At 69.5% G+C, this 109,820-nt stretch carries 109 protein-coding genes, 1 tRNA gene and 8 pseudogenes (1 of these 118 running past the window's edge); 71 read left to right on the top strand and 47 right to left on the bottom strand.

The genetic code is table 11. The annotated features are described in order from the left end of the window. From rutR to ABIC66_RS22960, 4 genes are all read left to right on the top strand, one after another. Positions 1-515 carry the 3' portion of an HTH-type transcriptional regulator RutR gene (gene rutR / locus ABIC66_RS22975; protein WP_354073481.1) on the top strand. The gene continues 238 nt to the left of window position 1, outside the view, so only the last 515 of its 753 coding nucleotides appear in the window; the start codon falls outside the window, past its left edge; its stop codon occupies positions 513-515. 229 nt (positions 516-744) lie between these two features. After that, positions 745-2,373, top strand: coding sequence for an ATP-binding protein (locus ABIC66_RS22970; protein WP_354073479.1), 1,629 nt, complete (start codon positions 745-747; stop codon positions 2,371-2,373). 522 nt (positions 2,374-2,895) lie between these two features. Further along, positions 2,896-4,491, top strand: a complete 1,596-nt coding sequence (locus tag ABIC66_RS22965) for an NAD(P)/FAD-dependent oxidoreductase (protein ID WP_354073477.1) — start codon at positions 2,896-2,898, stop codon at positions 4,489-4,491. 2 nt (positions 4,492-4,493) lie between these two features. Continuing rightward, positions 4,494-4,925, top strand: a complete 432-nt coding sequence (locus ABIC66_RS22960) for a c-type cytochrome (RefSeq protein WP_354073475.1) — start codon at positions 4,494-4,496, stop codon at positions 4,923-4,925. Between the two features lie 137 nt (positions 4,926-5,062). Here ABIC66_RS22960 and ABIC66_RS22955 read toward each other — a convergent pair whose 3' ends face one another. The 3 genes from ABIC66_RS22955 to ABIC66_RS22945 form a co-directional block, all read right to left on the bottom strand. Beyond that, the gene (locus tag ABIC66_RS22955; protein WP_354073473.1) at positions 5,063-5,536 is read right to left on the bottom strand and encodes an SRPBCC family protein; all 474 of its coding nucleotides are present in this window, start codon (positions 5,534-5,536) and stop codon (positions 5,063-5,065) included. Next, positions 5,533-5,871, bottom strand: coding sequence for an ArsR/SmtB family transcription factor (locus tag ABIC66_RS22950; protein ID WP_354073471.1), 339 nt, complete (start codon positions 5,869-5,871; stop codon positions 5,533-5,535). Before ABIC66_RS22950 ends, ABIC66_RS22955 begins: the two co-directional genes overlap by 4 nt. 195 nt (positions 5,872-6,066) lie before the next feature. Then, positions 6,067-7,650, bottom strand: coding sequence for an aldehyde dehydrogenase (NADP(+)) (locus ABIC66_RS22945; RefSeq protein WP_354073469.1), 1,584 nt, complete (start codon positions 7,648-7,650; stop codon positions 6,067-6,069). 119 nt (positions 7,651-7,769) lie between these two features. Between ABIC66_RS22945 and ABIC66_RS22940 the strand changes: the two genes are divergently transcribed. Next, entirely contained in the window at positions 7,770-8,669 is a 900-nt protein-coding gene (locus ABIC66_RS22940; RefSeq protein WP_354073467.1) for an oxygenase MpaB family protein, read from the top strand. A gap of 103 nt (positions 8,670-8,772) precedes the next feature. Here the strand turns inward: ABIC66_RS22940 and ABIC66_RS22935 are convergent, their stop codons facing one another. Further along, positions 8,773-9,531, bottom strand: a complete 759-nt coding sequence (locus tag ABIC66_RS22935) for an SDR family NAD(P)-dependent oxidoreductase (RefSeq protein WP_354073465.1) — start codon at positions 9,529-9,531, stop codon at positions 8,773-8,775. 438 nt (positions 9,532-9,969) lie between these two features. On the opposite strand from ABIC66_RS22935, the gene ABIC66_RS22930 reads away from it, so the two are divergent. Continuing rightward, entirely contained in the window at positions 9,970-11,310 is a 1,341-nt protein-coding gene (locus ABIC66_RS22930) for a DNA-packaging protein (protein WP_502910401.1), read from the top strand. Here the strand turns inward: ABIC66_RS22930 and ABIC66_RS22925 are convergent. Then, positions 11,307-11,723 carry an endonuclease domain-containing protein gene (locus ABIC66_RS22925; protein ID WP_354073463.1) on the bottom strand — a complete coding sequence of 139 codons (417 nt, stop codon included), beginning with the start codon at positions 11,721-11,723 and terminating at the stop codon, positions 11,307-11,309. The two genes, ABIC66_RS22930 and ABIC66_RS22925, sit on opposite strands and share 4 nt — an antisense overlap. Here ABIC66_RS22925 and ABIC66_RS22920 point away from each other — a divergent pair. The 10 genes and pseudogenes from ABIC66_RS22920 (at position 11,695) to ABIC66_RS22875 (ending at position 17,391) form a co-directional block, all read left to right on the top strand. Further along, a pseudogene (locus tag ABIC66_RS22920) lies at positions 11,695-12,980 on the top strand (phage portal protein). The gene ABIC66_RS22925 and the pseudogene ABIC66_RS22920 overlap by 29 nt on opposite strands. Continuing rightward, entirely contained in the window at positions 12,977-13,237 is a 261-nt protein-coding gene (locus tag ABIC66_RS22915; protein ID WP_354073461.1) for a hypothetical protein, read from the top strand. Before ABIC66_RS22920 ends, ABIC66_RS22915 begins: the two are co-directional and overlap by 4 nt. Further along, positions 13,234-13,638, top strand: a complete 405-nt coding sequence (locus ABIC66_RS22910) for an HK97 family phage prohead protease (RefSeq protein WP_354073459.1) — start codon at positions 13,234-13,236, stop codon at positions 13,636-13,638. Before ABIC66_RS22915 ends, ABIC66_RS22910 begins: the two co-directional genes overlap by 4 nt. Before the next feature lie 180 nt (positions 13,639-13,818). Next, the gene (locus ABIC66_RS22905) at positions 13,819-15,045 is read left to right on the top strand and encodes a phage major capsid protein (RefSeq protein WP_354073457.1); all 1,227 of its coding nucleotides are present in this window, start codon (positions 13,819-13,821) and stop codon (positions 15,043-15,045) included. 164 nt (positions 15,046-15,209) lie between these two features. Beyond that, positions 15,210-15,479 carry a head-tail connector protein gene (locus ABIC66_RS22900; RefSeq protein WP_354073455.1) on the top strand — a complete coding sequence of 90 codons (270 nt, stop codon included), beginning with the start codon at positions 15,210-15,212 and terminating at the stop codon, positions 15,477-15,479. Then, a complete protein-coding gene (locus tag ABIC66_RS22895) occupies positions 15,476-15,874 on the top strand; it encodes a DUF3168 domain-containing protein (RefSeq protein ID WP_354073453.1) in 399 nt (132 codons plus the stop codon). The genes ABIC66_RS22900 and ABIC66_RS22895 overlap by 4 nt, the downstream gene beginning before the upstream one ends. Before the next feature lie 13 nt (positions 15,875-15,887). Next, entirely contained in the window at positions 15,888-16,298 is a 411-nt protein-coding gene (locus tag ABIC66_RS22890) for a phage major tail protein, TP901-1 family (RefSeq protein WP_354073451.1), read from the top strand. Positions 16,299-16,434: 136 nt separating this feature from the next. Further along, positions 16,435-16,719, top strand: coding sequence for a GTA-gp10 family protein (locus tag ABIC66_RS22885; RefSeq protein ID WP_354073449.1), 285 nt, complete (start codon positions 16,435-16,437; stop codon positions 16,717-16,719). Beyond that, the gene (locus tag ABIC66_RS22880) at positions 16,716-16,898 is read left to right on the top strand and encodes a phage tail assembly chaperone (RefSeq protein ID WP_354073447.1); all 183 of its coding nucleotides are present in this window, start codon (positions 16,716-16,718) and stop codon (positions 16,896-16,898) included. The genes ABIC66_RS22885 and ABIC66_RS22880 overlap by 4 nt, the downstream gene beginning before the upstream one ends. Further along, positions 16,888-17,391 (top strand): phage tail tape measure protein, encoded by a 504-nt coding sequence (locus tag ABIC66_RS22875; RefSeq protein WP_354073445.1) that lies wholly within the window; start codon positions 16,888-16,890, stop codon positions 17,389-17,391. The genes ABIC66_RS22880 and ABIC66_RS22875 overlap by 11 nt, the downstream gene beginning before the upstream one ends. 150 nt (positions 17,392-17,541) lie before the next feature. On the opposite strand, the gene ABIC66_RS22870 is transcribed toward ABIC66_RS22875, so the two are convergent. Next, positions 17,542-18,006, bottom strand: coding sequence for a DUF805 domain-containing protein (locus ABIC66_RS22870; RefSeq protein WP_354073443.1), 465 nt, complete (start codon positions 18,004-18,006; stop codon positions 17,542-17,544). Between the two features lie 160 nt (positions 18,007-18,166). On the opposite strand from ABIC66_RS22870, the gene ABIC66_RS22865 reads away from it, so the two are divergent. Both ABIC66_RS22865 and ABIC66_RS22860 read left to right on the top strand, forming a co-directional pair. Beyond that, positions 18,167-18,799, top strand: coding sequence for a phage distal tail protein, Rcc01695 family (locus ABIC66_RS22865; protein WP_354073441.1), 633 nt, complete (start codon positions 18,167-18,169; stop codon positions 18,797-18,799). Beyond that, positions 18,799-19,425: a phage/gene transfer agent baseplate hub protein gene (locus ABIC66_RS22860; RefSeq protein WP_354073439.1), complete on the top strand. Its 627-nt coding sequence runs from the start codon at positions 18,799-18,801 to the stop codon at positions 19,423-19,425. The genes ABIC66_RS22865 and ABIC66_RS22860 overlap by 1 nt, the downstream gene beginning before the upstream one ends. Positions 19,426-19,490: 65 nt before the next feature. Here the strand turns inward: ABIC66_RS22860 and ABIC66_RS24295 are convergent. Then, positions 19,491-19,559: pseudogene (locus ABIC66_RS24295) on the bottom strand (hypothetical protein); the annotation flags it as partial. Here ABIC66_RS24295 and ABIC66_RS22855 point away from each other — a divergent pair. From ABIC66_RS22855 to uczS, 17 genes and pseudogenes are all read left to right on the top strand, one after another. Then, a pseudogene (locus tag ABIC66_RS22855) lies at positions 19,554-19,964 on the top strand (NlpC/P60 family protein); the annotation flags it as partial. The pseudogenes ABIC66_RS24295 and ABIC66_RS22855 sit on opposite strands and share 6 nt — an antisense overlap. A 146-nt stretch (positions 19,965-20,110) precedes the next feature. Further along, positions 20,111-23,821, top strand: coding sequence for a baseplate multidomain protein megatron (locus tag ABIC66_RS22850; protein ID WP_354073437.1), 3,711 nt, complete (start codon positions 20,111-20,113; stop codon positions 23,819-23,821). Positions 23,822-23,911: 90 nt separating this feature from the next. Beyond that, positions 23,912-24,841, top strand: coding sequence for a DnaJ C-terminal domain-containing protein (locus ABIC66_RS22845; protein ID WP_354073435.1), 930 nt, complete (start codon positions 23,912-23,914; stop codon positions 24,839-24,841). A 198-nt stretch (positions 24,842-25,039) separates the two neighbouring features. Beyond that, positions 25,040-27,634 (top strand): TonB-dependent receptor, encoded by a 2,595-nt coding sequence (locus tag ABIC66_RS22840; RefSeq protein ID WP_354073433.1) that lies wholly within the window; start codon positions 25,040-25,042, stop codon positions 27,632-27,634. 481 nt (positions 27,635-28,115) lie between these two features. Continuing rightward, positions 28,116-28,436, top strand: a complete 321-nt coding sequence (locus ABIC66_RS22835; RefSeq protein ID WP_354073431.1) for a PepSY domain-containing protein — start codon at positions 28,116-28,118, stop codon at positions 28,434-28,436. 19 nt (positions 28,437-28,455) lie between these two features. Further along, entirely contained in the window at positions 28,456-29,133 is a 678-nt protein-coding gene (locus ABIC66_RS22830) for a response regulator transcription factor (protein WP_354073429.1), read from the top strand. A 4-nt stretch (positions 29,134-29,137) separates the two neighbouring features. Then, positions 29,138-30,517: a sensor histidine kinase gene (locus ABIC66_RS22825; protein WP_354073427.1), complete on the top strand. Its 1,380-nt coding sequence runs from the start codon at positions 29,138-29,140 to the stop codon at positions 30,515-30,517. A gap of 200 nt (positions 30,518-30,717) precedes the next feature. Continuing rightward, the gene (locus tag ABIC66_RS22820) at positions 30,718-32,049 is read left to right on the top strand and encodes a hypothetical protein (RefSeq protein ID WP_354073425.1); all 1,332 of its coding nucleotides are present in this window, start codon (positions 30,718-30,720) and stop codon (positions 32,047-32,049) included. 152 nt (positions 32,050-32,201) lie between these two features. Beyond that, complete coding sequence (gene ccmI, locus ABIC66_RS22815) at positions 32,202-33,308, top strand: c-type cytochrome biogenesis protein CcmI (RefSeq protein ID WP_354073423.1); 1,107 nt, start codon at positions 32,202-32,204, stop codon at positions 33,306-33,308. Continuing rightward, positions 33,305-33,823 (top strand): cytochrome c maturation protein CcmE, encoded by a 519-nt coding sequence (gene ccmE, locus ABIC66_RS22810; RefSeq protein WP_354073421.1) that lies wholly within the window; start codon positions 33,305-33,307, stop codon positions 33,821-33,823. The genes ccmI and ccmE overlap by 4 nt, the downstream gene beginning before the upstream one ends. Beyond that, entirely contained in the window at positions 33,820-35,802 is a 1,983-nt protein-coding gene (locus tag ABIC66_RS22805) for a heme lyase CcmF/NrfE family subunit (protein ID WP_354073419.1), read from the top strand. Before ccmE ends, ABIC66_RS22805 begins: the two co-directional genes overlap by 4 nt. Next, positions 35,799-36,251 (top strand): cytochrome c-type biogenesis protein, encoded by a 453-nt coding sequence (locus ABIC66_RS22800; RefSeq protein ID WP_354073417.1) that lies wholly within the window; start codon positions 35,799-35,801, stop codon positions 36,249-36,251. Before ABIC66_RS22805 ends, ABIC66_RS22800 begins: the two co-directional genes overlap by 4 nt. A 174-nt stretch (positions 36,252-36,425) precedes the next feature. Beyond that, complete coding sequence (locus tag ABIC66_RS22795; protein WP_354073415.1) at positions 36,426-38,012, top strand: Do family serine endopeptidase; 1,587 nt, start codon at positions 36,426-36,428, stop codon at positions 38,010-38,012. A 191-nt stretch (positions 38,013-38,203) separates the two neighbouring features. Beyond that, entirely contained in the window at positions 38,204-38,875 is a 672-nt protein-coding gene (gene uczR, locus ABIC66_RS22790; protein WP_354073413.1) for a two-component system response regulator UczR, read from the top strand. A 33-nt stretch (positions 38,876-38,908) separates the two neighbouring features. Continuing rightward, positions 38,909-39,130 (top strand): hypothetical protein, encoded by a 222-nt coding sequence (locus tag ABIC66_RS22785; RefSeq protein WP_354073411.1) that lies wholly within the window; start codon positions 38,909-38,911, stop codon positions 39,128-39,130. Next, positions 39,131-39,445 carry a type II toxin-antitoxin system RelE/ParE family toxin gene (locus ABIC66_RS22780; protein ID WP_354073409.1) on the top strand — a complete coding sequence of 105 codons (315 nt, stop codon included), beginning with the start codon at positions 39,131-39,133 and terminating at the stop codon, positions 39,443-39,445. It abuts the gene before it with no gap. Positions 39,446-39,449: 4 nt separating this feature from the next. After that, positions 39,450-40,856, top strand: coding sequence for a two-component system sensor histidine kinase UczS (gene uczS, locus ABIC66_RS22775; RefSeq protein ID WP_354073407.1), 1,407 nt, complete (start codon positions 39,450-39,452; stop codon positions 40,854-40,856). A gap of 135 nt (positions 40,857-40,991) precedes the next feature. Here the strand turns inward: uczS and ABIC66_RS22770 are convergent, their stop codons facing one another. Continuing rightward, positions 40,992-41,882: a M56 family metallopeptidase gene (locus ABIC66_RS22770; RefSeq protein WP_354073405.1), complete on the bottom strand. Its 891-nt coding sequence runs from the start codon at positions 41,880-41,882 to the stop codon at positions 40,992-40,994. Between the two features lie 117 nt (positions 41,883-41,999). Between ABIC66_RS22770 and ABIC66_RS22765 the strand changes: the two genes are divergently transcribed. The 7 genes from ABIC66_RS22765 (at position 42,000) to msrQ (ending at position 48,995) form a co-directional block, all read left to right on the top strand. Further along, the gene (locus ABIC66_RS22765; protein ID WP_354073403.1) at positions 42,000-44,882 is read left to right on the top strand and encodes a bifunctional [glutamine synthetase] adenylyltransferase/[glutamine synthetase]-adenylyl-L-tyrosine phosphorylase; all 2,883 of its coding nucleotides are present in this window, start codon (positions 42,000-42,002) and stop codon (positions 44,880-44,882) included. 231 nt (positions 44,883-45,113) lie between these two features. Further along, on the top strand, positions 45,114-45,542 hold the full coding sequence (locus tag ABIC66_RS22760; protein WP_354073401.1) for an EF-hand domain-containing protein: 429 nt from the start codon (positions 45,114-45,116) through the stop codon (positions 45,540-45,542). Between the two features lie 26 nt (positions 45,543-45,568). Further along, positions 45,569-46,126, top strand: a complete 558-nt coding sequence (locus ABIC66_RS22755) for an RNA polymerase sigma factor (RefSeq protein WP_354073399.1) — start codon at positions 45,569-45,571, stop codon at positions 46,124-46,126. Positions 46,127-46,142: 16 nt separating this feature from the next. Continuing rightward, positions 46,143-46,577: a hypothetical protein gene (locus ABIC66_RS22750; RefSeq protein WP_354073397.1), complete on the top strand. Its 435-nt coding sequence runs from the start codon at positions 46,143-46,145 to the stop codon at positions 46,575-46,577. Beyond that, the gene (locus ABIC66_RS22745) at positions 46,574-47,257 is read left to right on the top strand and encodes a periplasmic heavy metal sensor (RefSeq protein WP_354073395.1); all 684 of its coding nucleotides are present in this window, start codon (positions 46,574-46,576) and stop codon (positions 47,255-47,257) included. Before ABIC66_RS22750 ends, ABIC66_RS22745 begins: the two co-directional genes overlap by 4 nt. A gap of 84 nt (positions 47,258-47,341) precedes the next feature. Beyond that, positions 47,342-48,262, top strand: coding sequence for a protein-methionine-sulfoxide reductase catalytic subunit MsrP (gene msrP, locus ABIC66_RS22740; protein WP_354073393.1), 921 nt, complete (start codon positions 47,342-47,344; stop codon positions 48,260-48,262). Between the two features lie 112 nt (positions 48,263-48,374). Further along, positions 48,375-48,995, top strand: a complete 621-nt coding sequence (msrQ, locus tag ABIC66_RS22735; protein WP_354073391.1) for a protein-methionine-sulfoxide reductase heme-binding subunit MsrQ — start codon at positions 48,375-48,377, stop codon at positions 48,993-48,995. A gap of 7 nt (positions 48,996-49,002) precedes the next feature. Here msrQ and ABIC66_RS22730 read toward each other — a convergent pair whose 3' ends face one another. The 5 genes from ABIC66_RS22730 to sfsA all read right to left on the bottom strand — a co-directional run bounded on the left by ABIC66_RS22730 (position 49,003) and on the right by sfsA (position 53,397). Beyond that, positions 49,003-50,250, bottom strand: coding sequence for a dipeptidase (locus ABIC66_RS22730; protein ID WP_354073389.1), 1,248 nt, complete (start codon positions 50,248-50,250; stop codon positions 49,003-49,005). 194 nt (positions 50,251-50,444) lie between these two features. Further along, positions 50,445-51,194: a RadC family protein gene (gene radC, locus ABIC66_RS22725; protein WP_354073387.1), complete on the bottom strand. Its 750-nt coding sequence runs from the start codon at positions 51,192-51,194 to the stop codon at positions 50,445-50,447. A 99-nt stretch (positions 51,195-51,293) separates the two neighbouring features. Next, entirely contained in the window at positions 51,294-52,121 is an 828-nt protein-coding gene (gene map / locus ABIC66_RS22720) for a type I methionyl aminopeptidase (RefSeq protein WP_354073385.1), read from the bottom strand. A gap of 106 nt (positions 52,122-52,227) precedes the next feature. Then, the gene (locus ABIC66_RS22715; RefSeq protein ID WP_354073383.1) at positions 52,228-52,620 is read right to left on the bottom strand and encodes a hypothetical protein; all 393 of its coding nucleotides are present in this window, start codon (positions 52,618-52,620) and stop codon (positions 52,228-52,230) included. A gap of 57 nt (positions 52,621-52,677) precedes the next feature. Continuing rightward, the gene (gene sfsA / locus ABIC66_RS22710) at positions 52,678-53,397 is read right to left on the bottom strand and encodes a DNA/RNA nuclease SfsA (RefSeq protein ID WP_354073381.1); all 720 of its coding nucleotides are present in this window, start codon (positions 53,395-53,397) and stop codon (positions 52,678-52,680) included. A gap of 51 nt (positions 53,398-53,448) precedes the next feature. Here sfsA and ABIC66_RS22705 point away from each other — a divergent pair, with 51 nt between their 5' ends. Beyond that, positions 53,449-54,228: a competence/damage-inducible protein A gene (locus ABIC66_RS22705; RefSeq protein ID WP_354073379.1), complete on the top strand. Its 780-nt coding sequence runs from the start codon at positions 53,449-53,451 to the stop codon at positions 54,226-54,228. Positions 54,229-54,317: 89 nt separating this feature from the next. On the opposite strand, the gene ABIC66_RS22700 is transcribed toward ABIC66_RS22705, so the two are convergent. The 7 genes and pseudogenes from ABIC66_RS22700 to ABIC66_RS22670 all read right to left on the bottom strand — a co-directional run bounded on the left by ABIC66_RS22700 (position 54,318) and on the right by ABIC66_RS22670 (position 57,218). Beyond that, positions 54,318-54,716, bottom strand: a complete 399-nt coding sequence (locus ABIC66_RS22700; protein ID WP_354073377.1) for a helix-turn-helix domain-containing protein — start codon at positions 54,714-54,716, stop codon at positions 54,318-54,320. 38 nt (positions 54,717-54,754) lie between these two features. Beyond that, positions 54,755-55,174 (bottom strand): hypothetical protein, encoded by a 420-nt coding sequence (locus ABIC66_RS22695; protein ID WP_354073375.1) that lies wholly within the window; start codon positions 55,172-55,174, stop codon positions 54,755-54,757. Positions 55,175-55,254: 80 nt separating this feature from the next. After that, the gene (locus ABIC66_RS22690) at positions 55,255-55,590 is read right to left on the bottom strand and encodes a hypothetical protein (RefSeq protein ID WP_354073373.1); all 336 of its coding nucleotides are present in this window, start codon (positions 55,588-55,590) and stop codon (positions 55,255-55,257) included. A gap of 205 nt (positions 55,591-55,795) precedes the next feature. After that, a complete protein-coding gene (locus tag ABIC66_RS22685) occupies positions 55,796-56,143 on the bottom strand; it encodes a hypothetical protein (protein WP_354073887.1) in 348 nt (115 codons plus the stop codon). Positions 56,144-56,279: 136 nt separating this feature from the next. Next, positions 56,280-56,471, bottom strand: a pseudogene (locus tag ABIC66_RS22680) (helix-turn-helix domain-containing protein); the annotation flags it as partial. 75 nt (positions 56,472-56,546) lie between these two features. Next, positions 56,547-56,631, bottom strand: a tRNA-Leu gene (locus ABIC66_RS22675). Positions 56,632-56,705: 74 nt separating this feature from the next. Next, positions 56,706-57,218, bottom strand: a complete 513-nt coding sequence (locus ABIC66_RS22670) for a hypothetical protein (RefSeq protein WP_354073371.1) — start codon at positions 57,216-57,218, stop codon at positions 56,706-56,708. A gap of 285 nt (positions 57,219-57,503) precedes the next feature. On the opposite strand from ABIC66_RS22670, the gene ABIC66_RS22665 reads away from it, so the two are divergent. From ABIC66_RS22665 to ABIC66_RS22640, 6 genes are all read left to right on the top strand, one after another. After that, positions 57,504-57,794 (top strand): hypothetical protein, encoded by a 291-nt coding sequence (locus tag ABIC66_RS22665; protein WP_354073369.1) that lies wholly within the window; start codon positions 57,504-57,506, stop codon positions 57,792-57,794. A gap of 64 nt (positions 57,795-57,858) precedes the next feature. After that, positions 57,859-59,136 carry a Xaa-Pro dipeptidase gene (locus tag ABIC66_RS22660; RefSeq protein ID WP_354073367.1) on the top strand — a complete coding sequence of 426 codons (1,278 nt, stop codon included), beginning with the start codon at positions 57,859-57,861 and terminating at the stop codon, positions 59,134-59,136. Between the two features lie 73 nt (positions 59,137-59,209). Continuing rightward, a complete protein-coding gene (locus ABIC66_RS22655) occupies positions 59,210-60,208 on the top strand; it encodes a methionine ABC transporter ATP-binding protein (RefSeq protein WP_354073365.1) in 999 nt (332 codons plus the stop codon). After that, positions 60,205-60,864, top strand: a complete 660-nt coding sequence (locus ABIC66_RS22650; protein WP_354073363.1) for a methionine ABC transporter permease — start codon at positions 60,205-60,207, stop codon at positions 60,862-60,864. Before ABIC66_RS22655 ends, ABIC66_RS22650 begins: the two co-directional genes overlap by 4 nt. Positions 60,865-60,979: 115 nt before the next feature. Next, a complete protein-coding gene (locus ABIC66_RS22645; RefSeq protein ID WP_354073361.1) occupies positions 60,980-61,327 on the top strand; it encodes a hypothetical protein in 348 nt (115 codons plus the stop codon). Between the two features lies 1 nt (position 61,328). Next, positions 61,329-61,682, top strand: a complete 354-nt coding sequence (locus tag ABIC66_RS22640; protein ID WP_354073359.1) for a hypothetical protein — start codon at positions 61,329-61,331, stop codon at positions 61,680-61,682. Here ABIC66_RS22640 and ABIC66_RS22635 read toward each other — a convergent pair. Beyond that, positions 61,679-61,927, bottom strand: a complete 249-nt coding sequence (locus ABIC66_RS22635; protein WP_354073357.1) for a hypothetical protein — start codon at positions 61,925-61,927, stop codon at positions 61,679-61,681. The genes ABIC66_RS22640 and ABIC66_RS22635 overlap by 4 nt on opposite strands. A 117-nt stretch (positions 61,928-62,044) precedes the next feature. On the opposite strand from ABIC66_RS22635, the gene ABIC66_RS22630 reads away from it, so the two are divergent. The 4 genes from ABIC66_RS22630 (at position 62,045) to ABIC66_RS22615 (ending at position 67,663) form a co-directional block, all read left to right on the top strand. Next, positions 62,045-62,863 (top strand): MetQ/NlpA family ABC transporter substrate-binding protein, encoded by an 819-nt coding sequence (locus tag ABIC66_RS22630; protein ID WP_354073355.1) that lies wholly within the window; start codon positions 62,045-62,047, stop codon positions 62,861-62,863. 61 nt (positions 62,864-62,924) lie between these two features. Next, positions 62,925-63,650 carry a GntR family transcriptional regulator gene (locus ABIC66_RS22625; RefSeq protein WP_354073353.1) on the top strand — a complete coding sequence of 242 codons (726 nt, stop codon included), beginning with the start codon at positions 62,925-62,927 and terminating at the stop codon, positions 63,648-63,650. A 149-nt stretch (positions 63,651-63,799) separates the two neighbouring features. Beyond that, positions 63,800-66,214: a TonB-dependent siderophore receptor gene (locus tag ABIC66_RS22620; protein WP_354073351.1), complete on the top strand. Its 2,415-nt coding sequence runs from the start codon at positions 63,800-63,802 to the stop codon at positions 66,212-66,214. A 171-nt stretch (positions 66,215-66,385) separates the two neighbouring features. Then, positions 66,386-67,663, top strand: a complete 1,278-nt coding sequence (locus tag ABIC66_RS22615; RefSeq protein WP_354073349.1) for an MFS transporter — start codon at positions 66,386-66,388, stop codon at positions 67,661-67,663. Positions 67,664-67,769: 106 nt separating this feature from the next. Here ABIC66_RS22615 and ABIC66_RS22610 read toward each other — a convergent pair whose 3' ends face one another. Further along, positions 67,770-68,462: a TorF family putative porin gene (locus ABIC66_RS22610; protein ID WP_354073347.1), complete on the bottom strand. Its 693-nt coding sequence runs from the start codon at positions 68,460-68,462 to the stop codon at positions 67,770-67,772. Between the two features lie 244 nt (positions 68,463-68,706). Then, positions 68,707-69,527 (bottom strand): annotated as a pseudogene (locus ABIC66_RS22605) (SDR family NAD(P)-dependent oxidoreductase). Between the two features lie 68 nt (positions 69,528-69,595). Between ABIC66_RS22605 and queF the strand changes: the two are divergent. The 3 genes from queF (at position 69,596) to ABIC66_RS22590 (ending at position 72,041) form a co-directional block, all read left to right on the top strand. Then, positions 69,596-70,051, top strand: coding sequence for a preQ(1) synthase (queF, locus tag ABIC66_RS22600; RefSeq protein ID WP_354073345.1), 456 nt, complete (start codon positions 69,596-69,598; stop codon positions 70,049-70,051). Positions 70,052-70,143: 92 nt separating this feature from the next. Then, a complete protein-coding gene (locus ABIC66_RS22595; RefSeq protein ID WP_354073343.1) occupies positions 70,144-71,286 on the top strand; it encodes a sensor histidine kinase in 1,143 nt (380 codons plus the stop codon). Then, on the top strand, positions 71,286-72,041 hold the full coding sequence (locus tag ABIC66_RS22590; RefSeq protein WP_354073341.1) for a LytR/AlgR family response regulator transcription factor: 756 nt from the start codon (positions 71,286-71,288) through the stop codon (positions 72,039-72,041). The genes ABIC66_RS22595 and ABIC66_RS22590 overlap by 1 nt, the downstream gene beginning before the upstream one ends. 13 nt (positions 72,042-72,054) lie before the next feature. Here the strand turns inward: ABIC66_RS22590 and ABIC66_RS22585 are convergent. The 3 genes and pseudogenes from ABIC66_RS22585 to ABIC66_RS22575 form a co-directional block, all read right to left on the bottom strand. Beyond that, positions 72,055-72,175: pseudogene (locus ABIC66_RS22585) on the bottom strand (hypothetical protein); the annotation flags it as partial. Positions 72,176-72,194: 19 nt separating this feature from the next. Further along, positions 72,195-72,485, bottom strand: coding sequence for a hypothetical protein (locus ABIC66_RS22580; RefSeq protein WP_354073339.1), 291 nt, complete (start codon positions 72,483-72,485; stop codon positions 72,195-72,197). Between the two features lie 41 nt (positions 72,486-72,526). Beyond that, the gene (locus ABIC66_RS22575) at positions 72,527-73,144 is read right to left on the bottom strand and encodes a nitroreductase family protein (RefSeq protein WP_354073338.1); all 618 of its coding nucleotides are present in this window, start codon (positions 73,142-73,144) and stop codon (positions 72,527-72,529) included. A 4-nt stretch (positions 73,145-73,148) separates the two neighbouring features. Between ABIC66_RS22575 and ABIC66_RS22570 the strand changes: the two are divergent. From ABIC66_RS22570 to ABIC66_RS22560, 3 genes and pseudogenes are all read left to right on the top strand, one after another. Beyond that, positions 73,149-73,822, top strand: a pseudogene (locus ABIC66_RS22570) (NUDIX domain-containing protein). An 81-nt stretch (positions 73,823-73,903) separates the two neighbouring features. After that, on the top strand, positions 73,904-74,734 hold the full coding sequence (gene cysE / locus ABIC66_RS22565) for a serine O-acetyltransferase (protein WP_354073334.1): 831 nt from the start codon (positions 73,904-73,906) through the stop codon (positions 74,732-74,734). Between the two features lie 15 nt (positions 74,735-74,749). After that, on the top strand, positions 74,750-75,532 hold the full coding sequence (locus ABIC66_RS22560) for a glutaminyl-peptide cyclotransferase (protein WP_354073332.1): 783 nt from the start codon (positions 74,750-74,752) through the stop codon (positions 75,530-75,532). A 299-nt stretch (positions 75,533-75,831) separates the two neighbouring features. Here ABIC66_RS22560 and ABIC66_RS22555 read toward each other — a convergent pair whose 3' ends face one another. Then, on the bottom strand, positions 75,832-76,002 hold the full coding sequence (locus ABIC66_RS22555) for a hypothetical protein (RefSeq protein ID WP_354073331.1): 171 nt from the start codon (positions 76,000-76,002) through the stop codon (positions 75,832-75,834). 72 nt (positions 76,003-76,074) lie between these two features. On the opposite strand from ABIC66_RS22555, the gene ABIC66_RS22550 reads away from it, so the two are divergent. Beyond that, on the top strand, positions 76,075-77,043 hold the full coding sequence (locus tag ABIC66_RS22550; RefSeq protein ID WP_354073329.1) for a LysR substrate-binding domain-containing protein: 969 nt from the start codon (positions 76,075-76,077) through the stop codon (positions 77,041-77,043). Between the two features lie 16 nt (positions 77,044-77,059). Continuing rightward, positions 77,060-77,266, top strand: coding sequence for a DUF3126 family protein (locus ABIC66_RS22545; RefSeq protein WP_223391281.1), 207 nt, complete (start codon positions 77,060-77,062; stop codon positions 77,264-77,266). Positions 77,267-77,287: 21 nt separating this feature from the next. Here the strand turns inward: ABIC66_RS22545 and ABIC66_RS22540 are convergent, their stop codons facing one another. Next, positions 77,288-78,574 carry an MFS transporter gene (locus ABIC66_RS22540; RefSeq protein ID WP_354073327.1) on the bottom strand — a complete coding sequence of 429 codons (1,287 nt, stop codon included), beginning with the start codon at positions 78,572-78,574 and terminating at the stop codon, positions 77,288-77,290. Positions 78,575-78,669: 95 nt separating this feature from the next. On the opposite strand from ABIC66_RS22540, the gene ABIC66_RS22535 reads away from it, so the two are divergent. Beyond that, complete coding sequence (locus ABIC66_RS22535; protein WP_354073325.1) at positions 78,670-79,284, top strand: TetR/AcrR family transcriptional regulator; 615 nt, start codon at positions 78,670-78,672, stop codon at positions 79,282-79,284. A gap of 8 nt (positions 79,285-79,292) precedes the next feature. Then, on the top strand, positions 79,293-79,979 hold the full coding sequence (locus ABIC66_RS22530) for a GNAT family N-acetyltransferase (protein ID WP_354073323.1): 687 nt from the start codon (positions 79,293-79,295) through the stop codon (positions 79,977-79,979). Positions 79,980-80,040: 61 nt separating this feature from the next. Here the strand turns inward: ABIC66_RS22530 and ABIC66_RS22525 are convergent, their stop codons facing one another. The 3 genes from ABIC66_RS22525 to ABIC66_RS22515 form a co-directional block, all read right to left on the bottom strand. Continuing rightward, on the bottom strand, positions 80,041-82,026 hold the full coding sequence (locus ABIC66_RS22525) for an OPT family oligopeptide transporter (RefSeq protein ID WP_354073321.1): 1,986 nt from the start codon (positions 82,024-82,026) through the stop codon (positions 80,041-80,043). Between the two features lie 91 nt (positions 82,027-82,117). After that, complete coding sequence (locus ABIC66_RS22520) at positions 82,118-82,501, bottom strand: hypothetical protein (protein WP_354073319.1); 384 nt, start codon at positions 82,499-82,501, stop codon at positions 82,118-82,120. Positions 82,502-82,597: 96 nt separating this feature from the next. After that, a complete protein-coding gene (locus ABIC66_RS22515) occupies positions 82,598-83,392 on the bottom strand; it encodes a PhoH family protein (RefSeq protein WP_354073317.1) in 795 nt (264 codons plus the stop codon). Positions 83,393-83,720: 328 nt separating this feature from the next. Here ABIC66_RS22515 and ABIC66_RS22510 point away from each other — a divergent pair, with 328 nt between their 5' ends. Beyond that, positions 83,721-84,254 carry a gamma carbonic anhydrase family protein gene (locus ABIC66_RS22510; protein WP_354073315.1) on the top strand — a complete coding sequence of 178 codons (534 nt, stop codon included), beginning with the start codon at positions 83,721-83,723 and terminating at the stop codon, positions 84,252-84,254. A gap of 233 nt (positions 84,255-84,487) precedes the next feature. On the opposite strand, the gene ABIC66_RS22505 is transcribed toward ABIC66_RS22510, so the two are convergent. Continuing rightward, entirely contained in the window at positions 84,488-85,378 is an 891-nt protein-coding gene (locus tag ABIC66_RS22505; protein ID WP_354073314.1) for a LysR substrate-binding domain-containing protein, read from the bottom strand. Between the two features lie 122 nt (positions 85,379-85,500). Here ABIC66_RS22505 and ABIC66_RS22500 point away from each other — a divergent pair, with 122 nt between their 5' ends. Continuing rightward, a complete protein-coding gene (locus tag ABIC66_RS22500) occupies positions 85,501-86,376 on the top strand; it encodes a PhzF family phenazine biosynthesis protein (protein WP_354073312.1) in 876 nt (291 codons plus the stop codon). A gap of 9 nt (positions 86,377-86,385) precedes the next feature. On the opposite strand, the gene ABIC66_RS22495 is transcribed toward ABIC66_RS22500, so the two are convergent. Next, positions 86,386-86,574 carry a hypothetical protein gene (locus tag ABIC66_RS22495; RefSeq protein WP_354073311.1) on the bottom strand — a complete coding sequence of 63 codons (189 nt, stop codon included), beginning with the start codon at positions 86,572-86,574 and terminating at the stop codon, positions 86,386-86,388. 182 nt (positions 86,575-86,756) lie between these two features. On the opposite strand from ABIC66_RS22495, the gene ABIC66_RS22490 reads away from it, so the two are divergent. Further along, complete coding sequence (locus tag ABIC66_RS22490; RefSeq protein WP_354073309.1) at positions 86,757-88,421, top strand: choline dehydrogenase; 1,665 nt, start codon at positions 86,757-86,759, stop codon at positions 88,419-88,421. Between the two features lie 117 nt (positions 88,422-88,538). Here ABIC66_RS22490 and ABIC66_RS22485 read toward each other — a convergent pair whose 3' ends face one another. Continuing rightward, positions 88,539-89,084 (bottom strand): PAS domain-containing protein, encoded by a 546-nt coding sequence (locus ABIC66_RS22485; protein ID WP_354073307.1) that lies wholly within the window; start codon positions 89,082-89,084, stop codon positions 88,539-88,541. Positions 89,085-89,256: 172 nt separating this feature from the next. Here ABIC66_RS22485 and ABIC66_RS22480 point away from each other — a divergent pair, with 172 nt between their 5' ends. Together ABIC66_RS22480 and ABIC66_RS22475 are read left to right on the top strand one after the other, a co-directional pair. Beyond that, on the top strand, positions 89,257-90,210 hold the full coding sequence (locus ABIC66_RS22480) for a hypothetical protein (RefSeq protein WP_354073306.1): 954 nt from the start codon (positions 89,257-89,259) through the stop codon (positions 90,208-90,210). Between the two features lie 7 nt (positions 90,211-90,217). Beyond that, positions 90,218-90,331, top strand: coding sequence for a hypothetical protein (locus tag ABIC66_RS22475; RefSeq protein WP_354073875.1), 114 nt, complete (start codon positions 90,218-90,220; stop codon positions 90,329-90,331). Positions 90,332-90,389: 58 nt separating this feature from the next. Here ABIC66_RS22475 and ABIC66_RS22470 read toward each other — a convergent pair whose 3' ends face one another. The 8 genes from ABIC66_RS22470 to ABIC66_RS22435 all read right to left on the bottom strand — a co-directional run bounded on the left by ABIC66_RS22470 (position 90,390) and on the right by ABIC66_RS22435 (position 102,412). Next, the gene (locus tag ABIC66_RS22470) at positions 90,390-93,308 is read right to left on the bottom strand and encodes a M16 family metallopeptidase (RefSeq protein WP_354073304.1); all 2,919 of its coding nucleotides are present in this window, start codon (positions 93,306-93,308) and stop codon (positions 90,390-90,392) included. Between the two features lie 270 nt (positions 93,309-93,578). Next, entirely contained in the window at positions 93,579-94,667 is a 1,089-nt protein-coding gene (locus tag ABIC66_RS22465; protein WP_354073303.1) for a DUF2336 domain-containing protein, read from the bottom strand. After that, positions 94,668-95,330 (bottom strand): hypothetical protein, encoded by a 663-nt coding sequence (locus tag ABIC66_RS22460; RefSeq protein WP_354073301.1) that lies wholly within the window; start codon positions 95,328-95,330, stop codon positions 94,668-94,670. It abuts the gene before it with no gap. 59 nt (positions 95,331-95,389) lie between these two features. After that, entirely contained in the window at positions 95,390-96,148 is a 759-nt protein-coding gene (locus tag ABIC66_RS22455) for an ABC transporter permease (protein WP_354073300.1), read from the bottom strand. Beyond that, positions 96,145-96,900: an ABC transporter ATP-binding protein gene (locus ABIC66_RS22450; RefSeq protein ID WP_354073874.1), complete on the bottom strand. Its 756-nt coding sequence runs from the start codon at positions 96,898-96,900 to the stop codon at positions 96,145-96,147. Before ABIC66_RS22450 ends, ABIC66_RS22455 begins: the two co-directional genes overlap by 4 nt. 5 nt (positions 96,901-96,905) lie before the next feature. Further along, the gene (locus ABIC66_RS22445; RefSeq protein ID WP_354073298.1) at positions 96,906-97,895 is read right to left on the bottom strand and encodes an ABC transporter substrate-binding protein; all 990 of its coding nucleotides are present in this window, start codon (positions 97,893-97,895) and stop codon (positions 96,906-96,908) included. A gap of 219 nt (positions 97,896-98,114) precedes the next feature. Next, on the bottom strand, positions 98,115-100,202 hold the full coding sequence (locus ABIC66_RS22440; protein ID WP_354073297.1) for an MASE1 domain-containing protein: 2,088 nt from the start codon (positions 100,200-100,202) through the stop codon (positions 98,115-98,117). A gap of 350 nt (positions 100,203-100,552) precedes the next feature. After that, the gene (locus tag ABIC66_RS22435) at positions 100,553-102,412 is read right to left on the bottom strand and encodes an ABC-F family ATP-binding cassette domain-containing protein (protein ID WP_354073296.1); all 1,860 of its coding nucleotides are present in this window, start codon (positions 102,410-102,412) and stop codon (positions 100,553-100,555) included. A gap of 209 nt (positions 102,413-102,621) precedes the next feature. Here ABIC66_RS22435 and ABIC66_RS22430 point away from each other — a divergent pair, with 209 nt between their 5' ends. Continuing rightward, entirely contained in the window at positions 102,622-104,544 is a 1,923-nt protein-coding gene (locus ABIC66_RS22430; protein ID WP_354073294.1) for a hybrid sensor histidine kinase/response regulator, read from the top strand. Positions 104,545-104,586: 42 nt separating this feature from the next. Here the strand turns inward: ABIC66_RS22430 and hfaD are convergent, their stop codons facing one another. From hfaD to hfaA, 3 genes are read right to left on the bottom strand one after another with little or no spacing between them, the layout of a single operon-like run. Then, on the bottom strand, positions 104,587-105,834 hold the full coding sequence (gene hfaD, locus ABIC66_RS22425; RefSeq protein WP_354073292.1) for a holdfast anchor protein HfaD: 1,248 nt from the start codon (positions 105,832-105,834) through the stop codon (positions 104,587-104,589). After that, positions 105,752-106,783 carry a holdfast anchoring protein HfaB gene (gene hfaB / locus ABIC66_RS22420; protein ID WP_354073291.1) on the bottom strand — a complete coding sequence of 344 codons (1,032 nt, stop codon included), beginning with the start codon at positions 106,781-106,783 and terminating at the stop codon, positions 105,752-105,754. Before hfaB ends, hfaD begins: the two co-directional genes overlap by 83 nt. Continuing rightward, positions 106,780-107,235, bottom strand: coding sequence for a holdfast anchoring protein HfaA (hfaA, locus tag ABIC66_RS22415; RefSeq protein ID WP_354073290.1), 456 nt, complete (start codon positions 107,233-107,235; stop codon positions 106,780-106,782). Before hfaA ends, hfaB begins: the two co-directional genes overlap by 4 nt. 151 nt (positions 107,236-107,386) lie before the next feature. Here hfaA and ABIC66_RS22410 point away from each other — a divergent pair, with 151 nt between their 5' ends. Together ABIC66_RS22410 and ABIC66_RS22405 are read left to right on the top strand one after the other, a co-directional pair. Then, entirely contained in the window at positions 107,387-108,040 is a 654-nt protein-coding gene (locus ABIC66_RS22410; RefSeq protein ID WP_354073288.1) for a rhomboid family intramembrane serine protease, read from the top strand. Between the two features lie 66 nt (positions 108,041-108,106). Beyond that, positions 108,107-108,538 (top strand): CBS domain-containing protein, encoded by a 432-nt coding sequence (locus ABIC66_RS22405; RefSeq protein WP_354073286.1) that lies wholly within the window; start codon positions 108,107-108,109, stop codon positions 108,536-108,538. A 63-nt stretch (positions 108,539-108,601) separates the two neighbouring features. On the opposite strand, the gene ABIC66_RS22400 is transcribed toward ABIC66_RS22405, so the two are convergent. Beyond that, complete coding sequence (locus tag ABIC66_RS22400) at positions 108,602-109,051, bottom strand: RrF2 family transcriptional regulator (protein ID WP_354073284.1); 450 nt, start codon at positions 109,049-109,051, stop codon at positions 108,602-108,604. 404 nt (positions 109,052-109,455) lie between these two features. Continuing rightward, a pseudogene (locus ABIC66_RS22395) lies at positions 109,456-109,820 on the bottom strand (hypothetical protein); the annotation flags it as partial.

The raw sequence follows: 109,820 nt of genomic DNA, 5'->3' as shown, positions 1-109,820 counted from the left end.
AGGCCATCGCCCAGGCGGCGGGGATCTCCAAGGCCAACCTGCTCTACTACCACCCGTCCAAGGACGCGCTTTACCTGGCGGTGCTGGAGCAGGGCCTGGCTCTGTGGCTGGCGCCGCTGAGCCGCTTCACCGAGGCCGACGATCCGGCCGAGGCCATCGCCGCCCTGATCGGCGCCAAGCTCGTCCTGAGCCGCGACCATCCCGAGGTCTCGCGGCTGTTCGCCCTGGAGATGCTGCGCGGCGCGCCGCTGCTGAAACCGGTGCTGGCCGGACCGCTGAAGGCGGTGTTCGACGCCAAGGTCGCGGTGATCCAGGCGTGGGTCGCGGCGGGCAAGCTGTCCCGAGTCGATCCGCCGCACCTGATCTTCGCGATCTGGGCCCTGACCCAGCACTATGCCGACTTCGCCGTCCAGGTGCGGGCGCTGAGTGGTAAGACCTTGTCCGACAAGGCGTTCATGGACGAAACCCAGGCCGCGATCACGGCCCTGGTGCTGGACGGGGCGAGAAGGCGGTAGGGGCCAAAAGGCTGTCATCCCGGACAAGCGCGTAGCGCGCCGATCCGGGACCACCGGAAGCTCCGAGCTTGTCGCGGTCCCGGCTCTCCGCTCCGCTTCGGCCGGGATGACAGGGAGATTTGACGCCCTGCGTCTAAGGGCCGCGTTTCACAGTTCGCCGTCCGAGCCGAAAATGCGGTCAGACATGACCCGCCCAGACGCGACATCTCAGACTTCAGAGACGCGGCCCATGCGACTGATCCACGGGATCGTCGGCGCGGCCGCGGTGCTGGTGGCCGTCTCGATCCTGGGGGCGCTGGCCCTGATGCTGCTGGCCGCGCGGTCAGTGGACCGCACCGAGGCCGAGGACGAGATCTCGCTGGTTCGCCGGACGGTGTCGCGCACCCTGGACCGCATGGAGCGCGAGCTGACCTCGGCCACGGTCTGGGACGCGGCCTACAAGGCCATGGGCTGGAAGATCGACGCCGCCTGGGCCGACACCGATTTCGCCACCTACTACCACGACCAGTTCGGCCACGACCTGACCTTCGTGATGCGGTCCGGCCAGGTGGTCTACGCCTCCAAAGGGGGGATGCGAACCGAGGCCCGGGCGCTAGGCGCATTCCCCGCCGAGGCGGAGCGCATCGTCGCCGACGTCGCGACCGACGCCCGCGCCGCCCGCCGCGTGGGCCGCCTCAGTTCGGCCGCCGAGGTCACGCGCACCGGGCTGATGCGCGTCGACGGCGTGACCTACCTCACCGCCTTCGCCGCCGTTACGCCGGAGAGCCGCGCCGTCGCGAACGGCTACGACGGCCCCGTCGCGGTGGTGGTCACAGCCCGTCGGGTCGACGCGCCCTTCGTGAAGCGTTTCGCCGCGGACCTGGGCCTGAAGGGCCTGGCCTTCCTGGATCAGCCGCGCGACGAGGCTCCCCGCGTGATGCTGGACGACATCAACGGCCGTCCGGTCGGGGCCCTGGCCTGGGCGGCCGAGAACCCTGGCGTGACGCTGATGAAGAGCGTCGCGCCCTGGATCGTCGTCGGCTTTCTGATCCTGGTCGCGGCCGGGGCGGTGCTGATGCAGCGCGTAGCCGAGGCGCTGCGCAAGCTGGAGACCAGCCGCCTGGCCCTGATCGCCGCCAAGGAAGAGGCCGAGGCCGCCAACGCCGCCAAGACCCGCTTCCTGGCCAATATGAGCCACGAGGTCCGCACCCCGCTGAACGGCGTGCTGGGCATGGCCCAGGTGATGGCCGCCGACACCCTGTCCGAGCCCCAGACCCGGCGCCTGCGCATCCTGGAGGAGTCCGGCCAGGCCCTGCTGGCCCTGCTGAACGACATCCTCGACATCGCGCGGCTGGAGACCCGGGCCGTGCGGCTGCGGACCGAGACCTTCGACCTGGCCGCCATGGTCGAGGCCAGCTGCGCCGCCTTCTCCGGCGCGGCGGCGGCCAAGGATCTGACCCTCGCCGTCGACATCGCGCCCGAGCTGCGCGGTCGCTGGACCGGCGATCCGATGCGCCTGCGCCAGGTGCTGGGCAATCTGGTCGCCAACGCCGTCAAGTTCACCGACGACGGCGGCGTCACCGTCCGCGTCCGTCCGGCGACCAAGGGCGGCCTGCGGTTCGAGGTCGAGGACACCGGCATGGGCATCGCCGATCAGCACGTGCCCGACCTGTTCAAGACCTTCTCCCAGGTCGACGCCTCCCTGACCCGCGCCCACGACGGGGCGGGCCTGGGCCTGTCGATCTGCCGCGAGCTGGTCGAGCTGATGGGCGGGACCATCGGCGTCGACAGCTCGCCGGGCCTGGGCTCCAGCTTCCGCTTCACCGTGCCCCTGACCCAGGCGATGAGCGAACGCCCGGCGCTGCGGGTGGTGCGGTAGGGGGAGAAAATCCTTCTCTCCATGAGAGAGGGAGGGGCCCACGCCGCAGGCGTGGGAGGGTGAGAGGTTACACCGCCGGTCGGGAAATCTCGTTCCTTGAACCGCCTCCATTCCGCTCTCCCCGGCGAAAGCCGGGGCCCAGATTCATCCTGAGCGACTGGAGTGGTCGCGCCTACGCCGTCATCAAATTCTCAAACGCTCCTGGGTTCGATCTGGACCCCGGCTTTCGCCGGGGAGAGCGGGAAAAGAGCCCTGATTTGAGAGGGCGAAACCTCTCACCCTCCCACCGCTTCGCGGCGGGCCCCTCCCTCTCTCTATGAGAGAGGGATTTTCGTCGCCGCTCCCCCGCCTGCACACTTCGCGCGCACCCTGACCCTCCTTGTGCCGATAATTCGGAGCGTTGCGGATGACCTGCCTCCCGCGCGCCGTGAAGCCTCGCCGCCGCCCACTCACCCGTGGACCTTATCGCCACACCGTCGGACTCGCGCGCGAGCCGGGACGGTTCGGTAGGGGATAGGGCTTATGCAATCCGGAGTAACGACGCCAACCCGGCGCCAGCTGCTGTCCGCCATCGCCAAGGTCGGCGGGACGGCGGCGCTGTATCAGGCGATGACCACGCTGGGCCATGCGGCCGAGACCCAGTTCCACGGGCCGCCGAACCTTTCGGGCGCGCGCCCGGGCGCCAAGGTCATCGTGCTGGGCGCGGGCCTGGCGGGCATGTTGGCGGCGTTCGAGCTGCGCAAGGCCGGCTACCAGGTCCAGATCCTGGAGTTCCAGAACCGGGCCGGCGGCCGCAACTGGTCGCTGCGGGGCGGCGATACCTATACCGAGCTGGGCGGCGCGACCCAGAAGGTCGGCTTCTCCCCCGGCAACTACCTGAACCCCGGCCCTTGGCGGATCCCGCACCACCACCGCACCCTGCTGCACTACTGCAAGCAGTTCGGCGTGGCTCTGGAGCCGTTCATCCAGTTCAACCACTCGGGCTGGGTCCACTCGTCCCAGGCCTTCGGCGGCAAGCCGGTGCGCTTCAACACCGCCGCCGCCGACTTCGAGGGCAATATCGCCGAGCTGCTGGCCAAGTCGGTCAACGCCAAGGCGTTGGACGACGCGGTCACGCAGGAAGACCGCGACCGGCTGCTGGAGGCCCTGAAGGGCTGGGGTATGCTGGACAACGACTACAAATATTCGGCCAGCCTGCGCGCCGCCTCGCACCGCGGCTACGAACGGCCAGGCGGCGGCGGGGTGAACGGCGCGCCGATCCCGTCCAAGGACCTCTACAGCCTGCACGACGTGCTGGACCCGCAGGTCTGGACCTCGATGGCCTTCTTCATGGGCCACGAGATGCAGACCACCATGTTCCAGCCGGTGGGCGGCATGGACATGATCGGCAAGGCCTTCGCCAAGCAGGTCGAGGGCCTGGTGACCTACAACGCCAAGGTTTCGAAGATCGCCCAGGACGACAAGGGCGTGGTGGTCAGCTGGACCGACACCGTCACCGGCAAGGCCGCCGACGCCAAGGCCGACTGGTGCGTCTGCACGATCCCGCTGGGCATCCTGGGCCAGCTCGACCTGCAGGTGACCGACGAGATGATGGCCGCCATCAAGGCGGTCCCGTATTCCGGCCAGGTCAAGATCGGCCTCGAGATGAAGCGCCGCTTCTGGGAGGAGGACGACTTCATCTACGGCGGCCACAGCTTCACCGACCAGGAGATCGCCCTGATCTCCTATCCGAACAACAACATGTTCAAGGACGGGCCGGCGGTGCTGCTGGGGGCCTTCGCCCGCGACATGGGGGCCTATCGGCTGGCCGGCATGACGCCCGAGCAGCGGATCGAGGCGGCCCTGGCGCAGGGGTCGGTGATCCATCCGACCAGCTACCGCAAGGAGTTCGCCAGCGGGGCTTCGGTGGCCTGGAGCCGGGTGCCCTGGACCCTGGGCTGCTGCGCCCGCTGGAGCGAGGACGCCCGCAAGGAGCACTACCAGACCCTGGTCGGCATGGACCGCCGCATCGTCCTGGCCGGCGAGCACGCCAGCTATATCGGCTGCTGGATGGAAGGCGCGCTGCTGTCGTCCATCGACGCCATCACCCGTCTGCACAAGCGCGCGCTGGAGGCCTGAGGATGAGGATGATCGTTGGACTGACGGCGGCCTTGATCGCCTTTCCGGCCATGGCCCAGACTCCGACCCAAAATCCTTCAGGGGGCGGCGACACGGGCGGCGGCATCGTCCGGGTTCCCAAGCCGGTGACCGGCGAGCAGGTCTATGGCGCGGTCTGTCAGGCCTGCCACATGGCCGACGCCAAGGGCGCCAGCGGGGCGGGGACCATTCCGGCCCTGGCCGCCAATCCGAAACTGGCCGGAGCGGCCTATCCGATCATGGTGGTGACCGGCGGCAAGGGCGCCATGCCGGGCTTCGTCGGGACCCTGAGCAACGCCCAGATGGCCGAGGCGATCACCTATGTCCGCACCCACTTCGGCAACACCTATCCCAAGCCGGTGACGGAAGCGGACGTGGCGAAACTGGCCAAGCCGCCGAGCGTCGGAGGGCATTGAGGGGGACGCCTTCTTCCCCCTCCGGGGGAGGAGCGCCAAAGGCGCGGAGGGGGCAAGTATCGAGATCGCTGATCTCACTTGCCCCCTCCTGACCGCTACGCGGTCGTCCGCCCCCGGAGGGGGCGGAAGGTGACACGCTACCCCTCCACCAGCGGCGCGATCTTCTCCAGCAGCCACTGCGTGCCTTCCTCGCGGCCCTCGGCCGAGTAGTAGCCGTCCACGAACACCCCGACCTCGGTCATCACCACGCGGGTCTTGGCGCCTTCGGGCCGGAACTCGATGGTCGCGATCGAGGCCGAGGCCAGCGGTTCGCCGTGGTGCATCCAGTAGGCGTAGACGATCCGCTCGTTCGGGATGATCTGCAGATAGCGGTTGTAGAACCGGTGCGGCGGCTCGCCGGGCGGGCCCCCGATGCTGTGCTCCTCGCCGCCGACCCGGAAGTCGTACTTCTGGTCGGCCGGACCCCATTCGTCGGGACCCTTGAACCACTGCTTCTTCTTCTCCGGGTCGGCGAAGGCGGAAAACACCCGGGCGGGGGAGGCGGCGTAGACGCGTTCGACGCAGAAGGTGGCGTGGATGGCGTTTCTTTCCGCGATGGTGTGGGCGGTCATTTGTCTTCCTCGTCTTCGGCCGCCAGAAAGTCTCCCAGGCGGTCGAGGCGTCGCTCCCACTGGGTGCGCCTCTGGTTGATCCATTGCTCGGCGAGACTGAGGACGTCGGGATTGATCCGGCAGGTGCGCACCCGGCCGATCTTCTCCGACGCCACGATCCCGCCCGCCTCCAGCATGGCCAGGTGCTGCATGACCGCCGGCAGCGACATGTCCAGCGGCCTGGCCAGTTCGCTCACCGAGGCGGGACCCCGGCTGAGCCGCTCGACCATGCTCCGCCGCGCGGGGTCCGCGAGGGCCTGGAACATCAGGTCGAGCGAGGGCTGTTGGTTAGGCATGGGGTTAAGTATCGCGGGGTGGGACGATAGTCAAGTGATTGCTTAAGTGTTTGGTCGCGCGCGCCGTCTTCCCCCTCCGGGGGAGGAGCGCCGCAGGCGCGGAGGGGGCAAGCGCTGAGAGTCTTACCTCACTTGCCCCCACCTGACCGCGCGATGCGCGGTCGTCCGCCCCCGGAGGGGGCGGAAGGATGGTCATCAGCCCAGCTTCACCTTCCCGTCGACCCGCCGTGCGATGCCCAGCGGGTTGTCCGTCCGCAGCTCGGCCGGCAGCAGCGCTTCGGGCAGGTTCTGGTACGACACCGGACGCAGGAAGCGGGCGATGGCCAGGGTGCCGACCGAGGTCGCCTTGGCGTCCGAGGTGGCCGGGAACGGGCCGCCGTGGACCATGGCGTGGGCCACCTCGACGCCGGTGCCGAAGCCGTTGACCAGGATGCGGCCCGCCTTCAGCTCCAGGGCCGGCAGCAGGGCGCCGGCGATGGCGTGGTCGGCCTCTTCCAGGTGCAAGGCGATGGTCAGCTGGCCTTCCAGGGCGTCGATGACCTTAGCCAGCTCGCCCTGGTCGGCGCAGCGCACCACCACCGAGGCGGCCCCGAAGACCTCCTCGTGCAGGTGCGGATTGGCCAGGAAGTCGGCGGCCTTGACGCTGAACAGGGCCGCGCGGCCGGTGTGGCTGCCGTCCGGGCCCGGGACGCCGCGCGCCACGGTGGTAACGGCCTTGTCTTCGGAGAGGGCCGCGACGCCGTGGGCGAAGGCCTTGCAGATGCCCGGCGTCAGCATGACCGCGGCCGGGGCGGCCTCGACCGCCTGGCCGGCGGCCGCGACGAAGGCGTCCAGCTCGGGGCCGTCGATGGCCAGGATCAGGCCGGGATTGGTGCAGAACTGGCCCGCGCCCAGGGTCAGGGCGGCCACGAAGTCCGGGGCGATCTTCTCGGCCCGGGCCCGCAGGGCGGCCGGCAGCAGGATGACCGGGTTGATGCTGCTCATCTCGGCGTAGAACGGGATCGGCTCGGGCCGGCCCTGGGCGATGGCGGCCAGGGCCAGGCCCCCGCGGCGCGAGCCGGTGAAGCCGGCGGCCTTGACGCGCGGATCGGCGACCAGGGCCTGGCTGACCTCGTAGCCGCTGTCGTGGATCATCGAGAACACGCCCGGGTGCAGGCCGACCGAGGCCACGGCGGCCTGGATGGCGCGGCCGACCAGCTCCGAGGTCCCGGGGTGCGCGGGATGGGCCTTGACGATGACCGGGCAGCCGGCCGCCAGGGCCGAGGCGGTGTCGCCGCCGGCGACCGAGAAGGCCAGCGGGAAGTTGCTGGCCCCGAACACGGCCACTGGGCCCAGCGGCACGTTGCGCAGGCGCAGGTCCGGACGCGGCAGCGGCTTGCGGTCGGGCAGGGCCGGATCGATGCGGGCCTCCAGGAAGCCGCCGTCGCGCAGCACGCTGGCGAACAGGCGCAGCTGGCCGGTGGTGCGGGCGCGCTCGCCCTCCAGGCGCGGGCGCGGGAGGCCGGTCTCGGCCATGACCCGGACGATCAGGTCATCGCCGATCGCCTCGATGTGCTCGGCGATGGCCTCCAGGAAGGTGGCGCGGGTCTCGTAGGGCAGGGCGCGATAGGGCCCGAACGCCTCGGCCGCCAGGGCGGCGGCCTGGTCGACATCGGCCTTGGTCGCGCCGCCGAATGCCGGCTCCAGGGTCTCGCCGGTCGCGGGATTGATCCCCTTGATCTCGCCGTTGGTTCCCTTGCGGCCTTGGCCGCCGATCAGAAGCTCGCCCGTCAGATGCACGTTGGTCGTCCTGCAAGATGTGTTGTGGCCGCATAAATGGGAGCGCTAACATGACAAGTCCATGCGCGCGGCCCGGCGCGGAGCGTTTAAGGTGGGAGACCCCTTCGCCGGAGGCGCCCTTGAAAGCCCGTTTCGCCGACGCCGCCAAGGCCTTGTTCGAGATTCCGGGCGGTCCGCGCGTCGATTTCGCCCACCCGCCCGGCGAGCCGGCGCTGGCCGCCCCGGATTCGGTGTCGTGGCGGATCTTCAAGAACCCGGTGTCGCTGTTCGTCGGCGGCGTGACGGCGGTGATCCTGGAGCTGGCCGAGCCCCGGGTGCGGACCGGGGTTTGGGAGCACTCGTCGTTCCGGATCGATCCCCTGACCCGGCTGAAGCGCACCGGCCTGGCGGCCATGGTCACGGTCTATGGCGCGCGCTCGACGGCCGAGGCGATGATCGCCGGGGTCGGCCGCCAGCATGCCCGGGTCGGCGGCGTCACGCCGGACGGGACCGCCTATCAGGCCGATGACGTCGAGCTGCTGGACTGGGTGCAGGCCACGGCCAGTTTCGGGTTCCTGACCGCCTATCACGCCCTGGTCCAGCCGCTGTCGCAAGAGGACCGCGACCGTCTCTACGCCGAGGCCGTTCCGGCCGCGCGGCTCTACGGCGCCGTGGGCGCGCCGACCTCCGAGGCGGCCTGGGAGGCCCAGCTGGCGGCCGTGCTGCCCGGGCTCGAGCGCTCGGAGATCGTGCTGGAGTTCCTGGCGCTGATGCGCGCCGTGCGGATCGCCGGCCCGCTGAGCCGCATCCAGCACCCGCTGATCCGGGCGGCGGTGGGGCTGGTTCCGGAGCAGGTGCGGGACGTGCTGGGCCTGGGGCGCGAATGGCTGCCCCGGCCGCTGGAGCTGCCGGTGATCCGCGCGGCGGCCCGGCTCGCCGACCGCACGCCGATCCCGGGCGCGCCGCCGTACGAGGCGTCGGTGCGAATGGGTCTGCCGGGGGAGTGGCTGTATCGGCGAGCACCGCTGGCCCCCACCTGACCTGCTGCGCAGGTCGTCCGCCCCCGGAGGGGGCGGAAGGCGCGCGATCCCTCTTCCCCCTCCGGGGGAGGAGCGCCGCAGGCGCGGAGGGGGCAACCAATCCCTACAGCGACTGCCCGTCGTCCACCGTGAACACGCTGCCGGTCACCGCCCGCGCCGCGTCGGAGCACAGGTAGAGCGCCGTCGCGGTGAGGTCGTCCTCGTCCATCAGCCGCCGCCTCGGGAAGCCCGCCACCAGCCTGGCCCCGCCCTCGCTGTCGAACCAGTCGCTGTTCAGCTCGGTCTTGATGTAGCCGGGACAGAGGACGTTGACGTTGATCCCCTTGCGGATCCACTCGCGGGCCAGGCTCTTGCCCAGCATGGCGGCGGCGGCCTTGGACGTGCAGTAGGCCGTCAGGCCCGGCAGCACCTTGTGCGCCCCGATCGAGGCGACCAGCACGATCCGGCCGCGCTGGCTGGCCTCCGACCCGGCCCGGATCATCCGCCGCGCGCCCTCGCGGGCGGTCAGGAAGACGCCCCGGGTGTTGACGCCCATCACCTTGTCGAAGTCCTCGACGGCGAGGTCCAGCGCCATGCCCTGGATGCTGATGCCGGCGTTGGCGATCACCGCGTCCGGCACGCCCAGCCTGGTCTCGATCGCGTCATAGGCGGCGATGACCGAAGCCTCGTCCTCGACGTCCATGGCGAAGGCCGCCGCGTTCGGGCCGAGTTCCGCGACCAGGGCCTCCAGCCGGTCGGCGCGGCGGGCGGCCACCGCGACCCGCGCCCCGGCGGCGGCGGCCCGGCGGGCCAGGTGCGCCCCGATGCCGGACGAGGCCCCGGTGATCAGTACGGTCCGGTCGTTCAGGATCTGGTCGGTCATGGTCGCTCCCTTTTTTCGCGACCGTGGCCGGGGAGGGCGGGCCTGTCGAGCCGCCTCCGGCCGAAAGTACGGGGATTGAGACCGCTCAATCCCCGGCGTTCACGAAATGGAGTCGGCCAAAATCAATCACTTGTCACTTTTACGCGGGTCTGAATGATCCGCGCCCGCTGGCGCCGTATCTTTGTGTCATGGCCGGAAGAAGCGACGAGCCGAGGGACTGGAGCGCGAGGCTGCAGACCAAGCTCATGGGGCGGATGGACGCCCTACACACCCGGCTCGAAAAGACCAAGGACCCCGCCGAAATCGCCCAGATCGAGAAGGAGGCCCGCACCTGTGGGGTCTTCGCCCGCTCGGTCAAGGCGGTGGCGACCATGGTTTCCGAGCTGAAAACCAAACCCGCCGCCGACGAGGCGGACGACGAAGACGAGGCCTCCATGCATGCCGACATCCCGGACGACCCCGAAGAGCTTCAAGCCGCTCTTGTCGCCCGCTTCGCTCGCGTCGCTGATCTCGTCGAGAAAAAGCGCCGAGCTGATCAGGCTGATGGCGGAGGCGACGGCGGGGCTGGAGCCGATGGACCAGCAGCGCCTGCTCAGCGCGATCCTGGCTGAGCCGCTGGAGCACCAGCAGTCACCGGAGCACAAGCCCTGGGCCACCTGGCTGATGCTGGGCGGGCGCGGCGCGGGCAAGACCTTCGCCGGCGCGCGCTGGATCACCTGGAACGCCCTGGCCTATCCGAACCTCGCCCTGGTCGGACCCACGCTGCACGACGTGCGCGAGGTGATGATCGAGGGACCGTCGGGCCTGAAGTCCATGGGCGGGCCCATGTTCCGCCCCCGCTGGGAGGCCTCTCGCCGGCGCCTGGTCTGGCCCAATGGCGCCACCGCCTACGCCTTCTCGGCCGAGGACCCGGATAGCCTGCGCGGGCCCCAGTTCCACGCCGCCTGGGCCGACGAGTTCTGCGCCTGGCCCAAGCCGTCAGAGACCCTGGCCATGCTGCGCTTCGGCCTGCGGCTGGGCGAGGCCCCGCGCCTGGCGATCACCTCGACGCCGCGCCCGATCCGCGCCCTCAAGGCCCTGATCGCCGAGCCCGGCGTGGAGGTGACCCGGGCCGGCACCGTCGCCAATGCCGGCAACCTGGCGCCCGCCTTCCTGCGGACGCTGGAGAGTCTCTATGGCGGCACGCGCCTGGCCGCCCAGGAGCTGGACGGCGTCATCGTCGAGACCGACGGCGGCCTGTTCCGCGCCGAGGACCTGGCGCGGTGCCGGGCCGCGCGGCCGGCGCGGTTCGACCGGGTGGCCGTGGCGGTGGATCCGCCGGCCACCGCGACCGGCGACGCCTGCGGGATCGTGGTCGTGGGCCGCCGCGACGACCGGGCCTTCGTGCTGGCCGACGAGACCGCGCGGGGCCTGTCGCCCGCCGGCTGGGCGGCGCGGGCCGTGGCCGCCGCCCGAGCCTGGACCGCCGACGCCCTGGTGGCCGAGGCCAACCAGGGCGGCGACATGGTCCGCTCAGTGCTCGCGCAGGCCGATCCGCCGTGCCGGGTGAAGCTAGTTCGCGCGAGCATCGGCAAGCGCGCCCGCGCCGAACCCGTGGCGGCTTTGTACGAACAAGGCCGCGTCCTCCACTGCGGCGCCTTCGTCGCGCTGGAGGAGGAACTGATGGCGCTGGGCTCCGGCGACCTCGAACACAGCCCCGACCGGGCCGACGCGCTGGTCTGGGCGGTGAGTGAATTGATGCTGGGCGGGCGGAGTGCGCCGAGGCTGCGAAGTCTCTAGGCGGTCGATGTCCGACCCTCTTCCCCCTCCGGGGGAGGAGGATGCGCAGCATCCGGAGGGGGCAAGTGAGCGATGTGTTCCCGGATCGCCGAGAGCACGCTGTCCACCGACGTCATGACGTATTGCGCGGGAATTCTCAGCGTCCGGACACCTCGATCCAACAACCACTGATCGCGTCGTTGATCGCGCCGAGGTCGTGACCCAATGCAGTGGTCATAGCCGTCCAGCTCGACGGCCAGGCACAACGACGCGCAATAGAAGTCGAGCACATACGGCCCGATCGGGTGCTGGCGGCGGAACTTCAAGCCATCGAGACCGCCGCGTCTCAGGGCGCGCCAGAGGTTCATCTCCGGCTTGGACATTTCCTTCCTGAGGCGTCGTGCATTGGCGACGGTCGTCTTCGGCGCTGGCATCGCGACTTCCCTGACTTGCCCCCTCCGGGCCTGCGGCCCTCCTCCCCCGGAGGGGGAAGAGGGTGGGTTTCGCCACCCTAGCTTGTTCCCTATTCGTTCTCAACCTCGGGAGCCCCCATGGCCCTGTTCAAACCCCGTCCGCCGGAGCGCAAGGACTCCCGCGCGGCGCGCCTGATCGCCTTGACCACCGGAGGGCGGCCGCAGTGGACGCCGCGGGACTACGCGGCGCTCGCGGCGGAGGGCTTCGCCAAGAATCCCGTCGCCTATCGCTGCGTGCGGATGATCGCCGAGGCCGCCGCGTCGGCGCCGCTGGCGGTGTTCGTCGACGGGCGCCGGGCGGACGACCATCCGCTGAAGCGCCTGCTGGACCGGCCCAATCCGGAGCAGGGCGGGCCCGATCTGATGGAGGCGTTCTTCGGCGGCCTGCAGGTGGCCGGCAACGCCTATCTGGAAGCCGCCGGCGAGGGGGCGCCGACCGAACTCTACGCCCTGCGCCCCGACCGGATGACCGTGGTCCCTGGACCGCGCGGCTGGCCGCTGGCCTACGACTACCAGGCCGCCGGCCGCACGGTGCGCCTCGCCCGCGACGCCGACGGCTGGCTGCCGGTGCTGCACCTGAAGCTGTTCAACCCGACGAACGACCACTACGGCTTCTCGCCGCTGGAAGCGGCGGCGTTCGCGATCGACGTGCACAACGCCTCCAGCGCCTGGAACAAGGCGCTGCTGGACAATTCGGCGCGGCCGTCCGGGGCCCTGGTCTATTCCAGCAAGGACGCCGGCGACCGCTTGTCCGACGAGCAGTTCGACCGCCTGAAGACCGAGCTGGCGACCGTCCATTCTGGGACCGCCAACGCCGGGCGGCCGCTGCTGCTGGAGGGTGGGTTGGACTGGCGGGCCATGTCGCTGACCCCGGCCGAGATGGACTTCACCGACGGCAAGCACGCCGCCGCCCGCGAGATCGCCCTGGCGTTCGGCGTCCCGCCGCAGCTCCTTGGTATTCCCGGCGACAATACCTACGCCAACTATCGCGAGGCCAACGCCGCCTTCTGGCGCGGCACGGTGATCCCGCTGGCCGAACGGGCGGCGCGGGCGCTGACCGGCTGGCTGGCCGCCAAGATCCCCGGCACGCGGATCGCCCCCGACCTCGACGCCGTCCCGGCCCTATCGGCCGAGCGCGACGCCCTATGGGGCCGGCTGCAGGCGGCCAGCTTCCTGACCGACGCCGAGCGCCGGCGGCTGGCGGGGCTGGAGCATTGAGCGCGCCCGAAGAAAATCCCATTGGGCGCTGGCGCCTGGACCGCCAGGTCTCGGCCGCCGTCCTGGTCGCCCTGTTCGTGCAGGCCGCCGCCGCCCTGCTGTGGGCCGGCAAGGCCTCGGCGCGAATCGACGACATGCAGCGCCGCCTTGAGGCCCAGGCCCCGGTGGCCGAACGCCTAGCCCGGCTGGAAGAGCAGGCGACCGCCACGCGGCAGTCGCTGGACCGCATCGAAGCCAAGCTGGAGCGGAGCCGATGAGCGATGACCTGAGGATCGAAGGCTACGCCTCCCTGTTCTGGACCCGCGACCTCAACGACGACGTCACCGCCGCCGGCGCCTTCGCCGACAGCCTGGCCGCCGGCGCGCCGGTGAAGATGCTGCACCAGCATGACGAGGCCGAGCCGGTCGGGATCTGGGATGACGTCGCCGAGGACGCCAAGGGACTGTTCGTGCGCGGGCGAATCTTGCGCGCGACTCCCAGAGGAAGACTGGTCGCGGCGCTGGTCGAGGCCGGCGCCCTGGACGGCCTGTCGATCGGCTTCCGCCAGGTGAAGGCCCGCACCCAGGACCGCTTACGCGTACTGAGCCGCGTGGACCTCTGGGAGGTGTCGATCGTTACTTTTCCGATGCTGCCGGCCGCGCGGCTGCGGATCGGCTGACACGGAACTCCCTTCCCCTCGATGGGGGAAGGGCGGGGATGGGGGTGACGCGGCGGTTCGGGAAAGTCCCCCCGCCCGGCGCCGCGACCTCCATCCGCAACTCGGGGCGCGGCCACCGCCGCATCACCCCCACCCCAACCCCTCCCCCATCGAGGGGGAGGGGCTTTTCCGGAGATCCCCATGAAGGAAACCAAACACGCGGCCTCGCCCGAGGCCCGCGCGGCGCTGGCGGACGTCTTGACGGCGTTCGAGAGCTTCAAGGCCGCCAACGACCAGCGGCTGGCCGCCATCGAGACCAAGCGGGCCGATGTCCTGCTGGAAGAGAAGGTCGGCCGCATCGACGACGCCGTCGCCCAGGCCCAGACGCGCCTCGACCGGTTGATGGCCGACCTGCGCAGGCCTTCGCTTTCGGCCGATGCGCCGCTGGCGCACGTGGTCGACGAGCGCAAGGCCGCCTTCGACCGCTATGTGAAGACCGGTGAAACGCCCGCCGCGCTGCTCGAGGCCAAGGGCCTGTCGGAGGGTACGTCCACCGCCGGCGGCTATGTCGCCCCGCCGGAGCTGGAGCGGCTGATCCTGCGTCGCCTGGCCGCCACCAGCCCGATGCGCGAGATCTGCCAGGTCCGCACGATCGGCGCCGGGACCTTCCGCAAGCCGGTGTCGCCGACGGGCCTGGCCGCAGCCTGGGTGGCCGAGACCGCCGCCCGGCCGGAGACGACCGCTCCGACCCTGGACGTGATCGACTTCCCGGCCGGTGAGCTGTACGCCAGCCCTGCCGCCACCCAGGCCCTGCTGGACGACGCCTATGTCAGCATCGACGAGTGGCTGGCCGAGGAGGTGCAGGACGCCTTCGCCGCCCAGGAAACCTCGGCCTTCGTGACCGGCGACGGGGTCAACAAGCCCAAGGGCCTGCTGAGCTACACCGCCGCGCCGGACGCGTCGTACGCGTGGGGCCAGGTCGGCTATCTGGCCACTGGCGTCGCGGGCGGCTGGCCGGCCAGCAATCCCACCGACAAGCTGATCGACCTGATCTACGCGGCCAAGACCCAGTACCGCCAGAACGGCCGCTTCGTGATGAACCGCCGCACGGTCAGCGCGGTGCGCAAGTTCAAGGACGCGCAGGGCAACTACATCTGGAACGCGGCCCTGCAGCCGGGCCAGTCGGCGTCCCTGCTCGGCTTCCCGGTCACCGAGATCGAGGCCATGCCCGACGTCGCCGCCAACACTTGCCCGGTGGCGTTCGGCGACTTCGAGAAGGGCTATCTGATCGTCGACCGCGCCGGCGTGCGCGTGCTGCGCGACCCGTACTCGGCCAAGCCGCACGTGCTGTTCTACACCACCAAGCGGGTCGGCGGCGGGGTGCAGAACTTCGACGCGGTGAAGCTGCTGAAGTTCGCCGCGAGCTAGGTCGGCCAAGCGCCCCCTCCGTCTCGCCGCGTATCCGCGGCGATCCACCTCCCCCGTTGCACGGGGGAGGATGAAGCCCTCTCTCCTCCCTCGCGAAGCGGGGGAGGTGGCGCGGCGCGAATACGCGCCGTGACGGAGGGGGCGTCCTTTTTAGGAAACCCCAAATGCCCCAATCCCTCACCTTGGCCGAGGCCCGGGCGTTCCTGCGCGCGCCCGACACGTCGGACGACGCCGTCCTCACCCTGCTGATCGACGCCGCCGAGGCCCGCGTCGCGGCCGCCGCCGGGGCCGCCCTGGCCCCGACCAGTCCCGCGCCGCTGCGCTTGGCGGTCCTGACCCTGGTCGCCCACGCCTACGAGCACCGCGACGCCGGAGAGCCCTCGCTGTCCCTCGTCGAGCCGTGGCTGACGCCCTATCGAAAGGCCCGGCTGTGACCGACAAGCCCCTGATCGACGCCCTGGTCGCGAGCTTGAAGGCCGCGCCGGCCGTCACCGCCATCGCCGGCCAGCGGATCCACGCGGCCGCGCCGCGCCTGCCGACCTATCCCTGTGTCGTCGTCACCCGCTCGGAGGGGCGGGCCGTGGGCGGCGTCGACGGGGAATCCATCGAGCACCTGCTGACCCTGACCTGCGCCAGCCGGTTCGGCGGTCCGGAGGAGGCCCGCGCCCTGGTCGCCGCCGTCCGCGCGGCCCTGCACGACGCGCGCCCGGCGCTGAGCGGCCGCCGCCTCGTCAATCTGCGCGTCCCCTATGCCGACGTCTTCGCCGGCGCCGATCGCGAAACCACCCTGGGCGTCGTCCGCGTGCGGGCGGTGACCGAAGCCCCCTAGAAGGAACACGGACATGGCCGCCCAAGCCGGCAAGGACATCCTGCTGAAGATCAGCGACGGGGCCTCGAGCTTCGTCACCATCGCGGGCCTGCGCGCCCGGACCATCAGCCTCAACGCCAAGACCATCGACGCCACCGACAGTGACAGCGCCGGCCGCTGGCGCGAGCTGCTGGCCGGGGCCGGGGTGCGCTCGGTGGCCGTCTCGGGCTCGGGCGTCTTTCGCGACGCCGCCGCCGACGCCCATGCGCGCCAGAGCTTCTTCGACCAGTCGGCCCGCACCTGGCGTCTGATCGTGCCGGACTTCGGCCAGCTGGAAGGGCCGTTCATCATCGCGGCCCTGGAATACGCCGGCGAGCACGACGGCGAGGCCGCGTTCGCGCTGAGCCTGGCCAGCGCCGGGGCGGTGACGTTCGCGGCGATCTAGTCGTCCGACCCGGTCACTTGCCCCCACCTGACCGCTTCGCGGTCGTCCGCCCCCGGAAGGGGCGGAAGGTGACCTTCTTCCCCCTCCGGGGGAGGAGCGCGCAGCGCGGAGGGGGCCAGTAGAAAGGAAATCAAACATGCTTCCCCCCAACCCCGCCCGCGGCGAGGTCGTCGTCGCCCTGGCCGGCGCGCCGCGCAGGCTGTGCCTGACCCTGGGCGCCCTGGCGCGGATCGAGGCCGCGCTGGGCCTGTCCGACTGGTCCCAGCTGCCTGACCGCATCGCCACGCTCGGCGCCCAGGACCTGACCGCCGTGCTGGCCGCCCTGCTGGACGGCGGCGGCGAGGCGCCGGAGATCGCCGGCCGCGCCACGGTTCCGGAGGCCGCGTCCGCCTTGGCCGCGGCCCTGGCGGCCTGCGCGTGAGTTGGGCCGACCCACTGCGGCTGGCTGTCCGGCTGGGCATGGCGCCCGAGGCCTTCTGGCGTCTGTCGCTGATGGAGTGGCGGGCGCTGACGCAGGCCCCGTCGGCCCCCGTCCTGACCCGCGCCGGCCTCGCCGCCCTGATCGCCCGCTATCCCGACGAGGAGCCCAATGAGCTTTGAACCCGATGGCCTTTCCGCTGTCCCGGCCCGCGCCGCCGAGGCCGCCGCCGCCCTGGACGCCCTGAAGGCGCCCGCCGAGCGCGCCGCGCGCTCGATCGACGACGCTTTCGCCCGCGCTGGCGCGTCCCTGGCGCGCTCGCTGGCCCGCGCCGCCTCGGACGGCCAGGTATCGCTGGGCGAGCTGGCCCGCGCCGTGCTGGGCGCGGCCGGGGCGGCGTTGAAGGGAACCCTGACCGAGTCGCTGTCGAAGCGTTTCTCGGGCGCGAGGGCCGATGGCGGTCCGGTGCTGCCGGGCGGAAGCTATCTGGTCGGCGAGCGGGGGCCGGAGGTGTTCCGCCCCCATGGCGCGGGCAGCATCGAGCCGGTCGGAAGCGGCGGGGTCTCGGTGACCGTCAACGTCCAGGGCGGCGAGGTCGGCGGCCTGGTTCGCTCGGACGCGCAGCTGGCGCAGGCCTTGGCGCGGGCGGTGAGTCTGGGGGCGCGGAAGCTTTGAACGTCGGGAGCGCCCCCTCCGTCACGCTGCGTATCCGCAGCGCGCCACCTCCCCCGTTTCACGGGTGAGGAGGAAACCCTCCTCCCCTGCGTAGCGGGGGAGGTGGATCGGCGCGAATACGCGACGAGACGGAGGGGGTGTTTTCCTGATCTACAACGCCACCGCCGCCGTGTTCGGCGGGACCGAACCGTACTTGTTCTCGCCGATCTGACCGCTGCTGCAGCCGACCCACAGGGTGAAGGCCAGCCAGATGGCGAAGGCGATGAAGCACGAGACCGCGAAGCCGCCCAGGGCCGCCAGGGCCGAGATCTCGGGCTCGCCGTGGGTCAGGGCCGCGATGGCCGGCAAGACGCCGATCGACAGGGCCGAGCCCATGATCAGGACCGGACCGAACACCCACGGCAGCACCTGCCACCAGCCGGTCTGACCCATGTCGTGCAGCCGCTTGGTATGGATGCAGACGCTGGAATAGATCGTCGCCAGGGCGATCACGTGGCCGACCAGCGGGACCCACCCCACGGCGACGTTGACGCCCAGCAGGACGAGCCAGCCGATCCAGAACGCCTGGCGGCCGATGCGGCCTTCCGGCGACAGGAACAGGGTCTTCCAATCCATCGTCTTCTCCAATCTCAGGCTCATAGGTAGGGCCCGACGACCCGCGGATGAAGTGAAAAGCGGGTCATGACGCAGACTTAATGGCGATCGCCGCCCAACGGCTCCGCTTTCCGTCAAATTTCCGCAAACCTTTTCGCCAAATTCCCAAGAGGTCATCGCGATGAGCGACTTCCATGAGGCGCGCCTGCCCGCGCGCCTGGCGTTCGGCTGCACCGGCGGCGTCGAGCGGCGCACCGAGATCGTCACCCTGGCCTCGGGCTTCGAGCGGCGGACCAGCCCCTGGGCGCTGGGCCGTCGCCGCTATCTGATCGCCACCGCCGCCCGGCCGCTGGACGAGGTGGCCGAGCTCGTTTCCTTCTTCGAGGCCCGGCGGGGGCGGCTGACCGGTTTCCGCTTCCGTGACCCGGCCGACTGCAAGTCCTGCCTTCCCTCGGCCCAGCCGGCGGCCAGCGACCAGGCGATCGGGACCGGCGACGGGACGCGCAAGGTCTTTCAGCTCTCCAAGACCTACGGGACGGGCCCCGAGGTGGTGGTCCGGCCGATCGCCAAGCCGGTGGCTGGGACCGTCAAGGTCGCGGTGGCCGGCGTGACCCTGGCGGCCGGCGGCTTCACGGTCGATGCCACGACCGGCCTCGTCACCCTGACCGCCGCCCCGGCCGCCGGGGCGGCGGTGACGGCGGGCTTCGAGTTCGACACGCCGGTGCGCTTCGACCTCGACCGGCTGGACGTCACCCTGGAAGGCTTCGCCGCCGGCCGCGTGGCCGCCTGCGCCCTGGTCGAGGTGCGGGTCTGATGCGCGCCCTGCCGGAAGGGCTGGACGCCGCGCGCCTGTGCCAGGTCTGGATCGTCACCCGGGCCGACGGCGTGACGCTGGGCTTCACCGATCACGACCGCGACCTGGTGGTCGACGGCGTGACCTGCCGCGCGGGCGGCGGCTGGAGCCCGGGCGCCCGCGAGACCGCCGCCGGCTATGCGCCGGGCCAGGGCGCGGCCCTGGGCGTGCTGGACGACGCGGGAATCACGGAAGGCGACCTGGCGGCCGGCCTCTATGACGGGGCCAAGGTGGCTATGCTTCAGGTCGACTGGAGCGCGCCGTCGCGGCTGGTGCGGCTGTGGACCGCGACGATCGCGGCGGTCAGCCGCGAAGGCCAGGCCTTCACCGCCACCCTGGCCGGGCCGCTGGCCGAACTGGACCGCGTGGCGGGCCGGACCTTTACCCGGCTGTGCGACGCGCGGCTGGGCGATGCGCGCTGCGGGATCGTCGTGCCGCCCGACGCGACCTGCGACAAGCGCTGGGCGACCTGTGTCGGGACGTTCGCCAACGGCGTGAACTTCCGAGGCTTCCCGACCAGCCCCGGCGAGGACTTCCTGACGCTGTACCCCGTCGAGGGCGAGCGGAACGATGGAGGAAGGCGGTGAGTCTCCCCCCACCTGACCTCGCTTGCGCGAGGTCGTCCGCCCCCAAAGGCGGGCGGAGAGGGATCTCTCCTCCCCCTCTGGGGGAGAGGGACCGCCGAACGGCGGTGGAGGGGGCCTGCCGCATCCTCGCCCACACCCGCCCCTGGCTCGGCACCCCCTATCGCCACCAGGCCTCCGCCCTCGGCGCCGGTTGCGACTGCCTGGGCCTCGTCCGCGGCGTCTGGCGCGCGCTGCATGGGGCCGAGCCCGAAGTCCCGCCGCCCTATCGCCCCGACTGGGCCGAGACCAGCGGGCGCGAGCTGCTGCTGGAGGCCTTCAGCCGCTGGCTCATCCCCATCTCGCTCGACGCGGCGCAGCCTGGCGACGTCCTGGTCTTCCGCATGGTCGCCGGCGCGGTCGCCAAGCACTGCGCGATCCAGTCCGGCCCCGACCGCATGATCCACGCCTATTGGGGCCGGGCCTGCGTCGAGAGCGTGCTGGGCCGCTGGTGGCGCGAGCGGTGCGTCGCCGTGTTCAGGTTTCCTCCTCCGCAACAATAACCGCTCTCCCCGGCGAACGCCGGGGCCCAGATTCATCCGGAGAGTCAGACGTGTTCGCGCCCAGCGGCGGCGCCGGACCAAAGGCGCTCGTGGGTTCGATCTGGGTCCCGGCTTTCGCCGGGAAGAGCGGAAAAAAAGGAACTCATATGGCCCAAGTCATCCTCTCCAGCGTCGGTTCGGCGATCGGCGGGCCGTTCGGAGCCGTGGCCGGCGCGGTGATCGGCGGCCTGGTCGATCAGGCGGCGTTCTCGGCCCTCGGCCCCGCCCGCCCGCTGGGCCCGCGCATCCCCGAACTGCGCCTGACCGGGGCGGCCGAGGGCGCGGCGCTGCCTTGCGTGTTCGGTCGCGCGCGGGTCGGCGGCCAGGTGATCTGGGCCGCGCGATTCCGTGAGCGCCGGATCGAAGGCCGGGTCGGCGGCTCCAAGGGCCAGAAGACCACCAGCTACGCCTACAGCCTGTCGTTCGCCGTGGCCGTCGCCGAGGGGCCGATCGACGGGATCGGCCGGGTCTGGGCCGACGGCAAGGTCATGGAGCTTTCGGCTGCGACGATGCGCGTGCATCGCGGGACCGAGGACCAGCTTCCCGATCCGCTGATCGCCGCCATCGAGGGCGCGGCCCCGGCGTATCGCGGCGTGGCCTATGTGGTGTTCGAGGACCTGCCGCTGGAGGCCTACGGCAACCGCCCGCCGCAGCTGTCGTTCGAAGTCTTTCGCCGGCCGCGCGCGCCCGGGACCGTGGGCCTGGAGGAGCGCCTGAAGGGCGTCTGCCTGATCCCCGGCGCGGGCGAGTTCGTCTACGCCACCGAGGCGGTGCTGCGCCGCGAGGGCCTGACCCGCACCGCTTCGGAGAGCGTCCACAACGCCGAGGGCCGGCCCGACCTGGTGGTGGCGCTGGACCAGCTGCAGGCCCAGCTGCCGAACGTCGACCATGTGACCCTGGTCGTCGCCTGGTTCGGGACCGACCTGCGCTGCGGCCAGTGCCAGATCCGGCCCGGAGTCGAGCAGGCGGCCAAGGACACCTTGCCGTTCGCCTGGAGCGTGGCCGGCGCCGATCGCGGCGGCGCGCACCTGATCTCGCTGAAGGACGGGGCCCCGGCCTATGGCGGCACGCCGGCCGACGCGGTGGTGCTGCAGGCCATCGCCGAGCTGAAGCGGCGCGGGCTGAAGGTGACGCTGTACCCGTTCATCCTGATGGACCCGCCGGCCGGCCAGGCCGCCTATCCCTGGCGCGGCCGGATCACCTGCGACACGGGCAGCGACGGGACCGCCGCCGCCACGACCCAGGTCAACGCCTTCTTCGACGGGACCTGGGGCCTGCGCCGCATGGTGCTGCACCAAGCCGGCCTGGCGGCCCAGGCCGGCGGGGTCGACGGCTTCGTGCTGGGCTCGGAGCTGCGGGGCCTGACCACCGTGCGCGGCCCGGGCGGGACATATCCCGCGGTGGCCAAGCTGAAGGCCTTGGCCGCCGAGGTGCGAGCCGTGGTCGGTCCCTCGACCAAGCTCGGCTACGCGGCCGACTGGAGCGAGTATTTCGGTCATCAACCTGGCGGCGGCCATGCCGTCTTCCACCTCGACCCGCTGTGGGCCGATCCCAATATCGATTTCGTCGGCGTCGACTGGTACCCGCCGGTCACCGACTGGCGCGCGGGCGAGACGCATCTGGACGCCGTCGCTGGGTTCCTGGGTCCGCACGACCCCGCCTATCTGCGCGCCGGCCTGACGGGCGGCGAGAACTTCGACTGGTACTACGCCAGCCCGGCGGCCCGCGACGCTCAGGCCCGCAGTCCGATCACCGACGGCGCCCATGGCGAGGCCTGGATGTTCCGGGCCAAGGACCTCAAATCGTGGTGGAGCAATCCGCACTACGACCGTCCGGGCGGCGTGCGCTCGGCGACGCCGACGGCCTGGATCCCGAGATCCAAGCCGATCCGCCTGACCGAGTTCGGCTGCCCGGCCGTCGACAAGGGCGCCAATTCGCCCAACCTGTTCGTCGATCCCAAGAGTTCGGAGAGCTTCCTGCCGCCCTATTCGACCGGCGAGCGCGACGACTTCGGCCAGCGGCGCTATCTGGAGGCGGTGCTGGCCTGGCTGGCCGATCCGACCGCCAATCCGGTCTCGCCCAGCTATGACGGGCCGATGATCGAGGCGGCCAGCGCCTGGTGCTGGGACGCCCGGCCGTTCCCCGACTTCCCCGCCCGCGCCGACGTCTGGGGCGACGGGGGCAACTGGGTGCTGGGCCACTGGCTGACCGGCCGGGCCGGGATCGCGCCGCTGCCCGAGCTGATCCAGGCCCTGGGCGCGCGCGCCGGCGTGACGATCGATCCTGGCGAGGCGGGCGGGGCGGTGGGCGGCTATGTCGTCGACCGGCCGATGCGGCTGCGCGACGCGTTGGCGCCGCTGACCGAGGCCTTCGCCCTGGACCCGGCCGAGCGCGGCGACCACGTGAGGATGCTGAGCCGCTCGGGACGCCCGGTGGCGACGTTGGGCGGCGACGACCTGGCGCGGCCCGACGACGGGCCGGGCGAGACCGAGACCCGCGCCCTAGACCCGGCCGCCGAGGCCCTGCGGCTGCGCTTTCTCGACGCCGCCCGCGACTATCAGGTCGGAGCGCTGGTCGTGCGGCGCGAGACGGGGCAGGGGACCCGTGACGCCGACGCGCCGATCGTGCTGGCGGCCTCGGAGGCCGAGGCGGTCGCCCGCCGGATGCTGGCCGCCGACGAGGCGGCGCGGCGCGCGCGGATCGTGCGCCTGTCGCCTTCGGCCGCGCTGCGCCTCGAGGCCGGCGACCGGCTGGCGTTCGAAGGCGCGACCTGGCGGGTGCTGCGCCTGGATCTCGACGAGCGCCCGCGCGCCACCCTGGTCCCGGCGCTGATCGGCTACGGCGTCGGTGGCGGCGTCGACTGGAGCCCGGCCCCGCCGCGCGAGCCGGCCGCGCCGCCGGTGCTGTACGTGCTGGACCTGCCCTCGGACGGGACACCCTTTGGAGAATTTGGCGCCGACGACGCCCGGCCCCTGGTCGCGGCGGCCGGCGAGCCGTGGCGACCGCTGGACGTTCACGCCGGCGCGGGCGTCGAGACCCTGACGGTCCGCGCCCGCCTCGCCGCGCCCGCCACCCTGGGCCAGACGATGACCGACCTGGCGCCGGCCTCGCCGCATCGCCTGGACCGGTCCAGCCTGACGGTGCGGATGGAGGGGCTGAGCCTGTCGTCCGCGCCGCTGGCCGCCGTGCTGGCCGGCGAGAACGCCTTGGCCGTCCGGGCGCCGTCCGGCGACTGGGAGGTGATCGCCTTCCAGGCCGCCGAACTGATCGCGCCGGACGTCTGGACGCTGTCGGGCCTGTTGCGCGGCCAGCGCGACGGCATGGCCGGCGAGGTCGTGATCCCGGCCGGCGCGCCGGTGGTGTTGCTGGACGAGGCGGTGATCCCGATGAGCGTCGCGGCCTTCGAGCGCGGCGCGCCGCTGAGCGTCCGCGCCGCGCCGGCGGGCGGCCCGCCCTCGGGTCCGGCGATGAGCCAGATTGCCGCCGTCTGGACCGGCCGCGCCCTGCGTCCGCTCGCCCCCGCCCACCTGCGCCAACGGCTGATCGGCGGCGATCTCCACGTGTCCTGGATCCGCCGCGCTCGGATCGGCGGCGACGTCTGGGCGGGCGAGGTCCCGCTGGGCGAAGGCGTCGAGCGCTATCGCGTACGGGTGCTGGACGGGCCCCTGGTGCTGCGCGAGGCCGAGGTCGAGACGCCGGCCTTCGTCTACACCGCCGCCATGCGCGCCGCCGACACGCCGTCGGTCGCGGCGCGGATCGAGGTCGTCCAAGGCTCGTCGTTGTATGGTTGGGGAGCCCCTGTGACATCAGGTATGTGATAAATTAGCCACATAGACCCTTGCGCGCCGCTCTGGACGTTCTAGATGGAGGGCTATACCCACACTGCCCTTCACCGGAGACATCCTTCCTTGGCGCGCGACCCCTATCAGGAACTCGGCGTTTCCCGCACCGCGACCGCGGACGAGATCCGCAAGGCGTTCCGCAAGCTCGCCAAACAGCATCACCCGGATACCAATCCGGGCGACAAGAAGGCCGAGGAGAAGTTCAAGCAGGTCAGCGCCGCCTTCGACATCGTCGGCGACGCCGAGAAGCGCAAGAAGTTCGACCTGGGCCAGATCGACGCCGACGGCCGCGAGACCATGCGCGGTTTCGGCGGTCAGCCCGGCAACGGCCCGTTCAACGCCGGCGGCTTCGGGCGCGGCGGCTTCCATCGCGAGGAAGGGCCGGAGATCGACCTCTCCGAACTATTCGGCGGCATGTTCAACCAGGGCGGCGCGCGCGGTCCGTTCGGCGGCGGCCAGGGCGGCGGCTTCTCGACCCGGGGCGCCGACGTCAAGGCGCGGCTCGACATCGACCTGGAAGAGGCGATCAAGGGCGGCAAGAAGCGCGTGGCCTTCTCGGACGGCCGCACGATCGACGTCACCATCCCGGTCGGCGCCCAGGAAGGCCAGACCCTGCGGCTGAAGGGCCAGGGCGCCCAGGGCCGCGGCGGGGCGGGCGACGCCCTGATCGAGCTGGTGATCAAGCCGCACCCGGTCTATCGCCGCGAAGGCGACACGCTGGTCATGGACCTGCCGATCTCGATCCCCGACGCGGTGCTGGGCGGCAAGGTCGAGGCCCCGACCCCCGACGGCGCGGTGATGCTGAACGTCCCCAAGGCCAGCAACAGCGGCCAGACCCTGCGCCTCAAGGGTCGCGGCATGCCCGACGCCAGGGGCAAGCGCGGCGACCTGCTGGCGCGGCTGGTGGTGACCCTGCCGGAGACGGTCGACCAGGATCTCGAAAAGTTCGCCGAGGCCTGGCGGGCGCAGAAGCCCTACACGCCGAAGCGGAAGTAGGGCTCGATCTCCACTCAACGCGTGTCATCCCGGGCGTAGCGAAGCGGAGAGCCGGGACCGCCACAAGCTCAGCGCTTCCGGCGGTCCCGGATCGGCCTTCGACCGTCCGGGATGACAGTGTTTTGCGCGCTTGCCAGTTGAGTCCCGCGGCCCTAGGGAAACCCACGGGCTTCAGCGCGCGGCATCGGGGCGGCTTTCATGGTTCTGGTCAGCGTCCTGGCGCTCCTGCAGATCGCCGCGCCGGCGCAGGAGACACCGGTTACCCCGACCGCGCCGACGCCGCCCGAGAGCGAGCAGACGGGCCTCGTCGACAGCCTGGTGATCAAGGCCGCGCCGCGCGGCAAGACCGAGGGCCCCGTCCAGCCCGACCTGACCCTGGACGCCGCCGAGATCCAGGGCACCGGGGCCAGCACGGTGCAGGAGCTGGTCTCGCTGCTCGAGGCCGAGATCTCGACCGGCGAGCCGGACGCCCCGCCGCCGATCTATCTAGCGAACGGCCGGCGCATCTCGGGCTTTCAGGAAATCAGCGGCCTGCCGGCCCAGGCCATTCAGCGCATGGACGTGCTGTCGCCCGCCGCGGCCCTGTCCTACGGCTACCGGCCCAACCAGCGGGTCGTGAACTTCATCCTGCGCAAGCGCTTCGCCTCGATCGCGGTCGAGGCCGAGGAGACCGGGGCCACGGCTGGCGGGCGCTCGGCCGAGCGGCTGAACGGCGACGCCTTCCGCCTGGCCGGCGACGAGCGGACCACGGCCGGCTTCGACTGGCGCCAGGAATCGACCCTGTTCGAGGCCGAGCGCGACATCGTCCGCGCTCCATCGGCGACCTCGCCCTACGGCCTGGTCGGCAATGTCACGGGCTCGCCGTTCGGCAGCGAGATCGACCCGGCCCTGTCGGCGCTGGCCGGCGGCCTCGTCACCGTCGCCCGCGCCCCGGACGCGGCGGCGGACGGGGCGGCCTCACTGCCGGCCTTCGCCGCCGGGGCGGGAAGCCCCGAACTGACCGGCGTGACCGCCAACCGCGGCCTGTTGCCGTCGCTGGGGCAGGGGACGCTGAAGGCCGCCATCACCCGCGACCTGGCCCGCAAGGTCAGCGTCACCCTGAGCGTCAATCTGGAAGACGCCCGGCGCACCAGCTTCCTGGGCCTGCCCGCCACGTCCGTGAAGCTGCCGGCCGGTAGCCCGTTCTCGCCGTTCGCGCGGGACGTCACCGTCTATCGCTATCTCGACGCGCCCTGGTCGCAGTTGCGCGAGGTTGACGCGTTCAAGGGTCAGCTGGGCCTGGCCGCCAACGGCTATGTCGGCGACTGGCGCTGGTCGCTGACCGGCAATTACGACCGCAATGACAGCGAGACGGTGACCGGCCGCGGCGTCGACTCCAGCGCCTGGAAGGCCGCCATCGCCGCCCGCGACCCGGCGGTCAATCCGTTCGGCCCGGTCCCGCGCGCCCTGCTCAAGGCCAATGCTCGCGATCGCGCCAAGTCGAGGTCCAAGGCCGCCAAGGCCGAGCTCGTCCTGAACGGCGACGTCGCCGAGATCCCGGCTGGCCGCATCTCCTCGACGGTCAAGGTCGGCGGCGAGACGGTCAAGCAGACCTCCGACGCCGTCCGCGCCGGCGTCCCGACCAGCAGCGCCTACGACCGCCGCACGGTCTCGGTGCAGGGCGACATCGACGTGCCGCTGGCCAGCCGCGCGCGCGAGGTGCTGCCGGCGCTGGGCGAGCTGACCGCCAGCCTGAACGCCGGCTACGACGCCCAGACCTATAAGGACCGCCTGGCGTTCGGCGCCGGCCTGCACTGGTCGCCCGACAAGCTGCTGACCTTCAATCTCAGCGTCAGCCAGGAAGAGACCGCGCCCAACGCCAACCAGATCGCCGACCCGGTGGTGCTGACCCCCAGCGTGACGGTGTTCGACTTCGCCACCGGCCAGAGCGTGACGGTCAGCCGGCTGGAGGGCGGCAACACCGGCCTGAGCAACGACCGCCGCAAGGTGCTGCGGGCCGGGGTCAATGTCCGTCCGCTGGGACGCGAGGGCGGCCAGACGCGGCTGACCCTGAACGCCAACTACGTCCGCACCCGGATCGAGGACCCGATCGCGTCCTTCCCGCTGATCACCCCGGCGCTGGAGGCGGCCTTCCCCGAGCGCTTCACGCGCAACGCCGGCGGCGTGCTGACGGCGATCGACAGCCGGCCGCTGAACTTCGACGCCATCGACCGCGAGGAGCTGCGCGGCGGGATCAACCTGACCCGGTTCCTGGGCCAGGCGGCGAAGGACGCCAAGGGCGGCGCCAAGAAGGACCGCAAGCAGGCGGGGCAGGTGCAACTGTCGGTCAACTACACCTGGCGGCTGCGCGACGAGACCACCCTGCGCCGGGGCCTGGCGCCGCTGGACCTGCTGAACGGGGCCAGCACCAGCCGCCGGGGCCAGCCCAAGCGCGAACTGGGCTTCCGCCTGAACGCCTTCAAGCAGGGCCTGGGCGTCAACCTGAACGGCAATTGGCGGGGCGGCAGCGTCATCGACGCCGGCCCGACCAACGGCGGGGCGCTGCGGTTCGACGACCAGACGACGATCAACCTATCGGCCTTCTACGAGGTCCCGCGCGACGTGAAGGCCGGGCGGGCGTCGAAGTGGCTGGCCGGCGGGCGGGTCACCCTGGCCGCCGACAACCTGTTCTACAGCCGCCCGATCGTGAAGGACGCCAAGGGCGTCACGCCCCAGGCCTACCAGGCCGACTACCTGGACCCGCTGGGGCGGACGGTGCGGCTGACGTTCAGGAAGAGTTTGATCGCGATGTAGATCGAAATTCCCTCTCTCTGAGAGAGAGGGAGGGGCCCGCGCGAAGCGTGGGAGGGTGAGAGGTTACATCCTCTCCGAACGAGACTCCCATCTGCCGCTCTCCCCGGCGAAAGCCGGGGTCCAGATTCAGCCTGAGCGGTTTGGGATGATCCGAGAAGCGCCCGTCGCCCTATCGAGTGTCCGTGGGTTCGATCTGGGCCCCGGCTTTCGCCGGGGGGGGGCGGGTGTTTGGGGCAAGGGAACCAGGATTGTCCGGCAGACGGCGAAACCTCTCACCCTCCCACCGCTTCGCGGCGGGCCCCTCCCTCTCTCTAAGAGAGAGGGAATTTCGCGCGGACCGCTGACCGCCATGTGACCGCTCGCGACGGATCTGGCCTTCCCGGCGCGTTCCAAGCGTGTCCGACCGTGACAGAACGACACAGCCCGTTCATAACGCCTGCGTTCAGTCTCCATTCAGCCGAGGTCCGTTAGACCGGAGAGCATGAAAACGATCCGCGTCATTCTCGTCGCCGCCGCGCTGGCCGCAGCCCTCCCGGGCGCGGCGTCCGCGCAGCGTCGTGGCCCTGACTCGCTGGGCGCCGATTGGCGCGCGCAGTCGGACCAGGCGCGGGGCGGCGTGCAGTCGGGCCAGCTGGTGCCGCTGTCGCGCGTGATCGACATGATCGGCCGGCGCGTGCCCGGCCGGGTGCTGGACGCGGGCCTGGAAGGCTCGACCTATCGCGTCCGCTGGGCCGCGGCCGACGGTCGCCGCATCGACTTCATCGTCGACGCCCGCACCGGCCAGATCCTCAGCGGCGGCTAAACACGATCCGGGAGTTTGCATGCGTATCCTGCTCGTCGAGGACGATCCCGACCTGTCGCGTCAGCTGAAGCTGACCCTGGGCGACGCCGGCTACGCCGTCGACCATGCGCCCGATGGCGAAGAGGCCCAGTTCCTGGGCGAGACCGAGCCCTATGACGCGGTGATCCTGGACCTCGGTTTGCCCAAGGTGGACGGCGTGTCGGTGCTGGAGCGCTGGCGACGCGGCAACGTCGCCACGCCGGTGCTGATCCTGACCGCGCGCGGCGCCTGGAGCGACAAGGTCGCCGGCTTCGACGCCGGGGCCGACGACTATCTGGCCAAGCCGTTCCACACCGAGGAGCTGCTGGCCCGCCTGCGCGCCCTGCTGCGCCGCTCGGCCGGCCACGCCGCGCCGTCGCTGTCGTGCGGGGCCCTGCGCCTGGACCCGCGCGCCGCCCGCGCCAGCGTCAACGGCGAGCCGCTGCGCCTGACCTCGCTGGAATACCGCCTGCTGCACTACATGATGATGCACCAGGGCCGGGTGATCGGCCGCACCGAACTGGTCGAGCATCTGTACGACCAGGACTTCGACCGCGATTCAAACACCATCGAGGTGTTCATCGGCCGCCTGCGCAAGAAGCTGGGCGCCGACCGCATCGAGACCGTCCGCGGCCTGGGCTATCGCCTGGCGCCGCTGCCTGGCGAAGACAACGCCTAGTCCCTTGCTGGACCTGCGCCGCCGTTCGCTGGTCCGCCGCCTGGTCCTGATCGCCGGGATCTGGACCCTGCTGGTCGTGCTGATCGCCGGCGTCTTCCTGACCGCCCAGTTCCGCGGGGCGGCCATCCGCCGGTTCGACCAGTCGCTGGCGGTGCTGACCGACGACCTCTATGCCGGCTCGACCATCGAGGACGGCCAGCTGCGCGCCCCGGTCCTGACCGACATTCGCGCGACCCGCGCCTATTCCGGCCGCTACTGGGTGATCCTGGCCCGGTTGAAGGACGGCTCGATGCGGCCGATCGTGCGCTCGCGCTCGCTATTCGACAGCGACCTGATGCTGGCCTCGGCCCAGATCGACCGACTGGACGCGGCCCCCGGCAAGACCCAGTACTTCGACATGCGCGGCCCGCAGGACAAGCCGCTGCGCGCCGCCGCCATCCTGACCAGCCTGCCGGGCTACGCCTTTCCGGTGGTGTTCCTGGCCGCCGAGGACCGCTCGCCGATCGACGCCGACGCCGACCGCTTCGCGGGGGTCACCGCCATCGCCCTGCTGATCCTGGGCGGCGGCCTGCTGCTGGCCACGGTGGTGCAGGTGCGCTTTGGCCTGCAGCCCCTATTCCGCCTGCGCCGCGAGGTGGCCTCGGTGCGCCGGGGCAAGGCCGAGCGGGTGGAGGGCGTCTATCCGGAAGAGCTGGAGCCCCTGGCCGGCGAGCTCAACGCCCTGCTGGCTCACAATCAGGACGTCGTCGAGCGCCAGCGCACCCACGTCGGCAACCTGGCCCACGCCCTGAAGACGCCGATCTCGGTGATGCTGACCGAGGCCAGCCAGCAGCCTGGCCAACTGGCCGAGGTGGTCGAGCGCCAGGCCCAGACCATGCGCGAACAGGTCGACCACCACCTGCGCCGGGCCCGCGCCGCCGCCCGCTCCCAGACCTCGGGCGAGCGTACGCCGGTCGAGCCGATCCTGGACGAGTTGGCCGTCACCCTGGAGCGGATCTTTCAGGACAAGGCCGTCGAGATCGACTGGCGCTGCCCCGAGGACCTCTGCTTCCAGGGCGAGAAGCAGGACTTCCTGGAGCTGGCCGGCAACGTCATGGAAAACGCCGGCAAGTGGTGCAAGGGCCGGATCCGGGCGGACGCCGCGCCCCACGGCGAGGGCCGCATGCTGCTGACCGTCGACGACGACGGTCCGGGTCTGCCGCCCGAGGAACGCGCCCAGGCGCTGAAGCGCGGCCAGCGGCTGGACGAGAACGCGCCCGGATCGGGGCTGGGCTTGTCGATCGTCGATGAGTTGGCCCGCGCCTATGGCGGATCGGTTCAGCTTGGTGAATCGCCGCTGGGCGGCTTGCGCGTCACCCTGGACCTGCCGCGCGCCGAAGCTTGACCTGGGGTTGTGGCGTTTCGTCGCGCGCCGGCCTTGCTACACCGCTGATACGTGCGCCCTAAACCTCTAGTGGATAAAAGCTTTTCCGCCGCGACATCTCGTTCCGAGGACTAGGATTTTTGGCGCGTTTCGGAAATCCTTAACCTCGTTCCGAACATGGTTGACGCCTGTCGGAATCCGTTGCTCCGACACGGGGGATCATGGCCGCCATCGCCGCGCACAAATTGCAGATCATCCGGACGCTGGTGGAAACAGCTCCGGACGCGGCTCTGCGCAGCCTGGAACTGGCGCTGTCCAGCGCCGGCGCGACCGGATCCCTGGCCGCCGTGCGTGGGCTGGTCGAGGACGAGACCGCCAACCGATTCGTCCGCAACAACATCCTGGCCCCGATCGTGCCGCTGTGCGTCACGCGCGGGGCGGGCTGCGTCTCGTTCCCCGCGCCGGTGCTGTCGCGCGTGTGGAAGGCGCTGAAGGTCATCGCCCCGAGCCGGGTCGAGGAAGCCGCGGCCAAGTGCAATCCTTGGGACCTCGAGAACGGCGTCCCCGAAGTCTTCGACGAGCTGTGCAAGACCGCCGCCGCCGGCCTGCGCGATCCCGAGAACGCCGCCTTCGACAGCGTGCGCTCGCTGTGCGACCCCGAACACCTGGCCCTGTGCCTGCAGCTGTCGGCCATCACTCGCTCGTGCCTGCCCAAGCTCTCGGAGTGGGTCAGCCGCATGTCGGACGAGCGCGCCTTCGCCGCGCGCCTGGCCTATCGCGACGCCTGCCGCATCAGCGAGGACGCCGGGCCGCTGCTGCTCGACATCCTGTCGGCGCACCTGCCCGACGACTGGCGGATCCTGCGGGTGATCTCGGCGGTGATGGACCGCCCGTCCGACCGCTACCTGGCCTCGTCCGAGGTCAAGGAGTTCGGCGAGCGCATCCTGGCCGACATCGACGCCTCGGTCCGGCGGATCGAGGAATTCGACTTCGCCGCCGGCGAGAAGGCCGGGCGCGAGGCGGCGCAGGGCGCCCACCGCGTCCACCTGCAGATCACCGAGTTCCAGCAGTCGGTCGACATCAACAAGGACGGTCCTTGGGGCAAGCGCCTGGCGCGCTTCAAGCAGACCATGGCCAAGGCCTGCGAGACCCGCATGGACCAGGCCGACAAGGTGCTGGAACAGGCCCTGCCGACCCGGCCGATCTCGATGATGGCCAAGAAGGGCGCGCGCGGCGTCGCCAAGCTGGTCGACGAGCCGGACGAGGCGATGATCCGCCGCGCCCAGTCGGCGCTGGCCTTCATCGCCGAGCTGCGCACCTGCGCCGACAAGGCCGGCTATGGCTCGTCGCGCAACAAGGTTCTGGAAAAGCTGAACAGCCGCCTGGACCCCTATATCGAGGACGTCCTGTACGTGGCCCGCACCGGCGAAGGCGGCGACTCGGCCTTGGCCGTGAAGTACCTGGACGTCGCGGCCGGCTTCATCGCCTACACTCGCGACGACAAGACCGCCGAGATCGTGCGTAGGCGCGCGGCGGCGGCGATCGCGGCATAGGGCGTCGATCGCACCAAAGTCTCAAATATAGCTCCGTCATTCCCACCCTTGTGGCGGGAATGACGGCTAAGAAAGAGGGCTGAACGCACCGGGGCCCCACTTACGCACTTTTCCTACTAACGGCCGGCGCGGGAACACGCTACCACGCGGCCATGATCGCTTTCTGGATCGCCGCGGCGGGGCTGTCGGCCGCGACGGCGGGGCTGGTGCTGCGGGGCGCGGCGCGCGCCCGGCCCGTCGACGACGCCCAGACCCGGCTCGAGCCGCATCGCCGCCGTCTGGCCGAGGTCGAGCGCCTGGCCATCGACGGCCTGCTGGCCGACACCGAGCTGAAGGCCGCCCGCGCCGAGGCGGGCCGCGGCCTGCTGGCCGCCGCCGACCAGGCCGAACGCTGGGAGCGCGACGGCGTCGGACCGCGCAAGGCCGTGGTCGCCGCCGTCGGCGCCGCCTGCGTCGCGGCGGTCGGCCTCTATGTCGTGCTGGGCCGCCCCGACCTACCCGACCAGCCGTACGCCAAGCGCGTCGCCGAATGGAAACAGGCCGACGCCGCCACGCTGGAGCCCGAGAAGATCGCCGCGATCTTGGAAGGCGTCGCCGCCGAACGACCCAAAGAGGCCGCGCCGCTGGTGTTCCTGGCCAGGGCTCGCGCCGCGGCCGGCGACCTGCCCGGCGCCGAAGCCGCCCTGCGCAAGGCCGTGCGCCTCGAACCCAAGCGCGCCGACATCTGGAGCCTGCTGGGCGAGACCTTCGTCATGGAGTCCAAAGGCCAGGTCGGCGCCGACGCCAAGCTGGCCTTCGGCGAGGCGCTGAAGGTCGATCCCAAGGAGCTGCGCGCCCGCTACTATCTGGCGCGCGGCAAGATCGCGGACGGTGACGTCCAAGGGGGCCTCGCCGACTGGCGCGCCCTGGCCGCCAGCCTGCCCGCCGCCGATCCGGGCCGCGCGGCCCTCGTCCAGGAGATCGCCCAGGTCGAGGCCTCGGGCGGCCTGCCCAGCGCCGAGCCCGCCGCCGACGCCAATCCGCAGGTCCAGGGCATGATCGCCGGCATGGTCGAGGGTCTGGCCTCGCGCCTGGCGCAATCGCCCGACGATCCCGACGGCTGGATCCGCCTGGTCCGCGCCTACGCCGTGCTGGGCGAGACCGCCAAGCGCGACGCGGCGCTGGCAACCGCGACCGCCCGTTTCAAGGACCAGCCCAAGGTGCTGTCGGCGCTGCGCCAGGCCGCCGACACGCCCGCTCAGAAGACCGTTACGCCATGAGTTTCTGGCCCAAATCCCGCAAGGCGCGCCGGCGCCTGACCATCCTGCTGGCCGTCGCGCCCGTGCTGGCCCTGGCGGTCGGCCTGGCGCTGTACGGCCTGCGCGACAGCATCTCGCTGTTCTACACGCCCGCCCAGGCCCAGGCGGCGCACGTCGCTCCCGGCCGCAAGGTCCAGCTGGGCGGCCTCGTCCAGCGCGGCAGCGTGGTCAAGCACCCCGGCGGCGACGTCGAGTTCACGGTCGCCGACCAGAGGGCCGCCGCGAAGGTCGTCTATCACGGCGACCTGCCGGACCTGTTCCGCGAAGGCCAGGGCATCGTGGCCGAGGGGACCTTCGATCCGAACGGGACCTTCGTCGCCAAGCAGGTGCTGGCCAAGCACGACGAACGCTACATGCCCCGCGACGTCGCCAAGGCGCTGAAGAAGCAGGGCGAGTGGCGCGGGGATGGGGCCCCGCCTCCGAACTATGGCGCGCCGGCGTATGGAAAGCCCCCTTCCAGAAAGCCCGAGGCATGATCGTCGAACTCGGGGCGTTCGCGCTCATTCTTTCGCTGATGCTGTCGGTCGCCCAGACCGGCCTGTCGGCCGTCGGCGGCGCGCGGCGCTCGCCGGTGCTGGCCGGGGCTGGACGCGGCGCGGCGGTCGCCGCCTTCGTCGCCGTGCTGGTCGCGTTCGCGGCCCTGATCCACGCCTTCGTGGTCTCGGACTTCTCGGTCGCCAACGTGGCCAACAACTCGCACACGGCCAAGCCGCTGCTCTACAAGGTGGCCGGCGCCTGGGGCAGCCACGAGGGCTCGATGCTGCTGTGGTGCCTGGTGCTGACCGGCTACGGCGCGGCCATGGCCTTCTTCGGCGACAGCCTGCCGCCGCGCCTGCGGGCCTACGCCCTCGCCGTCCAGGGGGCGCTGGGCGTGCTGTTCCTGGCCTACACCGTGTTCGCCTCGAACCCGCTGGCCCGGCTGATCGATGTCCCCGTCGAGGGCCGCTCGCTCAATCCGCTGCTGCAGGACCCCGCGCTGGCCGCCCACCCGCCGTTCCTCTACAGCGGCTATGTCGGCTTCTCGGTGGTCTATTCCCTGTCCCTGGCGGCCCTGATCGAGGGCCGGATCGATGCGGCCTGGGCCCGCTGGGTGCGGCCCTGGACCCTGGCGGCCTGGAGCCTGCTGACCATCGGCATCACCCTGGGCGCCTTCTGGGCCTATTACGAGCTGGGCTGGGGCGGCTGGTGGTTCTGGGACCCGGTCGAGAACGCCAGCTTCATGCCGTGGCTGATCGGCGCGGCCCTGCTGCACTCGGCCATCGTCACCGAGAAGCGCGGGGCGTTGCCGGGCTGGACGGCGTTCCTGGCCCTGGCGGCGTTCACCTTCTCGATGCTGGGCGCGTTCCTGGTGCGCTCGGGCGTGCTGACTAGCGTCCACGCCTTCGCCGTCGATCCGACGCGCGGCGTGCTGCTGCTGATCATGATGGGCCTGGCGGCCGGGGCCGGCTTCCTGCTGTTCGCTCTGCGCGCTCCGACTCTGAACCCGGGCGGCCAGTTCCGCCCGATCAGCCGCGAGAGCGCCATCGTGCTCAACAACATCCTGCTGTCGACGGCGACGGCGGTGGTGCTCTTGGGCACGCTGTATCCGCTGATCCGCGAGGCGATCGACGGCGAGGCGGTCTCGGTCGGCGCGCCGTTCTTCAACCTGACCTTCGTGCCGCTGATGGTGCTGGCCTTCTGCGTCCTGCCGGCCGGTCCGCTGCTGGCCTGGAAGCGCGGCGACGCCAAGGGCGCGGCCCGCAAGCTGTGGATCGTGCTGGCGGTCGCCGCCGTGTTGGGCCTGGTCGGCTACGGGATCGTCCAGCCGCGCAAGGCGCTGGCGAGCGGCGGCCTGGCTCTGGGCTTCTGGCTGCTGGGCGGCGCGCTGCTGGAGATGGCCGAACGCCTGAAGCTATTTCGCGTCCCGGCCGCCGAGAGCCTGCGCCGCTCGCGCGGCCTGCCGCGCGGCGCCTGGGGCACGACCCTGGCCCACGCCGGCCTCGGGATCTTCGTGCTGGGGGCCTCGTTCGAGACCACCTGGAGGGTCGAGGCGGCCCAGACGCTGAGCCTGAACGACAGCCACGCCCTGGGGGCCTACACCCTGACGCTCAGCGACGTCGGCACGGTCGAGGGCCCCAACTATCTGGCCGAGCGCGGGGTGGTGAAGGTCGTCGACAAGGCGGGGACGCAGGTCTGCCGCGCCGAGCCCGAGCGCCGCTTCTACCCGACGGGCGCCCAGACCACCTCGGAGGTCGCCATCTGCCCGCGGCTGCTGGACGATATCTATATCGTGCTGGGCGAGCGCCGGGCGGGCGAAGGCGGCAAGCCGGCCTGGCTGGTCCGCGCCTATGTGAACCCCTGGGTGCGGCTGATCTTCCTGGGCCCGCTGATCATGGCCCTGGGCGGGGCGGTGTCGCTGTCGGATCGCCGCGTGCGCCTGGGCGTGGGGCGACGGGCCGAGGAGGTGGTGTCGTGAACCGCTTCAAGATCCTGATCATCGCCCTGGCTTCGATCGCGCTGATGGGCAGCGCCTCGGAACCCTCCGAGCGCCTCCCCGACCCGGCCCAGGAGGCCCACGCCCGCGAGCTGTTCAAGGAAGTCCGCTGCCTGGTCTGCCAGAACGAGTCGATCGACGATTCCGAGGCCCAGCTGGCCGGCGACCTGCGGCGAATTGTCCGCGAACAGGTCAGGCAAGGCCGAAGCGATCGTGAAATCCGCGCGTTTCTCGTGCAGCGCTACGGCGAGTTCGTGCTGCTGAAGCCGAAGTTCTCGGCCGGCAACGCCGCGCTGTGGCTGGCCCCGGCCGGCGTGCTGTTGCTTGGCGGCGGTCTGATGTTCGGACTGTTGCGGCGTCGCGAGACCGCTGAAACAGAGCTTTCGCAGGACGAGGAAGACCGGCTCAAGGCTCTTCTGGAAGACGATTGACACGATTGCGCCGAAAAGGGGCCGCAAGAAGCGCCTTCCGGATGACGGAAAGATAATTCGAGAACCATTGCACCTTTTACTGTCGGGACTAGGTTCTCAGATCGACTGGGACCGCGCGCCGGGCGCGCGGGTAAGCGAAGGAGCCGCGCGGATCGCGCGGATGAGGAAAGACGAATGACCGCTAGGAAGTCGGGATTCATTGTGGGCGCCGTCGCGGGCGCGGGCGTGGCCTGCGCGGCCCTGGCCGGGGTCGGCATGCGGATGGGAACGGCGGGCGCCGCCGAGGCGCCGGTGGTCCGCGCGTCGATGGCCGGCGCGCCGGCCTTCGCCCCGCCGCCGGGCGCGCCGCTGTCGTTCGCGGACATCTTCGAAAAGGTCTCGCCAGCGGTCGTCCAGATCAACGTGACCTCCAAGGCCAGCCCGCAATCCCTGCGCATCCCGGGCCTGGAAGGCTTCGACATCGTGCCGCGCGGCCAGAAGGGCAAGCCGGTTCCGGGCCAGGGCCAGGACGACGACGGCGACACCCCCGCCACCCCGAAGCAACAGTCGGCCGGTTCCGGCTTCTTCATCTCGGCCGACGGCTACATCGTCACCAACAACCACGTCGTGGCCGACGCCGACGACATCCAGGTGGTGATGAAGGACGGCCGCGAGCTGAAGGCCACCCTGGTCGGCCGCGACGAGGGCACGGACCTGGCGGTGATCAAGGTCGTCGATCCCAAGGCCAAGGGCGCCGACTTCCCGTATGTGAACTTCGAGAACCAGGCCAAGCCGCGGGTCGGCGACTGGGTCATCACGATCGGTAACCCGTTCGGCTTGGGCGGCACGGCCACGGCCGGCATCATCTCGGCCTATAACCGCGACCTGCAGGACTCGACGTCGTCGTTCGTGAACTACATCCAGATCGACGCGCCGATCAATCGCGGCAATTCGGGTGGTCCGTCGTTCGACATCTACGGCCGGGTGATCGGCGTCAACAGCGCCATCTATTCGCCGTCGGGCGGCTCGGTCGGCATCGGCTTCGCCATCCCGGCCGACATCGCCGAGGCCACCGCCAAGCAGCTGATCTCGAGCGGCAAGGTGGTGCGCGGCTATATCGGCGTCACCATCCAGGATTTCAGCGCCGAGTCGGCCGAGGCCCTGGGCCTGAAGGACGTGAAGGGCGCGATCGTCGCCGAGCTGGTTCCGGGCGGTCCCGCCGCCAAGGCCGGCCTGCTGCCGGACGACATCCTGACCGCCGTCAACGGCGTCACCGTCGCCAACCGCTCGGAACTGACCCGCGAAGTCGCCAAGGCGCGGCCGGGCGAGACGATCCGCATGACCGTCATTCGCGACGGCAAGCCGCGGACGGTCGACGTCAAGTCGGGCACGCGTCCGGCCGAAGGCGCGCTGGGGCTGAGCGACGACGACCAGGATCAGGGCGGCGGCGCGACGCCGACCCCGGACAAGCCCGCCACCCAGCGGGTCGACGCCTTGGGTCTGACCCTGGGCGCCATCGATCCGGCCTCGCGCCAGACCTACAAGATCGACAGCGAGATCAAGGGTCTGCTGGTCACCGGCGTGAAGGGCGACAGCGACGCCGGCGAGAAGGGCCTGGCCAAGGGCGACGTGCTCGCCAACATCAACGGCGCGGCGGTCACCACCGTGGCCGAGGTCAACGCCGCGGTGGCCAACGCCAAGAAGGCCGGCCGCACCAGCGTGCTGGTCAAGATCATCCGCCAGAACCGCCCGGTCTTCGTGCCGCTGAAGATCGCGCCGTAAGACCGGCGACCATCTAAACGATCGAGCCCCGCTCCGGACCTCCGGAGCGGGGCTTTTTCGTATCTGTCCAAGGTTTAAGTTACAGCGATCCCCGAAACCGCTATCAACCGGTCAACTATCGCGCGATGGGCCAGAATCGGGAGAACGTCGATCGTTCCGCCATTCTGTCCGGCGCATGAGGGGTTGGCTTGATGCGTATTCTGATTATCGAGGACGATCTGGAGGCCGCCGCCGCCATGGCGCACGGCCTGAAGGAGGCCGGTTACGACGTCCAGCATGCGCCCGACGGCGAGGCGGGTCTTGGCGAGGCCCAGAAGGGCGGCTTCGACGTGCTGGTCGTCGACCGCATGATGCCCAAGATGGACGGCGTCACCGTGGTCGAGACGCTGCGCCGCGAGGGCGACCAGACGCCGGTGCTGTTCCTGTCGGCCCTGGGCGAGGTCAACGACCGCGTCGTGGGCCTGCGCGCCGGCGCCGACGACTACCTGGTCAAGCCGTATGCCTTCCCCGAGCTGATGGCCCGGGTCGAGGCCCTGTCGCGCCGTCGCGAAACCGGGGCCGTGGCGACCACCCTCAAGGTGGGCGAGCTGGAGATGAACCTGATCAACCGGACCGTCCATCGCCAGGGCAAGGAGATCGACCTGCAGCCGCGCGAATTCCAGCTCTTGGAGTTCATGATGCGCCACGCCGGCCAGTCGGTGACCCGCACCATGCTTCTGGAGAAGGTCTGGGAATACCACTTCGACCCGCAGACCAACGTCATCGACGTGCACATCTCGCGTCTGCGCTCGAAGATCGACAAGGGCTTCGACCGTCCGATGCTGCAGACCGTGCGCGGCGCGGGCTATCGGCTGGATCCGTAGGCGACGACGCGGCGTCGTGATAGGCTGAGGGCGATGAACAAGCTGACCAAGCCCGTTCCCGACGATGGCGAGGATTTCGGTCCGGAGCTTTCCGAGGCCGAGATGGACGCTTGGTTCGAGCGCAATCGCGACGCGCTCAACGAGTCGATCGACCAGGCCCGCCGCGAACTAGCCGAGGGCAAGGCCGAGCCTTGGGACACCGCGGAGATACTCGGTGACCTAAGGGAAGAATTCGAAAAGAACCGCAAGACCTGAATGGGGACGCCAAAGGTCGTACGCTCTGCGGAGGCGCGGAAAGACGTTCGGGATCTCTATGTCTGGATCGTGGAGGACGGCGGACTCGAACGCGCGGAACGGGTTGTCGCGCTCATCGAAGCCAAGCTTCAACGCCTGGCGAAGCGGCCCCTCTCCGGACGTCCTCGATCGGATCTGAAGGGCGATCCTCGATCCATTTCCGTGCCGCCGTGGGTGATCGTCTACGAACCCCTGGAGGGTGGGGCGGGTATTCACCTTCTCCGCATCGTCGACAGCCGCCGCGACGTCGCGGCCCTGCTTGGCAAGAAGACTTAAACCCATGCGTCTGCCGCGCCTTCTCCGCACCACGCCGTTCCGGCTGACCCTCCTGTTCCTGGCCCTGTTCGCGGCGGCGGCCAGCGCCTTCCTGGGCTACATCTACGTGGCCACGGCGGGCGAGGTGAACCGCCGGGCCCAGGCCGAGATCAGCCGCGAGTTCGAGAGCCTGGAGGCGGCCTACCGCCAGGGCGGCGTCGACGCGCTGAACCAGACCATCGTCGAGCGGGCGAGCGGCGAGAAGCCGTTCCTCTATTTCCTGGCCGACCGCAACGGCAAGCGCATCTCGGGTTCGATCGAGGAGTCGCCGGTCGCCAACTTCACGGGCGACGGCCCCGAATGGGCCAGCTTCAAGGTCACCGAGACCGACCTGGACGGCGCCGAGATCAAGGCCGCCGCCAAGGGCGTGCAGCAGCGGCTGGAGCACGGCGAGATCCTGTTCGTCGGGGCCGATGTCGACGCCTCGGAGGCCTATGTCCGCAAGATCGTCCGGGCCCTGTGGGGCGCCGGGGCGCTGGTCATCCTGCTGGGCATGGCCGGCGGCGTCCTGATCAGCCGCAATGTCAGCCGCTCGATGCAGGGCCTGGTGGACGTGGTCAACGACGTGCGGGCCGGGGATCTCCACGCCCGGGCCCGGGTGCGCGGCACGCGCGACGAATATGACGAGCTGGCCGAGGGCCTGAACGACATGCTCGACCGGATCGAGCGCCTGATGGGCGGCCTGCGCCACGCCGGCGACGCCATCGCCCACGACCTGCGCTCGCCCCTGACGCGCCTCCGCGCCCGCATGGAGGTCGCGCTGATCGACGCCGAGAACGGCAAGGGCGATCCGGTGGCGGCGCTGGAGACGGCGCTGATGGACGCCGACGGGGTGCTGAAGACCTTCAACGCCGTTCTGGCCATCGCCCGCCTGCAGGCGGCCGGCTCGGCCCCGGATCAGCGGACGTTCGACGCCTCGGAACTGGCCAGCGACATGGCCGAGCTCTACGAGCTGTCGTGCGAGGACAAGGGCCTGGACTTCAAGGCCGAGATTGTCCCGGCCCTGCCGATCAAGGGCAATCGCGAGTTCCTGGCCCAGGCCCTGGCCAACATCCTCGACAACGCCATCAAATACACGCCCGAGGGCGGGGCGATCATGCTGCGCGCCCGCCGCACCTCGTCGGGCGAGCTGGAGTTCTCGGTCACCGACACCGGTCCCGGCGTGCCCGAGGCCGACCGCGCCCGCGTGATCCAGCGCTTCGTGCGCCTGGAGAACAGCCGCAGCGAGCCCGGCGCGGGCCTGGGCCTGTCCCTCGTCCAGGCCGTGGCCGCCTCGCACGGCGGCCGGCTGGAACTGGCCGAGGGGCCGGGCGAGTACAACGGCATGGGCCCCGGCCTGCGCGTGGCGCTGCTACTGCCGCGGGTGGAGTAGGGGTGTCTCCTTCCGCCCCCTCCAGGGGGCGGATGACCGCGTAGCGGTTAGGTGGGGGCAAGTGAGCTGCGTGATCCGACGCTTGCCCCTCCGGGCCTTCGGCCCTCCTCCCCCGGAGGGGGAAGAAGGATTGGCCTACCGGTCCGCCTGAACCCAGACGATCGCGCCGGTATAGGGGTCCATCCGCGCGGCCAGGCCGGGGCGCAGGTCGTTGGCGTCAGGCCCGCGCGGGGCGATGCTCCAGACGAGGACCATGGCGATGACCGCCAGGAAGGTCATGGTCAGGAAGCCCGTGATATCGCGAACCAGGCTGGGCTCGCGGCGGTTCAGCAGCGAGACGCGCAGGATCAACGGGTGGGTCGCCCAGCCGCAGGCCAGCGGCGAGGTCGAGACGCTCAGCTGCGCCTTCATCAGGGCCTTGGCGTAGTCGGCGCGAATGTCGCTGCGCAGCGCCACCACGGTGGCGTCGCAGGCCAACTCCTGGTCGATGCGCACGAAGCGCGAGGCCAGGGCGATCATCGGATTGCACCAACCCAGCACGCCGGCGCTGGCGATGATCAGGTTGGCGATCGGGTCGCCGCGATTGATGTGGGTGCGCTCGTGCAGCTGGATCATCTCGCGCTCGCGGGCGTCGAAACGCTGGGCGAAGTCGGACGGCAGCACGATGCGCGGCCACAGGGCGCCCATCACGGCGGGCCCGGCGAGGCCCTGCTCGACGCGGCGGCGGAACAGGCGCTCGCGCAAGACCAGGATCGCCGTGGCGATGGCGCAGCCGGCCAGCCACAGCAGGATCAGCTTGCCGGCCCAGGCGCCCAGCGGCCGGGCGGGCGAGCCGATGTCCATGGTCTCGGCCAGGCTGGGCAGGAAGGCGGCGGCGGCGGCGGCCGGCACGATGGTCCACAGACCATAGGCGCGGCGTGGTCCGAACAGCTGGCGCGAGGACGGCCGCAGCAGCATGACCAGCAGCACCGCGGCGGCGGCGGCGATCTGGGCCCGGATCAGGGCGATGGCGAAGAGCTCGATCATCGTCGGAGCGGTTCCTGCCGTTTCCTCGTCGCTGATGGTTACAACTGTAAATTCCTGCGTCAAGCACTCTCGCGCGCCACCCTTGTTCCAGAAGGCCGGACGGGCCACCGTGCCGGCATGACTCGACTGCTCGACCGCCTGGCCCCCTGCGGCCCCGTCCTGGACGCCAAGGCCGCCGAGCGGGCGCACGAGGCGATCGCCAAGCGGGCGGGCGAGGCCATGGGTGTGGTCGACGCGGCCTGGAGCGCCCTGGCCCCGGTGTTCGCCGCCTCGCCCTACCTGGCCGGCCTGGCCCGCCGCGACGGTCAGCGCCTGCCGAGGATCCTGGCCGGCGATCCCGACGAAAACTTGACCATGATCCTGGCCGCCGCCGAGGCCGTCGCCGCCGAGCTGGACTTCGAGACCGCCCGCCGGGTCCTGCGCGAGCTGAAGGCCGACCTGCACCTGCTGACCGCCCTGTGCGACCTGGGCGGGGTCTGGGATCTGGACCAGGTGACCGGGGCCCTGACCCGCTTCGCCGACGCCGCCCTGCACGCCGCCCTGGCCCAGGCCGTCCGCCAGGAGGTCGATCGCGGCGCGCTCACCCACGTCGGGCAGGGCCAGGACGGCCCCGCGCCGGGCCTGTTCTGCGTGGCCATGGGCAAGCACGGCGCGTTCGAGCTGAACTATTCCAGCGACATCGACTTTTCGATCTTCTACGCGCCCGAGAAGCTGCCGATGGCGGACGGCCACGAGCCCCAGGCCGTGGCCGTGCGGATCGCCAACCATCTGGGCCGGGTGCTGCAGGAGCGGACCGGCGACGGCTACGTCTTCCGCATCGACCTGCGCCTGCGCCCCGACCCGTCCTCGACCCCGCCAGCCATCCCGGTTGACGCGGCCATGGACTACTACGAGAGCGTCGGCCAGAACTGGGAGCGGGCGGCGCACATCAAGGCCCGGATCGCGGCCGGCGACCTCGCGGAGGGCCAGGCGTTCCTGGACGGCCTGCAGCCGTTCATCTGGCGGCGCAACCTCGACTTCGCGGCCATCGCCGACATCCATTCGATCAAGCGCCAGATCCACACCTACAAGGTCGACGACCGCCTGACCGCCAAGGGCGCGGACCTGAAGCTGGGGCGCGGCGGCATTCGCGAGATCGAGTTCTTCGTCCAGACCCAGCAGCTGATCCTGGGCGGCCGCCAGCCCGACCTGCGCGGCCCCCGCACCCTCGAAGCCTTGGCCGCCCTGGCCGCCGCCGGGCATGTCACCGCCGAGGACGCCGCCTGGCTGACGCAGGCCTACAAGGATCTGCGGGCGCTTGAGCATCGCGCCCAGATGGTCGCCGACGACCAGACCCACAAGCTCCCGGAGTCCGACGCCGAGCGGAAGAAGGTCGCGGCCCTGTGGGGCCACGACAATCTGCGCGGCTTCGACGCCGCCGTCGGCAAGATCCTCAAGGGCGTCAACCTGCGCTACGGCCGCCTGTTCGCGGGCGAGGAAGCGCTGTCCTCGCGGTTCGGCAGCCTGGTCTTCACCGGCGTCGAGGACGATCCCGAGACCCTGGCCACCCTGAAGCGGATGGGCTTCTCGTCGCCCGAGCGGGTCGCGGCCACGATCCGCGGCTGGCATCACGGCCACATCGCCGCCACCCGCACCGAGCGGGGGCGCGAGCTCTTCACCCGCCTGGCCCCGCGCCTGCTGGACGCGGCCAACGCCACGGGCAGTCCGGACCAGGCCTTCAACCGCTTCGCCGACTTCTTCGCCGGCCTGTCGTCGGGCGTGCAGATCCAGTCGCTGTTCCTGGCTCAGCCGCGCCTGTTCGAGCTGATCGTCGAGGTCATGGCCTTCGCCCCGCGCCTGGCCACGACCCTGGCCCGGCGGCCGACCGCGCTGGACGCGCTGCTGGACCCGGCCTTCTTCGGCCCGATCGAGACGCCGGCCGTCGCGCCGTGGGACCCCGAGGACTTCGAGGGCGCGATGAACGCCGCCCGGCGACTGTTCCGCGACCAGAGCTTCCGGATCGGCGTACGGGTGATGAGCGGCAGCGCCGACGCGCGCGACATCGGCCGGGCCTTCGCCGAGCTGGGCGACCTGATCATCGGCGGCCTGGCCCCGGCCGCCCTGGCCGAGACCGAACGCCTGGGCGGGACCTTCCCCGGCCAGGTGGCCGTGGTGGCCCTGGGCAAGGCCGGCTCGCGCGAGATGACCGCCAAGTCGGACCTCGACCTGATGACCCTCTACGCGGCCGATGGGCCAGCGGCCCAATCCGCCCTCAAGGAGTGGAGCGCCGACGTCTTCTACGCCCGCTTCACCCAGCGCCTGGCCTCGGCCCTGTCAGCGCCGACCGGGGAGGGGACGCTATATGAGGTCGACCTCAAGCTCCGGCCTTCTGGCACCAAGGGGCCGGTGGCGGTCAGTTTCGTGGCCTTCGAGGACTATTACGAGCGCGAGGCCGAGACCTGGGAGCTCTTAGCCCTGACTCGCGCCCGGGTCGTCTGGGCCAGCTCGCCGGGGTTCCAGGCCCGGGCGGAGGGCGCGATCGCGACGGCCTTGCGCCGGCCGCGTGACTGGGTCCGGACCGCCGCCGACGTCATCGAGATGCGCGAGCTGATGGAGCGCGAGCGGCCCGGCAAGGGCGACTGGGACCTGAAGCTCGACCCGGGCGGCCTCGTCGACATCGAGTTCGCCGCCCAGTTTCTGCAGCTGGCCCACGCGGCCAAAGGCGGCCCGTTGGCCCAGAACACCGGCGAGGCCCTGGCGGCCCTGCGCGTGGCGGGCCTGGCCGACGACGGGGCGCTGGCGCGGCTGGAGGCGGCCTGGCGGCTGGAGCAGGACCTTAGCCAACTGATCAAGGTCGCGCTGGAGGACGGCGCCGACGTCGAGGCCGAGCCCAAGGCCTTCAAGGCCCTGCTGGCCAAGGCCGGCCACGTCAGCCAGTTCAAGTCGCTGAAACCCAAGCTGGCCAAGGCGAAGGCCGAGGCGCGGGCGGCTTATGAGGCGATCGTCAAGGCGCCGGGGTAGGCCCCATGTTCCGCTCTCCCCGGCGAAAGCCGGGGCCCAGATCGAACCCCGGGCGTCGAGCACGCCGGGTGAGGCCGTCGGCGCGAACACCCCAAACGCTCCGGATGAATCTGGGCCCCGGCCTTCGCCGGGGAGAGCGGTATTTTGTTTGAACCGACCCCCGACGGAATCCCGCCACCCGCGCGTTCAATGATCACTGGGACGGTCCAACCGTTTGGAGACCTCACACTGATGATCGTACGCACCCTGATCGCCGCCGGCGTCTTGCTCGTCGCCGCGGCGCCCGCTCTGGCGCAGACCGCCGCGCCAGCGGCGCCCGCTGGCGCCCCCTCCGGCATGACGCTGCAACAATTCCAGGCGGCCAACGGCGACAAGCTGTTCACGCGGCTGGACACCAACAAGGACGGCAAGATCTCGCCCGAGGAGTTCACCGCCTTCCGCAAGCAGAACGCCGAGGCCGACGCCAAGGCGGAAAAGGCTGGCAAGCGCGGCCAGAAGCTGTTCTCCCGCTTCGACGCCGACAAGGACGGTTCGTTGTCGCGGGCGGAGGCCGACAAGGTGTTGGCCTGGCGCTACAAGCGCATGGACGCCAACAACGATGGCATCCTGACGATCGAGGAGTTGCAGGCCAAGCACGGCAAGGCCAAGGTCGGGGTCTGATGGCGGCGTGCGCGGCGGGTTGAAGGTTGGCGTCCGACGGGAACGATCCCGACGAAGCCTTGCTGGCGGGGGTGGGACGGGGCGATCCGTCCGCCGTCCGCACGCTGCTGGACCGACGCCTGCCGCGCATCCTGGCCCTGGCCCGGCGCATGCTGAACGATCCGGGCGAGGCCGAGGACGTCGCTCAGGAGACCTTTCTGCGCGCCTGGAAGCAGGCGCGGGCCTGGAAACCCGGCGGGGCGCGGTTCGACACCTGGCTGCACCGAGTGGCCCTGAACCTCTGCTACGACCGGCTACGCCGCCGTCGCGAAGTGGCGACCAGCGAGCCGCCCGAGCAGGTCGACACCGGCCCGGCGCCGGACGCGGGCCTGATCGGGGCGGATCTTTCTCGGCGCGTCGAGGCGGCGCTGGCGGCTCTGCCCGCTCGCCAACGCGAGGCGATCGTGCTTTGCCATCACCAGGGTCTTGGCAATATCGAGGCCGCGGGGCTGATGGAGATCAGCGTCGAGGCGCTGGAAAGCCTGCTCGCGCGGGGGCGTCGGACGCTGAAGGCGTCGCTGGCGGATCTGCGGGGGACCGGATGAACGAGGAGGCGTGGTCATGATGTCACTCGAGCGTTTCGAGGACTTGGCCGAGATCTATGGCGGCGAGATCGCGCGCTGGCCCGAGGCCGAGCGCGAAGCCGCGCGCGCGTGGCTGTCCGCCCATCCAGAGCGCGCTTCGGCCGTGCTGGACGCGGCGTCGCAGCTGGATCGCCTGCTGGACCTGGCGCCCGCCCAGAGCGTCGACGCGGCCCTGCTGGGCCGGCTAATCGCCGCCGCCCCGCAGGCGCCCAACACCGCCCGCCGCTGGATCGCCGGCCTGGGGGCGGCCCTGGGTCTGTCGGCCGCCGCCTTCGCGGGAGTCGCGCTCGGGGTGGCGGTCGGCCGTCCGCCGGTCGAGGCGCCGATCGTCGTGGCCGAGCAGCCGGTCGTCACGGCCGTCGACACCTCCTCGGCCCTGCAGGACGCGATCGCGGAGCCTTCCGAACTATGACGTCGTCGCGTCCGTGGATGATCGCCCTGGCCGCCTCGGCGGTGATCAATGTCTTCCTGATCGGGGGCTTGGCGGGTCTGGCCTATGCGCGCCTGACCGCGCCGCCGGCTGCGCCCGTCGCGGCGGTCCCGACCCGCCCCGCCGTCGTTCCAGCTAGCCCCGCGCCGCCTCCCCAGCCGGCCGTGACCGTCGAGACTCCCCCGTCGCCCGCGGCCCATCCCGCGCCGGTGCGCGAGCGGCCTGCCCCGGCGCCCGTCGCGCCGGCTCCGCCGGTGGTGGAAGCGCCGCCGCCGGGCGACCCCGCCGGGCCGACCGCCGCCCAGCTGCGGCCGCCGCTGATCTCGGCCGGCGACATGCTCTCGCCCGAAAGCCGGCGGGCGTTCCGCATGGCGCTGAACGAGGCCAACAAGAAGAACAGGCCCCTGACCCAGCAGGCGCGGGCCGAGCGACAGGCCGCCTTGGCCGCCCTGGGCTCGCCCGGCTACGACGCGACCGAAGTGGCCAAGCGGCTGAGCGCGGCCCGCGCCCTGGACCTGCAGGCGCGCGGCAATGTCGAAGCCGCCCTGGCCGCCTACGCCGCCACCCTGACCCCCTCCGAGCGCACGATTCTGGCCGACGGCCTGGCGCGGGTCTATGCTCCGATCGCGGCGCGCCGCGCGGCGATGGCGGGACCGAACTGATTTTCGCCCTCTGTTTTTTGGCCCACGCGTAACCAAAGGGCGACGCGGTTCGTATCTAGGGGTGAACCCCTTCGGAGCGTCTCCATGCTGATCCGCCACGCCGCCGACCTGACCGACAACGACGTCACCGACCACGGCCTCTATCTGAAGCGCCGAACGCTGATGGCGGGGTTGGCGGGGGTGGGCCTGGCGGGCGCGGCGGCGGGCGAGGCCAAGGCCGGTCTGGCCTTCACGAAGGGCTTTTCGACGACTGAGAAGGCGACCTCGAAAGAGGACATCACCACCTACAACAACTTCTACGAATTCGGCGTCGACAAGGGCGATCCGGCCGAGAAGTCGGGGAACTTCAAGCCGCGACCGTGGACGGTGCGCATCGACGGCGCCTGCGAGGCGCCGCGCACGGTTGGGATCGAAGACCTGATCAAGGGGAACAGGCTGGAGGAGCGCATCTATCGCATGCGCTGCGTCGAAGGCTGGTCGATGGTGATCCCCTGGGTCGGCTTCCCGCTGAAGGACCTGATCGCCTCGGTGAAGCCGACCTCGAAGGCCAAGTTCGTCGCGTTCGAGACCGTGATGCGGCCTTCGGAAATGCCCGGCCAGGGGTGGAACACACTGGACTGGCCCTATCGCGAGGGCCTGCGGATCGACGAGGCCATGCACCCGCTGACCTTGATGGCGGTCGGGCTCTATGGCGATGTCCTGCCCAACCAGAACGGCGCGCCGCTGCGGCTGGTCGTGCCGTGGAAGTACGGCTTCAAGGGCGCCAAGTCGATCGTGCGCATCAGCCTGGTCGAGAAGCAGCCGACCACCGCCTGGAACAAGCTGGCCCCGCGCGAATATGGCTTTTACTCGAACGTCAATCCGGCCGTGGATCACCCCCGCTGGTCGCAGGCCACCGAGCGCCGCATCGGCGAGTTCCGCCGCCGGGAAACCCTGCCGTTCAACGGCTACGGCGAGTATGTGGCGGAGCTCTACAAGGGCATGGACCTGAAGAAGAACTTCTGATGGCGGCCATCCATCCTGTCATCCCGGCCGGAGCGCGTCGCGCGGAGAGCCGGGACCGCCGCATGCGCCGGCATTTCCGGCGGTCCCGGATCGCCTCTTCGAGGCGTCCGGGATGACAGGGACGCGCAAACGCCCCTCCAAGCTCCGGGACAACCTGATCTACGCGCTCGTCTGGCTGGCCTGTTTCGCGCCGCTGGTCTGGCTGGCGTGGAAGGGGTTCAACGACCAGCTGGGCGCCAATCCGATCGAGGCGCTGATCCGCCAACTGGGCGTCTGGGGCCTGCGGCTGCTGCTGGTCGGCCTGGCGATCACGCCGGCGGCGCGGATCCTGAAGATGCCGAGGCTGGTGAGGTTTCGCCGGACCGTCGGTCTGTTCGCCTTCAGCTACATCGTGCTGCACCTGTGCAGCTATATCGGCGTCGACCTGTTCTTCGACTGGAACCAGCTGTGGAAGGACATCCTCAAGCGGCCCTTCATCACCTTGGGGATGCTGGGCTTTACCCTGCTGATCCCGCTGGCGATCACCTCGACCAACGGGTGGGTGATCCGCATGGGCCGGGCGGCGTGGAGCCGGCTGCACCGGCTGATCTATCTGATCGTGCCGCTAGGGGTCGTGCACTACTACCTGCTGGTCAAGGCCGACCACCGGCCGCCCCTGATCTACGGCGCGATCCTGGCGGTGCTGCTGGGGTGGCGGGTGTGGGGCGCCTGGAGCCGGCGTCCCACACGCTAGCGTTTTCCTACTTCGCCACGCTCTTGGCATAGGCCTGGGCCCCGGCCACCAGGCGCAGGACATTGCCGCTCCAGATCGCCTGGATGTCGGCGTCGCTGTAGCCCTCGGCCTTCAGGCGAGCGGTGATCTTGGGCAGGTCGGCCACGTCCTCCAGGCCCTCGACGCCGCCGCCGCCGTCCCAGTCGGCCCCGACGCAGACGCCCTTGGGCCCGGCGATCTTCAACGTATGCAGCATGCTGGACATGAAGGTGTCGAAGTTGGCGCGAACGGGCGGATACTGCTTGTCGACCGCGGCCTTCTTCAGCATCCAGGCCTTCACCTCGGCCTCGGTCCCCTCCTCGGGCGGCCTGCCGAGGGCTTCCAGCGCCGCCTTGCGTTCGGGGCTGGCCGCGCCGTTGATCAGATAGACCGAGTTGATGCAGACCGCGCCGCCGCTCTCGGCGATCTTCTTGATCAGGCCGTCGTTCAGGTTGCGCGGGTGGTCGAAGATCGCCCGGGCGCCCGAGTGCGAGGCGATGATCGGGGCCTTGGACAGCTGCACCGACTGCTCGACGACGTCGTCGCTGGCGTGGCTGACGTCCACGAGGATGCCCAGGCGGTTGGCCTCGGCCAGCCAGCGCAGGCCCAGCGGCGAATAGCCGTGCCAGATCGGCTTGTCGGTCGAGCTATCGCCGAACTGGTTGTTCTTGAAGTGGACCGGCCCGGCCATGCGCACGCCGGTCTGGTAGAAGGTTTGCAGCAGGGTCAGGTCCTCGCCGATCGGCCAGGAGTTCTCGATGCTCTGGAAGGCGAAGGTCTTGCCGGCCTTGTTGATCCGCGCGGCGTCCTCGGCGGTGTAGGCCAGCTCGAACTGGTCGGGATGGGCGGCGACCATCTCGCGGATCTCGGTCGCGCGCTCCAGGGCGAAGTCGCGGGCCTTGCGATAGCCTTCGGCCGTCAGCTCACCCTGGCTGGTGTAGATCACGAAGAAGCCGCCATCCAGACCGCCGGCCTTCATGCGCGGCAGGTCGACCTGGGTGCCGTCCTCGGTGACGACGTGGCGATCCATCATCGACCAGCCCGAGCGCTTGAAGTGCTCGGGCGTGTCCAAGTGCGTGTCGAGGGTCAGGAAGCCGTCATGCAGCGTCTTGATCGCCTTCGTAACGCCACTGGGGGGAACGTCGCCGGGCTTGTCCACGGGCTTCTTGTCGGCGGCGTGCGCCGGGCCGGCCAGCAGGGCGGCCGAGCCGAGGAGAACGGTGAGCAGGCGACGCATAGGAGCACTCCGGAGGAATTGGGCGCGGTCAAGCTCTGCGCTGAGTTGTGGCCCGTCAAGGCCATCCGCCAAATTCGCTCATCCCCGCGGAAGCGGGGACCCAAGCTGACTTCAGGAGGTTCTCGGCGCCGTTCTTGTGAGCCTCCAACACCGCTTGGGTCCCCGCCTTCGCGGGGATGAGCGGGGGAGTGGAATCACATCAGCCCCAGCGCCTTGAAACTGGCCACGCCCTCCCGGCCGACCACCAGGTGGTCGTGGACGGCGATCTTCAGCGCCTTGCCGGCCTCGACGATCTGCTTGGTCATGTCGATGTCGGGCCGCGACGGGGTGGGGTCGCCCGAGGGGTGATTGTGCAGGATGATGATGTTGCTGCTGGAAAGCTCCAGCGCCCGGCGCATCACCTCGCGCGGATAGACTGGCGCGTGGTCGACAGTGCCGCGGTTCATCACCTCGTCGGCGATCAACTGGTTCTTCTTGTCCAGGAACAGCACCCGGAACTGCTCGCGCGACTCGTTGGCCAGGGCGACGCGGACATAGCCCAGCAGGGCGCTCCACGACGAGATGATCGGACGCTTGACGATCTTGTCGCGCCCGGCCCGCAAGGTGGCCTCGTGCAGCAGCTTCAGGTCCATGGCCGCCGCCTCGCCGACGCCGGGCACGGTGGCCAGCTCCTCGATCGTCGCGCCCAGCACCGCGCCCAGCGACCCGAACCGGGTCAGAAGGGCCTTGGCCAGCGGCTTGACGTCGCCGCGCGGATAGGTGCGGAAGAGATAGAGCTCCAGCAACTCGTAGTCGGGCAGGGCGACGAAGCCGCCGAGCTTGGCCCGCTCGCGCAGGCGCTCGCGGTGGCCGGCGTGATGGGCGTGGGCGGAGGGTTTCTTTCGCCGGACCGGCGCCGGCTCGTCCGGCTCGTCGGATACGGCCAAGGATGTGACGCTGACCATGTCGCCCTCGACTCTGAGAGAGTAGTAGGGATTATCGCGTCATGGTTGTCTAGGGGGTTGGATGCTCCTCCGCGATGCGGGGAGCATCTCTGATCCAGCTCACCCCAGGATCGGCGGCTGGAACAGCCCGGCCGGCGAGGCGGTGAAGACCTCGTAGCCGTCCTCGGTCACGCCGATCGAGTGCTCGCACTGGGCCGACAGCGACTTGTCGCGGGTCACGGCGGTCCAGCCGTCGTTCAGCACCTTCACGGCCGGCTTGCCCAGGTTCACCATCGGCTCGACGGTAAAGAACATGCCCGGCTTCAGCACCGCGCCCTGGCCCGGACGGCCGAAGTGCAGGATGTTCGGGGCGTCGTGGAACACCTTGCCCAGGCCGTGGCCGCAGAAGTCGCGGACCACGCTGCAGCGCTGGGCCTCGACATAGGACTGGATGGCGTGGCCGATGTCGCCCAGGGTCGCGCCGGGCTTCACCGCGTCCAGGCCGCGCTTCATGCCCTCGTAGGTGATCTCGACCAGGCGGCGGGCGCGGGGGCCGACCTCGCCGACGCCGTACATCCGCGAGGTGTCGCCGTGCCAGCCGTCGACGATGACGGTCACGTCGATATTGACGATGTCACCTTCCTTCAGGGACCACTCGCCGGGGATGCCGTGGCAGACCACATGGTTGCGCGAGATGCAGACCGTCTTGGGATAGCCGCGATAGTAGAGGCAGGCGGGCAGGGCCTTGTGGTCGAGGATGAACTCGCGGGCCAGCGTGTCCAGCGCGTCCGACGACACGCCCGGCTGGACGTGCGGGATCAGCATGTCCAGACACTCGGCCGCCAGCTTGCCGGCCTTGCGCATGCCCTCGAAGTCTTCCGGCTTGTGGATCTTGATCTGGCCCGTGCGGGTCTCGGCTTCGATCTCGAGGGCGTTGTCCAAGGTCATGCTCTACTCAGCGGTCGCCGCCGCGGCCAGCGGCGATCAGGTCAAACGAAGGGCGTATGTCGCGATCATAGCACGGATTTTCAACGCCCGCGCGCCCACAACACCCTCAAGGCTGGCGGTTGATCCGTCGCACGGTGTCGGTCGCGGGACGGACCTCCTTGACGAAGGTGGCGTCCAGGGTCGTCGGCTTGTCGCGGCGCACGTGGCAGACGCCCGTATAGCGCGTCACTCGCCCGCTGGGCTTTTCCGTCACGTCGGCGGTGAATTTGACGTCCCACTCGCCTGGCCGACCGGCCGGCACGGGGTCCATCTCGTTCGAGCTGATGCTGTTGACCGCCTTCAGGCCGAAGCGGTCCTCGAGCTCGCTGGCGCAGGCCTTGAACGCGAAGACCGCCCGCAGGCCGGTCATGAAGCCGCTCTCGGGCTTGCTGGGATCCGTCCGCCCGCAGCTGGAGAGGGCGAGCGCCATGACGGCGACAGCCAGGACGGTCTTCTTCATGCGATCCCCTCACGCGCGAGCCAGCGCATGGGTAACCGACACCACGGCGATTGCAGCTTAAATCGCTGTTAGGTGAGCGTTGGTCCACAGGATGCGTCGCGCGATCCGGATGGTCTCCTTGCTCATCGCGCACGCGTAGACCAGCACCTCCACGCCCGCCTTCGCCGCCGCGTCGAGTCCCCGCGCGAAGGCCGGGTCAAGGTCGGCGCAGGCGCTGAAGGTCTCGCAGTCCTCGCGCTGGACGACGAACAGCACGACGGCGCGGTGGCCTTCGGCCACCTGGGCGGCGAGGTCGAGAAGGTGGCGGGTCGAGCGTTCGGCCTTGCAGTCGGGGAATTCGGCCAGGCCCGGCGTGCGGCTGAAGTGGCAGTTCTTGACCTCCAGCCAGCATGGCGGCCGGTCCGGGTGGGTCAGCAGGAAGTCGACGCGGCTGGCTTCCGCGTACTTCACCTCGGGCCGGATGGTTTGATAGCCGGCCAGCTCCGGGATCGCGCCTTGCGCCAGGGCCTCGGCGACCAGCCGGTTGGGCAGCAGGGTGTTGACGCCAACCAGCGCATTGCCCTGCTCAACGCATTGCAGCGTCCAGGCCAGCTTGCGCTTGGGATCGTCCGACCACGACACCCAGGCGCCTTGGCCCGGCTCGCGAAGGCCCAGCATGGCGCCGGGATTGGGGCAATGGGCGGTGATCTCGCGGCCATCATCCAGGACGAGGTCGGCGAAGAACCGCTTGTAGCGGCTGACCAGCCGGCCACGAACGAGCGGTTGCGGGAGCAGCATGCGGGGCCTAGATCGGGAGGGCAAGAACAAGCGATGTAAGGGATCGAGCGGATGGCGACCACTCAAAGTGGGAATGGCGAGCGCGTGACGGCCGCCGTGATGATCATCGGCGACGAGATCCTCTCGGGCCGCACCCAGGACGTGAACCTCTCGGCCATCGCCAAGTATCTGGCGACCTACGGCGTCGACCTGTGCGAGGCGCGCGTGGTGCCCGATATCGAGCAAGAGATCATCGACGGGGTCAACGCGCTGCGGGCCCGCTACGACTACGTGATCACCACCGGCGGCATCGGCCCGACCCACGACGACATCACCGCCGACTCGATCGCCAAGGCGTTCGGCGTCACCGCGCCGGAACATCCCGAGATCATGGCCATGCTGCGCGAGCGCTGGGGCGAGCCGAATGTCGCCCGCCGCCGCATGGCCCACGTGCCCGAGGGCGGCAGCCTGGTGAAGAACCCGGTCCAGGGCCCGCCCGGCTTCCAGAAGGACAATGTCTTCGTCCTGGCCGGCGTGCCGGCGATCATGCGCGGCATGCTGGAGGACGTCGGGCCGCGCCTGCGCACCGGCGCGGTGGTGCTGGCCAAGACCGTGCGGGTCACCGGCACCGGCGAGGGCGCGATCGCCGCGCCGCTCGAGGCCGTGGCCAAGGCCCATCCGGACATGTCCTTGGGCAGCTATCCGTTCTTCGCGCCGCCGGACGTCTACGGCGCCAACCTCGTCCTGCGCGGCCGAGACGCCGAGGAGCTGGACGCGGCGGTCGCCGAACTGATCACCGCCCTGACCGAGGCCGGGGCCAGCAACATCGAGCTGCTGGCGGAGGCGGGGTAGGGCGGCTACCGACGCTTCCTGCAGTTCACAAGGGCGGGAATGACGGTGAGAATTTGGCGCGTCGATCACGTACCGATCCACCGAAAGCCCTATTCCTCCCCCGCCACCGCCTTGGCCAGGTCCACCAGGTGCTTGCGCATGCCGGTCGACTGGATCGCGGCGTAGGCGCGGGCCAGGTCCGGGCCGCCGGGCAGCGACCAGAAGTCTGCCATCTCGTTGGCCAGATCGGCGGCGGTGGTGTCGGCGCCTTCCGGATCGTCCAGGCCTTCGAAGAAGAAGCCGATCGGCGTCTTCAGGAACATCGCCGTCGCGTGCAGCTTGCTGGCGCTGATCCGGTTGGAGCCGCCCTCGTATTTCTGGACCTGCTGGAAGGTCAGGCCCAGCGCGTCGGCCAGGGCCTGCTGGGAATAGCCCAGGTCCTTGCGGCGCATGCGCAGGCGGCGGCCCACGTGGATGTCGACGGGGTCGGGGGTCTTGTCTTCGGCCATGATCTTACTCGAACGCAACGGGTGGGGGAGGAAGCGGCTCATCGGGCGGCCGCGCGGGAACGGGTCAGGGTCGCCATGCCGACGGCCAGGCACGCCACGGTGGCGAGGCTCCAGACGCCGAGGGCGACGATGTAAGGGGCGGCCTGGATCTTGGGATCGATGATCATGGCCCCGTGGGTGGCGACGCCCAGGAGGTGAAAACCGCTCGCGGCCAGCAGCCAGCGCCGGCGAAAGACCAGGGACAGGCCGACTAGCACCGCCAGCAGGGCGAGGTCCACGCCGAAGGTGGCCCACTGGATGTCCTTGAAACGGCGGTCCAGGACGAACGAAGTGCCGATCCAGGCGGCGACCATCGCCGCGGCGGCCAGGCGTTCGGGCTTCTCGCCGCGCCAGAGGGCCCAGCCGCAGACGAGAAGCATCAGGGCCAGCGAAATCTGGCCGATCAGCTGATGAAACACGGCGGCCTCCGTCCTGCGTGACCGCCGTGATCCTGATGAGAGTCGACGCGTCTAGGAACGCCGATTTCTCTAACCGGCGCTTATTCCCCTACCGCGCGTAGTCGCCCGGTCTGCTCTTCCACTGGTGGTTTGTCTTGCACCCCGAAGGCGACGTGGCGCAGGCCGACCCGGTCGCGGACCTGGGCGAGGCCGCCATGGGCCTTGACCAGGGCGCGGCGAGCCTGAAGCAGGTGGGCCATGGCGGCGTTGACATCCTCCATCACCTCCTGGCCGTAGACGGCCGAAAGATTGGCCTCGGCGCGGGCGCTGGCCAGCAAGCCGGCGAACTGGGCCATGGCGCCGAAGGTGGTCTCGACCGCGGTCTCGACGGCGAACAGTTCCTGGGCGACGCGCGCCCCGATGATCTTGCGTTGCATGCAAGGTGCTCCCGGCGCGCCGGCGTGCCCCGGCGCGTCGCTGTCTCGTTCGATTGTCAGGAAGCTCAGCGATGGTGGGCGAAGACGCGCCACAACCAGTCCTGCACGGCGATCAGGAAACTATGCGCCGCCATCAGCAGGCCGCTGATCAGGATGGCGGCCACGATGGCGAATAGCGCCATCACGGCCAGATTCGAGACGGGCCCTAGGTCATGGTTGAGCCTCCCTCGCCATCCAGGCGGGGGGCTTCGTCCAGCAGGATCGCCACCACGATCAAAAGTTCGCGCAAGACCATCTCGGGCGGCTTGCCGGCGCTGGCCCGTTTCAGGGGACGCAGCATCGCCGCCACCTCTTCCGAGGTGCAGGGCGAAAGGTCGGTAAGCTGTCGCTGAAGGTGTTCCCACGTCATCCTCGGCAGATCGTGTCTCGTCCCCGGCAGCGGCGGGAACCGCGTCCGGAAGCGTCGGGTGTCGACCGCCTGGCGAGACGCTTCGCGGATCGCGGGCGTCATCACCGGTGTCGGGTCCGTATCGTTGGCTGGCGCCTGTCTCATGCCGCTCCCCCTTGCCGTCGTCAGGGGAGGGCGCTCGAGGCTCCAGCGTCAGTGGGGATGTTTCGTAGGCGGGAAAATCACTATGTCCCGGGCCGCCGCTTTGGGCTTCCTGGGCCGCGGTCAGCAGCCGCGCGGCCTCGCGCCGGGTCGCCACGCCCAGGCGCTCGCAGGCCTTGCCAATGCGTACGTCGACGCTAGCCGGCGAGATGCCCAGCCGCTGGGCGATTTCCTTGGATGAAAAGCCGCGCCCGACCATGGTCAGGCATTCGCGCTCGCGCGGCGTCAGGCGGGCGACCCGCTCGATCGGCGATGGGGCGACATCGGCCATGCCGATAGGCTACGCGAGTCGGCCGGGCTGAGCATCAGGCCTCGCTCGAACGGCGAAGCTGGCGAGGCCAAGCATTGGTAGGGACGGTGGGACTCGAACCCACACGGATTACTCCAACGGATTTTAAGTCCGGCGCGTCTACCGATTCCGCCACGTCCCCGTCTCCTCGACCCCATAAGCCATCGATCGGCCGGGGTCGAGGAGGGGGAGGCGGCATTCGCCGGCGCCAGGGGGTTAGCGCGCGCGGGCCTGGCGGTCCAGGGCGCGGGCCTGTTCGTCGGTGACCTCATATTCACCGGTTCCACCGACGGTGGCCGAGACGTTCGACGCGGCGCCCCCGGCCGAGGCCGCGCCGGAACCGCGCCGCGCGCCGTTCTGCAGCCAGTCGATGTAGAGCAGGCGATCGGCGGATTCGAGGCCGGCGTCGAAGCTGCGGCTGCGCCAGCCCTGCTCCATGACCGTGCCTTCGCCTTCGGCGGCCAGCGCCTGATATTGCGTCTTGGCGGTTTCGAGGCGCCCGGTGCGCTGGTAGCCGGTGGCCAGATTGAAGCGGTTCTGAATCGTGGGCGCGGCCGCGACCACGCGTTTCTGCTGGTTGGTGGCGATCCAGTTGTCGCCCTGGGCCATGTTGTAGAGGGCCTTGTCCGACAAGGTCTGGACGTCCGATTGGGCCAGGGCGGCGTGTGCGCCGCCAAACGTGAGCGTGCCGATCGCGGCCGCGATAAGAACAGCTTTGCTATTCCTCATGGTGAAGTCTCCGTAGGTTTTGCCGCTTCGGGGTGTGCGCGGTGAAGTTTCTTAAGCGAAACTGTGGGAATAGCGGAGATGTCGTGTATTGGTTCCGTTGATACTAATTCAATATCATTGCAGAGCTTGTCATTGCGTGATCCGAAGGCGCCCGCGGCGTCGCGAAGACCACCGCGAGGGTTTCAGCGCTCAACGTCCGGTTTCGACGCGGATGGACAGGTCGTAACTTGACGTATCCCTTCTCACCCCGCCCTATCGCCGCGTTTTCGTGACTTAGAGGGTGTCATGCGTCTTTTCGTGTCCGTCGCTTTGCTGTCCCTGGCGCTGGCGACGTCTGTTTCGGCTCAAGCAATGTCCGCGGCTAATACCGAGCAACCGGCGGCGGCCCCGACTGAAGTGGCGCCGCTTGCGGTCGACAAGAAGAAGGACGCCGTGGTTTGCCGCAAGGAGATCCCGACCGGCAGCCAGTTCCCGGTGAAGGTCTGCACGACGGCGGAACAGCGCAAGGCGCAACGCGGCGCGGCCCAGCGCGCCCAGGAAACGATGCAGTCGGGCAGCCCGGTCACCCCGAACTGAGGCTCGACGCCCGGCGAGGCCGTGATAGCGTCCCCGTGCTCAAGTTTGGACGGGGACGGATCACATGGGTAAGGGGATCAAGGCCGCGGCGCTGGTCGCGGGTCTGGCGATGGCCGGCGCGGCGAGCGCCGCCGAGGTGGAGGCGGTCAGCGCCGCCCGCCTGCTGGACGTGGCCGGCGGCAAGTATGTCGACAACCCGCTGGTGATCGTCACCGACGGGCGGATCACCAGCGTCGGCAAGAAGGGCGACGCCGTTCCGGCCGGGGCCAAGGTGGTCGATCTGCCGGGCGCGACCCTGCTGCCCGGCCTGATCGACATGCATACGCATATCGACGGCCTGGCCGAGATCGGCGGCTATAACAGCCTGCAATACAGCGACCGCTTCTGGAGCGTGGTCCAGGTGGCCAACGCCAAGAAGACGCTGGACGCCGGCTTCACCACCATTCGCAACGTCGGCTCGGCCGACTTCGACGACGTGGGCCTGCGCGAGGCGATCGACGCGGGTTATGTGATCGGGCCCCGTATCGTCACGGCGACCTACGCTATTGGCGCGACCGGCGGCCACTGCGACTCGACCTTCTTCCCGCCGTCTATGGACGAGAAGAGCCCCTACAACATCGACAGCCCCGAGGAGGCCCGCAAGGTCGTTCGGACGCTGAAGAAGTACGGCGCCCAGGTGATCAAGATCTGCGCGACCGGCGGCGTGTTCTCGCGCGGCGACGAGCCCGGCCAACAGCAGCTAACCCAGGATGAGATGCACGCGGTGGCCGATGAGGCCCACATGGCGGGCCTGAAGGTCGCCGCCCACGCCCACGGCGCGGCGGGCATCCGCGAGGCGATCAAGGCCGGCATCGACACCATCGAGCACGCCAGCCTGGTCGACGACGAGGGGATCAAGCTGGCGGTCCAGCACGGGACCTACTTCTCGATGGACATCTACAACACCGACTACACCCAGGCCGAGGGCAAGAAGAACGGCGTGCTGGAGGACAACCTCCGCAAGGACCGCGACATCGGCGAGATCCAGCGCCAGAACTTCAAGAAGGCCCTGAAGGCCGGGGTGAAGATGATCTACGGCACCGACGCCGGGGTCTATCCGCACGGCGACAACGCCAAGCAGTTCGCGATCATGGTCCGCTATGGCGCGACACCGCTGCAGGCGATCCAGGCCGCGACCCTGACCGCCGCCGAAGCCCTAGGCTGGAGCAAGGATGTCGGCCAGGTGGCCGTCGGCCGCTATGGCGACATGATCGCGGTGGCGGGCGATCCGCTGGCCGACGTGACGACGCTGGAAAAGCCGGTGTTCGTGATGAAGGGCGGGGCGGTGGTGAAGCAGCCGTAGGGGGCGGCGGCCTCGACTATCGGGCAGGGAGCGCCTAAGTGCAGCGCTCCCCATTCACAGGATCCCAGACGACGTGATCGCCTTCGAGGCCGTTTCCAAGACCTATTCCGCGGGCGGCAATCCCGCGCTCAGCGAGGTTTCGCTGTCGGTGAACGCCGGCGAGGTGTTCGGCGTGATCGGCGCCTCGGGCGCCGGCAAGTCGACCCTGATCCGGCTGATCAACGGCCTGGAGACGCCGACCGGCGGTCGCGTGGTCGTCGATGGCGACGACGTCGCCGCCCTGGGGGTCGAGGGCCTGCGCGCCCTGCGCCGACGGGTCGGGATGATCTTCCAGCACTTCAACCTGCTGTCGGGCAAGACCGTCGCCCAGAACGTGGCCTTCCCCTTGAAGCTGGCCGGTCGGCCGGCCGCCGAGGTCAAGGCGCGCACGGCCGAGCTGCTGGCGCGGGTCGGCCTGACCGCCCATGCCGACAAGTTTCCGGCCCAGCTGTCGGGCGGCCAGAAGCAGCGCGTCGGCATCGCCCGGGCCCTGGCCACCGGCCCCAAGATCCTGCTCTGCGACGAAGCCACCAGCGCGCTGGATCCCGAGACCACCGAGCAGATCCTCGACCTGGTTTCGGGCCTGAACCGCGAGCTGGGCCTGACCATCGTACTGATCACTCACGAGATGGACGTGGTCCGCCGCGTCTGCGACCGGGTCGCGGTGCTGGAGGCCGGCCGCGTGGTCGAGGCGGGGCCCGTCGAGGATGTCTTCCTGCATCCCAAGAGCGACACCGCCCGCCGCTTCGTGCGCGAGGCGGATGGCGAGCCGGCCGCCGACGCGGCGCTGACCGGGCGCGTGGTGCGCCTGACCTTCCGGGGCGAGGCGACCTACAAGCCGGTGCTGGGCGAGGTGGCCCGCGCCACCGGCGTCGATTATTCGATCCTGGGCGGGCGGATCCACCGCCTGCGCGAGACGCCCTACGGCCAGCTGACCCTGGCCCTGACCGGCGGCGATGTCGGGGCGGCCATCGCCCGGTTCCAGGCCGAGGGCGTGCGCGTGGACGAGCTGTCAGGGGAGACCGCCCGATGAGCGCCTCCAATATCGACTGGTCGGAGATCGGCCAGGCCAGCCTCGACACCCTGGCCATGCTGGGCGGCTCGATGGTGCTGACCGTCGCGCTGGGCCTGCCGCTGGGCGTGATCCTGTTCCTGACCGGCAAGGGGCAGATGCTGGAGAACCGCCTGGCCAACGGCGCGCTGGCGCTGCTGGTCAACATCTTGCGTTCAGTGCCGTTCGTCATCCTGCTGATCGTGATGATCCCGCTGACCGTGGCCCTGGTCGGCACCTCTCTGGGCGTGGCCGGAGCGATCCCGCCGTTGGTCGCGGGCGCGGCGCCGTTCTTCGCCCGCCTGGTCGAGACCGCCCTGCGCGAGGTCGACAAGGGCGTGATCGAGGCCAGCTTCGCCATGGGCGCCAAGCGGCGTCAGGTGGTGCTGGGCGCGCTGCTGCCCGAGGCCCTGCCGGGCGTGGTCGCCGCGGCCACCGTCACCGCCGTGGCGCTCGTTTCCTACACCGCCATGGCCGGCGTGGTCGGCGCGGGCGGCCTGGGCGACCTGGCCATCCGCTTCGGCTATCAGCGCTTCCAGACCGACGTGATGATCGTCACCGTGGTGCTGATGCTGGTGCTGGTCCAGGCGCTGCAGATGGTCGGCGACGCCGTGGTGCGTCGCGTTTCGCACCGCTAGAAACTGTCATCCCGGCCAAGCGCGCAGCGCGCCGAGCCGGGACCGCGGCAAGCGCCGTGTTCTTTGCGATCCCGGGTCTGCGCTGCGCTCCGACCGGGATGACAACGGAATTGAGATGACCGACGACACCGACACGACCGCTCACTGGGATCCCGCTTTCGCCGCGACCCTGATCGGCAAGACCCTGCTGATGAACCTGACCTTCCTGGACGACGACGGGGACGTGCAGGAGCGCCAGCAGTTCTTCGGCGTGGTCATCGACGCCACCGAGCACGAGGGCGTCGTGCTGGATCTGCTGGGCGCGCACGACGGCGACACCTACACCCTGCCGCCGCAGACCTCGGCGATCACGGCCGCCGAGCCGGGCGTCACGACGCTGGAGGGCGACAAGCCCGACTTCGTGGCCAGCTGGGTCATCCACGGCGACCCCGACGTGCCCGAGGCGGCCAACGACGAGGACTGAGATGTCGGAAGTCGAGGAGGACGGGCCGCCGGCCTGGGACGATGGCCTGGCCGTCTATGCGCCCGGCAAGTACGTGATTATCGGCATTACGTATGTGGACGCCGAGGGCGCGTTTCTTCGGCGTGCGCAGATGCACGGCGTCATCGAGAGCGCCGACCCCGAGCGTGGTTTTCGCGTCGCCCTGCGGGGTGAAAAGGAAGGCGGGACCTACGACCTGCCTCCGGATCCGCGTGGCTTCCAGCCGGCTGAACCGGGTGAGTACCGCCTCCGCGAAACCGGGGAGACGATCGTCGATCCGGACCTGCTGTCCACCTGGACGTTGCACGCTCCGGAAGCGGCCAACGACGAGGACTAGGCCTGGTCGAACGGGAAGGGCAGCCGGCCGGCCTTGAACAGGATGTCCGGGTTCTCGTCGTAGTCGCCCAGCTCGACGTCGGCGCTGACCGAGAAGGCCACCACGCCCTCGCGCAGCGGGGCCAGGCGTTCGGCCTTGCGGCGCGCCTCTTCCGCCGTCTTGCAGCCGACCTGCTGCTCGGCTTTCAGTCCCTTGCCGCGCCCGGCGACGTAGGACTGCACGATGTGGACGGTTTCCTTGGCCATCCCCATCCAAGCGACCTGTTCGGCGGCCGGGTCAAGGGATCGCTCGACGACCCCTCAGGAAATCTGATTTCCTCTGACGCGGTTGAGCGGGCAAAACCCTACCCGTCAGATCGCCTTATGGAGCCGTTCATGGTCGCCCGCCGCGCTATTCTCGTTCTCGGCCTCGCCGCCATGGCTCTGACAGCCTGCGGCCCGAAAGAGCCCAAGGCCAGCGCGCCCGACACCCTGACGGTGGCTGCCACCGCCATTCCGCACGCCGAGGTGCTGGAATTCATCAAGCCGAAACTGGCCGCCGAAGGGCTGAAGATCGAGATCAAGGTCTTCAACGACTATGTGCAGCCCAACACCCAGGTGGCCGAGAAGCACATCGACGTCAGCTATTTCGAGACGCTGCCTTATCTGGAGACCTTCAACCGCGAGAAGGGCACCACCCTGATTCCGATCCAGGGCGTCCACGTCGAGCCTATCGGGGCCTATTCGTCCAAGTGGAAGTCGATCGCCGAGTTGCCGAACGGCGCCACGGTGGCCATTCCCAACGACGGCAGCACCGAAGGGCGGTCGCTGATCCTGCTGGCCAAGAATGGCGTGATCGGCCTGAAGGACCCCAAGAACGCCCTGTCCACGATCCGGGACATCACCAGCAATCCGAAGAATCTGAAGTTCAAGGAGCTGGAAGCGCCGGCCCTGCCGCGCGTGCTGGGCCAGGTCGACCTGGCGGTGATCAACACCAACTACGCCCTCGACGCCAAGCTCAACCCGTCCAAGGACGCCCTGGTCATCGAGGACAAGACCAGCCCCTATGTGAACTACCTGGTCGGCCGTCCGGACAACAAGGATGACCCACGCGTCAAGAAACTGGCCGCGGCGCTGACCTCGCCGGAGGTCAAGGCGTTCATGGAGCGGAAGTACGCGGGCGCGGTGGTGCCGGCGTTCTAACGGCTGGCAACCTCTGACATTTCACACTACCTATCAGCGACCGCCCCCTTACGGATCGCCCATGGCCTCGCCCTCGCTGAATTCCGGCCGCACCCTGGTGCTGGACGTCGCCAACTCCTCGGGCCTGGAGGACTGGTCGCCGGACCTGCAGAAGACCAAGGTCTATGAGCGCATCCTGCTGGACCTGATCCTGGGCGAGCTGCCGGCCGGCGCGCGGCTGGACGAGCAGTCGCTGGCCGCCCACTACGACACGGGCCTGGCTGGAGTGCGCGACGCCCTGGGCCGCCTGGCGCTGGAAGGCCTGGTCATCCGCCGCGCCCGGTCGGGCACCACCGTCGCGCCGCTGGACCTGGTCGAGCTGCGACAGGGCTACGAGGCCCGCGTGCTGATCGAGCCGCACTGCGCGTCGCTGGCCGCCAAGAACGCCTCCAAGGCCGAGGCCCAGGCGATGTTCGACGTGTTCGCGGACGGCGAGGCGGCCGCGCGGACTTGCGACCTGCCGGCCCTGGTGGCCATGGACCTGCGCTTCCACGCCCTCGTGGCGCGGGCGTCCGGCAACCTCGCCCTGGCCCGTATCCTTATCCCCCTGCAGCACAAGGCGGCCCGCTTCTGGGTGTTCTCGTTCAACGGCGCCACCGAGCAGGAGCTGCTGGATGAGATCGAGGAGCACCGCCAGGTGGCCCGGGTCATCGCCAGCCGCGACGCCGAGGCCTCACGCCAGGCCATGCTGAAAATCCTGAACGTCCAGCCCGAGGCCCAGACCCGCCCGCACGTCGGGGCTGCTTGACCTTTACGTAAACTGCGTCCATCGCGCCACACTGTCTCGCAATCTCTTGTGAAATGTCAGAAGGCATTTTGACGTGGATCAAGCAATCCCCAGATATCGGAACCTAGACCGCCGGGCCTCCCCGCCTGGCGGCGTGAAGGTTCGACCCGATGCCGTCCAGAAACGCCCTGCTGTCCGCCAGCGCCGTGACGCTTTCCAGCATGATCGCGCTCGCCGCCCAGGCCGAGGCCAGAGCGGCGGAGACTCAGGTGGCCGATCAGGTCGATGCGGTGGTCATCGTGGCGCGGGACAAGGCGGGCCTGCTCGAAAAACAGCCGAGCAACACGGTGTTCGGGATCGCCAAGCCGCTGATCGAGACGCCGCGCTCGGCCAGCCTGGTCAGCGACGTGACGTTGGAGCGCTACGGCGTCCTGACCCTGGACGGGGTCACCAAGGTCTCGCCGGGGACCCACACGGCCAGCTTCTACGGCGTGCCCGGCGCGCTGAACATCCGCGGCACCCTGGCCGAGAACTATTTCCGCGGCTTCAAGCGGGTGGAGAACCGCGGCACCTATTCGACCCCGATCGGCGGCGCGGCGCGCATCGAGATCCTGCGCGGCCCGCCGACCCCTGTCTATGGCGCGGGCAAGGTCGGCGGCCTGGTCAACTTCATCCCCAAGTCGGCCCGTGACGAGGGCCGTTTCCTGGCCGGGCCGGAAGGGGAGGTGACCGCGACCTTCGGCAGCTACAACAAGAAGCTGGTCACCGGCCAGTTCGGCGCGCCCGTCAGCCTCGGCAAGGCGGAGGGTGGTGTCTACGTCTATGGCGAGGCCGAGGACAGCCACAGCTACTACAAGGGGATCTATCCGCGTCACCAGACCCTGGAGGTCTCGTCCGACTTCGATCTGGGAAACGGCTGGAGCACGGCCTTCGGCGGCATGGCGTTCCACTCGAACGGCGACGTGCAGACGCCGGGCTGGAACCGCCTGACCCAAGACCTGATCGACCACCGGACCTACATCACCGGCCGCGACAGCAGCCTGGTCGACACCGACCACAACGGCAAGTTGACCCCCAACGAGGTCGGCTTCTATCCCTATGCCAGCGCGCTCTACATCCCTTACTACGGCTTCCCCGCGAGCGACGCCGCGCACACGCTGGACACTGGCGTGGGGACGACCAAGCTGGATCGGCGCACGGTCTATATCAGCCCGGCCGACTTCTCGCGGACCAACACCCAGACGCTGTATTTCGACCTGGCCAAGGACCTGGGCGGCGACCGGTCGGTCAAGCTGCAGCTGTTCCACGACCGCCAGGACAACAAGCGCTTCGTCTCGTACGGCTATCCCTCGGCCGTCGACGCCAAGGTCAGCGAGGTCCGCCTGACCTACGCCTTCCCGACCGATGTCGGGATCGTCCACGCCCGCACCCTGACCGGCGCTTCGCACCGCCGGTTCGAGGGGCGTCGCCGCGAGAGCTACAACAGCGGCCTGATCGCCCTGGATCGCCGCGACATCAGCTTCGGCGCCACGCCCACGGACACCATCGACAGCCCGTTCGACGCCGAGACCGGCGGGATCGGTGTCCAGTGGGAGAACGACAACCGCTCGACCTGGAAACAGACCGGCGTCTTCGTCACCTCCGACATCGAGGCCGGTCGCTTCAACCTGGTGCTGGGCGGCCGCTGGGACCATTACAGCGTCGAGAGCCAGGACACCGGCTTCCTCAGCTACGTCGTGGCGGGCAAGCAGCAGGACGACCGGAACAAGGTGACCTGGAACGCCAGCCTGACCTACAAGCTGCCGGTCGGCCTGATGCCCTATGTCAGCTACGCCAAGGCCGCGGCGCTGGAAATGAGCCAGGCCGGCGACGTCGCGCCCAATCTGGTGGCCGACGGCTCGTGGCTGTCCAGCTCCGACCTGACCGAGGCCGGCGTGAAGTTCCAGCTGCTGCGCGGAACCCTGATCGGCTCGGTCGCGGCCTATCGCCAGAACCGCACCCAGATCGCCGGGGCGATCGCGCCGCCGACCGTGCAGGGTACGCGCGCCAAGGGTGTCGAGGTCGAGGTCCGCTGGCTGGCGTCCGAGCGTCTGTCCTTCACCTTCGCCGGCAACAGCCAGCGCACCACGGTGAAGGGACCGGACGCGTCGTTCCAATATATCCCGGCCTATACGGCCGGTGTCCCCGGCCCGCAGGCCTATGGCGGCTCGTACGTGGTGTGGAGCTTCGCCGGTCTGCCGGGCCGCGGCGGCGACTACGCCTACACCCTGATCCCTAAGTCGGTGGTCAGCCTGTACGGGACCTACACCAGCAAGGGCTACGACTGGGGGCAGGCCGGGGCGACGGTCGGCGTCAGCCACGTCAGCCGTACGGCGGGCACGGTGCAGAATGCGGTGCGCTATCCGGCCTATACGCTGGTCAATGCCTCGGCTTTCGTGAACCGTGGCCCGTACACCCTGTCGGTCAACATCGATAACCTGTTCGACAAGTTCTATTTCACCCCGGACGCCGACACCTACGCCAACCTCGGCGCCTTGCCGGGCAAGGGCCGCGAGTGGCGGGCGACCTTGAAGCGGACGTTCTGATGCGGATGAACCTCACCCACCTCCCCCGTAGCGAAGCGTACGGGGGAGGTGGCGCGGCGCCGATCGGCGACGTGACGGAGGGGGCGCAGCCACCGCACGACGCCCCCTCCGTCACGATGCGTATCCGTATCGCGGCACCTCCCCCGTTTCACGGATGAGGAGGAGACGCCCATGACCCAAGTCGAAGACCGCTTCCGCCCCTGGCTGCTGCTGGCCGGGTTCAGCCTGCTGCTGTTCCTGATCACCGCCTCGACCTACGGCTCGCTGGGCGTCGTGCTGCCGGCGATGATCGGCGAGCTGAAATGGAGCTTCGAGAGGGCCTTCCTGGGCTTCTCCGTGCTGGGCGTCTTCACCGGCGCCTCGTCCTGGTTGCCGGCCATCCTGATCCGCAAGATCGGGGTGCGCGGGACGCTGCTGCTGGGCGCGGCGGTGCTGGCCGGCGGCTTCCTGGGGATGGCCAATTCGGAGAGCCTGCTCAGCTACTACGCCGGCGCGGCCGCGTGCGGGGTGGGCTTCCAGATGGCCGCCCTGATCCCCGGCACCCACGTGCTGTCGTCGCTGTTTCGCAAGCGGGCCCTGCCGTTCGGGATCTATTTCACCTTCGGCTCGCTGGGCGGCGCGGCCGGACCGTGGATGGCCCTGACCCTGATGGGCGCCAGTCATGACGACTGGCGGCTCTACTGGATCGTCCAGGCCGCCTTCGCCGCGATCGTCGGCCTGGTCTGCGCCCTGATGGTCGGCGGCGCCAAGTGGCTGGCGGAAGCCGCGCACGAGGTCGATCTCGAGGTCGAGGAGGAGGCGCGCCAAGCCCCCGCCGACGCCCGTGTCTATCGCACCGCCCACGAGTGGACGGTGGGGGAGGCCCTGCGCACGCCGCAGTTCTACATTCTCGTGGCGGCTTACTTCAGCCACCTGCTGGTTGGAGTGACGGTGGCCAGCGTTTCGGTGACCCACCTGACCGAGCTGGGTATCGCGGCCGGCGTCGCGGCGGTGGCGGCCGGAGCCCTGGCCGCCAAGATGCTGAGCCTGGAATCGCTGATGCAGACCCTGGCCCGCCTGGCCGGTGGCGCGCTGGGCGACCGGGTCGATCCGCGCTGGCTGCTGGTCTTCGCGCAAGGGATGCTGGTCGTCGGTCTCCTGGCCCTGGCCCACGCGGCGACGCCGGCCTTGATGCTGCTTTACGCCATCGGCACCGGCGTCGGCTTCGGCCTGACCGTGCTGGCGGTGACCGTGCTGCTGCTGAACTATTACGGGCGCCAGAGCAATCTGGAGCTCTTCTCGCTGACCTGCCTGGTCGGCGCGGTCTCGGCGGCGGGGCCGTTCATCGCCGGGGCCATGCGCGACCGCCTGGGGAGCTTCTCGCCGACCTTCCAGCTGTTCGCGGCAGTGACGGCGGTGGTGTTCGTCGCCGTGCTGGCGATGCGGCCGCCCCGAGCGCCGCAGGCCTAGAAGGAGCGCCGCAGGCTAGAAAAGGCGCCGCAGGCCTAGCCGCCAAAGAAAAAGCCGCCCCGGCGAACACCGGGGCGGCTTCGTCTTTCGACCTAAGCGGTAAGGCTTAGAAGGCGGCCTTCAGGCTGACCACGCCGCGGCTGCCGTAGATCTTGCCGAGACCGTGTTCGTCGGTGTCGTGATAACGCACGTCCAGGGTCAGCTTGTCGGTCAGGGCGTAGCCCAGGCCGACGTTCCAGGTGTTGTAGCTCTTGTAGTTCTCGATGTCCTGGTGACCGACGGCGCCCGACAGGGTCAGCTTCGGCGCGACCGGCACCGCGGCGTTGCCTTCGACGTACACAGCGTCGCCGCCCTTGCCCGGATATTCCGGCGACCAATAAACGGCGGCGCCCAGGGTGGCGGGGCCGAAGGCGTGCGAAGCGGCGGCCTTGGCTTCGAAGTAACCGAACTGGCCGGGCGTCAGGCCCTTGTCTTCGACATAGCCGTAGTACAGCACGCCGAAGTCCAGCGAGGTGTCGCCGACGGTCGGCTTGACGCCGGCATAGAGGTCGATCTCGGCGGTCGGGTCATCGGCGCCGAAGTCGACGTTCGAGGCCCAGACGCCCGCGTAGGCGATGCCGTACGAGGCGTCGATGCCGCCTTGGACAGCCGGATCTTCCTGGGTCTGGCTGACGCCGCGGAAAACGTAGTCGCTGGTGACGCCGAGGTTGTACGAGAGCTTCAGCTCCTCGGCCATCGCCGCGCCCGACAGGGCGACGGTGGCGGCGGCGGCGGCCAGCGCGATCTTCATGGCTTTCATGGTTCTATCCCCTTTTCTGTGTCGTCTTCCGGGTTGGTTCCCGGACTCCGACGGCGCCTGCAAGCGCATGCGTCCCCAACGGATTAGTTGGGGACCCGCCTTTAGTTGCAATCCAGGGACTCCGAACGCCAGCGATAAGGGCGCCGCTCGCCTAAAGTTTGGGCGCAGTGTGACGATTTTGCTGCAGAATGTGCGCATATCCGCCACAGGCGCCGGAAAAGCGAATCTCACTCGTCAGTGACATTTACCGCATGGAAAGACTTGCGCCGCCCAGGTGCAGGCCCGCATCGACCAGCAGGGTCTCGCCCGTGACGTGGCGCGAGGCCGGCGAGGCCAGGAAGACGGCGGCCCCGGCGACATCCTCGGCGGTCGAAGCCACCTTCAGCGGCGTCGCGGCGGCCGCGCCGGCTCGCAGGCGGTCGACGCGCTCGGCGTCCATGGCCTTGCCGAACCATGGCGTGTCGATGAAGCCCGGGCAGATGGCGTTGACGCGGATTCGTGGCCCCAAGGCCCTGGCCAGCGACAGGGTCATGGTGGTCATCGCGCCCTTCGAGGCGGCGTAGGGCACCGACGAGCCGTTGCCGACCACGCCGGCGATCGAGGCGGTGTTGACCACCGCGCCTGGGGCGGGGGCGGACTCCAACAGCGAGCGGGCGGCCCGCACCATCTGGAACGCGCCGACCACATTGACCGAATAGAGTCGCAGGAAGTCCTCGGCATTGACCGCGTCAAGGTCGGCGTGGTCTGGCGCGAACTTGGTGACGCCGGCGTTGTTGAACAGGGCGTCGATCCGGCCGGTGGTGTCGGCGGCCGCCGCGATCCGGCGGCAGTCCTCGTCGTTGGCGACGTCGCCCTGGACCAGGATGGCCTTGGAGCCTTCGGCCTCGACCAGGCGGGCGGTCTCCTCGGCCTCCTCGGCGCTGCGGGCGAAGTTGACCACCACCAGGCCCGCGCCGCGCCGGGCGGTCTCCACCGCGATCGCGCGGCCCAGGCCCGTGGAGGCGCCCGTGATCACCACCGTGAAGCCGTCGAAGTCCCGTCCCAACATGGTTCTCTCCCGAACATCTGTTTGCGACGTTGTAGCGAGGCGCGCTTGGCTTGTCTCGCGGGGCAGGGAGGCCTAAATCGCGGCGATGACCGATCTCAACGTCACCCAACTGGGCCAAGTCGTCGACGCGCCCGAAAGCCCCGAAGCCGCCGTCCTCGAGCGCGTGCCCAATCCGCAGAGCGACGTGCTGTACCTGGCCCGCTTCGTCGCGCCGGAGTTCACCTCGCTGTGCCCCGTCACCGGCCAGCCGGACTTCGCGCATCTGGTGATCGACTATGCGCCCGGCGACTGGCTGATCGAGAGCAAGTCGCTGAAGCTCTACCTGACCAGCTTCCGCAACCACGGCTCGTTCCACGAGGACTGCACCGTCAAGGTCGCCCGCAAGATCGTCGAGATCGCCCAGCCGCGCTGGCTGCGCATCGGCGGCTACTGGTATCCGCGCGGCGGCATTCCGATCGACGTCTTCTGGCAGACCGGGCCGGCGCCGGAAGGCCTGTGGGTCCCCGACCAGGGCGTCGCGCCGTATCGCGGCCGAGGCTGATCCAGCAAGGCGCGCCCGCGGGCGCGACGAAAGCGGATGCCGGCGCGTCGGACGAGGGCTGCGCTCGGCGCGCGTTCCGCTAGACTGCGCCCATGAAAGATATCGACATCGGGCTGAGGTCGGACCTTTTCAGACAGGCGCTTCTGCTCACCCTGGGTCTCTGGGGCCTAGACACGCTGCTGTTCTCGCTGCCGTACCTGGCCAGCGGCCGGCAGCCCTTGCCAGGCGTCCTGGCCAGCCATTTCTTGTTCATGGGGCTGGGCGCGCTGCTGTCGAGCCTGGTCTATGTGCGGGCCGGGCGCACGCCGCTCGATGGCCGGCCCGTGCGGTTCGTGGCCCTTGTGCCGGTCGTGGTGGGCCTCGCCGTCGTGATGGCGGCGTCGGACATGTTGATCGGCGGCCATCTGCGGGCGAGCCTCGACGGCGCCCATCCCACCCAGCGCGTCGTGGCGGCGCGGGCGGCCAGTCAGTTCCTGGTCGGCGGCTGGATGTTCGCCCTGCTGGGCGCGCTCTATCTGATGATGATCGCCGTCCGCGTGACCCGCGAGCACGAGCGGCGGCTGGCCGACGCCCAGGCCCAGGCCCTGGCGGCCGAGGCCCAGGCCAGCGCCGCGCGGCTGGCGGCCCTGCGCTATCAGCTCAATCCGCACTTCCTGTTTAATACCCTGAATGCCGTCTCGTCGGCCGTGATCACGGGCCGGAACGACGAGGCCGAGTCGATGCTGGCGCGGCTGGCCGAGTTCCTGCGCCTGACCTTGGCCGCCGACCCCGAGGCGATGATCCCGCTGGAGGACGAGCTGGCCACCCTGCAGGCCTATCTTGAGATCGAGAGCGTGCGGTTTCGCGACCGGCTGGGCGTGGAGTTTTCGTGCCCGAACGAGCTGCGCGCGGCGCTGGTCCCCAGCTTCGTGCTACAGCCCCTGATCGAGAACGCCATCAAGCACGGCGTCGCCCCGACCAGCCGTCCGGTGACCGTGCGGCTGGAGGCCTCGCGCGACGGCGACGACCTGGTGGTCATCGTCGAGGACGACGGCGAGGCGGTCGCGCCTCTGGCGGCCCATCCACCGGGCCGCGTGGGCGTCGGCCTGGCCAATGTCCGCCAGCGGCTGCAGGTGCTTTACGGCGCGCGCGGCGTGCTGCAGGCGGCCCCACGCGAGCACGGTTTCCTGGTCCTGCTGCGCATCCCGCTGCGACTGGAGCCGGCGGTCCTGGCGCCCGGGGCGAGGGCGGCGTGATGGAGTTGAAGGTCCTGCTGGTCGACGACGAGCCCGCCGCCCTGGAGCGGCTGTCGGCCCTGTTCGCCCAGATCCCCGACACGAAGCTGGTGGGCGTGGCCCGCAATGGCCGCGAGGCGGGCCAGGCGATCGCCGAGCTGGCGCCCGACCTCGTCATGCTGGACATCCAGATGCCGGAGCTGAGCGGTCTGGCCCTGGCGTCCGGACTGCCGATCGAGGCGCGGCCCGAGATCGTCTTCGTCACCGCCTTCGAGGTCTATGCCGCCGACGCCTTCGCGGTGGAGGCCGCCGACTATCTGCTCAAGCCCGTCCGCTTCGACCGCCTGCGCCAGGCCGTGGAGCGCGCCCGCCGCCGCCGCACCCTGCAGAAGGCCTTCGAGCAGCAGGCCGAGGCCGCGCCGGCGCGCGAGAATGACCTGGACGGCATCTGGGTGACGACGCGCCAGGGCCATGTTCGGGTAGCGGTCAGCGAGATCGACTGGATCGAGGCGGCCAAGGACTATGTCCTGCTGCACACGGCCACCCGCAGCCACATCCACCGCATCACCATGAGCGCGCTTGAGCAGGGCCTGGACCCGCACAAGATGATCCGCGTGCACCGCTCGGCCTTCGTCAGCCCCGACCGGGTCGAGGCGGTCAACCGCCTGGGCAAGGGCCTGATCGCCCTGGTGCTGCGCGACGGCGTCGCCGTGCCCGTGGGCCCGACCTACGTGAAGGCGGTGCAGGCGCGGCTGGGGCTGGCGGTCGAGGCGTAGAAAGTCTCGATAGCGATCCGAACTCCGTGTCATCCCGGAAGCGCGTAGCGCTGTCCGGGACCCAGGGGGCGGCGCAGTGCAGTTGCCCCTGGGTCCCGGCTCTCCGCTTCGCTGCGGCCGGGATGACACGCTGTAGGGGTCTTCGCGAACTTGCTACCCCTTCGCCAGCCTTCGCCGATTGGCCCGCACCTTCTTGCGCAGGTGCGCCAGCGAGCCCGACGCGATCGCCGGTCCCGTGACGCCCAGCTGGCCGGTCATGGCCAGAAGCGGCAGGGTCAAGCCAGCGGTCACCTTCTCGCCGACCATCAGCTGGGTCTCGGCCTGGGCGGCCGCGCCGCCGGCCGCCAGTTTCATCATGCGCAGGCCGATGACGGCGGAGGCTTCCATCCCCAGCGCCCAGCTGTCGAAGGCCAGGCTTGTCCAAGGATCCTTGCGTCTGGCCATCGGTCGTTCCTTTGCTGTGCTTGAAAGTCCAACGCTTGAGGCTAGGCCGGGGTCCAAGCCTTCGTGATCGCCGCCACGTCCGGCCGCTGGCGCTCCTGCGGCGGCTCGGTCGCCGTGCCCAGATAGAGGAAGCCGGCCACCTGCTCGCCCACGGCCAGGCCGAGGATCGCCGTGGCGCGCGGGTCGTAGCTGTACCAGTCGGTGATCCAGTTGGCGCCCCAGCCCAGAGCCGCGGCGGCCAGCAGCATCTGGTGGCAGACGGCGGACGCGCTCTGGCGCTGCTCCCACTCGGGAATCTCGCCCTCGATGAAGCGCGAGATCACGGCCACGGCGACCGGCGGGCGGGTCAGCTTGCGCAGGGCGGCGTTGGCCTTGGCCGGATTGGCCTGGCTGTCGGCGAGGGCGGTGATCTTCTCGGCGAAGACCTCCTTGGCCGGGCCCTTCAGGATCACGAACCGCCAGGGCGCCAGCTTGCCGTGGTCGGGCACGCGAACGGCCAGACGCAGGAGGTCGGCCAGCTGGGCGTCGTCCGGTCCCGGGGCGGTCAGCGCCATGGCCGAGGCCGACCGGCGCTTGGCCAGGAAGGCGACGACTTCGGGCGAGGCCTCGATCGGCAGGGTCTCGCCGAATTCGGGGGCGGGGGGAACGGAACCGGCCAAGACGATCTCCACGAAGCAATGTAAGCCGCACACCTATGGCTGGGGCCCAGCCACCACAAGTGACGAGCGCCGATGTCCGACAAGCCCGCCTGGCTCAAGCCCCATGGAAAACCCTGGACCGTCTCCAGCCGAAAGGTCGTCTACGACAATCCGTGGATCACCCTGACCGAATACCAGGCGATCGCGCCGACCGGGCGGCCGGCGCTCTATGGCAAGGTCGGCTTCAAGAACCAGGCGATCGGCGTCATACCGCTGCACGAGGACGGCACGGTGACGCTGGTCGGCCAGAACCGCTTTTCCCTGGCCAACTACAGCTGGGAGCTGCCCGAAGGCGGCGCGCCGCACGGCGAGGACCCGCTGGACGGCGCCAAGCGCGAACTGGCCGAGGAGGTGGGGCTGCGGGCCGACGACTGGCGGCTGATCCTGCGGATGGAGCTGTCGAACTCGGTCACCGACGAGATCGCCTACGGCTTTCTGGCCATGGACCTGACCCCGACCGAAACGGCTCCGGACGAGACCGAGGACCTGGCCGTGGCCCGCGTGCCCTTCCGCGAGGCGCTGGACGCGGCGACCGCGGGTCACATGCCCGACGCAATCACGGTGGCGCTATTGCTCCGGACGCACCATATGGCCGTGCGAGGGGAGCTGCCGGCCCATCTGGCGGCGCTCATCCTGTAAAAGGCGGCGTTCGTCGTCTCAGTTGGAGCATCGTCAATAAAGATGCTCTATGTATCGCGCCTGCAGGCAAGGGAGAGCCCGATGGCCAAGCCTTTGGAAGTGGTGACGCCGGACACCCAGACCCCGGTCTGGGCGGCCCTGCGCAACCAGGCCGAACACGCGGCCAAGGACGAGCCGGCCCTGGCCTCGCTGCTGAACGCGGTGATCCTGAGCCACGACAACCTGGCCGACGCCCTGACCTTCCAGCTGGCCCGCAAGCTGGGCGACCAGGAGATGCGGGCGATGACGGCGCGCGAGTTCGCCGCCGACGCCTTCGAAAGCGATCCGTCGATCGTCGAGGCGGCCGAGGCCGACCTGAAGGCGGTGTTCGAGCGCGATCCGGCCTGCAAGGGCTATGTCCAGCCGTTTTTGTTCTTCAAGGGCTTCCTGGCCCTGCAGACCCACCGCGTGTCGCACTGGCTGTGGCATCAGGGCCGCGAGACCCTGGCCTTCTACCTGCAGAGCCGGGCCAGCGAGGTCTTTCAGGTCGACATCAATCCCGCGGCCAAGATCGGCAAGGGCGTGTTCATCGACCACGGCACGGGCATCGTCATCGGCGAGACCGCGGTCGTCGGCGACGACGTCTCGATGCTGCACGGCGTGACCCTGGGCGGGACCGGCGCCGAGCGCGGCGACCGCCACCCCAAGATCGGCAAGGGCGTCCTGCTGGGCGCCGGCGCCAAGGTGCTGGGCAACATCCTGATCGGCGACTACGCCAAGATCGCGTCGGGCTCGGTGGTGCTGCGCCCCGTGCCGGCCCACTGCACGGCGGCCGGCGTGCCGGCCCGCCTGGTCAACTGCCCGACCTGCGAGGAGCCGGCCAAGACCATGGACCACACCCTGGCCGAGACCGTCTATTCGTACGAAATCTGAATGGGCGAGATCTGAGTGCGGGCTTTTCTGCGTCGTCTGAGCGGCCTGGCGCTGGCGGCCGTCATCGCGGTCGGCGGTCCCGCGCTCGCGGCGTCCGCTCCGGTCGGCGGCTACACGATCGTGAAGACCTACGCGCACGACCCCGGCGCCTTCACCGAGGGGCTGTTCTATCGCGACGGCTTCATGTTCGAGAGCACCGGCCTGGCCGGTCGCTCGTTCATTCGCAAATGGAACCTGGAGACCGGCTTCTCCGAGCAGGAGCGCATGGTCGACTCCCGCTATTTCGGCGAGGGTATCGTCGACTGGAAGAACCGGCTCTACGAGCTGACCTGGACCAACGAGATCGGTTTCATCTACGACATCGACACGTTCGAGAAGATCGGCGAGTTCAGCTATCCGGGCGAGGGCTGGGCCCTGACCCGCGACGACAAGCGGCTGATCATGAGCGACGGCACCTCGTTCATCCGCTTCCTGGATCCGGAGACCCTGAAGGAGACCGGCCGCATCGAGGTCACAGACCACGGCGTGCCGGTCCGGAACCTGAACGAGCTGGAATATGTGAAGGGCGAGCTGCTGGCCAATATCTGGCAGACGACGCGCATCGCGCGGATCAATCCGGCGACGGGCGAGGTCACCGGCTGGGTCGAGTTGGCGGGTCTCCTGAAGGAGGCCGGGGTCAGCGGGACTCGCGACGACGTCCTGAATGGCATCGCCTATGACGCCGCCAAGGACCGTCTGTTCGTGACCGGCAAGCTGTGGCCGAAACTTTTCGAAATAAAACTCGCGCCAGGGCGGTAGGACGCGGAACCGGGGTTTGGGGCTGGCGTTAAATCTGCGTCCGCCCCTCTACGCCCCCCCGACCTAGTGGGCGGACCGAGCCCCGGCCGGCGAGCACGCCGCCGGGGCTCACCCCTATCTGGGGCTAGGTTAGAGCCAATCGACATCGGCCCAAAACACCGCTCATCCCCGCAAAAGCGGGGACCCAAACTGCTTTTCAGCGCGTGGCGTCGCTCGAAACCCATTTCCCGACTTGGCTTGGGTCCCCGCTTTCGCGGGGATGAGCGGATTTAAAGGGATCAACGTGAGTGTCGATCGGCCTAGCCCTGCTTGGCGCAGGCGATGGACTTTCCCTTCAGCGAGATCTGTTCGGCGTCCGCCGGCGGCTTGGCGGTGACCCCGTAGAGCACGGCGGTCCAGATCGCCATCAGCGCCAGGACCTGGGGCAGGGTGATGCGGCGGCTGTCGGGGCGGGGATCGGCGAGCGGCATGGCGCGACTATCTCCCGGTTGCGCCGGCCCGAATAACGACTTATCGGTCGGGCTTCTGTGAGGTTTCTTCACATGGCTCGCCGCCAGCTGCCATCGCTGAACGCCCTGCGCGCCTTCGAGGCGTTCGGACGGCATGGCCGCATGACCCTGGCCGCTGACGAACTGTGCGTGACCCACGGCGCCGTCAGCCGTCAGATCCGCCAGCTGGAAGAGCAGCTCGGCGTCGCCCTGACCGAAGGGCCGCGCTCGCGCCTGCGGATGACCGAGGCCGGGCTGAAGCTAGCCCAGGCCCTGTCGCCCGCCTTCGACCAGATCGAGGCCGCTGTGCCGCGCCCCATCCAGGCCGGCCAGAAGCCGCTGGTCGTCTCGTGCCTGCCGACCTTCGCCATGAAGTGGCTGATCCCGCGCCTGCCGGGCTTCCAGGCGGCGCATCCCGACATCCCGGTGCGGGTGGCCGAGTCCAACGGGCCGTTCGACTTCAAGGCCGACGGCATCGACCTGGCCATCCGCATGCGCTCGCCCGACACGCCGGTGACCTACGACTCCGTCGTGACGCCGTTCATGGAGCATTTCCACGGGCCGGTGATGTCGCCCGAACTGGCGGCGGCCGGACCGGCGACGCTGGAGCGAATCTGCGCCCTGCCGCGTCTGCTGACCCGCACCTTCCTGGAAAGCTGGTCGGACTGGGCCCGCAACTTCGAGCTCGATCCCCTGCCGCCGCCCGTCAGTGAGCAGGAGTTCGACCACTATTTCTACATGCTGGAGGCGGCCGTCGCCGGACTGGGCGTGGCGATCGGCCCGTGGGCCTTCGTGCAGCGCGACCTGGCCAGCGGCCGCCTCGTCGCGCCCCTGGGCTTCACCCCCGGACGGGCCCGGATCGTGGCCGTCACACCGCCGGATGGCGCCACCGAAGCGGCCGCGCTATTCCGCGATTGGCTGCTGGCCGAAGGAGCGTCCACACCTCATCCGCCGGAACCGCTTGCGCCGCCCGCGCCGGACGCTAGTTTCGCCCCGATAACGCGCTCCCGGGCGCTCAGCTAGAACAAGAGGCCCCCCCGTGGACGCCACGACCGTCGCCAAGCTCGAAAAGCACCTGAAGCGCACCTTCGGCAACCCGCACATCGCCGTGAAGCCGCGCCCGAAGCAGAAGGACTCGGCCGAGGTCGAAGTCGCTGGCGAATTCATCGGCGTGGTCTTCCAGGACGAGGACGAGGACGGCTCGTTCATGTTCGAGATGGCCATCCTCGGCGAAGACCTGGACTAGGTTTCGCGATCGTCGCGCGCCTCAGGCCATGACCGGCTTGGGGACCGCGCGGCGGACCATCAGCGAGGCCACCCCGGCGACCAGACCGGCCGTCCCCGCGATGATGAACGCCTCGACGTACTGGCCTTGCTGGGCGCGGATGACGCCCGCGCCGATGGCCGCGGTGGCCGCGCCCAGTTGGTGGCCGGCGGCGATCCAGCCGAACACGATGGGACCGTCGCGCTCGCCGAACGCTTCGGAGGCCAGGCGCACGGTCGGCGGCACGGTGGCCAGCCAATCCAGCCCGTAGAACACCGCGAACGCCGACAGGCTGACCACCGAGAAGTCCGAGAAGGGCAGGTAGATCAGCGACAGGCCACGCAGCGAATAGTAGACGAACAGCAGCTTGCGACTGTCATAGCGGTCGGTCAGCCAGCCCGAGGCGGTGGTGCCCACCAGGTCGAACAGGCCCATCAGGGCCAGCAGGCCGGCGGCGCGCACCTCGGGCAAGCCCCGGTCGCCGCAAAAGGCGATCATGTGGACGCCGACTAGGCCGTTGGTGGTCAGGCCACAGATGAAGAAGCCCAGGAACAGCAGCCAGAAGGTCCGGGTCTTGGCCGCGCGGCCCAGGGCGCCGAACGCATAGGAGAGGGCGCTGCCGCCGCTGAGCGGGGCGGGGGCCACGTAGTCGTCCGGCGCGCCGTAGGGACGCAGGCCGACGTCCGATGGCCGCTCGGGGATCAGCAGCCACATCAGCGGGGCCAGGACCAGACAGACGATCGAGACGGTCAGCACGACCGGCTTCCAGCCGCCGTGCTCGGCGATCACCGCCATGCCGGGCAGGAAGATCAGCGAGCCAGTGGCCGTCGAGGCGGACAACAGGCCCAGCATCACGCCCCGACGGGCCACGAACCAGCGGTTCACGACGGTCGCGCCCAGCACCATGGCGACCGCGCCGCTCGAGATCCCGGTCAGCACGCCCCAGGTGGCCACATAGTGCCAGGAGGCGGTCATGAGGGCCGAGAGGCCGGTGGAGATCGACATCATCACCAGGGCCAGGGTCACGGTCTTGCGCAGGCCGAACGACTGCATCAGCGCCGCCGCGAACGGCCCCGTGAGGCCGTACAGGAAGATGCCGACGCCGGCCGCCAGCGAGATCGAGGCGCGGTCCCAGTGGAAGGCCTTCTCCAGCGGCAGGATCAGCACGCCGGGCGCCGCGCGGAGGCCAGCGGCCGACAAGAGAGCGAGGAAAATGGCGCCGGCGACGACGAAGGCGTAGTTCTGACCGAACGGCCTTTTGTGACTGGCGGAGGGGCTTGCGGTCGTCATGTCGTCTCTCGATGTGGGCGATGTAACCGATCGGTACGGGCTTGATTGGCTACATACGTACCGGTAAGTAACATCGTCAAGAACCGTGTTCGAAAATGTCCAAGAAAACGCCGGAAGAGATCCTCGCCGGGCCTTACGGACCCGCCCCCCGCGCCGCCGATCGCATCTTCGACACGGCGCGCGACCTGTTCTACCGCGAGGGCATCCGCGCCGTGGGCGTGGACGAGATCGTCACCCGCGCCGGCGTCACCAAGCCTAGCCTCTATCGCAGCTACAAGTCCAAGGACGAGCTGGTCGCGGCGGTGCTGCGCGAGGTCGAGGTCGCCTTCTGGGACCGCTTCGAGGCGGCCGAAGCGCTGCATCCGGACGATCCCAAGGCCCAGATGGTCGCCTATTTCGGCGTCCTGGCCGAACGCTCGGGCGGGGGCGACTATCGCGGCTGCAACCTGTCGAACGCCGTGGTCGAATATCCCGACCGCCAGCACGCCGGCCGCCAGGTCGCCCAGGTTCACAAGCAACAGCTGCGCGACCGCCTCCAGGCCAAGGCCGCCGAGATGGGCGCGTCCGATCCCAAGGAACTGGGCGACGCGATGATGCTGCTGATCGAGGGGGTGTTCACCTCTAGCCAGATGTTCGACGGCGACGACAAGCCGGCCCTGGCCGTGGTCGGCGCGGTAAAGGCGTTGATCGCCGCCTATTGTCCGGCTTGAGTGGGCGTATGACCGCCCACGTTCTGGATCGCCCCGCCTATTCGACCTTGACCGGCCGCCAGAGCCATCTGGCCGTCCATCACGGCGGGGCGCTGCGGATGCATCCCGACTTTGGCCTGTTCGCCGGCGTGGTCGACGAGAGCCCCGAGAGCCTGAAGGCGCTGGGCGAGCTGGTCCGCGCGCAAGGGACGGTCGGCCTCGTCGAGCCCGCCGCGCCGCCGCCCGTTCCAGGGACCGAGGTCGTCTCCAGCGCGCTGTGCCTGCAGATGGAGGCCAGCGCGGTGGCGCCGGCCTGGGACGTCGCGTTCGAGATGCTGGACCTGGGCGACGCCGACGCGGCCGAGATGCTGGCCCTGGCCACCCTGACCAAGCCCGGTCCGTTCTTCTCGCGCACCCATCAGCTGGGCGCGTTCATCGGCGTGCGGGTCGACGGCCAACTGGTCGCCATGGCCGGCGAGCGGATGCGGCCCGACGGCTATACCGAGGCCAGCGGCGTCTGCGTCCATCCCGACCATCGCGGCAAGGGCTACGCCGCCCGCCTGCTGCGCGAGGTGACCGCCAAGATCCTGGCGCGCGGCGAGAAGGCGTTCCTGCACAGCTACGCCGACAACGCCACGGCCATCGGCCTCTACGAGTCGCTGGGCTATCGCGGTCGGCGCGAGGTGGTGTTCACAATCCTGAAGCCGGCCGGCTGACACGAAAAGGGCGGGAGGTCTCGCGACCACCCGCCCTTCGCCTTCGGCTTGACGAGAGACCCTAGGCCTTCGCCGACCGCGCCGCCGCGCCCTTGGCCCACACATAGTGCCAGACCAGCAGGCCGATGCCCGCGAGGGCCGCGAAGATCATGCCGACGGTCTCTGACGGGGCGAACGGGACGGCCAGGGGCGCATCCTTGTTGGTGGCCACGATCAAGCCGGCATAGGCGACGTTGAACAGGCTCTCGCCGACGATGAAGCCGGACGCGGCCAGTACGCCCAAGCGCTCGGCGCCCTCGGCGTTCGGGCCCTTGCTGGTCCACTTCTCGTACAGCCAGCCGCCGACCGCGCCGACCACCACGGGGGCGGTCACGGCGCTGGGCAGGTAGATGGCCAGGCCCACGCCCAGCGGCGGCAGGGCGTACTTGTTGGCGCTGAGCTTGCGCAGGGTCTCGTCGATCAAAACCAGGCCGAGGCCGACGGCGATGCCGATCCCCAGCATGTGCAGCTCCAAGTGACCGCCGATCACGCCCTTGGCCAGGGTCGAGATCAGGGTCGCCTGCGGGGCCGGCAGCGGGTTGGTCGCCACCGACTGCAGGTTGGCGGCGCCGGCGAAGCCCCAGGCGCGGTTCATCAGTTCCAGGGCCGGCGGGATGACGGCCGAGCCGGCGGCGACGCCGATCATCAGGGCCACCTGCTGCTTCCACGGCGTGGCGTCGACCAGTTGGCCGGTCTTCAGGTCCTGCAGGTTGTCGTTGGCGATCACGGCCACGGCCATGATCAGGGTGGTGACGTACAGGGCGAAGGCGATCAGGGCGGTGTTGACCTCCGGGCCCATGGTCGCGTGGCCGATCGCGCCGATCATCGCCGAGGCGCCGAGGATCGACAGGATGGCGATGCCGCTGACCGGGCTGTTCGAGGCGCCGATCAGGCCGGCCATGTAGCCGCAGACGGCGGCGGCGAATAGACCCGCCACGACCATGAAGGCCACGCCCGCCAGGACCAGGGGGACCGCGGCGCCGGCCAACGGGCCGCCCGCCAGGAAGTCGTAGAGCAGCCAGCCGGATGGGGCGAGGACGATCAGGACGAGCAGGCCGACCAGGTTGATCGGGATGTCCTGCTCGACGCGCGGGATCGCGCCTTCACCTGACTTGCGGGCGGCGCTGGCGGCCAGGGCGGCCATCAGGCCGCGCCAGACGGGCAGGGCCAGCTTGCCCAGCGTCCAGATCGCCGAGGCGCCGATCGCGCCGGCGCCGATGAAGCGGACCTGGGTGCGCCAGACGGTGACGGCGTGGGTGGCGACGTCGCCCGTCCACGGGGCCATCGCGGTCAGGATCGGCGTGGCGATCCCCCAGGCGATGATCAGGCCGACCACGAAGGCGATGCCGACGGTGATGCCCATGATATGGCCCGCGCCGATCAGGGCCATCGAGGCCGAGGCGCCCAGGCCCGTCGCGCCGGCGCCGACCTTGAAGTAGCCGGCCACCTCGGCGGCGAAGATCTTGGCGGCGGCCAGAGCCGCGAACAGCGCCGAGGTGATCGCGCCGACGGTCACGGCGAACAGGCCGGCCTTGCCCTCCTCGGCGCCTTCGCGCGAGCTGGAGCCCACCTTCAGCACTTCGGCGGCGGCGACGCCTTCGGGGTAGGGGAGGTCGGACTGGGTGACCAGGGCCCGGCGCAGCGGGATCGAATAGGCCACGCCCAGCACGCCGCCGGCGGCGCAGACGCCGAACACCTGCCAGTACGGGAAGTTCGCCCACCAGCCGATCATCAACAGGCCCGGCAGCACGAAGATCACCGACGACAGCGTCCCCGCCGACGAGGCGATGGTCTGGACGATGTTGTTTTCCTGGATGGTCGAGGTCTTGAACGCCCGCAGCAGGGCCATCGAGATGACGGCGGCGGGGATCGAGGTGGCGAAGGTCAGGCCGACCTTGAGGCCCAGATAGACCTGGGCGACGGTGAAGACGAGGGTGATCAGGACGCCGAGTATGATCCCTCGGAGGGTCAATTCCGTGCGCGGCGCTTCGGGGTCGGCCATGAACATGTCCAAAAAAGTATAGAGGCGGCCGGACCTTGCACGTCCGACCGCCTCAAACTCAAGCCTCGATTTTAACGAACCGCGATCGGCCTGGCGTCTACCGACGCAGGCGCGCCTTGCAGGCGACCGCGATATTGAGAGCCAGCCGGTCGTCCTGTTCGGCCAAGGCGAAATTGTAGGCGTCCTCGCAATGGTTGGCCCTGATCATGACCGCAGCCTGTTGGGCGCGGCGCCATTGATCCCGGCTGACCTCCTGGTGGGCGTCGTTGTTCATGCTCTGACGCAACAGCGTGATTTGCGTGAAGTTGTTGTAGATGCCCATCGACGACGAGGGCTTCGCTCCGAAGTTTTCCGGGGGCGACTGTGAGGTCTGGTTTTGGGTTTGAGCGAAGGCCCCGCTCGCGAAACCGGCGAGGACGAGGGCCGCGAGGGCCGCGCGTTTCAACATGACCGTTCCTTCCTGAGCCGAGAAGAACGTCACGGTCGCTCAACCTAGGACTACTGAAAAGCGGAAACGCTACTGAAAAGGCCGCTCCGTCTCGGACGAAGCGGCCTCGATTTCAATTCAGGGCGCTGATCAGAGAACGCCCAGCATCTCCGCGACCAGCGGGTGGCGGACGATGTCGCGGTCGGCCAGGCGGACGACGGCGATGTTGGCGACCTCATCGAAGCGGGCGGCCACGTCGGCCAGGCCGGAGATGCCTGGCAGCAGGTCCGACTGGTTCGGGTCGCCGGTCACGACCATGGTCGAGTGCCAGCCGAGACGGGTCAGCAGCATCTTGAGCTGCATGTAGGTGCAGTTCTGGGCCTCGTCGATCACCACGAAGGCGTTGTTGAGCGTGCGGCCGCGCATGAAGCCGACCGGCGCGATCTCGATCGCGCCCTCGGCCATCAGGGCCCGCATGCGCTTGACCGACAGGCGATCGGTCAGGGCGTCGTAGAGCGGCCGCAGATACGGGGCCAGCTTGTCTTCCATGTCGCCCGGCAGATAGCCGATCGACTCGCCGGCCTCGACGGCGGGGCGCGACAGCACGATGCGGCTGACCGTACCAGCCTCCAGGGCTTCCACCGCCTTGGAGATGGCGATGTAGGTCTTGCCGGTGCCGGCCGGGCCCAGGGCCATGACCAGGTTCTTGTTGTCGATGGCTTCCATCAACTCCGCCTGGCCTGGCGATTTGGGTTTTATGGTTTTGAGGTAGCTCTGGTCCCGACTATCGCCTCTCGCGCCTCCCTCATCGGACAGTGGCGACCAGCCGCCGCGGTGATCGACCGGCAGGCGGCGCACCTTGGCGTCGTCGTACTGGCTGGTCGTCTCGTACGCGCCTTCACGCGCCATCCGCTTCAGGGCTCGCTTGGTCATCAAAGCCTCCATTCGGGCATGAAAAAAGGACGAGGCCGTAAGGCGTCGTCCTTGTCGGGGAGCTGGATTGCAACGAAGTCGCGTGCGCGGCAGGGCGGCTCGGGAGAGCTTCCGCCAAGAGAGCTCTTAGGGGGCGGTGCTGTACGCCGGAACGCCAAGTGCGACACCTCGTCTTCGTCAGCGGGTGGGCCGATGGCAAAGGTCGCCCCCGACCCGGATACGAGAGGAAAATGATTCCCGCTTGAGGAATGTTCCCTCTCGAATCGCCTGACTACAATGGCCCAACATGGTTTCCGGGTCGTTAATCTGAAAATCGCGCCCAAGAAAACGAGGCATACGGATGACTGTCTATTCCCTGGGCGCCGCTGCTCCCACCCTTCCCGCGCAGGGCGAATACTGGATCGCGCCGACGGCGAGCGTGATGGGCAATGTGATTCTCAAGAAGAACGCCAGTATTTGGTGGGGCGCGATCGCGCGCGGAGACAACGATCCGATCACGATCGGCGAGAACAGCAACGTCCAGGACGGCTCGGTTCTCCACACTGATCTTGGTGTTCCCCTGACCATCGGCGCGAACGTGACCATTGGTCACATGGTGATGTTGCACGGCTGCTCGATCGGCGACGGCTCCCTGATCGGCATCGGCGCGATCGTCCTGAACGGGGCCCGGATCGGGAAGAACTGCCTGATTGGCGCCGGGGCCCTGATCACCGAGGGCAAGGAGATCCCGGACAATTCGATGGTGATGGGCGCGCCGGGCAAGGTGGTGCGCGAGGTCAGCGAGCACCACACCATGATCCTGCAGGGCTCGGCCCTGCACTATGTCGAGAACTGGAAGCGCTATGTCCGGGACCTGAAGGTGGTGGCGGGGTAGGGCGCCGTTGGGAGCGCCGCCTGCTTGCTTGGGGGGATGCAAGGCGGCGCTCCCGCTTCTCGCGCAGGGCACGTAGCGCGAGAAGGATGCTCGCCGCGAGGAGGCGTCCTTTCGCGGCGAGACGGTGCGGGCGAACCGCGCTCCGTTTCGTCCATAGGTAGTATGTATCCGGTTTCGGGTTGAGTGTGAACGACAAACTCGCCTTCCCCGACGGCTATCTCAGCTCGGACGCTCTAGAGCGCGGCCAGCGCCTGGACGAACCAGTCGCGCAGCGCCGCGACGTGGGGGCGGTCGCTCAGGGCGGGCGGGCAAGCGAAGGCGTAGGTCTCGCCGGGCAGCGTCTCGGCGAACGGCGCCGCCAACAGGCCGCTTGCCAAGGCGTCGGCGGCGATGACCAGGCTGACGATGGCCACGCCTTGGCCGGCGACCGCGGCCTGGACAGCATGCTGGCTGTCGGTGAAGCGAAGGCCGCCTTCGATGTCGAGACCCGTGACACCGGCCTGCTCGCACCAGCGCCGCCAATCGGGCGCCGGGCGGGGCGTGACCCAGCCGTCGATGTGGATGAGGCGCGCCCGCTCCAGATCCTCGACCCGCGTCAGCTTCAGGTTGGGGCTGCAGACCGGCGCGAAGACGTCCTGGCGCAGGGGCGTCGCGTCCACGCCGGCGAACGGGCCCTTGCCATAGCGAATGGCCAGGTCGACGCCGCCGGGGCGGAGCTCGACGATCTGGTTCGACGCCTGGAGGCGAAGCTCCAACTCCGGCAGCCGCGCTTGCAGATCGGGCAAGCGCGGAACCAGCCATTGGCTCAGGAAGGCCGGGGTCGCCGACAGCGTCAGGACGGGATTGGCGCGGGGATGGCGCAGGCGGGCTACGGCGCGATCGATTTCGGCGAAGCCCGAGGCGGCGGCTTCATAGAGGATCTGGCCTTCGGCGGTGAGCGCCACCCGCCGCGGGCTGCGATCGAGCAGCCGTACGCCAAGCCGCGCTTCCAGCTGTCGCACCTGGTGGCTGATGGCCGTGGGCGTCACCAGGAGCTCGGCGGCGGCGCGCTTGAAGCTGGCCAGCCGCGCCGCCGCCTCGAACGCGCGCAAGGCGCCCAGCGGGGGAAGGTCGAAGGCGGGCATGCTGAGCTATCTTCATCTTCGAGCTGAGAAGTTCGACTTTGCGTCCCGTTTGGCGGGCAAGCAAGCTGGGGCCTGGCTCCTCATCATGAGCCCGGATCATCCAGTTTAGGAAGGCGTCGCCCATGCCCCGTCTCGTCGCCGGCCTCATCGACGTCTTCGCCGACACCCCGCTGAGCGGCAACCCGCTGGCGGTCGTGGAAGGCGGCGAGGATCTGGACGACGCCGCCCTGCGCCGCATCGCCGGCGAGTTCAATCAGGCCGAGACCACCTTCGTCCAGACCAGCGACCGGGCCGACTGGAAGCTGCGCTCATTCACGGCCAACGGCTCCGAAGTGTTCGGCGCGGGACACAACGCGCTGGGCGCCTGGCTCTGGCTGGCCGAGCATGGCCGCCTGGGCGATCTGGCCGAGGAGCGGGTGTTTCATCAGGAGATCGGCGCGGACGTCCTGCCGATCGCGCTGCGGGTGCACGACGGCCGCGTCCACGGCCGGATGCGCCAGGCGCCGCTGCGTCTGTTGGAGCCGCTAGCGCGCGTTGATCTTCTGGCCCAAGGCCTGGGCCTGACGCCCGATGACATCCTGCCCTTCCCGCCGCCGAGGCCGGCCGACACTGGCGCGTCCCATCTGATGGTCCGGGTTGGCGACCGGGCGGCGGTCGACCGATGCGCCCCGCTCGCGCCACAACTGCTGGCGGTCCTGGAGCCGACCGGCGCGGAAGGCTGCTACGTCTATGCCTTCGACGAGATTACGCCCGGCGCGGCCTATGCCCGGTTCTTCAATCCCACCGTGGGGCTTTGGGAAGACGCGGCGACGGGAACGGCGGCGGGACCGCTGACCGCCTATCTGGGCGCCTCGGGCCTGCTATCGCCGGGCGCGACTCTGGTCGTCGAACAGGGCGTCAAGATGGGCCGCCGCAGCCTGCTCAACGTGCGACTGGATCCCGATCCGGAACTGTCCGGAGCGGGTGTCGTCGTCCTGCGGGGCGAACTGAGACTCTGACCGCGGGTGTCAGGCCAGGGTGGGCGCCGGCTGGAAGCTGGCCGGATCCAGCCCTTCCGGAACGCCGCGGACATACAGGCCGTCGTGGCGATCGAAATCCTCTACCTCATAGACTTGGCCGCTGAAGACGCCGAGATGCGGCAGGTCGGCGCCGGTGCGCAGCACCGATTGGCCAGGCTCGAAAGTCGGTTCGGTCATGGATGGCTCCGTCCAGGTCGCCGCGACCCTGGCGCGCCGACGCGCGGATCACAAAACACGTATGCGTCAGATCAGGGCGGCCTCGCATCCGAGGGCCAGCGCCGTGGAAGCCTTGCGCGCGGCGCAAACCCGGATCACTCTCTGCCTTAACAATGATAACCTTGAGGGAGGGCGTCGGGGCCATGGCCAGCGAACGCTTCGATTATGTCGTCATCGGCGCCGGCTCGGCCGGCTGCGTGCTCGCCGCTCGACTGACCGAGGACCCCAACGTCAAGGTCCTGCTGCTGGAGGCCGGCGGCAAGAACACCTCGATCCTGGTCAAGATGCCCGCTGGCGTGGGTCAGCTGATCAAGGACAAGGGTGACCAGAACTGGGGCTTCTGGACCGAGGCCGAACCGCATCTGAACGATCGCAAGCTCTGGTGGCCGCGCGGCAGGGGCCTGGGCGGCAGCTCGGCCATCAACGGCATGATCTACATCCGCGGCCACGCGCGCGACTACGACCAGTGGCGGCAAATGGGCCTGACCGGCTGGTCGTATGCCGAGGTGCTGCCGTACTTCAAGCGCTCGGAGCATCACCACGGTGGAGGCGACGCCTATCACGGCGGGGCCGGGCCGCTGCACGTGTCGAAGGGCGAGTCCGACAGCCCGTTCTACGCGGCCCTGATCGAGGCCGGCCGCCAGGCGGGCTACAAGACCACCAAGGACTTCAACGGCTTCCAGCAGGAGGGCTTCGGGCCCTACGACTTGACCATCCGCGACGGCCAGCGCTGCAGCGCGGCCATGGCCTATCTCTCCCAGGCCCTGGCGCGCCCGAACCTCACCTGCGTGACCGAGGCCCGCACCACCCGGATTATCGTCGAGAAGGGCCGGGCGATCGGCGTCGACTATGTGGTTGGCAAGGCCGCCGAGAAGAAGACCGCCTATGCCGACGCCGAGGTGCTGTTGAGCGCCGGCGCCGTGCAGTCGCCGCACATCCTGCAGCTGTCGGGGATCGGCGCGCCCGACGACCTGAAGGCGCACGGCATCGCGGTGGTCCACGAGTCCAAGGGCGTCGGGGCCAACCTGCAGGACCATCTGGACGTCTGTGTCTCGTGGACCAGCAAGAACCTCAAGACCGCCTTCTCGGCCAACAAGGGCCTGAACAAGCTGGGCGTCGGCCTCAGCTATATGGTCTTCGGCAAAGGGCTGGGCCGGCAGCAGTTCCTGGAGAGCGGCGCGTTCCTGAAGTCGCGGCCAGATCTCGACCGCCCCGACCTGCAGATCCACGGCGTGCTGGCCATCATGCAGGACCACGGCAAGGTCGTGGTCGAGAAGGACGGCTTCACCCTGCACGTCTGCCAACTGCGTCCCGAGAGCCGAGGCCATGTCGGCCTGCGCTCGGCCGATCCGTTCGACGATCCGGCCATCCGCGCCAACTATCTGGCCACCGACGAGGACCGCCGCGCCATCCGCGAGGGTGTGCGCATCGCCCGCGAGACCGTGGCCCAGGCCGCCTTCGATCCCTATCGCGACGCCGAGTACGCGCCGGGCAAGGACGTGCGCGGCGACGCCGACCTCGACGCCTGGATCCGCGCCAAGGCCGAGACGATCTACCACCCGGTCGGCACCTGCCGCATGGGCGTGGCCGGCGACCCGCTGGCGGTGGTCGACGACCAGCTCCGGGTCCAAGGGCTGCAAGGCCTGCGCGTGATCGACGCCTCGGTCATGCCGACCCTGGTCGGCGGCAACACCAACGCCCCGACCCTGATGATCGCGGAAAGGGCGGCGGATCTGCTGCTGGGCAAGGCCATGCTGCCGGCTCAGGACGTCCCGGTGTTCGAGGATGGGCGGGCGGTGGCGGCATAGCGCTCCCCGGCCCGGCTGGAATTGCCGGGTGAGGTGCGGAAACGGCTAGATGAGGCGGGGCGGTAGTCGCCTCAAGCCGCTCTTCCCGGCGAAAGCCGGGGAGAGCGGATTCTCGAGCTAGGCGATCGCGCGACCGTCCAGCGTCGCCAGGCGCAGGCGCGGCATGTCCTGGTTGGCCTCGCCCAGCGGCTGGATCGCGCGCAGGCCCAGCTCGTAGGCGGGACGCCCCATCAGGCGGGCCATCATGGCGGTCGGCTGGTAGAGGCCCAGGAAACGGTCGGTTTCGCCCGAAGCGCCTTGCAGCGGCGCGAACAGCACCTCCATGCCGACCGACGGGACGCCATGGGCGCGGATGTCGGCGGTGACCACCACGGGCGTGCGGCGCTTGCGGGCCACGTCCAGCGCGCTTTTCAGCTCCAGGCGATGCGACAGGGCCCATAGAGAGAGGGCGTCCTGACCGCGCAGGTCGCGAGCGTGCAGGTCGGACACGAAGCCGCCGGCCAGGCGGAACGGCAGTTTGCCGCCGTCACGGCCGAGGATGAAAACCTGCGGCAGGAGCTCCAGGAAATCGCCCGGATTGACGTCGGTGCGCCGGGGCAAAGCCGCGTCGCCTTTCTTGTCTCGCCAATAGTCTATCAACCGTTCCGTGCTTGGATGGAACATCGTCGTCCCCTGGCGGGTCCTGCGCGGCTGTTTTTCGACCGCACGAGGCTTGCTGGGAGAACCGGGCCAAGGCCTTCACCGTCCCATTCTGGCGCAAGTCAGGCGGGGCGAGGGGTTTCGGCCCGTTTCTTGCTTAACCAAGAGCAGAACGACCCGAGTGAAGGGAAACGCCATGAAGGCGCCGAAACTGAACACGCGTACGCTGCTGATCGCCCTGGGCGCGCTCTTGGGCGGGCTGCTGGTAGGCGGCGTGGCCTATGCGCAGTGCAACAGCGGTTGCAACCCGCCGCCGCCCCCGTGCTGTTCGCCGCCCCCTCCGCCGCCGAAGCCGCCCGCGCCGCCGACCGGCTGCTGCGGCGGCGGCGGTCACAACGTCAATATTCCCGGCGTCAATGTGAACATCGGCGCGACGGTGATCGTGAACGCCAATTCCAGCGCCTCGGCGGTGGCCAATTCCGGCGCCAGCTCGGGGTCCAGCTCGGGCGCGGGGTCGCTGTCCGGCTCGGCCGCGGGCGTCACCAACTACTACGGCGGCGGCTCGCACGGCGGCTACTATTCCGGCCCGATGGCCAGCGGCTACATCCAGGGCCTGAACGTCGAAGGCGGCGAGGCCCGTCGCCGGCAAGCCTACGAGGCCACCCGCACGCGGACCCGCCGCGTGATCATCCGCGCCGTCTGCCTGGACGACCGCGACGTGCCGCATCCGGCCTCGCAGGTCACGCCCGACCGCGACATCGACGACCTCTATGACGGCGAGCTCTACCGCTGCATCGCCGGCAGCCGCATGCAGTACGTGATCGCCGACTACGAAGGCCAGATCGACATCTCGACCGGCGGCGCCGGCCAGACCTACATCTGCCAGAAGAACGAGGCGCTCTATCACGTTCCCGGCGCTGGTCCCAATGGGGGGCAAGGGGGTCAAGGCACGCTGACCTGCCGCCCGCAACGCCCGGCCCGTGACTGCAACGAACGCTCGCTGCTGCGCCGCTTCGGCGCCGGCGTGAAGATCCTGACGATCGTCACCACCGAGAAGTACACCGCCTATCGCGAGGAGACGGTGCAGGAACGCCAGACCCTGTCGACCAGCTTCAGCCTGGACGGCGGCGTGGGCGGGGTCGTGTACTAGGGTTACAATAAAAGCGTGTCATCCCGGCCGCAGCGAAGCGGAGAGCCGGGACCCAGGGGCGACCGCACTGCGCTTGGCCCCTGGGTCCCGGGTCGGCTACGCCGCCCGGGATGACACGTGATATTTGAGCGGAAAAGAAAAAGGCCCCGGTTTTCGCCGGGGCCTTTCTCTTTAGCGTCTTACTTCGCCGCCGCTTCCGGCTTGACGAGCAGTAGCCACGACTTGTCGTCGCCCAGATAGGTCTTGGCGGCCTTCTGCACGTCGGCCGGGGTGACTCGGGCCAGGCCGGCCAGCACCGAGCGGGTGGCGTCCAGCAGGCGTGGGTCGTTCTGGGCGTTGGAGAGCGCGCCGACCCAGTACTCGTTGGTCGCGCGCGCCTTTTCGATCTGGTCGATGCGCGGCTTCTTGGCCCGCTCCAGCTCGTCCTCGGTGATCGGCTTGTCGCGCAGGTCGGCGGCGATCTTGCGGATCGAGGCGACCACGCCGTCCAGCTTCTCGGGCGGCACCTCCATGCTGACGGCCAGATAGCCCCAGTTCTTGAAGGTGACGCTGGCCGTCGACGAGGCGTTGGGCGAGTAGGTCGCGCCCTGCTTTTCGCGCAGCTCGTCGATCAGCCGCAGTTGCACGACCTGACCCAGGATGGAGACGTCGCGCGAGCGCTGCAGGTTCGAGAACAGGTCGTCCGTGCGCCAAACCATGAACAGGGCGGCCTGGTCGGCGCGCCCCTTGTGGGTGCGCAGCACCGGCTCGGCGGACGGGGCCGGGAACGGAGCCTTCTCGGCGCCGGGCAGGGCCGGGTCGCCCGGACGCGGGGGCAGGGCGCCGAAGGTGTCGGCCACCGCGGTGATGGCCTTGTCGACCGTGGTGTCGCCGACGATCACGATCTCCAGATCGCCCTTGGCCAGCGGATTGGCGACGGCGGTCTTCAGCTGATCCAGCGAGGCGCTGGCGATCTGTTCCCGCGACGGGAAGGTCCAGCGCTTGTCGCCGCCGTGCATCAGCCCGCCCAGGTCGCGGCCCAGAACGCCGCCCGTGGTGCTCTGCAGCTGGTCGTGCAGCGTGCCGTAGCTGGTCTTGACGCGGTTGAACGCCTCGGGGCGCCAGCCCGGCTCGGTCGCGAAGGCGGCCAGCACCTGGAGCTCGGTCGACAGATCCTCGGGGCGCGTGCGGCCGTTCAGGGTGAAGGCGTCGTCCTCGACGCCCAGCTGGGCGTTCCAGATCTTGCCGGTCAGCACCCGCTCCATGTCCTGGGCGGTGATCTGCTTGAGACCGCCCTCGATGAAGGCCGAGCCCGACCACAGCGGGCTCTGGGTGTCGGACGGCATGTCCAGCAGGCCGTGGCCGGCGCGGACCTTCACGAGCACCTGGTCGTCGCGGAACTTGGTCGGCTTGACCGTCAGCTTCACGCCGTTCTCGAAACGCACGAAGACGGCGTCGAGGTCGGTGATGTCCTTCTGCTCGACGACCTTGCCGGTCGGCCCGAAGCTGGCATAGGGCCAGTTGGTCACGCCCGGCGCGGCCGGCGGCGTGACGGGCTGGGCTTTCATCTCCTCATAGGCCTTGACGATCGCCGGCTCGCCGCCGTCGATATTGGTCGGCGCGGCAATGACCATCAGCGGACCCGAGCCGACGAAGGCGGTCTTCAGCACGGCGCTCACGCGCTCGGCGGTCAGGCCCTTCACCAGCGCATCGAAGGCCGCGAGATTCTGGCTGGGCGAGGTGATCACCTCGCCGTCGCCCAAGGTGTCGACCAGCTGGTTGGCCAGGCCCGGCGTACGCTGGGTGGCCTCGCCGGCGGCGGCGGCGACCAGCCCCGAGCGCATGCTGGCGATCTCGCGGTCCAGTTCATCCTGGCGCACGCCGTACTGCACGGCGCGGCGTTGCTCGGCGTCGAGCGCGGTCATGGCCTCGCGCCAGCGGCCCGGCTGGGCCGTCGCGCCGAAGGTCGTCAACCGCACCGCGCCGTACTGGTCGCCCTTGAAGGCTCCGCCGGCGATGAATGGCGGCTCGGCCGAGCGGCCGATGGCCTGCAGCCGGCGGTTCAGCACCGCGAAGCCCAGGTTCTCCAGCATGTCGCGCTCGTCGACGGCCTTGGTCTCCAGCAGGCCGTCGGGCTTGCGGATCCAGCTCATCTGAACCGACCACGGCGCGCCGGCCTCGACGATCAGCTTGGCGGTCGGACCGCGCTTGGCCACTGGGCCGACGTCGGGGTCCTTGCCGTTCGCGCCCTTGCCGACCCAGTCGCCGAACTTGGTCTTGATCTTGGCTTCCATGGCGTCGACATCGAAATCGCCGACAGCGACCAGCACCGCGCGCTCGGGGCGGTAATAGGCCTCGTAGAAGTCGCGGATGCGCTGGGCTGGGGCGGTCTTCAGCACCTCGGTCTTGCCGATCGGGATCCGCTTGGGCGGCAGCTGCCCTTCCATCTGGGCCGACAGCGTCTTGATGGCGACGCGATAGCCGGGGCTGTCGCGGGTGCGTTCCTCCGACAGCACCACGCCGCGCTCGCGGTCGACCGCCTCGGGGGCGATGGTCAGCTCGCCGGCGGCCTCGCGCAGCAACATCAGCGAGGTGTCGACCGTATCATCGTCGGTCTTAGGCAGGTCCAGCTGGTAGACGGTCTCGTCGAAGCTGGTCGAGGCGTTGGTGTCGGCCCCGAAGGCCAGGCCGTGGCGCTCCAGGATCTTGATCATGTCGCCCTCGGGCACGTTCTTGGAGCCGTTGAAGGCCATGTGCTCCAGGAAGTGGGCTAGGCCCTGCTGGTCGTCGGCTTCCATCATCGAGCCGGCGTCGACCCACAGGCGCACCGAGGCCTGACCAGGCGGCGTGGCGTTCTTGCGGATGGCGTAGCGCATGCCGTTGGACAGCACCCCGAAACGCCAGGCCGGGTCGGGCGCGACGTCCGAGATCGCCTGGGCCCACTGGCCCGGTTTTAGGTCGGTGATCTTCGGGCCGCTCAGCGCGGGGGCCTCGAGGATGGCGGGCGCCGCCGCTTCCCTATTCGACAAGGCGGGCAGGTGGGGCTTGGGCAGGTGCGAGCATGCGGCGACCGAGAGGCCGGCGGCGGCGACGAGCGCCAAGCGCGAAGCGCTGATCATCGAGAATCCAGGGCAGGAGAAAAACGGAGGCGGCACCTTGGCCGTCCCGCATGGCGCACGCAAGGCGGCGATAGGGCCGGGATGAGGCTGGTTTTCAACCCGCCCCACCTAACCCGCTCTCCCCGGCGAAAGCCGGGGTCCAGATCGAACCCGAGGCGTCTCGGGTTTTGGGTGAGGCAGTAGGCGCGATCGCTTCAACCGCTCCGGATGAATCTGGGCCCCGGCTTTCGCCGGGGAGAGCGGGGGTGTAGGAAAGCCTTAATGCGGGCCTTACGCCGCCGCCACGTCGCCGGTCTGGCGGCGTAGGCGCCAGAAGCGGATCGTGCGCAGGGCCGACTCGCGGGGCAGGGCGGCATAGAGCTCGCCATAGGCCTTGGCCTTGATCATCACCTCGTCCGAGGGTTCGAGGATCAGCAGGGCGAAGGTCAGGAACAGCGAACGGTCGAAGTCGGCCGCCTTGCAGATGACCGCCAGGGCGTCCATCTCGCGTCGCTCCAAGATCTTGCGAGCGGTGTGGAAATCGACCTCGGCCATGTCGGCCAGGGCCACGAGGAACAGGGTGGTCTTCTTGCCGCGCAGCATGTTGGCCAGCATTTGCGGCGAGATCGCGCCCTTGGCGCGCAGGGCCTGGAGCTCGGCCTCGGCCTCGGCGTGATCGGCGGGCAGGGCGCCGTCCTGGGTGGCGACCCGCTTGCGGCCAGCGGCCAGTGCCGCCTCCAGCATGGCGGGATCGACGCCGGCGTTGCGCTCCATGATCCGCTCGCGCAGGCGCGCCTCGACCACGAAATACATCTCGTTCAGCAGATCGACCGGCAGGCTCTGGCGGTCGATGACCGCCTCGTGCAGGGCCGGGTTGGCGGCGGCGCGATCGACCACGGTCTCGTGCGCTTGGCGCGACAGCACCGCGCCCTCGTTGCGGAGCAGGACGCCCAGGGTGTCGTCGTCGCCCCGCGCCACGATGGCGTCCGACACGGCGCTGGAGACGCTGGGACGCTGGGAGATGGCTCGCAGGTGGTCCTGGCCCTTGGTCCGGGCGACGTGCAGCAGATCTTCGTCGGTGAGGGCGTTCGAGCCGCGCAGGATCGGTTCGGCCACGACGATCGAGCTCGCCGCCAGGGTGCGCGAGAGGCCGCGCGGCGCGACCGGGGTCTCGCCCAGGCGCGTGGCCAGTTCGATCTGGACGGCTTCTTCCATGTCGCCGGCCAGCTGGCCCAGCACTTGGTCGAACAGCGCCATCTCGACCGCGTTTCCGCCGTCGGCCGCGAACAGCAGGTCAGTGACGCCGCGCAGAAGCTCCCGGCGCTTGGCGCTGGAGGGCTCGTTGGCCAGGGCGATCAGATCGTTGAGGCGCGACTGCATCTACTGGTCGCTGTCCTTCTTGCTTTTTGCCGGCCAGTCCCGGTCGTCGTCTTCGCGCGGCTTGTCCTCGTCGTCCGGCGCGGCGGCCGGCGGGGCGATCAGGACCATGCGCGGCGGACCGGCGGCGGGAATGGCGTCGGGAGTCATGCCGAACTGGCGGCCGACGGAATAGGTGCGGGCGCCGACCTGGCCGGGCTGCATCGCGATCTGCTGCCGCGGGGATGGGGCGGTCGCGGCCCAATCGGCGGGGAGATCGGCCGCCGATTGGGCCGCTGGCGTTTGGGCGGACGGCGCCGCGTCGTAGATGTTCCGCGGCAGATCGCGGGCCGGCGGCGTGTAGGCCGGGGCCTGAGGCTGATAGGCCGCGCGGGCTGGCTGCTGCTGTGGCTGGGGCGCGGGGCGTTGCGCGCCGCGCGCCCACCAGGGTTGAGCCTGGGACGCGGTCTCGGCGGTCGGCGAGACGATCTCGCGCTTGCCGCTCCATCCCAAGGCGCGGCCGGAATAGACCTGACCGGTATAGCCGGGGGCTCGCCCCTCCATGGCGACGGGAGCCCGCTCGGGCGCGGGGCCATAGCGGCTTTCGCGCGAGCCATCAGCGTGCGCGCCCCCAACGCCCAGAAGGGACGCGCAGGTCAGGGCGGCGATGAGGGCGATGCAGCGCATAGGGCCGATCCGGAGGGGTCTTCGACCTTCTCTCCTAGACGTCGCCGCTTAATCTTGCGCTAACGACCGCGCCAAGAGTCCAGAAGTCGACTCTCCAGCCATTCCATCAAGCCGTGCAGCACCACGCCCAGCACGGCCAGGGTCAGCAGGGCGGCGAACACCTTGGCCGTCTGCAGGCGGTTGTAAGCCTCGAGGATCCGCCAAGCCAGGCCCTGGGCCCCGCCCGAACCCGCCACGAACTCGGCGACCACGGCGCCGATGACGGCCAGGCCGGCCGCCACCTTGTGCCCTTCGAGCAGAGCGGGCACGGCCGAGGGCAAGCGCAGGCGGATCAGGCGCTGCAGGGACGAGGCGCCGTAGAGGTCGAACAGCCGCGCGAGGTCGGGATCGACCGCCTTTAGCCCGGTCAGAGCGCCGGAGAAGATCGGGAAGAAGGCCACGACCGCCGCCAGACCGATCACGGCGCGTTCGGGATGGTCGATGCCGGCCCAGATGGTGACCAGGGGCGCGATGGCGACCAAGGGCGTGACCTGAAGGGTCACCGCGATCGGCCGGACGGCGTCCTCCAGCAGCCCGTTCAAGCTGACCGCCAGCGCCAGGGCGCAGGCTGCGACGCTGGCGATGACTAGGGCCAGCAGCGCCGTCGACAGCGTCGCCCACGCCGAGGCCAGCAGCAGCGGCCACGACGAGAGGAAGGCGCTCCAGATCCCGCTGGGCGTGGGCAGCAGATAGGCCGGGACCGCCAGGATGCGGCAGGCGATCTCCCAGCCGCCCAGCAGGACGGCGATCAGGATCAGCGGAGCCAGGACGCGCTTCACGCGGCCCGCTCCGTGGCGCTGGCGAGCAAGGTGGACACCGCCTCGGCGGCGGCGCGGAAGCCCTCGGTGGTGCGGAAGCCGGGCGGACGGACGACGGGGCCGTCGATGGCGACCTCGCCAGCGATCCGACCAGGGCCCGGAGTCATGACCACGACGCGGCGGGCCATGTAGACGGCTTCCTCGACATTGTGGGTCACGAAGACGACAGCGGGCTTCAGCTCGTCGGCCAGGGCCAGGACGTCGTCGGCCAAGGCGCGGCGGGTGATCTCGTCCAGGGCGGCGAACGGTTCGTCCAGCAGCAGCAGGCGCGGGCGGGTGACCAGGGCGCGGGCCAGCGAGGCGCGCATGGCCATGCCGCCGGACAGCTGGGCGGGACGGGCGCTCAGCGCCTGGCCCAGGCCGACCTTGCGCAAGGCCTCATCGGCGGCGGCGCGCGCCTCGGCCTTCGGCGCGCCGGCCAGCTCCAGCGGCAGGGTGACGTTATCGCGCGCCGAGAGCCACGGAGCCAGGGTGGGGGCCTGGAACACGACCGAGGTTTCGCCCTTGCCGGCGGCGCGAGTCACGACGCCGCGCGTTGGCGCTTCGAGGCCGGCCAGCAGCCGCAGGGCGGTGGACTTGCCGCAGCCCGACGGCCCGACCAGGGCGACGATCTCGCCGTGCGCCAGGGTCAGGTCGATCGGCCCCAGGGCGCGGCCGCGGGCGTAGTCGACCTCGACGCCGGACAGGCTGGCGATGGGGCCATTCTTGTCCAAACGCGTCACTGGCCCTTGGGCAGGAACTGCAGCGTGTAGGCCTTCTTGTAATCCATGTCCTTCGGGTAGACGCCCTGCTCAGAGGCCACCTTGAAGAACTCAGCCCAGCGGGCGTCGCTCATCTGGCCGATCTCGCCGTCCTTCCCGACGATGCCGTAGGACCGCATCTTCTCGCGAGCCTGGTCGAGGACGTCCTGGGTCATTTCCGGATTGTCCTTGAGGATCGCCGCGTCGCCCGGCTTGGCGTCGCCGTAGAGATAGGATTTCCAGCCGGCCGCCGTGGCCTCGACGAAGGCCTGCACGGCCGCCGGGTTCTTGGCGATCAAGCTGTCGGGGACCAGGGCCATCGAGGCGTAGGCCGGGTAACCGCTGTCGGCCAGCAGGAAAACCGCTGGCTTGATCTTACCTTCCTTCTCGATGAGATACGGCTCGCTGGTGGCGTAACCCTGCTGGACCACCCGCTTGTCGGCCAAGAAGGGGGCGCTGGAATAGTTGTACTTGCGCACCTGGTCGTCGGTGAACTGGTACTTGGCCTTCAGCCACACCCAGAAGGCGGTGATCGAGGCGTCCGACAGCAGGATCGGCCGGCCCTTCATGTCGGCGATCGACTTGATGCCCTGGTCGGGGTGAGCGATCAGGACCTGCGGGTCCTTCTGCATGAACGCCGCCACGGCCTTCACCGGGGCGTTCTCCTTGGCCAGGTTCATGACGATGAAGCTGTTGGAGCCGACGCCGACATCAACCGCGCTGGTGGCCAGCAGCTGGGGGACGTTCACCGCCGGGCCGCCCTGGATCAAGGTCACGTCCAGGCCGCGCTTCTTGTACTCGCCGGTCGCCAGGGCCTGGTAGTAGCCGCCCAGCTCGGCCTCGGCCCGCCAATCGGTGGCCAGCTTCAGCTTGGTCTCGCCGGCGGGCGCGGCGTCCTTGTTGGGAGCCGGCGAGCAGGCGGCGAGCATGGCCATCAGGCCCAGAGCGGCGAAAGCGCGGCGACGCATGGAATAGGCTCCCCTTGTTCGCGGTCAAGTTAGGGGGGACGGAGACGAGTTCCAAGCCGTCCCTTCCACATCTCCCCAACACACCGTCATTCCCGCCCTTGTGGCGGGAACCCCTCTGTCGGTCGTAGGTGCGGTAGGGGCGGATTGCTGGCGATCCGCTTGCATCTCACTTGTCAGCTGAACCAGGGGTTCCCGCCACAAGGGCGGGAATGACGGTGCTTATTTGGATGAGACCGGCGTCTCCGCCGTCTTCTGGTGCAGCCAGCGTTCGACCTTGGCGTACAGCACCTCGCGCTGGATGGGCTTGGCGATGTGGTCGACCATGCCGGCCGCGTAGCAGCGCTCGACCTGGCGAGGCAGGGCGTCGGCGCTCATGGCGATGATCGGGACCTTGCCGGCCGGGGCGCTCAGGGCCTTGATCGCCCGCGTCGCCTGCAATCCGTCCATCTGCGGCATGTGGATGTCCATCAGGATGAGGTCGTAGACGCCGGTCGTCGCGCGCTCGACGGCCTGCTTGCCGTTCTCGGCGAGGTCGACCTCGCAGCCGACCAGGGTCAGCAGGGCCGCGCCGATCTCAAGATTGATCGGATGGTCATCGACGATCAGGATCTTGGCCGCGCCGGGCGCCGAGACCTTCGGACGGTCGGGGACGGCGATCGGCTCGACGGTCGGAGCCGAGACCTCGATCCAGAAGCACGAGCCGCGCCCCGACACGCTGTCGACGCCGATCTTGCCGTCCATGACCTCGATCAGGGCCCGGCAGATGGCCAGGCCCAGGCCCGCGCCGCCGTGCAGACGGCTCATCGAGCTGTCGGTCTGCGAGAAGCGCTGGAACAGCAGCGCCTGCTTGTCCAGTTCGATGCCGACACCGGTGTCGATGATCTCGAAACGCAGGCGGTCCTCGAGGTCGCCGGGCTCGACGATCAGGCGCGCGTCGATGCGACCCTCGTCGGTGAACTTCACGGCGTTGTTCAGCAGGTTGATCAGCACCTGGCGTAGCCGGTCGGCGTCCAGGTCGTGCAGGGCGTCGACCGGATCGATGACCTCCAGGTCCATCGACAGGCCCTTGGCGCGAGCCTCGGGGGCCATGATCGCCACGGTGTCGCGTAGCAGGCCGGCGGCCGAGGTCGGCTGCGGCAGGAGCTCGATCTGGCCCGCCTCGACTCGCGAAAAGTCGAGAATGTCGTTGACCACGGTCAGCAGGGCGACGCCGGCGCTGTCGATCAGATTGACCTGGCGGCGCACGTCCGGCGGCAGGTCCTCGCGGGTGGCCAGAAGCTGGGCGAACCCTAGCACGCTGTTCAGCGGCGTGCGGATCTCGTGGCTCATGGTGGCCAGGAATTCGGTCTTGGCCTCGGTGGCGGCCAGGGCCCGGCTGCGGGCGGCGCGGGTCAGTTGCTCGCGGCGCAGCAGGAGGCGCTTCAGGCGGTCCTGCTGGGCCAGCGCCAAGCCCGCCGCCAGGCTGGTGTAGAACAGCACCGCGACGAATACCTGGATGGTCCGCGCCTGGGCGACCGGGCCCAGGATGGCGTTGAACCTCGGCGAGGCGCCGGACAGAGCGATCGGCAGGGTGATCACGGCCACGATCAGCGAGGCCATGGCCGCGCCGCGCGCGCCCAGGCGATAGGCGATGGCCAGGGCCACCGGGAAGATCAGAAAGGGCGGCGCGCCCGAGGCCGGGTGGGCGCACAGCAGGGTCACCGCGCCGACCGCGAACATCAGCAAAAACTGTTCACGCCACGACCGGTGGAACGAGCGGCGATGTTCGGCGTCGATCAGCACCAGGGTCGCGGGCAGGGCGACCGCCAGGCCCAGGGCGCAGCGCAGGAACCAGTCGACCAGGACCCGCAGGAACGGCTCGGAGAAACCGGCGGACAGAACCGCAGCGCACAGCAGGGCGCCGATCACCGCCACCGGCGTGGTGACGGCGGGCAGCAGGATCAGCGACCGCATCGTGCGGATGCGCGGGGCGCCGCGCCAGAAGCGCAGGCAGATGGCCCAGACCGCGAAGGCCTCGCCGGTGTCGATCGCGGTGTAGAGCAGGGCGCGTGGCGGGCTGTCGCCGACCAGCATGTCGATGGCCAGGTGGAAGACCACGAAGACGATCGTCAGAGACACACGGCGCGAGCCGCTCAGCGCGATCAGCCCGGCCGCCAGCAGCGCATTGGCCGGCCAGAAGGCGGCGAGGCCCAGAAGAGTGCGGGTCAAATACTCGCTGAAGGCCACGCTGACGACGACGGCGACGGACAGGCCCAGCAGGAGGGCGGTCTGCCGTCTCTGTTCCTGCAGGGCCAGCCTGTGCGGCATGCCTGTTCCGTCCCCCATCCAGCCCGCGTTTCCCCGCGGCGATCAGGCGTCGGACGGCCGAAGGTTCGGGAGCCGCGCCAAGACTTGCGCCGCCCATCCCGCGCGGGCGGCGACGTCATCATGAATACGCCCAGGCGCGCGCCAGTTGCCCGGATATCGCCGGATGTGTCGTTTCGCCGCAGGACGCCTCCGCCGCGCGCCGACCCCTAAGCAATTGTATTTCCACCGTGCTTGCGCTCGAGGCGTCACTGACAATGCATGGCCCCGAGTACAATTCAAGAGGGCGCCCGCGCGGCGGGTCGCGCCGATGCAAGTGACAGGCGGGGAAGACGGCGGTCGAACCGCGCGGCTCAGCCGGTGGCCAGGCCTTCCTTCTTCTCTTCCAACTCCAGCCATTCCATCTCGGCCTGCTCGAGATCGGCGCGGGCCTTGTCCAGGGCCTTCATCGTCTTGTCGAAGGTGGCCGGGTCGCGGCTGTACAGGTTCGGATCGGCCAGGATCTGCTCGAACTTGGCGATGATCGCCGGGCTCTTGGCGATCAGGGCCTCGCACTCCTCCAAGCGGCGCTGGTCCTTGAAGGTCAGCTTGCCGGTCTTCTTGGGCGGCGGCGCGGCGCCCCCCCCTGCAGATTTGGGCGGGGGCGTGGCGGCCTTGGTGCTCCGACCCACCGGCGTGAACGAGGATCCGACGGCCGCGCCGCGCGCGCCCTTGAAGAAGTCCGGGCTCTGGTCGATCAGGTCGGTCCAGCCGCCGGGGGTTTCCAGCACCTTGCCGTGGCCGTTCATGGCGATGGTCGAGGTGGCCAGGCGATCGATGAAGTCGCGGTCGTGGCTGACCAGGATCAGCGTGCCGTCGAAGTCGGCCAGCAGGTCCTCCAGCAGGTCCAGCGTGTCCATGTCCAGGTCGTTGGTCGGTTCGTCCAGCACCATCAGGTTGGTGGGATTGGCCAGGGCGCGGGCCAGCAGCAGGCGGTTGCGCTCGCCGCCCGACAGACTGGTCACCGGCTGGCGCAGCTGGGCCTCGGTGAACAGGAAGTCCTTGGCGTAGCCGGCCACGTGCTTGGGCTGGCCGCGCACCAGGATGGAGTCGCCGCCGCCCGGAGTCAGGAAGTCCCACAGGGTGATCTTGTCCGACAGCGCCATGCGGCCTTGGTCGATGTACGAGACCTCCAGGTTGGTGCCCAGGGTCACCGTTCCGGCGTCCAGCGGCAGCTCGCCCAGCAGCATCCGCACCAAGGTGGTCTTGCCGGCGCCGTTGGGGCCGACCAGCGCCACGCGGTCGCCGCGCATGATGCGGGTCGAGAAGTCCTCGACGATCACCCGGTCGCCGAACTTCTTGGTGACGTGCTTGGCCTCGATGACCTTCTTGCCCGAGGTCGCGGCGCTCTCGACGGCCATGTACATCGAGCCGCGCTTGTCGCCTTGCAGGTCCTTCTTCTGCGCGCGCAGTTCCATCAGGGCGCGGCGTCGGCCCTCGTTACGCGCCCGGCGTCCCTGGACGCCGCGGGCCAGCCAGGCGTTCTCGCGTTCCAGCACCTTGTTGAGGCGGCGCTCCTCGTCGGCCTCGGCGGCCAGCACCTGTTCGCTCCACACCTCGAACTCGCCGAACCCCTTGTCCAGGCGGCGCACCTTGCGGTGCTCCAGCCAGAAGGTGCGCTGGGTCACCCGGTTCAGGAAGGCGCGGTCGTGGCTAACGATCAGGGCGGCGCACTTGGAGCCGGCCAGTTCCTCTTCCAACGTCTGGATCGCGAAGATGTCCAGGTGGTTGGTCGGCTCGTCCAGCAGCAGCACGTCGGGCTCCTCGGCGAACGCGCGGGCCAGCGCGGCGCGGCGCTTCTCGCCACCCGACAGGCCTTGCGAGCTCTTCTCCGGATCCAGGCCGAAGTCGGCCAGGGTCGACTGGGCCATGTAGTCCTGGGCGCCGCCGGCCGTGCAATAGTCCAGCAGGGTCTCGCCGGTGATCTCCGGCTCCTGGCTGACGTAGATGATCTTGGCGCCCGGCTGGACGGCGCGCTCGCCGCTGTCGGCCTCGACGCCCTGGGCGGCCAGGATTTTCAGCAAGGTGCTCTTGCCCGCGCCGTTGCGGCCGACCAGACAGGCGCGCACGCGCGGCTCCAGGGCCAGGTCGACGCCGTCGAACAGCGGCTTGGAGCCGTCGGCGAGACGGACGTCCTTGAGGGCGAGTACGGGCGCGCGGGTGGGGGAGGCCATGGGTCTTCGAACTGCGGAGCGGCGGAGTGTCGCGGAGTTGAGGGGCGTATAGCAGGCCGCGCGCCGAGGAAACGTCAAAATCGCGGCTTAGTTTGGCGTTGATCCGGATCAAGGAGCGTCGGTCGGCGACCGAGGCAAATTGTCCTGTTAACGGCTCACCAAGCGTGGGTTTGCTACGAACTTGGTCTTGCGGAGCGTAAGTACTCGCCTTGACGTCGAGCCCCGAGAAGGTTGTTGCTTCTGATCTTCCGGCCGCGCTGGGCCTGGGGTTCGACCATCTGCGTCGGCCGATCTGGGTGTTCGACGACGTACGCAAGCGCAAGCTCTACGCGAACCGCGCCGCGCTGGACCTGTGGGGCGCGGCCACGCTGGACGACCTGCTCGCGCGCGACTTCTCCGACCAGTCTCCGGCCGTGCGGACGCGCATGGAAGACATCGCCGCCCGCATCGAGGGCGGCGCCGCGGTCGAGGAGCGCTGGACCTTCTATCCGAACGGCGTTCCGGTGGCGGTGAACACGACGATCTCGCGGATCGCCCTGCCGGGCGGCGGTCACGCCATGCTGCTCGAAGGCGTCGAGGTCAGGGCAGAGGTCGAACAACAGCGGGCGATTGAGGCCCTGCGGCACACCAGCGCCCTGGTGTCGCTATACGACGGCGACGGTTTCCGCATCTTCGGCAATCCCGCCGCGCTGGCCAGCTATCCGGGCGCCGGCGTTCGCTTCGCCGAAATCTTCGCCAACGGCGACGCCGGCGGCGCGCTATGGAGTTCGGCCTTGGCCGGCGAGCCGGTCGAGGGCGCCTATCGCGTGATCACCGCGCACGGCGAACGCTGGCATGGCCTGGCCGCCCTTCGCACGCCCGATCCGGTGACCGGCGAACCCTGCATCCTGGTCAATGAGACCGACATCACCGAGGAGGTCGAGGCCCAGTCGGCCCTGGCCGAGGCGCGCGAGCGGGCCGAGGCGGCCATGGCCGCGCGCCAGGACTTCCTGGCCAATATGAGCCACGAGCTGCGCACGCCGCTGACCAGCATCCTGGGCTTCACCGATCTGTTGGACGCCTCGCCCCTGGACGGCGAGCAGCGCCGACGCCTCGGCCGTATCCGCGACGCCGGGGCCGTGCTGCTGGAGACGCTGAACGACGTCCTCGACTTCGCCAAGCTGGAAGCTGGCGGCGTCAATCTGGAGCCGTCGCCGTTCGAACTGCGCACCATGCTGAACAAGGCCGCCGGCATGTTCGAGGCCCAGGCCCTGGCCAAGGGACTGGACCTGACCTTGCGCGTCGACCCCGCCTGTCCGGAATGGCTGGAAGGTGACAGCGAGCGCCTGCGCCAGGTGCTGGTCAATTTCCTGGGCAACGCCATGAAGTTCACCGGCGCGGGGTCGGTGACCCTGAGCGCGGCCTGTCGGGAGGGCGCTGGGCCCGGCCTCGCGCGGCTTGAGCTGGCCGTTTCCGACACCGGCGTTGGCGTGCCAGCCGCCATGCTGGACACGGTCTTCGAGCGCTTCGCCCAGGCCGGGCCCGACGTGTCGCGCAAGTTCGGCGGCACGGGGCTGGGCCTGGCGATCAGCAAGGAGATCGTCGAGCTGATGGGCGGCGAGATCGGCGTCGACAGCATCGCCGGCCAGGGCGCGCGCTTCTGGTGCGTGCTGGACCTGCCGGTCGCCGTCGCGCCCGAGCGGAGCGAGGCCGAGCCGGTTCAGGCGTCCGCGCGATCGCTGAACCTGCTGGTCGCCGACGACAATGAGGCCAATCGCGAGCTGATCGGAACCCTGGTCCGCGCCATGGGCCACGCGGTCGACGTGGTCGCCGACGGCTTCGCGGCCGTCGAGGCGGCCAGCTCGGGCGGCTACGACCTGATCCTGATGGACGTGCAAATGCCGCGCATGGACGGCCTGGCCGCTACTCGCGTGATCCGCGGCCTGCCGGGCGCGGTGGCGCTGACCCCGATCATCGCCTTGACCGCCAACGTCCTGCCCGACCAGATCGCCTTCTATCGCGCCAACGGCATGGACGACCACGTCGGTAAGCCGATCAGCCCGCGAGACCTGCTGCTGAAGATCGCGCTCTGGAGCGAAGGTCGCGCCGAGCCGGTCCCGGCCGAGCGGGTGATGGACGGCGGACAGGCCTAGACGGCGGGTGGCGAATGTCCGCTCTGGGCCCGATCGCCGACCTCAATAACCCGGCGCGCTGACGTTGAAGCTGGCGTTGTTGCCGATCGCGGTCGAGACGCCGGTCACCTGGCGACCGCTGGACGCGATCGTCGTGCTGGAGCTGGCGCCGACGTCGGCGCTGTTGTTCTGGGTGTTGGTCACGGTCATCCGGCCGCTGCACTTCGAGCAGACGTAGCCGGTCACGGCGTTGCCCATGGCCGTGGCCGTGGTGACCGCGTCATAGCCGTCCGATCCCGAGAAGCTGGCCGTGGCCTCGACGCCGCCGCCGGTGTTGGTCTGCAGGTTGTCGAGCACCAGCTCGGAACCGACATTGTTGACCTGCGAGGAGTTGCCCGCCGCGTAGGCGCTCGTCTGAGCCGCCCCGAACAGGTACGAGGTGCCCTCGGCCTGGCCCCGTACGTACGAGGTGTTCCACTGGTTGGACTTGACGTCCAGCAGCGGTCCTTCGTTGCTGGCGGCCAGGTTGTTGCCGGTCGCCGTGGCGGTCGTCGCCGTCAGATAGCTGTTGCCATAGGCGGTGAACTTGCTGGCCTGGGTGACCTCGGCCGTGTTGGCCTGGTCGGTGATCACGCGCGCGGCCGACTGGTTGGCGCCGGCGATATTGATGTTGTTGCCGGCCGTGGTCGAGGTGACGGCGCTGTTCCCCGTGACGTGGCCCACGATCGCCCCGCCGTCGGCCAGCACGTTCGCCGTGGTCGACTGGCTGATCCGCGCCCCGGCCGAACCGTTGTCCAGATTGACGCCCTGGCTGTTGCCCATGGCCAGCGTCGAGACGGTCAGGTCGGTCGCCTGGGCGTCCGCCGCCTCGACCTGGCCGCGCGCGGTGACCTCGGCCGAATTGGTCTGGACCGCGAAGGCCGAGATGGTGCCGTTGGACGCCGAGAAGGCGCCGGAATTGCCGACCGCGGTGGTCCGCAAGGCGCTGCTGGTCCCGGCGTTGGCGCCGACATCGACCACGGTATGGCCGTAGACGGCGCCCTGGTTGGTCTGGTTCGACGTGATCGAGGCGTCGGCGTTGGTCACGCCGACAGAGACCCCGTTGGCCTGGGCCGTCGTGCTGGCGGTGACGCCGTCCGACACGGTCTGGACGTTGAGGGTCTGCTCCGAGAAGATCTCGCCGAGATTGATCTGGTTGTTGAGAACCGGACTCGGCGAAAGCGTCTGGCTAGTAGCGGCCCCGCTTAGCATCACGAATATCGGGATCGCGGTGAGCGTTCCAGCGAGACGGGTCATCGCGGGTCTGCGCATTGTTCGTTCCCAGGTTGTTGTAGGCCGGCACGAAGGCGCCCGTCTGGCCGACGGTGGCGTCGCCGAACGGGTCGTAGCGTAGGCAGCTCTGCGGGCCGGGCATGCCGTAGAGGTTGGCGCTCATCTCGACGGTGGCGCGCTCGATCAGGGCGCGGACCGCCAGCTGCATGGGCTCGAGCGCCCCGCGACCGGCCGAGATGTCGAACAGGTTGCCGTTCAGGAAGTCGAAGACGCCCAGGCTGACCTCGCGGCCGACCACCTGCTTCTGGTAGGAGATGACGTCCACCACCTCCAGCGTGCGGGTGTTCACCAGGCGCAGGTCCAGGGCGATGTTCATCACGAACACCCGGCGGCGGAAGTTGCCCTTCAGCCCGTCGGTGTCCTTGTCGCCGGCATAGGCGTCCACGCCGGCCGAGCGGATGTTGTAGTTCAGCTCGGTGATGCCGCCGACCACGTAGAAATCCGAGCCCGGCACTTGGCCGGCCAGGATCTTGCGGTAGTCCGCCGGCGCGTCGGGCGCGGGGTTCGGACGGTCCGAGATCAGCTTGTTGTTGGCGTACTTCAGCTCGAACTCCGACACCGAGGTGTCGAAGCGCTCGACCATCGGCATGCCGGCCTTGGCGAAGGCCGAGAACGCCATCAGCGAGGCGCCTTGGGTGACCTTGCGGCCCGAGCCGTCGGACTCTTCCTTGCCGGTATAGTCGGCGATGCGGCCGATCGCGATGCGCGGCGCGGCCACGCGGTTGGCGCGGGCGTACTGGTTCAGGCAGACCAGGGCGGCCGAATAGTCGGTCGGATTGGCGGTGACCGGCGCCGAGCCGATCGGCGTGGCGTAGTTTCCGGCCGTCGAGGCCACCGGCACGCCGCCGCAACCGGCCAGGGTGGTCGCGCCCATCAGGGCCAGGACAAGGCCCGTGCGCTTCAGGCTGACTTTACGCTTGAGCGTCATTGCGCGGTTCCCGCTTTCACGACGTTCGAGCCGGCGGTGACGTTGCCGTTGTTCACCTGGCTGGAATTGACGATGACCGTGTTGTTGTTGCCCTGGGTGATGACCGTCAGGTTGTTGCCGATCGCGGTCGAGCCAGCATAGCCGCCCACGCTGCCGACGCCCGAATAGGCGTCCAGCGAACCCGAGCTGCGGCTGGACGAGAAGACGCTCTGATCGGAACCGGTCAGCATGACGCCATCGACCACCACCCGATTGCCGTTGGCGTCGCGGGTCGAATATTCGACCATGCGATTTTCCTGGCCCGCGGAACGTCCGTAGCCGGCGTTGAAGGACGCCGAGTTGGTGGTCATCGTCTGGGCGGCCGCGCCTCCCAGGCTGAGCGTGGAGACGCCCACCGCGACGGCGACGGCGGCCGACGCGACGCCCATCTTCTTCATGCGATGCCAGGCCATAAGCGGCTCCGAGAACTGTCGACACGAACGGGCAAGCAACCCTCGTGCCATAAAGGTACAGCCTCGGGTGTAGCGCCAAGGTCGAGAAAAAATGGTTAAGCGTGCGGACGGACGCTTCGAATCGCGGCGGACCTGTCCCAGATAGGCGAAGATGACCGATCAGCGTCCCGAACCGATCTTCAACGCGCCTTGGCCCGCCTTGTTGGCGAGCGCCGCGATCCTTGTCCCGCATGTGGTTTTGCTACGGGCCAGCGACGCGACGATCGAGTCCCTGGCCCTGGTCCCTCGCGATTTCTGGGACGGCCGCTGGACGGGCGTCGTGACCATGATGTTCGTCCACGGTGGCTGGATTCACGCCCTGATGAACGCGGCCTTCGCCCTGGCCTTCGGCGCGCCGGTGGCTCGGCTGCTGGGTCTAAATGGCCGGGGAGGGGGAATCTTCTGCCTGTTCTATCTGACGTGCGGCGCGCTTTCCGGCGTCGGCTACGCGGCGATCCATCCCGCCGCCGTCGGCGCGGTGATCGGCGCGTCGGGCGCGGTGTCTGGCCTGATGGGCGCGGCGGCCCGGATCATGGACCATCCCGGACAGGTCGGCCCGATCCTGGGACCGCGCGTGCTGTCCCTCGGCCTGGGCTGGCTGGTGGTCAATCTGGTGATGGCGGTCAGCGGCAGCTTGCTGACCATGGGGACCGGGGCGGTGGCCTGGGAGGCGCATCTGGTCGGCTTCGTCGTCGGCGTCCTGTTGATCGGCCCGTTCGCCCGCTGGGCCGGGATCCGGTCGGAACCTGTCGAGCCTCCTCATTGATCCCCCATTGATCCCGGAGACCGTTTGCGAGACTCTCGTTCTCTAAAGAACAAGGGAGAAAGCGCAGTGTTGGTTTCTCAGATCCTCAAGGACAAGGGTGATCTCGTGTTCACGGCCTCCCCGCAGGAGACCGTCGGCGCCGCGGCGGCGTTGCTTCATACAAGGCGTGTCGGGGCCATGGTGGTGGTCGACGAAGGCGAGGCGGTGGTCGGCATCCTGTCCGAGCGCGACGTGGTCCGGGCGATCGCCAAGGAGGGGGCGAGCGCGCTCTCCAAGCCGATCAGCACCTGCATGACCACCAGCGTGATCTTCGCCCAGCCCGACGAGACGATCGACACCTTGCTCGAGCGCATGACCGATCGCCGGATCCGCCACCTGCCGGTGGTCAAGGGCGGTCGCCTGGCTGGCATCATCTCGATCGGCGACCTCGTGAAGTACAAGATCAACGAGGCCCAGGCCGAGGCCGACGGGCTTAAGGCTTATATCGCGGCGGGCTGACGCCCGCGGACGATCCTCGCTATCGCCTCGCGACTTGAGCGAGGATCGAATGAACGCGCGCCTCTATATAGAGGAGAGAGGCGGGCTCTCGATCAGCTCGGCGCCGACGCCCTGCGCGGCGTCGGCCAGGCTGTAGCCTTCCAGCACCGCGGCTGTCGCGTCGCGCGCGCGCAGCAGCGCCTCGCGCAAGGCGCAGGTCGCCAAGTCCCGGCAATCTTCGCAGCGGCGGAAGGCCGTACGGCTGACGCAGGGCGTCAGCGCCAGAGGGCCGTCGACCAGGCGGATGATCTCGGCGAAGCTGATCGCCTCGGCCGCGCGGCCCAGGACATAGCCGCCGAACTTGCCGCGCCGACTCGTCACCAGGCCCTCGCGGGAGAGGGACAGCAGGATCGCTTCCAGGAACTTGCGCGGGGCGTCGGCGCGCTCGGCCAGTTCGCCGGCCGTCACCTGGCCGTTGTGGCGGGCCAGTTCGATCATCGCGCGCAGGGCGTAACGCGCCTTCTGGGACAACATGGACGCCGGTCACCTTATATAAGCGCGCGGTCGCGGCCACGCGCTCTGGAGTGTTCAGCCTTCTGAGCGAGGCTTGGCCGATGCGCAAGGTCCGCGTGACGAGGTTCATGCACAGGGGATTGGCCCGCCTGGGGATGAAATAGCGATTCCCTGCTTGCGAGGTAGGGAATGGGCCTCTAGAAGCCGCCCCTCGCTTCGGGGCCGCGGCCCGCCGGACGAAACCTTGGCCCTTTGGGCTTGCGTTTCTGAAAGTGGATCGCTAAGTTCCGCAGCCTCAATCGAATCCCTTCGGACTTACGGCGCTCCCAAGCGGCGCGCCTCGGTCGGTTTTTGCGCTCTAAGGTGACCTTGGTCGCCAAGAAAACAAAAATGAAAAGGGCGGTTGACCCGGGAGATCTGCTTCGTTAGAAGCCGCCCTCCCAGAAATACCAAAGAGGTTCGCAAGAGCTTCTAAGTATTTCGCTCCAGAAAAGCTTCTCTTTCTTTTGAAAAAGACGCTTGACTGGCTCCGGTGACTTCTTTAGAAGCTGCCGGCTCCGCCGAAAGCCTCCTGGGCTGGCTGGCGGAGGAAGTCGGAAAGTTTCTTCGAGAAACGATTTGACACAGGTTTCGAGGTTCGCTAGATAGCCGCCTCCGCCGACATCGGGCGCTAAACGGATGGTTCGCCGGAAGGTGGACGGGTCTTTGACATTGTTGATTTGGAAAGAGAAACGCAGGCGGCGGCGCTCTGGCGATGGACTGAAAGGTTCATCTTCGACGCTGACAAATG

Origin of the sequence: Caulobacter sp. 1776 (assembly GCF_040545685.1) — a bacterium.
Taxonomy (GTDB): domain Bacteria; phylum Pseudomonadota; class Alphaproteobacteria; order Caulobacterales; family Caulobacteraceae; genus Caulobacter.
The sequence above is the reverse complement of the archived record's forward strand: the minus strand, read 5'-3'. Positions and strand labels throughout refer to the sequence as shown.

Excerpts from the sequence above, each read along its gene's own strand:
- ABIC66_RS22970 (WP_354073479.1), top strand. The coding sequence starts at position 745 with ATGCGACTGATCCACGGGATCGTCGGCGCGGCCGCGGTGCTGGTGGCC.
- ABIC66_RS22965 (WP_354073477.1), top strand. The coding sequence starts at position 2,896 with ATGCAATCCGGAGTAACGACGCCAACCCGGCGCCAGCTGCTGTCCGCC.
- ABIC66_RS22960 (WP_354073475.1), top strand. The coding sequence starts at position 4,494 with ATGAGGATGATCGTTGGACTGACGGCGGCCTTGATCGCCTTTCCGGCC.
- ABIC66_RS22955 (WP_354073473.1), bottom strand. The coding sequence starts at position 5,536 with ATGACCGCCCACACCATCGCGGAAAGAAACGCCATCCACGCCACCTTC.
- ABIC66_RS22950 (WP_354073471.1), bottom strand. The coding sequence starts at position 5,871 with ATGCCTAACCAACAGCCCTCGCTCGACCTGATGTTCCAGGCCCTCGCG.
- ABIC66_RS22935 (WP_354073465.1), bottom strand. The coding sequence starts at position 9,531 with ATGACCGACCAGATCCTGAACGACCGGACCGTACTGATCACCGGGGCC.
- ABIC66_RS22930 (WP_502910401.1), top strand. The coding sequence starts at position 9,970 with ATGCCGACATCCCGGACGACCCCGAAGAGCTTCAAGCCGCTCTTGTCG.
- ABIC66_RS22925 (WP_354073463.1), bottom strand. The coding sequence starts at position 11,723 with ATGCCAGCGCCGAAGACGACCGTCGCCAATGCACGACGCCTCAGGAAG.
- ABIC66_RS22910 (WP_354073459.1), top strand. The coding sequence starts at position 13,234 with ATGAGCGATGACCTGAGGATCGAAGGCTACGCCTCCCTGTTCTGGACC.
- ABIC66_RS22905 (WP_354073457.1), top strand. The coding sequence starts at position 13,819 with ATGAAGGAAACCAAACACGCGGCCTCGCCCGAGGCCCGCGCGGCGCTG.
- ABIC66_RS22900 (WP_354073455.1), top strand. The coding sequence starts at position 15,210 with ATGCCCCAATCCCTCACCTTGGCCGAGGCCCGGGCGTTCCTGCGCGCG.
- ABIC66_RS22890 (WP_354073451.1), top strand. The coding sequence starts at position 15,888 with ATGGCCGCCCAAGCCGGCAAGGACATCCTGCTGAAGATCAGCGACGGG.
- ABIC66_RS22885 (WP_354073449.1), top strand. The coding sequence starts at position 16,435 with ATGCTTCCCCCCAACCCCGCCCGCGGCGAGGTCGTCGTCGCCCTGGCC.
- ABIC66_RS22875 (WP_354073445.1), top strand. The coding sequence starts at position 16,888 with ATGAGCTTTGAACCCGATGGCCTTTCCGCTGTCCCGGCCCGCGCCGCC.
- ABIC66_RS22870 (WP_354073443.1), bottom strand. The coding sequence starts at position 18,006 with ATGGATTGGAAGACCCTGTTCCTGTCGCCGGAAGGCCGCATCGGCCGC.
- ABIC66_RS22865 (WP_354073441.1), top strand. The coding sequence starts at position 18,167 with ATGAGCGACTTCCATGAGGCGCGCCTGCCCGCGCGCCTGGCGTTCGGC.
- ABIC66_RS22860 (WP_354073439.1), top strand. The coding sequence starts at position 18,799 with ATGCGCGCCCTGCCGGAAGGGCTGGACGCCGCGCGCCTGTGCCAGGTC.
- ABIC66_RS22850 (WP_354073437.1), top strand. The coding sequence starts at position 20,111 with ATGGCCCAAGTCATCCTCTCCAGCGTCGGTTCGGCGATCGGCGGGCCG.
- ABIC66_RS22840 (WP_354073433.1), top strand. The coding sequence starts at position 25,040 with ATGGTTCTGGTCAGCGTCCTGGCGCTCCTGCAGATCGCCGCGCCGGCG.
- ABIC66_RS22835 (WP_354073431.1), top strand. The coding sequence starts at position 28,116 with ATGAAAACGATCCGCGTCATTCTCGTCGCCGCCGCGCTGGCCGCAGCC.
- ABIC66_RS22830 (WP_354073429.1), top strand. The coding sequence starts at position 28,456 with ATGCGTATCCTGCTCGTCGAGGACGATCCCGACCTGTCGCGTCAGCTG.
- ABIC66_RS22820 (WP_354073425.1), top strand. The coding sequence starts at position 30,718 with ATGGCCGCCATCGCCGCGCACAAATTGCAGATCATCCGGACGCTGGTG.
- ccmI (WP_354073423.1), top strand. The coding sequence starts at position 32,202 with ATGATCGCTTTCTGGATCGCCGCGGCGGGGCTGTCGGCCGCGACGGCG.
- ccmE (WP_354073421.1), top strand. The coding sequence starts at position 33,305 with ATGAGTTTCTGGCCCAAATCCCGCAAGGCGCGCCGGCGCCTGACCATC.
- ABIC66_RS22805 (WP_354073419.1), top strand. The coding sequence starts at position 33,820 with ATGATCGTCGAACTCGGGGCGTTCGCGCTCATTCTTTCGCTGATGCTG.
- ABIC66_RS22795 (WP_354073415.1), top strand. The coding sequence starts at position 36,426 with ATGACCGCTAGGAAGTCGGGATTCATTGTGGGCGCCGTCGCGGGCGCG.
- uczR (WP_354073413.1), top strand. The coding sequence starts at position 38,204 with ATGCGTATTCTGATTATCGAGGACGATCTGGAGGCCGCCGCCGCCATG.
- ABIC66_RS22785 (WP_354073411.1), top strand. The coding sequence starts at position 38,909 with ATGAACAAGCTGACCAAGCCCGTTCCCGACGATGGCGAGGATTTCGGT.
- ABIC66_RS22780 (WP_354073409.1), top strand. The coding sequence starts at position 39,131 with ATGGGGACGCCAAAGGTCGTACGCTCTGCGGAGGCGCGGAAAGACGTT.
- uczS (WP_354073407.1), top strand. The coding sequence starts at position 39,450 with ATGCGTCTGCCGCGCCTTCTCCGCACCACGCCGTTCCGGCTGACCCTC.
- ABIC66_RS22770 (WP_354073405.1), bottom strand. The coding sequence starts at position 41,882 with ATGATCGAGCTCTTCGCCATCGCCCTGATCCGGGCCCAGATCGCCGCC.
- ABIC66_RS22765 (WP_354073403.1), top strand. The coding sequence starts at position 42,000 with ATGACTCGACTGCTCGACCGCCTGGCCCCCTGCGGCCCCGTCCTGGAC.
- ABIC66_RS22760 (WP_354073401.1), top strand. The coding sequence starts at position 45,114 with ATGATCGTACGCACCCTGATCGCCGCCGGCGTCTTGCTCGTCGCCGCG.
- ABIC66_RS22750 (WP_354073397.1), top strand. The coding sequence starts at position 46,143 with ATGATGTCACTCGAGCGTTTCGAGGACTTGGCCGAGATCTATGGCGGC.
- ABIC66_RS22745 (WP_354073395.1), top strand. The coding sequence starts at position 46,574 with ATGACGTCGTCGCGTCCGTGGATGATCGCCCTGGCCGCCTCGGCGGTG.
- msrP (WP_354073393.1), top strand. The coding sequence starts at position 47,342 with ATGCTGATCCGCCACGCCGCCGACCTGACCGACAACGACGTCACCGAC.
- msrQ (WP_354073391.1), top strand. The coding sequence starts at position 48,375 with ATGACAGGGACGCGCAAACGCCCCTCCAAGCTCCGGGACAACCTGATC.
- ABIC66_RS22730 (WP_354073389.1), bottom strand. The coding sequence starts at position 50,250 with ATGCGTCGCCTGCTCACCGTTCTCCTCGGCTCGGCCGCCCTGCTGGCC.
- radC (WP_354073387.1), bottom strand. The coding sequence starts at position 51,194 with ATGGTCAGCGTCACATCCTTGGCCGTATCCGACGAGCCGGACGAGCCG.
- map (WP_354073385.1), bottom strand. The coding sequence starts at position 52,121 with ATGACCTTGGACAACGCCCTCGAGATCGAAGCCGAGACCCGCACGGGC.
- ABIC66_RS22715 (WP_354073383.1), bottom strand. The coding sequence starts at position 52,620 with ATGAAGAAGACCGTCCTGGCTGTCGCCGTCATGGCGCTCGCCCTCTCC.
- sfsA (WP_354073381.1), bottom strand. The coding sequence starts at position 53,397 with ATGCTGCTCCCGCAACCGCTCGTTCGTGGCCGGCTGGTCAGCCGCTAC.
- ABIC66_RS22705 (WP_354073379.1), top strand. The coding sequence starts at position 53,449 with ATGGCGACCACTCAAAGTGGGAATGGCGAGCGCGTGACGGCCGCCGTG.
- ABIC66_RS22700 (WP_354073377.1), bottom strand. The coding sequence starts at position 54,716 with ATGGCCGAAGACAAGACCCCCGACCCCGTCGACATCCACGTGGGCCGC.
- ABIC66_RS22690 (WP_354073373.1), bottom strand. The coding sequence starts at position 55,590 with ATGCAACGCAAGATCATCGGGGCGCGCGTCGCCCAGGAACTGTTCGCC.
- ABIC66_RS22685 (WP_354073887.1), bottom strand. The coding sequence starts at position 56,143 with ATGAGACAGGCGCCAGCCAACGATACGGACCCGACACCGGTGATGACG.
- ABIC66_RS22670 (WP_354073371.1), bottom strand. The coding sequence starts at position 57,218 with ATGAGGAATAGCAAAGCTGTTCTTATCGCGGCCGCGATCGGCACGCTC.
- ABIC66_RS22665 (WP_354073369.1), top strand. The coding sequence starts at position 57,504 with ATGCGTCTTTTCGTGTCCGTCGCTTTGCTGTCCCTGGCGCTGGCGACG.
- ABIC66_RS22660 (WP_354073367.1), top strand. The coding sequence starts at position 57,859 with ATGGGTAAGGGGATCAAGGCCGCGGCGCTGGTCGCGGGTCTGGCGATG.
- ABIC66_RS22650 (WP_354073363.1), top strand. The coding sequence starts at position 60,205 with ATGAGCGCCTCCAATATCGACTGGTCGGAGATCGGCCAGGCCAGCCTC.
- ABIC66_RS22645 (WP_354073361.1), top strand. The coding sequence starts at position 60,980 with ATGACCGACGACACCGACACGACCGCTCACTGGGATCCCGCTTTCGCC.
- ABIC66_RS22640 (WP_354073359.1), top strand. The coding sequence starts at position 61,329 with ATGTCGGAAGTCGAGGAGGACGGGCCGCCGGCCTGGGACGATGGCCTG.
- ABIC66_RS22635 (WP_354073357.1), bottom strand. The coding sequence starts at position 61,927 with ATGGCCAAGGAAACCGTCCACATCGTGCAGTCCTACGTCGCCGGGCGC.
- ABIC66_RS22630 (WP_354073355.1), top strand. The coding sequence starts at position 62,045 with ATGGAGCCGTTCATGGTCGCCCGCCGCGCTATTCTCGTTCTCGGCCTC.
- ABIC66_RS22625 (WP_354073353.1), top strand. The coding sequence starts at position 62,925 with ATGGCCTCGCCCTCGCTGAATTCCGGCCGCACCCTGGTGCTGGACGTC.
- ABIC66_RS22620 (WP_354073351.1), top strand. The coding sequence starts at position 63,800 with ATGCCGTCCAGAAACGCCCTGCTGTCCGCCAGCGCCGTGACGCTTTCC.
- ABIC66_RS22615 (WP_354073349.1), top strand. The coding sequence starts at position 66,386 with ATGACCCAAGTCGAAGACCGCTTCCGCCCCTGGCTGCTGCTGGCCGGG.
- ABIC66_RS22610 (WP_354073347.1), bottom strand. The coding sequence starts at position 68,462 with ATGAAAGCCATGAAGATCGCGCTGGCCGCCGCCGCCGCCACCGTCGCC.
- queF (WP_354073345.1), top strand. The coding sequence starts at position 69,596 with ATGACCGATCTCAACGTCACCCAACTGGGCCAAGTCGTCGACGCGCCC.
- ABIC66_RS22595 (WP_354073343.1), top strand. The coding sequence starts at position 70,144 with ATGAAAGATATCGACATCGGGCTGAGGTCGGACCTTTTCAGACAGGCG.
- ABIC66_RS22590 (WP_354073341.1), top strand. The coding sequence starts at position 71,286 with ATGGAGTTGAAGGTCCTGCTGGTCGACGACGAGCCCGCCGCCCTGGAG.
- ABIC66_RS22580 (WP_354073339.1), bottom strand. The coding sequence starts at position 72,485 with ATGGCCAGACGCAAGGATCCTTGGACAAGCCTGGCCTTCGACAGCTGG.
- cysE (WP_354073334.1), top strand. The coding sequence starts at position 73,904 with ATGGCCAAGCCTTTGGAAGTGGTGACGCCGGACACCCAGACCCCGGTC.
- ABIC66_RS22555 (WP_354073331.1), bottom strand. The coding sequence starts at position 76,002 with ATGCCGCTCGCCGATCCCCGCCCCGACAGCCGCCGCATCACCCTGCCC.
- ABIC66_RS22550 (WP_354073329.1), top strand. The coding sequence starts at position 76,075 with ATGGCTCGCCGCCAGCTGCCATCGCTGAACGCCCTGCGCGCCTTCGAG.
- ABIC66_RS22540 (WP_354073327.1), bottom strand. The coding sequence starts at position 78,574 with ATGACGACCGCAAGCCCCTCCGCCAGTCACAAAAGGCCGTTCGGTCAG.
- ABIC66_RS22535 (WP_354073325.1), top strand. The coding sequence starts at position 78,670 with ATGTCCAAGAAAACGCCGGAAGAGATCCTCGCCGGGCCTTACGGACCC.
- ABIC66_RS22530 (WP_354073323.1), top strand. The coding sequence starts at position 79,293 with ATGACCGCCCACGTTCTGGATCGCCCCGCCTATTCGACCTTGACCGGC.
- ABIC66_RS22525 (WP_354073321.1), bottom strand. The coding sequence starts at position 82,026 with ATGTTCATGGCCGACCCCGAAGCGCCGCGCACGGAATTGACCCTCCGA.
- ABIC66_RS22515 (WP_354073317.1), bottom strand. The coding sequence starts at position 83,392 with ATGGAGGCTTTGATGACCAAGCGAGCCCTGAAGCGGATGGCGCGTGAA.
- ABIC66_RS22510 (WP_354073315.1), top strand. The coding sequence starts at position 83,721 with ATGACTGTCTATTCCCTGGGCGCCGCTGCTCCCACCCTTCCCGCGCAG.
- ABIC66_RS22505 (WP_354073314.1), bottom strand. The coding sequence starts at position 85,378 with ATGCCCGCCTTCGACCTTCCCCCGCTGGGCGCCTTGCGCGCGTTCGAG.
- ABIC66_RS22500 (WP_354073312.1), top strand. The coding sequence starts at position 85,501 with ATGCCCCGTCTCGTCGCCGGCCTCATCGACGTCTTCGCCGACACCCCG.
- ABIC66_RS22495 (WP_354073311.1), bottom strand. The coding sequence starts at position 86,574 with ATGACCGAACCGACTTTCGAGCCTGGCCAATCGGTGCTGCGCACCGGC.
- ABIC66_RS22490 (WP_354073309.1), top strand. The coding sequence starts at position 86,757 with ATGGCCAGCGAACGCTTCGATTATGTCGTCATCGGCGCCGGCTCGGCC.
- ABIC66_RS22485 (WP_354073307.1), bottom strand. The coding sequence starts at position 89,084 with ATGTTCCATCCAAGCACGGAACGGTTGATAGACTATTGGCGAGACAAG.
- ABIC66_RS22480 (WP_354073306.1), top strand. The coding sequence starts at position 89,257 with ATGAAGGCGCCGAAACTGAACACGCGTACGCTGCTGATCGCCCTGGGC.
- ABIC66_RS22470 (WP_354073304.1), bottom strand. The coding sequence starts at position 93,308 with ATGATCAGCGCTTCGCGCTTGGCGCTCGTCGCCGCCGCCGGCCTCTCG.
- ABIC66_RS22465 (WP_354073303.1), bottom strand. The coding sequence starts at position 94,667 with ATGCAGTCGCGCCTCAACGATCTGATCGCCCTGGCCAACGAGCCCTCC.
- ABIC66_RS22460 (WP_354073301.1), bottom strand. The coding sequence starts at position 95,330 with ATGCGCTGCATCGCCCTCATCGCCGCCCTGACCTGCGCGTCCCTTCTG.
- ABIC66_RS22445 (WP_354073298.1), bottom strand. The coding sequence starts at position 97,895 with ATGCGTCGCCGCGCTTTCGCCGCTCTGGGCCTGATGGCCATGCTCGCC.
- ABIC66_RS22440 (WP_354073297.1), bottom strand. The coding sequence starts at position 100,202 with ATGCCGCACAGGCTGGCCCTGCAGGAACAGAGACGGCAGACCGCCCTC.
- ABIC66_RS22435 (WP_354073296.1), bottom strand. The coding sequence starts at position 102,412 with ATGGCCTCCCCCACCCGCGCGCCCGTACTCGCCCTCAAGGACGTCCGT.
- hfaD (WP_354073292.1), bottom strand. The coding sequence starts at position 105,834 with ATGCGCAGACCCGCGATGACCCGTCTCGCTGGAACGCTCACCGCGATC.
- hfaB (WP_354073291.1), bottom strand. The coding sequence starts at position 106,783 with ATGACGCTCAAGCGTAAAGTCAGCCTGAAGCGCACGGGCCTTGTCCTG.
- hfaA (WP_354073290.1), bottom strand. The coding sequence starts at position 107,235 with ATGGCCTGGCATCGCATGAAGAAGATGGGCGTCGCGTCGGCCGCCGTC.
- ABIC66_RS22410 (WP_354073288.1), top strand. The coding sequence starts at position 107,387 with ATGACCGATCAGCGTCCCGAACCGATCTTCAACGCGCCTTGGCCCGCC.
- ABIC66_RS22400 (WP_354073284.1), bottom strand. The coding sequence starts at position 109,051 with ATGTTGTCCCAGAAGGCGCGTTACGCCCTGCGCGCGATGATCGAACTG.